Annotated in this window: 99 protein-coding genes, 1 tRNA gene and 3 pseudogenes (1 of these 103 running past the window's edge); 44 read left to right on the plus strand and 59 right to left on the minus strand. The window is 58.9% G+C overall.

The window, feature by feature from the left end:
- The 3 genes from FH08_RS0117825 to FH08_RS0117835 form a co-directional block, all read right to left on the minus strand.
- Positions 1–527: hypothetical protein (locus FH08_RS0117825; protein WP_200878761.1), on the minus strand; the 527-nt coding region annotated here is incomplete at its 3' end.
- Between the two features lie 52 nt (positions 528–579).
- Complete coding sequence (locus FH08_RS0117830; protein WP_031359634.1) at positions 580–1,227, minus strand: hypothetical protein; 648 nt, start codon at positions 1,225–1,227, stop codon at positions 580–582.
- Positions 1,228–2,259: 1,032 nt separating this feature from the next.
- Positions 2,260–3,672: a PLP-dependent aminotransferase family protein gene (locus tag FH08_RS0117835; RefSeq protein WP_031359635.1), complete on the minus strand. Its 1,413-nt coding sequence runs from the start codon at positions 3,670–3,672 to the stop codon at positions 2,260–2,262.
- 104 nt (positions 3,673–3,776) lie between these two features.
- Between FH08_RS0117835 and FH08_RS48480 the strand changes: the two are divergent.
- The 3 genes and pseudogenes from FH08_RS48480 to FH08_RS0117850 all read left to right on the plus strand — a co-directional run bounded on the left by FH08_RS48480 (position 3,777) and on the right by FH08_RS0117850 (position 5,378).
- Positions 3,777–4,241: pseudogene (locus tag FH08_RS48480) on the plus strand (GNAT family N-acetyltransferase).
- Positions 4,238–4,882 (plus strand): FMN-dependent NADH-azoreductase, encoded by a 645-nt coding sequence (locus FH08_RS0117845; protein WP_031359636.1) that lies wholly within the window; start codon positions 4,238–4,240, stop codon positions 4,880–4,882. Before FH08_RS48480 ends, FH08_RS0117845 begins: the two are co-directional and overlap by 4 nt.
- A gap of 64 nt (positions 4,883–4,946) precedes the next feature.
- A complete protein-coding gene (locus FH08_RS0117850; RefSeq protein WP_031359637.1) occupies positions 4,947–5,378 on the plus strand; it encodes a carboxymuconolactone decarboxylase family protein in 432 nt (143 codons plus the stop codon).
- 473 nt (positions 5,379–5,851) lie between these two features.
- Here FH08_RS0117850 and FH08_RS0117860 read toward each other — a convergent pair whose 3' ends face one another.
- Positions 5,852–6,886, minus strand: a complete 1,035-nt coding sequence (locus tag FH08_RS0117860; RefSeq protein WP_031359638.1) for a LacI family DNA-binding transcriptional regulator — start codon at positions 6,884–6,886, stop codon at positions 5,852–5,854.
- Between the two features lie 200 nt (positions 6,887–7,086).
- Between FH08_RS0117860 and FH08_RS0117865 the strand changes: the two genes are divergently transcribed.
- The 5 genes from FH08_RS0117865 (at position 7,087) to FH08_RS0117885 (ending at position 12,150) form a co-directional block, all read left to right on the plus strand.
- Positions 7,087–8,397, plus strand: coding sequence for an extracellular solute-binding protein (locus FH08_RS0117865; protein ID WP_031359639.1), 1,311 nt, complete (start codon positions 7,087–7,089; stop codon positions 8,395–8,397).
- Between the two features lie 83 nt (positions 8,398–8,480).
- Positions 8,481–9,407 (plus strand): carbohydrate ABC transporter permease, encoded by a 927-nt coding sequence (locus FH08_RS0117870; protein ID WP_235210396.1) that lies wholly within the window; start codon positions 8,481–8,483, stop codon positions 9,405–9,407.
- Complete coding sequence (locus FH08_RS0117875; protein WP_235210397.1) at positions 9,404–10,279, plus strand: carbohydrate ABC transporter permease; 876 nt, start codon at positions 9,404–9,406, stop codon at positions 10,277–10,279. Before FH08_RS0117870 ends, FH08_RS0117875 begins: the two co-directional genes overlap by 4 nt.
- A gap of 70 nt (positions 10,280–10,349) precedes the next feature.
- Positions 10,350–11,477, plus strand: a complete 1,128-nt coding sequence (locus FH08_RS0117880) for a Gfo/Idh/MocA family protein (RefSeq protein ID WP_031359642.1) — start codon at positions 10,350–10,352, stop codon at positions 11,475–11,477.
- Positions 11,470–12,150 (plus strand): ThuA domain-containing protein, encoded by a 681-nt coding sequence (locus tag FH08_RS0117885; protein ID WP_035566539.1) that lies wholly within the window; start codon positions 11,470–11,472, stop codon positions 12,148–12,150. The genes FH08_RS0117880 and FH08_RS0117885 overlap by 8 nt, the downstream gene beginning before the upstream one ends.
- 100 nt (positions 12,151–12,250) lie before the next feature.
- Here the strand turns inward: FH08_RS0117885 and FH08_RS0117890 are convergent, their stop codons facing one another.
- Genes FH08_RS0117890 through FH08_RS0117910 form a run of 5 tightly spaced genes read right to left on the minus strand, consistent with a single transcriptional unit; the run spans position 12,251 to position 16,923 of the window.
- Positions 12,251–13,153, minus strand: a complete 903-nt coding sequence (locus FH08_RS0117890; RefSeq protein ID WP_051888350.1) for a transporter substrate-binding domain-containing protein — start codon at positions 13,151–13,153, stop codon at positions 12,251–12,253.
- Positions 13,154–13,209: 56 nt separating this feature from the next.
- A complete protein-coding gene (locus FH08_RS0117895; RefSeq protein ID WP_031359645.1) occupies positions 13,210–14,415 on the minus strand; it encodes an aminotransferase class I/II-fold pyridoxal phosphate-dependent enzyme in 1,206 nt (401 codons plus the stop codon).
- Positions 14,416–14,445: 30 nt separating this feature from the next.
- Positions 14,446–15,126 carry an RraA family protein gene (locus FH08_RS0117900; protein ID WP_235210398.1) on the minus strand — a complete coding sequence of 227 codons (681 nt, stop codon included), beginning with the start codon at positions 15,124–15,126 and terminating at the stop codon, positions 14,446–14,448.
- A gap of 23 nt (positions 15,127–15,149) precedes the next feature.
- Positions 15,150–15,653 carry an alpha-IPM isomerase gene (locus FH08_RS0117905; protein WP_031359647.1) on the minus strand — a complete coding sequence of 168 codons (504 nt, stop codon included), beginning with the start codon at positions 15,651–15,653 and terminating at the stop codon, positions 15,150–15,152.
- Positions 15,654–15,657: 4 nt separating this feature from the next.
- On the minus strand, positions 15,658–16,923 hold the full coding sequence (locus FH08_RS0117910; protein WP_031359648.1) for a 3-isopropylmalate dehydratase large subunit: 1,266 nt from the start codon (positions 16,921–16,923) through the stop codon (positions 15,658–15,660).
- Between the two features lie 337 nt (positions 16,924–17,260).
- Between FH08_RS0117910 and FH08_RS0117915 the strand changes: the two genes are divergently transcribed.
- Positions 17,261–18,175, plus strand: coding sequence for a LysR family transcriptional regulator (locus FH08_RS0117915; protein ID WP_031359649.1), 915 nt, complete (start codon positions 17,261–17,263; stop codon positions 18,173–18,175).
- A gap of 40 nt (positions 18,176–18,215) precedes the next feature.
- Here the strand turns inward: FH08_RS0117915 and FH08_RS0117920 are convergent, their stop codons facing one another.
- The 6 genes from FH08_RS0117920 to FH08_RS0117945 all read right to left on the minus strand — a co-directional run bounded on the left by FH08_RS0117920 (position 18,216) and on the right by FH08_RS0117945 (position 25,538).
- Positions 18,216–19,757, minus strand: coding sequence for a sugar ABC transporter ATP-binding protein (locus tag FH08_RS0117920; RefSeq protein WP_051888351.1), 1,542 nt, complete (start codon positions 19,755–19,757; stop codon positions 18,216–18,218).
- 82 nt (positions 19,758–19,839) lie between these two features.
- Entirely contained in the window at positions 19,840–20,787 is a 948-nt protein-coding gene (locus tag FH08_RS0117925) for a sugar-binding protein (protein ID WP_031359651.1), read from the minus strand.
- A 34-nt stretch (positions 20,788–20,821) separates the two neighbouring features.
- Positions 20,822–21,823 carry an ABC transporter permease gene (locus FH08_RS0117930; protein ID WP_031359652.1) on the minus strand — a complete coding sequence of 334 codons (1,002 nt, stop codon included), beginning with the start codon at positions 21,821–21,823 and terminating at the stop codon, positions 20,822–20,824.
- A gap of 84 nt (positions 21,824–21,907) precedes the next feature.
- Positions 21,908–22,885 carry a substrate-binding domain-containing protein gene (locus FH08_RS0117935; protein ID WP_031359653.1) on the minus strand — a complete coding sequence of 326 codons (978 nt, stop codon included), beginning with the start codon at positions 22,883–22,885 and terminating at the stop codon, positions 21,908–21,910.
- A 98-nt stretch (positions 22,886–22,983) separates the two neighbouring features.
- Entirely contained in the window at positions 22,984–24,021 is a 1,038-nt protein-coding gene (locus FH08_RS0117940) for an ABC transporter permease (protein WP_031359654.1), read from the minus strand.
- Positions 24,018–25,538 carry a sugar ABC transporter ATP-binding protein gene (locus tag FH08_RS0117945; protein ID WP_031359655.1) on the minus strand — a complete coding sequence of 507 codons (1,521 nt, stop codon included), beginning with the start codon at positions 25,536–25,538 and terminating at the stop codon, positions 24,018–24,020. The genes FH08_RS0117940 and FH08_RS0117945 overlap by 4 nt, the downstream gene beginning before the upstream one ends.
- Positions 25,539–25,812: 274 nt before the next feature.
- Here FH08_RS0117945 and FH08_RS0117950 point away from each other — a divergent pair, with 274 nt between their 5' ends.
- Positions 25,813–26,811 carry a LacI family DNA-binding transcriptional regulator gene (locus FH08_RS0117950; protein ID WP_031359656.1) on the plus strand — a complete coding sequence of 333 codons (999 nt, stop codon included), beginning with the start codon at positions 25,813–25,815 and terminating at the stop codon, positions 26,809–26,811.
- Between the two features lie 56 nt (positions 26,812–26,867).
- On the opposite strand, the gene FH08_RS0117955 is transcribed toward FH08_RS0117950, so the two are convergent.
- Positions 26,868–27,443 (minus strand): septal ring lytic transglycosylase RlpA family protein, encoded by a 576-nt coding sequence (locus FH08_RS0117955; RefSeq protein WP_235210400.1) that lies wholly within the window; start codon positions 27,441–27,443, stop codon positions 26,868–26,870.
- A gap of 272 nt (positions 27,444–27,715) precedes the next feature.
- Between FH08_RS0117955 and FH08_RS0117960 the strand changes: the two genes are divergently transcribed.
- Complete coding sequence (locus tag FH08_RS0117960; protein ID WP_031359658.1) at positions 27,716–28,117, plus strand: hypothetical protein; 402 nt, start codon at positions 27,716–27,718, stop codon at positions 28,115–28,117.
- Positions 28,118–28,160: 43 nt separating this feature from the next.
- Here FH08_RS0117960 and FH08_RS0117965 read toward each other — a convergent pair whose 3' ends face one another.
- Entirely contained in the window at positions 28,161–29,120 is a 960-nt protein-coding gene (locus tag FH08_RS0117965) for a GlxA family transcriptional regulator (protein WP_031359659.1), read from the minus strand.
- Between the two features lie 110 nt (positions 29,121–29,230).
- Between FH08_RS0117965 and FH08_RS0117970 the strand changes: the two genes are divergently transcribed.
- The 3 genes from FH08_RS0117970 to FH08_RS0117980 all read left to right on the plus strand — a co-directional run bounded on the left by FH08_RS0117970 (position 29,231) and on the right by FH08_RS0117980 (position 31,237).
- The gene (locus tag FH08_RS0117970) at positions 29,231–29,536 is read left to right on the plus strand and encodes a putative quinol monooxygenase (RefSeq protein ID WP_031359660.1); all 306 of its coding nucleotides are present in this window, start codon (positions 29,231–29,233) and stop codon (positions 29,534–29,536) included.
- A 118-nt stretch (positions 29,537–29,654) separates the two neighbouring features.
- Positions 29,655–30,269, plus strand: coding sequence for a hypothetical protein (locus tag FH08_RS0117975; protein ID WP_031359661.1), 615 nt, complete (start codon positions 29,655–29,657; stop codon positions 30,267–30,269).
- 194 nt (positions 30,270–30,463) lie between these two features.
- The gene (locus tag FH08_RS0117980; protein WP_031359662.1) at positions 30,464–31,237 is read left to right on the plus strand and encodes an alpha/beta fold hydrolase; all 774 of its coding nucleotides are present in this window, start codon (positions 30,464–30,466) and stop codon (positions 31,235–31,237) included.
- A gap of 123 nt (positions 31,238–31,360) precedes the next feature.
- Here FH08_RS0117980 and FH08_RS0117985 read toward each other — a convergent pair whose 3' ends face one another.
- The 7 genes from FH08_RS0117985 to FH08_RS0118015 form a co-directional block, all read right to left on the minus strand.
- Entirely contained in the window at positions 31,361–31,972 is a 612-nt protein-coding gene (locus FH08_RS0117985; RefSeq protein ID WP_035566570.1) for a VOC family protein, read from the minus strand.
- A 751-nt stretch (positions 31,973–32,723) separates the two neighbouring features.
- On the minus strand, positions 32,724–34,211 hold the full coding sequence (locus tag FH08_RS0117990) for an MdtP family multidrug efflux transporter outer membrane subunit (protein ID WP_051888353.1): 1,488 nt from the start codon (positions 34,209–34,211) through the stop codon (positions 32,724–32,726).
- Positions 34,208–36,313, minus strand: coding sequence for an FUSC family protein (locus tag FH08_RS0117995; RefSeq protein ID WP_031359665.1), 2,106 nt, complete (start codon positions 36,311–36,313; stop codon positions 34,208–34,210). The genes FH08_RS0117990 and FH08_RS0117995 overlap by 4 nt, the downstream gene beginning before the upstream one ends.
- 7 nt (positions 36,314–36,320) lie before the next feature.
- The gene (gene mdtN / locus FH08_RS0118000; protein ID WP_031359666.1) at positions 36,321–37,379 is read right to left on the minus strand and encodes a multidrug transporter subunit MdtN; all 1,059 of its coding nucleotides are present in this window, start codon (positions 37,377–37,379) and stop codon (positions 36,321–36,323) included.
- A gap of 18 nt (positions 37,380–37,397) precedes the next feature.
- Positions 37,398–37,637 (minus strand): YtcA family lipoprotein, encoded by a 240-nt coding sequence (locus FH08_RS0118005; protein ID WP_031359667.1) that lies wholly within the window; start codon positions 37,635–37,637, stop codon positions 37,398–37,400.
- Positions 37,638–37,806: 169 nt separating this feature from the next.
- On the minus strand, positions 37,807–38,172 hold the full coding sequence (locus tag FH08_RS0118010; RefSeq protein WP_031359668.1) for a response regulator: 366 nt from the start codon (positions 38,170–38,172) through the stop codon (positions 37,807–37,809).
- A 45-nt stretch (positions 38,173–38,217) separates the two neighbouring features.
- Complete coding sequence (locus FH08_RS0118015) at positions 38,218–38,856, minus strand: response regulator transcription factor (protein WP_031359669.1); 639 nt, start codon at positions 38,854–38,856, stop codon at positions 38,218–38,220.
- A gap of 526 nt (positions 38,857–39,382) precedes the next feature.
- Between FH08_RS0118015 and FH08_RS0118020 the strand changes: the two genes are divergently transcribed.
- The 5 genes from FH08_RS0118020 (at position 39,383) to FH08_RS0118040 (ending at position 47,517) form a co-directional block, all read left to right on the plus strand.
- Positions 39,383–43,168 carry a PAS domain-containing protein gene (locus tag FH08_RS0118020; protein ID WP_152602863.1) on the plus strand — a complete coding sequence of 1,262 codons (3,786 nt, stop codon included), beginning with the start codon at positions 39,383–39,385 and terminating at the stop codon, positions 43,166–43,168.
- Positions 43,169–43,463: 295 nt separating this feature from the next.
- Complete coding sequence (locus FH08_RS48485) at positions 43,464–43,856, plus strand: DUF3331 domain-containing protein (protein WP_051888354.1); 393 nt, start codon at positions 43,464–43,466, stop codon at positions 43,854–43,856.
- A gap of 264 nt (positions 43,857–44,120) precedes the next feature.
- Positions 44,121–44,993: a 4-hydroxy-tetrahydrodipicolinate synthase gene (gene dapA, locus FH08_RS0118030; protein WP_031359672.1), complete on the plus strand. Its 873-nt coding sequence runs from the start codon at positions 44,121–44,123 to the stop codon at positions 44,991–44,993.
- Positions 44,994–45,111: 118 nt separating this feature from the next.
- Positions 45,112–46,287, plus strand: coding sequence for a porin (locus FH08_RS0118035; protein WP_031359673.1), 1,176 nt, complete (start codon positions 45,112–45,114; stop codon positions 46,285–46,287).
- 489 nt (positions 46,288–46,776) lie between these two features.
- A complete protein-coding gene (locus tag FH08_RS0118040; RefSeq protein ID WP_031359674.1) occupies positions 46,777–47,517 on the plus strand; it encodes an SDR family NAD(P)-dependent oxidoreductase in 741 nt (246 codons plus the stop codon).
- A gap of 199 nt (positions 47,518–47,716) precedes the next feature.
- Here the strand turns inward: FH08_RS0118040 and FH08_RS0118045 are convergent, their stop codons facing one another.
- From FH08_RS0118045 to FH08_RS0118060, 4 genes are all read right to left on the minus strand, one after another.
- A complete protein-coding gene (locus FH08_RS0118045; RefSeq protein WP_031359675.1) occupies positions 47,717–48,553 on the minus strand; it encodes an aldo/keto reductase in 837 nt (278 codons plus the stop codon).
- Between the two features lie 51 nt (positions 48,554–48,604).
- Complete coding sequence (locus FH08_RS0118050; protein ID WP_031359676.1) at positions 48,605–49,456, minus strand: pirin family protein; 852 nt, start codon at positions 49,454–49,456, stop codon at positions 48,605–48,607.
- Positions 49,457–49,541: 85 nt separating this feature from the next.
- Positions 49,542–49,964 carry a DoxX family protein gene (locus FH08_RS0118055; protein WP_031359677.1) on the minus strand — a complete coding sequence of 141 codons (423 nt, stop codon included), beginning with the start codon at positions 49,962–49,964 and terminating at the stop codon, positions 49,542–49,544.
- A 48-nt stretch (positions 49,965–50,012) separates the two neighbouring features.
- Complete coding sequence (locus FH08_RS0118060) at positions 50,013–50,711, minus strand: pirin family protein (RefSeq protein WP_031359678.1); 699 nt, start codon at positions 50,709–50,711, stop codon at positions 50,013–50,015.
- 188 nt (positions 50,712–50,899) lie between these two features.
- Between FH08_RS0118060 and FH08_RS0118065 the strand changes: the two genes are divergently transcribed.
- The gene (locus FH08_RS0118065; protein ID WP_031359679.1) at positions 50,900–51,817 is read left to right on the plus strand and encodes a LysR substrate-binding domain-containing protein; all 918 of its coding nucleotides are present in this window, start codon (positions 50,900–50,902) and stop codon (positions 51,815–51,817) included.
- A 106-nt stretch (positions 51,818–51,923) separates the two neighbouring features.
- Here FH08_RS0118065 and wrbA read toward each other — a convergent pair whose 3' ends face one another.
- The 8 genes from wrbA to FH08_RS0118105 form a co-directional block, all read right to left on the minus strand.
- Complete coding sequence (gene wrbA / locus FH08_RS0118070; RefSeq protein ID WP_031359680.1) at positions 51,924–52,523, minus strand: NAD(P)H:quinone oxidoreductase; 600 nt, start codon at positions 52,521–52,523, stop codon at positions 51,924–51,926.
- A gap of 179 nt (positions 52,524–52,702) precedes the next feature.
- Positions 52,703–53,470: a glucose 1-dehydrogenase gene (locus FH08_RS0118075; protein ID WP_031359681.1), complete on the minus strand. Its 768-nt coding sequence runs from the start codon at positions 53,468–53,470 to the stop codon at positions 52,703–52,705.
- 21 nt (positions 53,471–53,491) lie between these two features.
- Positions 53,492–53,872 carry a nuclear transport factor 2 family protein gene (locus FH08_RS0118080; RefSeq protein ID WP_031359682.1) on the minus strand — a complete coding sequence of 127 codons (381 nt, stop codon included), beginning with the start codon at positions 53,870–53,872 and terminating at the stop codon, positions 53,492–53,494.
- A 46-nt stretch (positions 53,873–53,918) separates the two neighbouring features.
- The gene (locus FH08_RS0118085) at positions 53,919–55,289 is read right to left on the minus strand and encodes an MFS transporter (protein ID WP_031359683.1); all 1,371 of its coding nucleotides are present in this window, start codon (positions 55,287–55,289) and stop codon (positions 53,919–53,921) included.
- A 208-nt stretch (positions 55,290–55,497) separates the two neighbouring features.
- Positions 55,498–56,607 carry a Gfo/Idh/MocA family protein gene (locus tag FH08_RS0118090; RefSeq protein WP_031359684.1) on the minus strand — a complete coding sequence of 370 codons (1,110 nt, stop codon included), beginning with the start codon at positions 56,605–56,607 and terminating at the stop codon, positions 55,498–55,500.
- Between the two features lie 47 nt (positions 56,608–56,654).
- Positions 56,655–57,164: a nuclear transport factor 2 family protein gene (locus FH08_RS0118095; protein WP_031359685.1), complete on the minus strand. Its 510-nt coding sequence runs from the start codon at positions 57,162–57,164 to the stop codon at positions 56,655–56,657.
- A 120-nt stretch (positions 57,165–57,284) separates the two neighbouring features.
- Positions 57,285–58,328: a cupin domain-containing protein gene (locus FH08_RS0118100; RefSeq protein ID WP_031359686.1), complete on the minus strand. Its 1,044-nt coding sequence runs from the start codon at positions 58,326–58,328 to the stop codon at positions 57,285–57,287.
- 192 nt (positions 58,329–58,520) lie between these two features.
- Complete coding sequence (locus tag FH08_RS0118105; RefSeq protein WP_031359687.1) at positions 58,521–59,465, minus strand: 3-keto-5-aminohexanoate cleavage protein; 945 nt, start codon at positions 59,463–59,465, stop codon at positions 58,521–58,523.
- A 381-nt stretch (positions 59,466–59,846) separates the two neighbouring features.
- Here FH08_RS0118105 and FH08_RS0118110 point away from each other — a divergent pair, with 381 nt between their 5' ends.
- Positions 59,847–60,389, plus strand: coding sequence for a MarR family winged helix-turn-helix transcriptional regulator (locus FH08_RS0118110; RefSeq protein ID WP_031359688.1), 543 nt, complete (start codon positions 59,847–59,849; stop codon positions 60,387–60,389).
- Between the two features lie 122 nt (positions 60,390–60,511).
- On the opposite strand, the gene FH08_RS0118115 is transcribed toward FH08_RS0118110, so the two are convergent.
- Positions 60,512–60,796, minus strand: coding sequence for a DUF4148 domain-containing protein (locus FH08_RS0118115; protein ID WP_031359689.1), 285 nt, complete (start codon positions 60,794–60,796; stop codon positions 60,512–60,514).
- Between the two features lie 820 nt (positions 60,797–61,616).
- Here FH08_RS0118115 and FH08_RS0118120 point away from each other — a divergent pair.
- The 4 genes from FH08_RS0118120 (at position 61,617) to FH08_RS0118135 (ending at position 67,551) form a co-directional block, all read left to right on the plus strand.
- Positions 61,617–62,798 carry a substrate-binding domain-containing protein gene (locus tag FH08_RS0118120; protein WP_235210401.1) on the plus strand — a complete coding sequence of 394 codons (1,182 nt, stop codon included), beginning with the start codon at positions 61,617–61,619 and terminating at the stop codon, positions 62,796–62,798.
- A gap of 16 nt (positions 62,799–62,814) precedes the next feature.
- Positions 62,815–65,292 (plus strand): ATP-binding cassette domain-containing protein, encoded by a 2,478-nt coding sequence (locus tag FH08_RS0118125; RefSeq protein WP_031359691.1) that lies wholly within the window; start codon positions 62,815–62,817, stop codon positions 65,290–65,292.
- Positions 65,293–65,300: 8 nt separating this feature from the next.
- Entirely contained in the window at positions 65,301–66,311 is a 1,011-nt protein-coding gene (locus tag FH08_RS0118130; protein WP_235210403.1) for an ABC transporter permease, read from the plus strand.
- 91 nt (positions 66,312–66,402) lie between these two features.
- Complete coding sequence (locus FH08_RS0118135) at positions 66,403–67,551, plus strand: porin (protein WP_235210405.1); 1,149 nt, start codon at positions 66,403–66,405, stop codon at positions 67,549–67,551.
- A 213-nt stretch (positions 67,552–67,764) separates the two neighbouring features.
- On the opposite strand, the gene FH08_RS0118140 is transcribed toward FH08_RS0118135, so the two are convergent.
- The 5 genes from FH08_RS0118140 to gtdA form a co-directional block, all read right to left on the minus strand.
- A complete protein-coding gene (locus tag FH08_RS0118140) occupies positions 67,765–68,217 on the minus strand; it encodes a hypothetical protein (RefSeq protein WP_031359694.1) in 453 nt (150 codons plus the stop codon).
- 298 nt (positions 68,218–68,515) lie between these two features.
- Entirely contained in the window at positions 68,516–69,724 is a 1,209-nt protein-coding gene (locus tag FH08_RS0118145) for a 3-hydroxybenzoate 6-monooxygenase (RefSeq protein ID WP_031359695.1), read from the minus strand.
- A gap of 84 nt (positions 69,725–69,808) precedes the next feature.
- Positions 69,809–70,450: a maleylacetoacetate isomerase gene (maiA, locus tag FH08_RS0118150; protein ID WP_031359696.1), complete on the minus strand. Its 642-nt coding sequence runs from the start codon at positions 70,448–70,450 to the stop codon at positions 69,809–69,811.
- 38 nt (positions 70,451–70,488) lie between these two features.
- Positions 70,489–71,187, minus strand: coding sequence for a fumarylacetoacetate hydrolase family protein (locus FH08_RS0118155; protein ID WP_031359697.1), 699 nt, complete (start codon positions 71,185–71,187; stop codon positions 70,489–70,491).
- A 74-nt stretch (positions 71,188–71,261) separates the two neighbouring features.
- Positions 71,262–72,308, minus strand: coding sequence for a gentisate 1,2-dioxygenase (gtdA, locus tag FH08_RS0118160; RefSeq protein WP_031359698.1), 1,047 nt, complete (start codon positions 72,306–72,308; stop codon positions 71,262–71,264).
- A 242-nt stretch (positions 72,309–72,550) separates the two neighbouring features.
- Here gtdA and FH08_RS0118165 point away from each other — a divergent pair, with 242 nt between their 5' ends.
- A complete protein-coding gene (locus tag FH08_RS0118165; protein ID WP_031359699.1) occupies positions 72,551–73,486 on the plus strand; it encodes a LysR family transcriptional regulator in 936 nt (311 codons plus the stop codon).
- 22 nt (positions 73,487–73,508) lie between these two features.
- On the opposite strand, the gene FH08_RS0118170 is transcribed toward FH08_RS0118165, so the two are convergent.
- Positions 73,509–74,048: a MarR family winged helix-turn-helix transcriptional regulator gene (locus tag FH08_RS0118170; RefSeq protein WP_031359700.1), complete on the minus strand. Its 540-nt coding sequence runs from the start codon at positions 74,046–74,048 to the stop codon at positions 73,509–73,511.
- 368 nt (positions 74,049–74,416) lie between these two features.
- Between FH08_RS0118170 and FH08_RS0118175 the strand changes: the two genes are divergently transcribed.
- The 3 genes from FH08_RS0118175 to FH08_RS0118185 are packed head-to-tail and all read left to right on the plus strand — an operon-like array spanning position 74,417 to position 79,056.
- Positions 74,417–77,374, plus strand: coding sequence for a molybdopterin-dependent oxidoreductase (locus tag FH08_RS0118175; RefSeq protein ID WP_031359701.1), 2,958 nt, complete (start codon positions 74,417–74,419; stop codon positions 77,372–77,374).
- Positions 77,371–78,222, plus strand: a complete 852-nt coding sequence (locus tag FH08_RS0118180; RefSeq protein WP_235210406.1) for a 4Fe-4S dicluster domain-containing protein — start codon at positions 77,371–77,373, stop codon at positions 78,220–78,222. Before FH08_RS0118175 ends, FH08_RS0118180 begins: the two co-directional genes overlap by 4 nt.
- A gap of 60 nt (positions 78,223–78,282) precedes the next feature.
- Positions 78,283–79,056 (plus strand): SDR family NAD(P)-dependent oxidoreductase, encoded by a 774-nt coding sequence (locus FH08_RS0118185; RefSeq protein ID WP_031359703.1) that lies wholly within the window; start codon positions 78,283–78,285, stop codon positions 79,054–79,056.
- Positions 79,057–79,172: 116 nt separating this feature from the next.
- Here FH08_RS0118185 and FH08_RS0118190 read toward each other — a convergent pair whose 3' ends face one another.
- Positions 79,173–80,165, minus strand: coding sequence for an ABC transporter substrate-binding protein (locus FH08_RS0118190; RefSeq protein ID WP_031359704.1), 993 nt, complete (start codon positions 80,163–80,165; stop codon positions 79,173–79,175).
- Positions 80,166–80,612: 447 nt separating this feature from the next.
- Between FH08_RS0118190 and FH08_RS0118195 the strand changes: the two genes are divergently transcribed.
- Complete coding sequence (locus tag FH08_RS0118195) at positions 80,613–82,364, plus strand: FAD-binding protein (protein WP_031359705.1); 1,752 nt, start codon at positions 80,613–80,615, stop codon at positions 82,362–82,364.
- A gap of 292 nt (positions 82,365–82,656) precedes the next feature.
- Here FH08_RS0118195 and FH08_RS0118200 read toward each other — a convergent pair whose 3' ends face one another.
- The gene (locus FH08_RS0118200; protein ID WP_035566548.1) at positions 82,657–83,574 is read right to left on the minus strand and encodes a LysR family transcriptional regulator; all 918 of its coding nucleotides are present in this window, start codon (positions 83,572–83,574) and stop codon (positions 82,657–82,659) included.
- A gap of 133 nt (positions 83,575–83,707) precedes the next feature.
- Here FH08_RS0118200 and FH08_RS0118205 point away from each other — a divergent pair, with 133 nt between their 5' ends.
- The 3 genes from FH08_RS0118205 (at position 83,708) to FH08_RS0118215 (ending at position 87,734) form a co-directional block, all read left to right on the plus strand.
- Entirely contained in the window at positions 83,708–84,997 is a 1,290-nt protein-coding gene (locus FH08_RS0118205) for an MFS transporter (RefSeq protein ID WP_031359707.1), read from the plus strand.
- Between the two features lie 106 nt (positions 84,998–85,103).
- Positions 85,104–86,612, plus strand: a complete 1,509-nt coding sequence (locus FH08_RS0118210; protein ID WP_031359708.1) for a M81 family metallopeptidase — start codon at positions 85,104–85,106, stop codon at positions 86,610–86,612.
- A 90-nt stretch (positions 86,613–86,702) separates the two neighbouring features.
- Entirely contained in the window at positions 86,703–87,734 is a 1,032-nt protein-coding gene (locus FH08_RS0118215) for an alpha/beta fold hydrolase (RefSeq protein ID WP_031359709.1), read from the plus strand.
- A gap of 84 nt (positions 87,735–87,818) precedes the next feature.
- Here the strand turns inward: FH08_RS0118215 and FH08_RS0118220 are convergent, their stop codons facing one another.
- Positions 87,819–88,748: a LysR family transcriptional regulator gene (locus FH08_RS0118220; RefSeq protein WP_031359710.1), complete on the minus strand. Its 930-nt coding sequence runs from the start codon at positions 88,746–88,748 to the stop codon at positions 87,819–87,821.
- A 131-nt stretch (positions 88,749–88,879) separates the two neighbouring features.
- Here FH08_RS0118220 and FH08_RS0118225 point away from each other — a divergent pair, with 131 nt between their 5' ends.
- The 3 genes from FH08_RS0118225 (at position 88,880) to FH08_RS0118235 (ending at position 92,787) form a co-directional block, all read left to right on the plus strand.
- Complete coding sequence (locus FH08_RS0118225; RefSeq protein ID WP_031359711.1) at positions 88,880–90,166, plus strand: MFS transporter; 1,287 nt, start codon at positions 88,880–88,882, stop codon at positions 90,164–90,166.
- A gap of 39 nt (positions 90,167–90,205) precedes the next feature.
- Positions 90,206–91,693 (plus strand): M81 family metallopeptidase, encoded by a 1,488-nt coding sequence (locus FH08_RS0118230; RefSeq protein WP_031359712.1) that lies wholly within the window; start codon positions 90,206–90,208, stop codon positions 91,691–91,693.
- Between the two features lie 80 nt (positions 91,694–91,773).
- Complete coding sequence (locus tag FH08_RS0118235) at positions 91,774–92,787, plus strand: D-cysteine desulfhydrase family protein (protein ID WP_081889509.1); 1,014 nt, start codon at positions 91,774–91,776, stop codon at positions 92,785–92,787.
- Here FH08_RS0118235 and FH08_RS48490 read toward each other — a convergent pair.
- A pseudogene (locus FH08_RS48490) lies at positions 92,758–93,171 on the minus strand (enoyl-CoA hydratase-related protein). The gene FH08_RS0118235 and the pseudogene FH08_RS48490 overlap by 30 nt on opposite strands.
- Positions 93,172–93,826: 655 nt before the next feature.
- On the opposite strand from FH08_RS48490, the gene FH08_RS0118245 reads away from it, so the two are divergent.
- The 3 genes from FH08_RS0118245 to FH08_RS0118255 all read left to right on the plus strand — a co-directional run bounded on the left by FH08_RS0118245 (position 93,827) and on the right by FH08_RS0118255 (position 98,125).
- Entirely contained in the window at positions 93,827–95,197 is a 1,371-nt protein-coding gene (locus FH08_RS0118245) for an MFS transporter (RefSeq protein ID WP_031359714.1), read from the plus strand.
- Between the two features lie 169 nt (positions 95,198–95,366).
- Positions 95,367–96,920, plus strand: a complete 1,554-nt coding sequence (locus tag FH08_RS0118250; protein ID WP_031359715.1) for a methyl-accepting chemotaxis protein — start codon at positions 95,367–95,369, stop codon at positions 96,918–96,920.
- Between the two features lie 110 nt (positions 96,921–97,030).
- Positions 97,031–98,125 carry a lactonase family protein gene (locus FH08_RS0118255; protein ID WP_031359716.1) on the plus strand — a complete coding sequence of 365 codons (1,095 nt, stop codon included), beginning with the start codon at positions 97,031–97,033 and terminating at the stop codon, positions 98,123–98,125.
- An 86-nt stretch (positions 98,126–98,211) separates the two neighbouring features.
- On the opposite strand, the gene FH08_RS0118260 is transcribed toward FH08_RS0118255, so the two are convergent.
- The 3 genes from FH08_RS0118260 to FH08_RS0118270 form a co-directional block, all read right to left on the minus strand.
- Entirely contained in the window at positions 98,212–99,204 is a 993-nt protein-coding gene (locus tag FH08_RS0118260) for a DnaJ C-terminal domain-containing protein (RefSeq protein ID WP_075583347.1), read from the minus strand.
- Between the two features lie 282 nt (positions 99,205–99,486).
- Positions 99,487–100,494, minus strand: a complete 1,008-nt coding sequence (gene lhpH / locus FH08_RS0118265; protein WP_031359718.1) for a trans-3-hydroxy-L-proline dehydratase — start codon at positions 100,492–100,494, stop codon at positions 99,487–99,489.
- Positions 100,495–100,823: 329 nt separating this feature from the next.
- Positions 100,824–103,679, minus strand: a complete 2,856-nt coding sequence (locus FH08_RS0118270; RefSeq protein ID WP_031359719.1) for an ATP-binding protein — start codon at positions 103,677–103,679, stop codon at positions 100,824–100,826.
- A 355-nt stretch (positions 103,680–104,034) separates the two neighbouring features.
- On the opposite strand from FH08_RS0118270, the gene FH08_RS0118275 reads away from it, so the two are divergent.
- On the plus strand, positions 104,035–105,138 hold the full coding sequence (locus FH08_RS0118275; protein ID WP_031359720.1) for an alkene reductase: 1,104 nt from the start codon (positions 104,035–104,037) through the stop codon (positions 105,136–105,138).
- Between the two features lie 50 nt (positions 105,139–105,188).
- Positions 105,189–106,178 (plus strand): zinc-dependent alcohol dehydrogenase family protein, encoded by a 990-nt coding sequence (locus tag FH08_RS0118280; RefSeq protein WP_031359721.1) that lies wholly within the window; start codon positions 105,189–105,191, stop codon positions 106,176–106,178.
- A gap of 88 nt (positions 106,179–106,266) precedes the next feature.
- On the opposite strand, the gene FH08_RS0118285 is transcribed toward FH08_RS0118280, so the two are convergent.
- The 6 genes from FH08_RS0118285 to FH08_RS0118310 all read right to left on the minus strand — a co-directional run bounded on the left by FH08_RS0118285 (position 106,267) and on the right by FH08_RS0118310 (position 111,256).
- On the minus strand, positions 106,267–107,412 hold the full coding sequence (locus FH08_RS0118285) for a branched-chain amino acid ABC transporter substrate-binding protein (RefSeq protein ID WP_031359722.1): 1,146 nt from the start codon (positions 107,410–107,412) through the stop codon (positions 106,267–106,269).
- 122 nt (positions 107,413–107,534) lie between these two features.
- Positions 107,535–108,350, minus strand: coding sequence for an alpha/beta fold hydrolase (locus FH08_RS0118290; protein ID WP_031359723.1), 816 nt, complete (start codon positions 108,348–108,350; stop codon positions 107,535–107,537).
- Positions 108,351–108,508: 158 nt separating this feature from the next.
- Positions 108,509–109,723 carry a pyridoxal phosphate-dependent aminotransferase gene (locus tag FH08_RS0118295; RefSeq protein ID WP_031359724.1) on the minus strand — a complete coding sequence of 405 codons (1,215 nt, stop codon included), beginning with the start codon at positions 109,721–109,723 and terminating at the stop codon, positions 108,509–108,511.
- Positions 109,720–110,379, minus strand: a complete 660-nt coding sequence (locus tag FH08_RS0118300) for an RraA family protein (protein ID WP_031359725.1) — start codon at positions 110,377–110,379, stop codon at positions 109,720–109,722. The genes FH08_RS0118295 and FH08_RS0118300 overlap by 4 nt, the downstream gene beginning before the upstream one ends.
- Positions 110,376–111,041: an RraA family protein gene (locus tag FH08_RS0118305; RefSeq protein WP_031359726.1), complete on the minus strand. Its 666-nt coding sequence runs from the start codon at positions 111,039–111,041 to the stop codon at positions 110,376–110,378. The genes FH08_RS0118300 and FH08_RS0118305 overlap by 4 nt, the downstream gene beginning before the upstream one ends.
- Complete coding sequence (locus FH08_RS0118310) at positions 111,041–111,256, minus strand: hypothetical protein (protein ID WP_031359727.1); 216 nt, start codon at positions 111,254–111,256, stop codon at positions 111,041–111,043. The genes FH08_RS0118305 and FH08_RS0118310 overlap by 1 nt, the downstream gene beginning before the upstream one ends.
- Between FH08_RS0118310 and FH08_RS0118315 the strand changes: the two genes are divergently transcribed.
- From FH08_RS0118315 to FH08_RS53420, 3 genes and pseudogenes are all read left to right on the plus strand, one after another.
- Complete coding sequence (locus FH08_RS0118315) at positions 111,230–112,132, plus strand: LysR family transcriptional regulator (RefSeq protein ID WP_031359728.1); 903 nt, start codon at positions 111,230–111,232, stop codon at positions 112,130–112,132. The genes FH08_RS0118310 and FH08_RS0118315 overlap by 27 nt on opposite strands.
- Before the next feature lie 110 nt (positions 112,133–112,242).
- Complete coding sequence (locus FH08_RS0118320; RefSeq protein ID WP_031359729.1) at positions 112,243–112,908, plus strand: RraA family protein; 666 nt, start codon at positions 112,243–112,245, stop codon at positions 112,906–112,908.
- A 59-nt stretch (positions 112,909–112,967) separates the two neighbouring features.
- A pseudogene (locus FH08_RS53420) lies at positions 112,968–113,084 on the plus strand (IS6 family transposase); the annotation flags it as partial.
- 100 nt (positions 113,085–113,184) lie between these two features.
- On the opposite strand, the gene FH08_RS0118330 reads toward FH08_RS53420, so the two are convergent.
- The 3 genes from FH08_RS0118330 to lon form a co-directional block, all read right to left on the minus strand.
- Positions 113,185–113,260, minus strand: a tRNA-Val gene (locus tag FH08_RS0118330).
- A gap of 145 nt (positions 113,261–113,405) precedes the next feature.
- The gene (locus FH08_RS0118335) at positions 113,406–113,678 is read right to left on the minus strand and encodes an HU family DNA-binding protein (RefSeq protein WP_031359730.1); all 273 of its coding nucleotides are present in this window, start codon (positions 113,676–113,678) and stop codon (positions 113,406–113,408) included.
- Between the two features lie 313 nt (positions 113,679–113,991).
- On the minus strand, positions 113,992–115,343 hold the 3' portion of the coding sequence (lon, locus tag FH08_RS0118340; protein ID WP_031359731.1) for an endopeptidase La. The gene runs 1,072 nt beyond the window's last position; only the last 1,352 of its 2,424 coding nucleotides appear in the window; the start codon falls outside the window, past its right edge; it ends in the stop codon at positions 113,992–113,994.

Here is a 115,343-nt window from a genome sequence, read left to right on the forward strand (position 1 = left end):
GGCGGCGTAATCCAATAATCGTTGAAAGGCATCGTCGTCTCGACCTGGCAGCGCCTTATGTATCGCGCAAAATCCTCGCCGTTCTTCACTGCCTCGAAGCCATAGCAATGGCGATAAATCGCGGCCAGCTCGGCGCCCATCACGTTCCACAGGTTGACGAGGTAGTCGTGCAGGCTGCCATCTGCGTCGTTGGCCCGATCAGTGCCGGGATCGAAATCAACTGCCCAAAGCAGCCACGCAGTCGACACATCATCAACATGCTGATCCGTGAGAAGGTCTGTCTTCCTGATTGCATCAACGAGGGAGTCGACCGGAACGCGGCCATTGAATGCAGGCTGGTCAATCACCACGAAGCGGGCAAAGTGCGTGCGCTCGCAGCGCGAGAAGGGGCTTTCACGCCCCCCGGCAACGCATGCGGCGCTTTGCGCCGCAGTAGGCAGCGTCGCGAGCACTTCCCGCAGCGAGGAAGTGGGGGACGTCACTCGGCCGGCCGCATCCTTCCAGGGATCGACCTGCACCGGCGACATTACAGTAAGGAAATAGTGACCACCGTCAAGGTTCAAGACAAGCTACCTCTTGCTAGGGCCAGGCACGATCGATGAAGGCTTGCCGGTTGATGTCCGCATTAGCCGTGTCGTTCGATGCCACGGGCGCCAGCCCGTGCGTGCCGAGATCGTTCTGCACCTTCACCAGTGCGGTTCGATACGTTTCTGCAAAAGCCACGGGAGAAAGTTTCGCATGTTGCCCAGTCAATTCGATCAGTTTTGCCCGCACGCGTAGCGCCGCCTTGATATCGCGCTGGGCAGCGCCGGGGGTCGCGTTATAGTAGTAGTCCGTATCGATCTGGTTTGCGCGGATGTAATCCTTGAACGGCGTGATCGGAATCGAATGTGGATACTTCGTGCTGGCATACCAGAACAGGTCGAGGCCACTGGGAATACCGTCCGCAAAGGCATCAATATATTGGTCCCACGTCCCATTGAAATTACTGACGAACAGCATGTAATCATTGGCGAGGTCGGACTTGGGCTGCCCCAGGTCGGGCCAGTCCCGCTGCCGAATAAACACCCAGCGTGCGAAATGGATGATCGACAGGCCGAGAAGTCCGCTCAGCGATGCCGGAAGCGCCCGCGCGATCATGAACAGGAAGCGGTTTATCCATGTCCGATGCGGGGGCATAGGCGTAACCACATTCATTGCGTAGGCCTTGCCTGCAACATTCGACATTTCCCCGTCCCTCGTCTGGCCTCACCGGTGCTTTTGTCGCCGGGAGGTTGGTCTTTCGAATTCGGACCAACACCATTCGATAGCCAATCCTCAATCCTCAATCCTGCTACTCAGTTGGTTGATTCGGGTGTTTGGCCGCGACCTTGGCGTTTTCCTCGCCGCATAAGCAATCACTACCACGCACGAAACGGAGTTGGTTCGCAGTGCTCGTTGTCGACAAGAAAATCACGGCTACATGAACGTAGCTTGAATTAAATTCTTTTTGGGGAACAATTTCAAGTCCCTTTTTCTCTCCTGAACAGCGCCATTCAATTCCTCGCGGTGGGCTCATTACTTCGACACGGCAAAAAGATCGCTGCGCGTGGTGAAGGCAGCGCTCACGCTGCCTCCCCTGTACAAAGCTGAAAGCGTGGATTGCTGACGCCGCGGACACCGATGTCGATTGACTGCTTCCGGGCCGGACTGAGCCCGAAGACGGCCATGCCGAACTGGAGCGCCGCGTGTACCGTAGGAGCAGTTATCCAATGAGTTTGAGGAGCGCCATGAAAGCGATGTGCTCGCTGCACGGGCCAACGACCATCATCGGCACGAACGCGTACGGGTTTCCGGTTTACGCTTGCTGCTGCGAAGACGTGCCCTATGTAACGCCCCCGGACGCATGTACCAGGGCGCCGACGCAACGCGGATCTGACCGGCAGCAGCAACCCCAACAACCGAAGGCGAAAAAGGAATGACACTGACGATCGGCCTGCTGCCTGTGTGCTGATCCGCAGTATGTAGACATATTGCGGCGCAACGCTGCACTGGCTTTTCAGCTTGCCGGGGGCGAACCAGGCCCACCTGAGTCACGTTGATCGCGTCGATTCATTCAGTACCGCGCAATCATCCGGGAGGAAACCAGGACCGCAACCGACCCTCCCGTGCCCTTCGACATTCAACGATCCTGTAACAGCTTCGAGGCAAAAACAGCCGTTCTTGCGGCAAAGCAGATAGCGGATGTTTGTCTGCTCCTGCCGCATTCCACGCTTCCGGTCAAAAAGCACTAACGAGAGTTCGAGACAATGCGCTCGCCTCTTCAGTGGACCGGACATTGGTGAATCCAGTCATCAGTCCCCGGTTTGATGTTGCTCCGGCATACCACGTCGACAACGCCTGCACCGACAATCCAAGGCTTCTTGCGCGCAACGCAATCGCCTCATCATCCGAGCCGTTTTCGAGCATCGCAAGGAGATGCATGCCGCCGGCTTGCAGACGAATTTGCGCGCGCGTACCCAATGCGGCGCCCAGCGCACCGCCAAGCATCGCGCGGCGATCCGCGTAGACGCTCCGCATTTTAGTGATATGCCGCGCGAAATAGCCCTCTTCGATAAACCTTGCCAGGGTCGCCTGCAGCAAACGCGGACACTGATTCTGCATTCGATCAGCGGTTTCAACGAACTGCGTCACCTGCTCTTGCGGGACCACCAGATACGACAGACGCAACCCCGGCGCGAGCACCTTGCTAAAGGTGCCCGTGTACAGCACTCTCCCCGGGCTGCCTGTATCAAGACTCTTCAACGCAGGAAGCGGCCGCCCTCTATACCGGTATTCACTGTCGTAATCGTCTTCAATGATCCAGCGGTCGCCCGCTCTTGCCCAGTCCAGCAACGCGTATCGGCGTGAAAGAGATAACGACACGCCCAGCGGACTTTGGTGACTGGGGGTGACCAACGCAAAACGTGCGCTCGCGTGCATCTTGATACCGGCCTCGACATCCAGACCGTCGTCATCGACTGGAACCGCCAGCAGCTTCATTCCCGCATTGGTGAGGAAGCGCCGCGCCATGAGATAGCCGGGATCTTCAAACCAGCATGCGTCTCCACTGCGCAATACAGCGCGACAGATCAGATCCAGGCTGGCGCGATACCCGGCACATATAAAAACCTGATCCGGCGAGCAGGCAACGCCGCGCGATACGCCCAGATACCCGGCAATGGCCGCACGCAGCGGCGCATGCCCCTGCGGATCGGGATAAATCAGATCCTGGACACCGCTTTGGCGCATCTCACGCGCCGCCAGGCGGTTCCAGACCTTGCTTGGGAAAACATCCAGCGCGGGAAGTCCCATCTGCAGCGGCAGCGGCATTGTGCCGGTATGTTCCGACCACGGCGCAGTCTCCGGCACGACGCTGGCCTGCCCAGCCAACTCGGGCAATCTGATTTCTGGCGAGACCACCGTACCGGCCGGCCCACGGGCGATCAGATAGCCCTCGCTGATCAAAATTTGATAGGCCGATTCAACGGTACCGCGTGCCAGATTCAGTTCGGACGCCAGTCCCCGCACCGACGGCACACGGTCTCCCGGACGCAACACCCCGTCCGCAATGGATTGGCGAATACGCAGATAGATCTGGCGATAGATCGGGCCGGCTGTCGCGGCATTGATGGGACTGAATGGAAGCGTCATGTCCTGTTTGTCATGTCCTACTCGAATTCACGTTTCTTGGCTCTATAGAGTATGACATCAATCGCTTAAAGTACCTCAACGATGACGAACAAAGAGGTACAGCGATGGCACCAACCATGAAACTTCAGGAACTGGACAACTCTATGCTGCAGCGGGCAGGCTTCGCGCTGATGCGCGAACTGCGCCCACACCTGACCGACGAGGCCGCGTTCAGCGAACAGATCGCGCGTCAATACGCGCACGGATATCGGCTGCTTGGCGCCTATATGGATAAGCGGATCGTGGGCCTGATCGGTTATCGCGCAACGGAAAACCTCATATATGGCCGCTTCGTCTATGTCGACGATCTGGTCATCGACGCAAGCGAGCGTCAGCAAGGTCTCGGCGCTTTCCTGATCACGGCGGTGCGCAACGAAGCGACGCGTCTGGGATGTTAGCACCTTGTCCTGGATACCGGCCTCCATATGGCATTGGCGCAGCGCTTTTATTTCCGTCAGGGCTTGTTGGCGCGCGGCATGCATTTTGTCCAGCCGTTGCCTTTGAAGCAACACCAACGGGATGCGGTATGAAAGACTTTTTATTTTTGAGCGCGAGCCCGAATCAACAGGCTTCGCACGCATATCGTTTCGCCGACGCGCTGCTTAAAACGCTTAGCGAAAGACATCCGGGAATGAGCGTGAATCGACGCGACCTCTCAGCGAATCCACTGCCGCCGCTGAGTACCGCGTACGGGGCGGCACTGACAAAGCGCACTCCCTTCGATGACCCCGCCTTTCGGCAATCGGAGCAGTTGATCGATGAGCTGGAGCGCAGCCGCCACCTGTTGATCGCCACGCCGATGCATAACTTCACCGTGCCGGCGACGCTGAAGTTGTGGATCGATCACGTGTTGCGGATTGGACGCTCTTTTTCGGCAGGTCCTGATGGAAAAGTCGGTCTCTTAGCCGATCGCCCGACTTACATCATCGTGAGTTCTGGTGGTTTTCACCAAGGGCCGCAAGCGCGACAACCTGATTTCCTGTCCGACTATTTGCGCCACGCACTGCAGACGATTGGCATTACTAATAGTCACTTTATCTATCTGCAGGGACTGGTCGGAAGTGAAGAGGCGGTGAGCGCCGCATTTTCGAGCGCGCGGCAGCAGTTATCGCAAACGCCACTCTTTGCCGGTGTTAAACCCGAGTCGACCACGTCTATGCCGTCAGCATGAACTTTTTGCTTCAACTCGCTTCACTTTTTCTACCACCCTTTTTCCACACCTTCAGAGTCTGATCATGAGCCAACTTCGCCTTCCTTTTACGACACTATCTCCCGCCGCTTACCACGGTCTTCTGGCCACCAGCAAAGCGCTTTCCGAGAGTAGCCTCGGCCAACCAATGGTCGAATTGATCTATCTGCGCATCTCGCAGATCAACGGTTGCTCATTCTGTCTCGGCAAACATTCGTCGACGTTGCGCGAATCCGGTGTCGCGCAACGCAAGCTCGACCAACTCGCGGGATGGCGTGTCAGCGAGCTATTCGACGCACGGGAGCGCGCCGCGCTCGCATGGGCCGAGACGTTGACGCACGTCGCCGAACAAGGTGCTCCCGACAAACGCTACACCCCGCTGAAGGCGCTCTTCTCCGATGCGGAAATCTCGGATCTGACATTGGCCATCGCGTTGATGAATGCGTTCAATCGTCTCGCTATCGGGATGCTGCTGTAGGAATTGCGATTATTCGCGTACAAGCTCGAACGGCTTCGCTTGGCGGAGGTGAAATGGAAAGCCGATTTTCGCGACTAGCAGGGCGCTGCGCGAATGGCCGTTTTCAGCGCTACGTCGTTCGGCCTGAGCAGATCGAGTAGCTGAAGGACACGCCGCGGTTCGACGCGGAGAGATGCCGTCTTGGGCGGCTGCTGGCGTCACCGCCCATGACATCAGTTAATGACAGCGGTTTTGCCAGTGGCCATGCACCTTCACCTTGTGGCATACGCGGTGATGGTGATCCTCTGCGAAAGCGGATGAAAACGCGCCAAGCGTGAGAGCGGCGGTGATGACGGCGAGAATGGTCTTTTTCATATGACTATATAAAGTAGAAGGGAATCGAAATGCTAGCAGCGTTAGATTACAGTCCCGAATAGCGCGCCCGGTGCTAAGACTATTGAAGATCCCGCGCGGTATGCGTTGGTAGCCTTTGTCTATCGCTGCGCCACCTGTTTTTCCGCGAGTCGCGCAGTCGAGCCGCGCACAATCAGATCCGTCGGCAACGTGATGCGATCCGAGGGCGATTCGATCCCGGCAATCCGGGCCAGCAATATGTTGACCGCCGATCTCCCCATCTGCTGCAACGGCTGACGAACGGTTGTCAGTGGGGGATAAACCTGCGACGCCATGGGGACATCGTCGAACCCGATCACGGAAACATCTTCGGGGACACGCATTCCCAGTTCGCGCGCCGCGGCGATCGCACCAAACGCGCTCAAATCGTTCGCGGCAAAGATCGCGGTCGGCGGCCGCTTCAACTTCAACAGATGCGATGCCGCCTTGAACCCCATCGCCTGACTGAAGCGTCCGATTGCCGTCAAGCTCGCTTCAGGACGCAGGCCGTGCTGCCGCATCGCGTCGTTAAAGCCGCGGGCCCTGTCGTGCGCTGCTGTCAGGCGTTCATCACCGCTGATAAACGCAATCCGCGTATGGCCGAGTTCAGCCAGATGCTGCACCGCCAGACGCGCACCCTCGTAGTTGTCCGATGCAACCGAGGGATACTGCGGAAAAACACCACGCTGATCGACCACTACGATAGGCACGTTCGCCTCATTCAGCGCCTTTAGATAAGGCGCGTCATCGTGTGGAAGGATAGCCACCAACCCGTCCGAAAACTGCTGCAGTAACGACAACACATTGTGGTGAGTCTCACGATCCTCGTCGAACATCGGATACACAAGCATTTCATATCCAGCTTTTCGGGCAGCCCGGCCCGCCCCGACGATTAACTCGCTGACAAACTGATCCTGCCGCACCGGCGTGAGCAAGCCGACAATCCGGGTACGTCCGCCTGACAGTTTCTGTGCGGTCCGGTTGGCGACGTACCCGATCTCCGCGGCAATGCGCAAAACCTTGTCGCGTGTCTGCTGCGACACCCCATGACGGTCGTTGATGGCGCGCGACGCGCTCATCTGGGAAATGCCGGCCAGCTCCGCGAGCCGGGCCAACGTCGGGCTCTGTTTTACCATGGTCACGAATCAACTTAGTAAGATTAACTAATCATTACAGCCAGCTATTGCCGTGCAGCGCATCCGTTGAAGTACGCGGTCCGAAGTCATGTCCCGGCTCGGGTAAATACGCATTTCACAGAGGATGGCCGCTCCCTATTATTGTTACACAACGTTAGCGGTAACGTTACAAAACATTTTATAACTAAAAATGGAAAGATATGAACGGAATCGTTTCAGTCTTGAACCGCCGCCGGACCCTTGTCACAGCCTGCGCAGCCCTCGCCACAGCCCTCGGTTCGTTGGGGTGGTCCAGCACTGCCGCGGCCCAGACGAAGACGCTTACCGAATGGGATTCACAGACTGTCGGCGCGGGTCCGAAGATCATCAACGATGCGGCGGGGCGTTTTGAGAAGGCGAACCCCGGCTTCAAGGTCGAGTCATCTCATGTCCTCAACGATGCATACAAAACCAAGCTGAAAATCGCGTTTGGTGCGAACCAGCCGCCCTGCGTCTTCTCGAGTTGGGGAGGCGGTCCTCTGCGCGAGTATGTGAAGTCGAATCAGGTGGTTGATCTCACGCCTTATCTCAAGCAAAACGCATCCTTCCAAAACCGCTTCCTGGCAACCGCCTGGCCGGCGGCCACCTTCGACAACAAGGTTTGGGCCATCCCCGCCGAGAACACATCGGTAGCGGTTGTCTTCTACAACAAGGAGATTTTCGACAAGTACAAGCTGACACCCCCGAAGACCTGGGACGAGTTGCTCCATGTGATCAGCGTACTGAAATCGAACAATATCGCGCCGTTTGCGTTGGCAAACAAAAACAAATGGACCGGGTCCATGTACTACATGTACCTGGTCGACCGTATAGGAGGTTCTGACGTGGTGCGCCGCGCGGTCATGCGGGCGCCGGGCGGCAGTTTCGCCGATCCTGCCTTCGTAGAAGCGGGAACGCGCCTGCAGGAACTGGTAAAGGCTGGCGCTTTCGCGCAGGGATTCAATGGACTTGACTACGACATAGGCGCGTCAAGGCGCCTTCTTTATTCCGGGCGTGCGGCGATGGAACTCATCGGGAGCTGGGAAGCGTCGACCGTGAAGGCGGAGAATCCGGCATTTTATTCGAAGCTCGACTACTTTCCCTTCCCTTCCGTACCGGGTGGAAAAGGCAATCCGGACGACGTTATCGGCACAGTGGGCGATAACTTCTACAGTATCTCCAAGGCCTGCGCGGATCCTCAGGCGGCGTTCCGCTTGATCCAGTCGATGACGGACGATCAATCCATGCGAGAACGCGTGGCGGACACGCGCATACCACCGGTCAAGAACCTGGAAGTGAACGATCCTATGCTTAAACGCTTTCTAAAGACGGTGTCTGACGCGCCTGCGGTGCAACTCTGGTACGACCAGGAATTGCCACCAGCCCTCGGCGAATTGCACAAAAACACCACGCAGGCGCTCTTCGGCTTAACGATGAGTCCGCAGGAAGCCGCACAACAAATGGAAGCTGAGGCGAAGAAAGACCTCAATTAACGCTACTGACACTAAACGCCTGCGTTTCGTTCAAGCAGCGCGTCCGCCTGATCGTCGATTCAATCGACAAACTGGAGGAAGATGTGAGTTCTACGAAGCTTCGCATGATGTCCCTGCCGAAGCGATCGCGTCTGGGAAGACCCTCCGCGATGGTCTCAGCTACGTTTCTTGCACCCGCTATTGCCTTGCTCGGCCTCTTTCTTCTCTACCCGTTGATCTCGAGCTTCCGGTTATCGACGCTCGACTGGAACGGACTTGGCACCACGGGACGCTTCATTGGTCTTCAGAACTGGATTCATCTCTCGCATGATCCCGCTTTTTTTAAAGCGGTACGCAACAACCTGATACTCGCAGTCTTCTCCGTGCTCATACAGATGCCGATCGCATTGACTCTTGCCGTCATGCTCGACAAGGCAGGCCGGGGATCGCGTACGCTCAAGATCCTATATTTCCTGCCGCTGCTGATGTCGAGCGTCGCCATAGGGGTCGTGTTCAAGAACGTGTATGACCCGAATTTCGGTCCGTTAAACGCGGCTTTGAACGCCCTCGGACTTGGCAATCTGGCGCAAGACTGGCTGGGTGACGGCCGCTTCGCTTTAGGCGCCACGTTAGCGGTCATCTGCTGGCAAAACATCCCGTTCTACATGATTCTCTTCATGGCTGGACTGTCCTCCCTCTCGCCCGAACTTCGTGAAGCAGCGCGCCTTGACGGGGCCTCTCCACTGAGGGTGTTCTGGCACATCGAGTTGCCGCATCTGCAAGGCACCTTGCGCACCGGTGTGCTGCTTGCCGTGATCGGTTCGCTGCGTTATTTCGATCTGATTTTCGTGATGACCGGCGGCGGGCCTGACGGCGCGTCGGAGCTCATGGCGACCTACATGTACCGCACAGTCTTCAGTTCGTTTCAACTCGGCTACGGCAGCACCATCGCCTCGGCAATGTTCCTGATCGTGCTGGTCGTCGCCAGCGTCACTCTGACCCTCACACGCCGTTTCGAGACGGAGATATGAAAGCGATCCCCAACGTTCACCTTGAATCGAGTACCCCATTTCGCGCGCCCAGGTTTTCCGTATCGCGTGCAATGGTCCTGACGCTCGGCGTCGGCTGGCTCGCGGTAACAACACTACCTTTTTTGTTCGTCGTGGTAACCAGCCTGAAATCCCAGCAGGACACGTATTCCGGATCGGCCTGGTCGCTCCCGTCGGTCCTGGACCTGAGCAACTATCGAGCGGTCCTTGAAGGCGGTTTTTGGGTTTATCTGCGCAATAGCCTGTTCGTTGTGGGCTTGTCGACCGCACTGATCCTGTTGACTGGTTCAATGGCCGCCTACGTATTTGCGCGCATCAGCTCCCGCCTCAACAGATCGATTTTCTCGCTGGTGGTCGCCGGAATGATCGTGCCGTTGCACGTCACCCTGGTACCGGTTTACCTGATGACGCGCACCGCAGGACTCTACGACACACCCTTTGCCTTGATCGGCCCTTATGTAGCGTCGAGCCTTCCGGTTTCGATCTTCATTCTCACGGAGTTCATGCGCCAAATCCCGCGTGAACTGGAGGAAGCCGCCATGCTCGACGGCTGCGGACCGTTCGCCATTTTCTGGCGCATCTTCGTTCCGCTATCCGGGCCGGGACTCGCCACGGTCGCCATCTACAACGCCATCGCATTGTGGAACGAGTTTATTTTTGCCTACGTACTCACCTCGACGCCGGCCAATCGCACGCTGCCGCTCGCGGTGTGGGACTTCCAGGGTCAATACGCATCGAACATTCCAGCAACGCTCGCGGTCGTCACGCTGACCTCCCTGCCGTTGATCGTCGCCTACGCGTTCGGCCAGGAACGCATCATAAAAGGAATGATGGTCGGCTCCGTCAAGGGATGAAAAGCGGGGTGAAATCTTTTTCCATTTGCCCGCCGATGGGCACGTGTTCATTCGTTCGAGGCAACATTACATGACTTCAGCACCCCATCAGAAGTTGCGCGTCGCGGTTGTCGGCTGCGGCTATATCAGCGACATTTACCTGACCAACCTTCCGAAATTCGCCGGCGTCGAGGTCTGCGCTGTTGCGGATCTCGATATGGAACGGGCACGCGCTTCGGCGCTCCGGCACGGGGTTGCCCGTGTCCTTGCCGCCGACGCGGTCTACGCCGACCCCGGCATTGACTTGATCCTCAATCTCACGCATCCGGCCGGGCATGCAGAGGTCGCGCGACGCGCGCTACAGTCGGGAAAGCACGTCTACAACGAGAAGCCGCTGACCCTCGATCTCGATGAAGCGCGCGGGTTGATCGATGCGGCACGCTCGGCCGCTCTTCAAATCTGCTGCGCGCCGGACACGGTACTGGGTGCGGGCATCCAGACCTGCCGCGCATTGATCGATAGCGGCGCTATTGGCGAGCCGATCGCCGCGACGGCCTTCATGACCAACCACGGCCATGAAGGCTGGCACCCCGACCCGTCGTTCTACTACCAGCCAGGCGCTGGTCCGATGTTCGATATGGGACCGTACTACCTGAGCGCGCTAGTCAATCTCATCGGGCCCGTCGATGCCGTATCGGGATTTGCTCGCGCAAGTTTTGCCAAGCGAGTCATCGGGAGCAAGCCCAAACGCGGTCAGCAGATCGACGTGAACACGCCTACGCACGTAGCCGGCCAGATGCAGTTCGCCAACGGTGCAATCGGAACAATTGTGACGAGCTTCGATATCTGGGGTGCGAAGCTTCCCTTCATCGAGATCCATGGAACAGAGGGAAGCCTGAGTGTGCCCGACCCCAACACGTTTGGTGGTCCGGTAAGCATCAAGGTTCGCGATGGTGACTGGACTGAAGTCCCGCTCTCGCATCCCTATAGCGACAACACGCGAGGGCTTGGTATTGCGGACCTTGCACGTTCGCTCCAGACGGGTGAACGGCCGCGCACAGACGGCGAGATTGGCTACCACGTGCTCGAGGTCATGCACGGCTTTCTTGCCGCGGCGGACCGGCGCCAGACCGTCTCGATTCACAGCAGCTTCCAACGACCCGCGCCCATGTCGGAGCAACCCCTGACCATGGCAAACGAGAGATTCACCCATGCCTGAAAACAACCTGACATCGCGCCGCTCCGCATTGATGGTCTGGGGTGGATGGGACGGCCACGAGCCGCGCCTGACGACCGAGCGCTTCGCGAATCTGCTCGAGCAGCAGGGATTCGCGGTAGAGATCCACGACGACCTTGACGTGTACCTCGACCGTGACCGGCTCGCTGAACAGAACCTGATCGTCAACTGCTTCACCATGGGCCAGCTGGACAAGACGCATACCCAAAATCTGCTCGCAGCGGTTCGTGGCGGCGCAGGTTTCGGAGGCTGGCACGGCGGTGCCGGCGACGCGTTCCGCGCGAATACCGACTACCAGTTCATGGTGGGGGGCCAATGGGTCGCGCATCCTGGCAACATCGTCGACTACACTGTTCAGATCGCCGCCTCCGATGACCCGGTTGTTGCTGGACTCGCCGATTTTTCAATGCACTCGGAGCAGTACTACATGCATTTCGATCCGAGCAACGAGGTACTCGCGACCACCTGCTTCAACGGGCCGTATGTACGAGAACATGAGCCACAAGTAACGGGCGTCGTCATGCCGGTCGCCTGGAAACGCCAGTGGGGCAAAGGAAGGGTTTTCTATTCGTCGCTGGGTCATATCAACACCGACTTCGATGTCCCGGAAGCCCGCGAACTGACGTTGCGTGGCCTACTTTGGGCAGCGCGCTGAGTGGGTCAAGCCAGGTCTCGTTTCGTCGGTTGCGGGTCCATGTGCACCTGGTGCGGGTATCAACAAAACAGCCGATACCAGCATGCCCGTGGAAGACCGTTCAATCGTCCATCGGGCGATCGTTCGGATGCGAAAAGATGGCCTTCAGAGAATCGCTCATCGGCAACCCGAGCGTGATGCCCTTGGGCGCAATCGGCGACATGAACCACGTGTTGTAAAGCGACTGGCCGCGGCCACTTGTTTCAAGCCGTGCGATGGTTCGATCGACGACCGCCTTGAACGGGGCATCGCCCTTGGGAAGCATGCATGCGATCGCTTCATGCGTTTGCGGCTCCCCCGCGATCACATAGTCGTCCGGCCGGTGTGCGGTCGCCCGTTCGCTGGCGAGCACATCGGCATCCATGAAAAAGGCTGCGGCGCGACCGGTTTCGAGGTTCAGGAACGACGCGCTGTGGTCTCGTGCTTCGACAAGCGTGATGTTCGCGTTGTTCTTCTGGATATACGATCTGATGTAACGCTCGGATGTCGTACCGGTCGTGACCGCCACGGTCTTGCCTATCAGGTCGTTAAACGAATGGATGTTTGAGTCCGCCTTCGTCAGCAAGCGCGTTTCAGTCACAGAGATCGTATTGGAGAAATCAACCTGCTGCGCGCGTTCCTTGTTGTTCGTCGTCCCGCCGCACTCAAGATCAATCGTGCCGTTCTGAACCAGCGCGATACGGTTCTGCGCGTTCACCGGAATCATGCGAACCTGAAGGTCCGGTGAACCAACCGCTGTCTTGATCTCCTTCACGATCTCCTGCGCAATGTCCTGCGAATAGCCGATGACGTGGTCGTTATTGTCATAGTAGGAATACGGCACCGACGACTCGCGGTAGCCCAGCACGATCGTATTCCTGGATTTGATCGATGCGAGCCGTCCCGTGAGATCCTGAGCGTGAGCACCGAGCGCCACGCAGCCGAACACCATGAGGGCAGCGGCACGATAAGGCAGACTGTTCATTTTTCCGTTCCTTTCCCGATAGTCCGATGGTTGTTACCGCACGCTTCGCACGCAGGTCAGGGACGAAGCGCCGAACATGCAGCCGCAATCCGCTTGCACGCCTCTTCGAGTTGCGCGAAGGAAGTGGCGAATGAAATGCGAAAAGCCGGAGACAGGCCAAAAGCTGCACCCTGGATTACCGCGACTTCGTGGCTCTCGAGCAGGTACATGACGAAATCGGTGTCGTTACCGATTACCTGACCACCAGGAGTGCGCTTGCCGATGACGCCCGCACATGAGGGGTAGACGTAGAACGCGCCCGTGGGACGGGGACAATTCAGACCCTCGATCGCGTTCAGGCTCTCCACGACGAGATCGCGCCGCCGCTGATATTCACTGCGCCAGCCGGCAAGAAAATCGGTTGGCCCGGTGAGGGCGGCCAGTGCCGCGGCCTGGCTTATGGAGGACGGATTGCTGGTGCTTTGCGACTGGAGCTTGGCCATGGCCTTGATAAGCGCCTTGGGGCCGCCCGCGTAGCCAATGCGCCACCCTGTCATGGCAAACGCCTTCGACACACCGTTGATGGTCAGCGTGCGCTCACGCAGATGCGGGTTGCAGCGGGCAAACGTAGCGAACTTCAGGCCGTCATAAATGAGGTGTTCGTAGACGTCATCGGTCATGATCCAGACATGGGGATGGCGGCTGAGCACCTCGCCAAACGCGACGAGTTCACTCTCGGTGTAAGTCGCCCCTGTCGGGTTGCACGGCGAGTTGAGCACGACCCACTTGGTGCGATCGGTGATGGCCGCGTCGAGCTGCTCCGGCGTCATCTTGTAGTTGCTGCTCACATCACATTCGACCACGACCGGCCGCCCGCCATTGAGCAGCACCATGTCCGGATAAGACACCCAGTATGGCGCGGGGATAACGACTTCGTCCCCCTCTTCCACCGTGCTCGTCAAGGCGTTGAACACGACCTGCTTGCCGCCGTTCCCGACCGTAATCTCATCCGGCGCGAAAACCAGCCCGTTCTCCCGTTCGAATTTATCGCAGATGGCGCGCTTGAGTTCCGGCGTACCGTCCACCACCGTGTAGCGAGTCTTGCCCGCCTTCATCGCGGCATAGGCAGCTTCGACTATGTGCGGCGGCGTGTCGAAGTCCGGCTCGCCGGAGGTCAGGCCTACGATGTCCCGGCCTGCCGCGCGCAGTTCCTTCACGCGTGCCGTGGCCATTGAACTCGGCGATGGTTTGATGCGCTCCATACGGGCGGCAATCAGTTTCATTTTGGTCTCTCGTGAGAAGGTCAAAGATGCTTAGGCGATCACGCCTTTTTGCTTCAGGTAGATGTCGATCCAGCCGCGCTTGTCCTGGCCCACGAGGATCGCCTCCTTGCGTTGCTGTTCCCTCTGCGCCTGAGCGGTGGCGGCAGCCAGCAGGGTCTCGAGCTGGTCAGCGGGAATAGCGACAAGCCCGTCTTCATCCCCAACGATCAGATCACCGGCCTCGATCACGAGACCACCGATAGCAACCGGCACGTTGATCTCTCCAGGCCCCTCCTTGAACGGACCACGATGCGTGTTGCCTCGCGCAAAGCAGGGAAAGTCGGCCGCATAAAACGCGGCGACATCACGTACTGCGCCGTCGATGACAAAGCCGGCGACACCGCGGACCTGCGCGTGCATCTGCATCAACTCGCCGACCAGCGCTTGCGTCACTTCACCGCCACCATCGACGACAATGACATCGCCGGGCTCGGCAATGTCTATCGCCTTGTGGATCATCAGGTTGTCGCCCGGCCTCACCTTGACCGTGATGGCGCGGCCCACGAGCTTCTTCTGGCGGTGATACTGTTTCAGCCCGATCACGCCACACAAGCGGTGCATGTTGTCGCTGATGTGCGGAGTAACGAGTGACTGAAAGCGCTCGATAAGGTCTTTCGGAATCGGCGCTGGCATTGGCATGATGCGAAAGCCAGGCATGGGTTGATGGCTCATGAGTGCAAGTCCTGTAACGAGGATTAAAGTGTTGAATGCGCGCGCAGGTAGGGCACGAGACCGCCCGCGTCGAGGATTTTCAGAATGTCGTGCGGGATAGGCGCAGCCTCGATTTCGTGGCCGTCGAGCGCGCCATGTACCAGGATGCGCGGCCCCATATCGATCTGGAGGGCACAACCTTCCGCTATGCGGCTGGTATCGCATTCAATCGGATAGAGTCCGTTGTTCACTGCGTTGCGAAAGTAGGTCCGCGCAAAACTTTGAGCGAGCACGATCCTGATCCCGGCGCCGATCACCGCCGTCACGGCGACCTCCATCGCCGAGCCGCAGCCGAAATTCTTGCCCGCGACAAGGATATCGCCGGGACGCACGGAGGCCGCGAATTCGGGTGCAATGGTCTCGAACAGATAGTCCTTCAGGACGGCAGGATCGAGCGATTCCCGCTTGCGTCGCGAAGAGATGATGTAGTCGGTATTGATGTCGTCGCCAAAGCGCCGCGCAGTAGCCTTGATGGATAGTGACGTCATTCTTTTATCGCCTGGAGAGGGTTTGCGGGCTGGCTATGCGGCCCGCTATAGCGCTCGCGGCACACACTTCCGGCGACGCCAGGAAGATATTGGCGCTTGGATTGCCCATTCGCCCTTTGAAATTCCTGTTGGCCGTGGAGATCACATTCGCGTCATCTTCGGGGATGGCGCCGGCCGTGCCGCAGCATGCACCGCAACCCGGCGTAACGATAATGGCGCCCAGTGCGATCAACTCGGCAAGCTCACCGCCAAGAGCCAGCTCGTGCAGCGCTTCGCGCGATGCCGGCGTGACGACCAGTTGCACGCCCGCAGCGGGCCTGCCGAACTTACGGAACACCGCCAGCGCCTGACGAAAGTCTTTCGCACGGCCGCCCGTACACGTGCCGAGACAGGCCATCTGTATGGACACCTCACCCAGTTCGTCGAGGCGTGCGACGTTGTCTACGTTATGTGGGAGTGCCACGTATGGGCACAACGTCGTGAGATCTATGTCCAGCGTTCGGGTATAGATGGCATCCGCGTCCGCAGAGAGGCCTTCCAACGGGACGGCGACGCGTCCGTCGAGATAACGCATACAGGCTGCGTCGAAAGGGAACACGGCGTTCTTGGCTCCCATTTCGACTGACAGATTGGCAAGGACCAATCGATCCTCGAAATCAAGCGTGTCGAGTCCTTCGCCGTGAAATTCGAGCGTCTGATACGCGGCGCCATCCGCGCCCAGCAGCTTCGCCAGATGAAGCGCGAGATCCTTCGGGTACACACCTGGCGGCAGTTCGCCATGCAGCCTGATCCGGATCGACTCAGGCACCTTGAGCCACACCTTTCCGGTCATCATCACGCCCGCCAGATCGGATGAACCAACACCGGTCGCAAAACAATTCGCTGCACCGTAGGTCACCGCATGACTGTCGGCACCGACGAGAAGCCGTCCCGGCGCTGCAAGGCCCTGTTCAACCACGATCTGATGGCCGATCCCCTCGCCGATATCGAACAACGGAATGCCCTGCTCGCGTGCAAAATGCCGGATCCTCGCCTGCAACATGGCTGCCTTCGGGCTGGGCGCTGGTGCATAGTGGTCGAGTGCAAAAAGCAGCTTGTGGGGGGAATGAACGCGTGAAGCGCCCATCGCGGCGAAGTAGTCCATCGCCATAGGAATGGAACCATCGGTGCCCATAGCACAATCCACTTCACAGATCGCGATATCGCCCGCTTTGACGCTGCGTCCCGAGCTAAGCGACAACAGCTTTTCTGATAGGGTTTTTCCTGACATGTCGTTGGTCTCGCGGATTCGGAACGGCCTGGTTTGAGCGGGTCTCGACCGGGCACTGACGGCACGCTGCAATGCTCTTTTCCCCGTGGTCTCAAAGCCTACCGCAGAGCTGAGTATCGCAAACCGTGGCAACTCGTATTACGAGTAATAGGCATCGTGACCGATGAATAAAATTCATAGGTCATCGAGTTAAAAATGGCGTCGTAAGGTAGTGGCTTCCTTGCAAACCACCCGACATGGGTCAATACTTCAGCGCTGCCGCCGGCCGAAGCCGGCGCTGAAATGATCTCCGGCGACTGAATAACATCAGCGAACACCATTTGATGCGCATGAGACCATGCTAACGCTCAAGCAACTGGAAGCCGTCTATTGGGTCGCCAAGCTCGGGACCTTCGGTGCAGCGGCGGACCGTCTTTACACGACTCAGTCGGCCATTTCAAAACGCATCAATGAACTGGAAGTCTTCTTTGTGGCTTCCCTGTTCGATCGCAGCCGACGCACCGTGCGGCTCACAGCGAAAGGACGGGAATTGCTGGAGGCCGCTGAGGAGATGTTGCAGGCCCGCGATCGATTACTCGAACGCATGGGCAAGGAAGTTGAAGTCGTGCGGCACTTCCGCCTGGGCATCACGGAACTGATCGCGCTGACGTTTCTGCCGCGACTCGTGCAGGAGATTCGCCAGGCTTACCCCACGGTGTCTCTCGAACCGGAAATTGATGTCAGCACCAATCTCGCCACGAGGCTTCTGCACGGCGAGATCGATTTCATCATCGCCCCGAGCGTTCTCAAGGATCCGCGCTTCACGTCGGTTCCCTTGAAAAAACTCCAGCTCAACTGGATGTCGAGCCCGTCATTGATTGCTGATTCGCGAGTGCTCTCGCTGGAAGAAATTGCGAACTATCCCATCCTGATGCAGATTGGCACGTCCGGTGTCGACGCGATCTACGAGCGGTGGTTTGAGTCGAAAAACCTGACGATCCGCCGCACGTTCGCGGGCAATAGCCTGATCGCATTGAGTTCACTCACGGTGGCGGGCTTCGGTGTGAGCTATCTGCCGGCGCTGTATTTCTCCGATCTCGTAGACCAGGGCTTGCTCAACGTACTGCATTCGACGCAGAGCTTGCCCGCGGTGCGCTATTACGCGATCTATCGCAACGATGGGCCTACGCCGCTCTACTCAATGGTGGCCGACCTCGCCAGGCGGCTCTGCGATTTTTCAAAGCCGGACCTCGCGTCTGTCATTGCGCGGTAGACGTTGTGTGACGAGGTGCTTGCACTCCGCCCGCAAACGCCTAAGACACAAACCCCGTTGGCTTGACCTCAGGATGAGCCGGATCGGCATGTTCAAGAGCGGCAAGAGACATGATGCGTTCCTCGGAGGCGTCATCGAAGCTGATTTCTCCCGCCAGACGGCCCGCCCGCATCACAAGAATGCGGTCCGAAATCGTCAGCACCTCAGGCAAGTCACTCGATATCACCAGAATGGCCAAGCCATCGCGGGCAAGCTCACGCATGAGCGCGTAGATCTCCGCCTTCGTTCCGACGTCCACGCCACGCGTTGGTTCATCGACGATCAGCACGCGCGGCTTCGAGGCAAGCCATTTCGCAAGCACCACCTTCTGCTGGTTGCCGCCACTCAGCAGGCCGACGAGTTGCTCGACCGTCGGCGTCTTGATCTGGAACCGCTCTACATAGCCTTCGATCATTCGGGATTCCTCCCCCGGCTTGATGAAGCCCGCGTTCGAAATCCGGCCGAGACCCAAGGCAGCGAGGGACAGGTTGCTGCCGACCCCCATCCCGAGTACGAGGCCTTGGTCCTTGCGGTCTTCGGGGACCAGTCCGATCCCAAGCTTCATCGCGTCGCGCGGCTTCGCGACGTTGACGGGCTTGCCCTCCATCGCAATGGTTCCCGCCGTTGGCGGCGGCGCACCGAAGATACCGAGCGCCACCTCCGAGCGGCCGGCGCCAACAAGCCCCGCCAGACCCACGATCTCGCCGCGCCGCAACGCGAAGGAGACATCCTGGTAGCGTTTGCCATCGCCCAGGCCCTGCACCGATAGAACAATCGGCCGCTCTGCGTTCTCGGGCCGGATGCGCCGCACTTCCGCGAGATCGCGGCCCACCATCAGGCGCACCACCTCTTCAGGCGAAGTGTCGGTGAGCCGCGTAGTGCGGACATGCTTGCCGTCGCGCAATACAGTAACGGCGTCACAGTTGTCGAACACCTCACGCATGCGATGCGAGATGTAGAGGATCGTCACGCCTCGATCCCGCAGGTCATGCACCACCTTGAACAGCGTCAGTGAGTCGGCCTCCGAGAGACTCGATGTAGGTTCGTCCAGGATGAGCAGGCGCGGCTCATGTATCAGCGCTTTGCAGATCTCGATAAGCTGTTGCTGCGCGATCGTCAGGTCTCCGAGCCGGGTGTCGGGATCGAGTGCAATGCCCAGGCGTTCCATGGCAGCGCTCGCCTGTGCAATCAGAGCACCGCGGTCGACCAGCACTCTCGCCAAGCGAGGCTCCGCGCCGAGAAAAATATTCTCGGCAACGGTCATGTTCGGCACAAGCATCAACTCCTGGAAAACGATCGAAATACCCTTGCCGGCGGCATCCTTCGTGCCGGAGAGCTGCAGTTCCTGCCCGTCGAACACCAATTTGCCCGAAGTCGGCGGATGGGCGCCTGCAATGATCTGCATCAGGGTCGACTTGCCGGCGCCGTTCTCGCCCATGACCGCGTGCACGGTCCCCGCCTCCACCGTAAAGGACACGTCCTGCAATGCCTTGACGCCTGGATAGGTCTTTGAAATATGTTCAACGCTCAACAGCACGGTCATGGCGGCACTCACTAGCGCTGAGAGAGACGGGACGGCCGGCGCGCAAAGGCCGTCCCGCACGGTTGCTTCGGTTCTCGGTCGACTACTTGCCAGCCGTAAATTTGTCGACGTTCGATGAATCGACAATGTCCACACCTGTGTCCGTGACCGGGGGCACCTTTTCGCCCTTGGTCAGTTTATCCAGTTGATCGATCGAGTCCGTGCCCATGCTTGTCGGCCGCTGACCGACCAGCGTGGTCGCATACCCTTCCTTCAGGAGCTTGATCTGCGAAGGCAAGGTATCGAACGACACGATCACGAACTTACCCGACTTGAGATCGGCCGCCTTGTTTTTCAGCGCTCGCGTATAGGCTTCCGGTGCGAACATCGGCCAGCCTCCGGCGAAGAAAATGCCGTCGATATTCGGGTTCTTGGCAAGGATGTCCTGGATCAGTTGCACAGCCGTACTGGAATCGTCGTTGCAAGGGAAAGGAGAACCGGATACCTCCTTGAAGCTGCCACCGAGCTTTGACTTGAAGCCCTTGATGCGGTCGTTGAGGTTCGCCGCCGACAACCCGCCGGTTATCACCGCGTAGTTCCCGCCATTCGGAAGCGCCTTGGCGAACGCCTCGCCTGCCGACACGCCGCCCGCCTCATTGTTGGTGCCAATGAAGGCGATACGCTTGGACTTCGGTGCGTCGGAGTCGAAGGTAACGACCGGAATGTTCTTGGCCAATGCCGCACTGATCACGCTGCTGATCGAATCAGGATTGTTCGGCGCAATCGCGATCCCCGCCACCTTTTTGGTGATCAGGTCGCGGACAATGCGAGCCTGCTCGGCGTCATCTAATTGGGCAGGTCCGGTGAAAAGGCACTCCGCCCCAATCTTGGCCGCCTCTTCCTTGCAGCCTTTTTCGGCATCGGCGTAGAACGGTACGCCGAGCGCTTTCGGCACCACGGCGAACACTTTTTTATCGGCGGCCTGGGCCTGTCCTGCGATCCCAAGTCCTAAAACAGCGGCGGCTACGGCTCCGAGCAATAAGCGTGACATTGTTTCCTCCAAGAGATTGTTATGGGTAAAACACTCACCGGCGTCGCCAGACGCCCTTCCTGAGCTGGTCGATAAATACTGCAAAGACGATGACAGAACCAACGAAAACCCCTTGCCAGTAGGCGTCGGTTCCAAGCAGGATGAGGCCGTTGCGGAGCACTTCGAGGATCACGGTGCCGACGAAGACGCCGATCACGGTGCCCTCGCCGCCGCTGAGCGCGGTACCGCCAATGACGGCTGCCGCGATGACGCTGAGCTCCTTGCCCAAGCCCTGGTTGGAGATTGCCGAGGATAGATAGCTAACCTCAATAATGCCGGCGAGACCCGCCAGCACGGAAGACATGACATAGACGCTGATCTTCAGCCGGTCTACATCGAGGCCGGTCAGCATGGCGGCCCGCTCGTTGCCGCCGACTGCGTACAACTGGCGGCCATACACACTACGTTTGAGCACGACGCCGGCAATGATCGACAAGACCACGAAGATCAGGAACGGCGTGGGCAGGCCAATGATGTCGCCGCCGCCGAGCGCGAAGAATGCATCGCCGTCCGGCCGGAAGCCGTCAATGGCCTTGCCGCGGGTGATGATGAGGGCGAGCGCGCGCGCAATGCTCATGGTCGCGAGCGTCGGCACAAAGGGCAGCATGCGCAGCTTGGTCACGCACAAGCCGTTGAACAGGCCCACTGACGCCGCGATCAGGAGCGTGAGCACGCACGCCGGAACGACGCCCATCCCCGCTTGCATCATCGCGGCGGAGGCGACGGCGGACAGGCCCCAGACACTGCCGACCGACAGGTCGATACCACCGGTGATCATCACCGCGGCCTGCCCCAGGACGACGATCCCGACGAACGAGAGGTTGCGCGTGTCGTTGAGGAGATTGTCGACGCTCGCAAAGTTGGGCGCGAAGATCGACAGCGCCACGATCATGATCAGAAGCGCGCCAATGATGCCCGTCTCCCGGGACCGCAGGAGACGAACACCGAGACCCGCCCGGCGCTTCGTGTTCATTGTTGCTTCAATGGGCTTGTTCATCTCGGATGCCTTGTGTGCCAATGTCGCCAGGAGATCCGGTCGCGGGATGCTCCTGGCATTGCGCTCCATGCGAGCATGAAAATCCTAGAACTGCTCCTTGCCGAAGAGCGACTTCGCATTGGTCTGGTCGATGCGTTGAGTGGGCACCAGGATATTGCGGGGAACCTCGGTCGCGCAGTCGATCAGGATTTTCTTGGCGAGTTCGAGTGCCTGGGCGGCGCCGGTCGGGTACGTAAACGTTGCGGCCCATTGGCCGTCTGCGACCGCACGTATGCCACCGGACGGACCCGGCAGGCCATCCGTGCCAATGATCTTCACCTGGTCCGCTTTGCCCGCCTGCTTGGCCGCGATGTATGCACCGGCGGCAGCAAGGTCATTGCTCGTATAAACGAGCTTGATGTCCGGGTGCGATTGCAGCATGGCGGAAAATACGGTCACCGCTTGGTCTTCCATCCAGTCGACTGGCTGCACAGCCACGAGCTTGATCTTGGGATTGCTGGCAATGCCTGCCTTGAATCCTTCAAGACGTTCGATGGCGGGCGACGAACTCGGCAAGCCTTCGAGAATGGCCGCCTCGCCTCCGTCGGGCAGCAGTGTCTTGGCGGCCCACTCGCCCGCTTCCTTGGCGATCGCCCGGTTGTCCCCTCCCACGAAGGCCGTGTAGTTGTCTCCACTCGTCTTGCGATCGAGTTCGATCACCGGCACGCCCGCCTTGTAGACCGCCGATACAGACGGTGTCAAAGGAGCGGCTTCGAAGGGTGAAATCATCAGCAGGTCGACGCGTTGCGTCATGAAGTTTTCGACCTGCGACACCTGGGTGTTCACGGTCGCCTGTCCGTCGGCGATAACGAGCTTGAATTTCGGGTAGTTCTTCACGAGGCGTTCGAGCTCGTGATTGACGTGCTCGCGGTACGGCTCCTTGAAGTTCGCCTGGCTAAAGCCGATGACGTAATCCTTGTCCGGCCCGCATTCCTTGGCAAGCGGCTTGCCGGCCGCTGCCCACGCACCCGATGCAAGAGCGGCGCCGGCAACCAGCAAAGTGGTCCTTAGAACTACTTTCATTTTTTTCGTCTCCAGTCTTATGCAACGAAGTTGCGAAAGTTTTTTATGCGTCCGACCCACTGCAACGTCCACCACCTCTTGAAATCACGCCCAACGATTCACCGAGCCGAGCTTCCGCGCCCGACCACATAGGTTTGCAATGCAGCAGCGATCACGATGATTGCGCCCGTCGCAAGCAGTTGCATGGCGGCGCTGACGTCGTTGAGCTGCAGAATATTCGCCAGCGCGCCGAGCATGACGGCGCCCGCGATCGTGCCGATCATGGAGCCCGCTCCTCCGAACAGGTCCGTGCCGCCGATCACAACCGCCGCAATAGCGGTGAGTTCATATCCCGCGCCGTCGTTGGGGCTGCCGAACGAGAACTGTCCGGCGTGAACGATGCCCGCGATGGCGGCCACGAATCCTGTTAGTGCGTAGACCGAAATCTTGATCGCGCTCACCGGGATGCCGGAAAGTCGAGCCGCCTTTTCGTTTCCGCCGACGGCAACAACGTAGCGTCCATAGCGCGTGTTATTGAGCAAAAAGGCTGCCACCACCGCAAGCACGAGGAACACCAGGGTCGCGACCGGGAAGACGCCGCCGATCCGCTCGCCGAGCACCCCGAAGGCCGGCGGTGCATTTCCGGGCCCGGCACCATAGTTGATGTTGATGAACGAATTGTTGGACGCAATCAACGACAGGCCGCGCGCCACCTGAAGTCCCGCGAGTGTGACGATGAACGCCTGAATCCGAAACTTGGTGGAGATCACGCCCTGGATGGCGCCGAATACCACGCCCGTCGCCACGACCAGCGACAACGTGCTCCACAGGCCCCACCCTTCATTGACCAGCAGGGTTGCGGTCAGCACGGAGCAAAGGCCGAGCACGGCTCCGACCGAAAGATCAATACCGGCCGCAATGATCACAAAGGTCATGCCGAGCGAAAGAATGCCGGTTTCGGAAATCGACCGGATGATATTGGCGATGTTGTCCGGCGCGAGGAACAAAATATGGCCATGCCGGCGCGGGGAAAACAGGATGCCCGCGCTCACCACCAGAATGAGCCCGAGCAGGCTCTGAAAACGCACCAGATATGCCAGCAGGCTGTGACGCGGACGAACCGGAGCCGTGGCTGAGGAGGTTGGAGTTGTGCTCATGCTGCCAGGCCCTCACCCTCGCTGATCCGCCGGACAGCATCCTCGCTGGGAGCCGCGCCAAATTCGTGAATCGTGCAGCCAGCACGCATGACAATGATCCGATCACACAAACCGATAAGTTCCGGCAGTTCGGAGGACGCGACCAACACGCCCAAGCCCTTGTTTGCGAGGCCGCGCAAGCGCCGATAGATTTCCGCCTTGGCGCCGACGTCGACCCCGCGCGTCGGTTCGTCGAGCAGCAGCAAGCCTGGTTCGCTCATGAGTTCCTTGGCGAAGACGACCTTCTGCTGGTTGCCGCCCGAGAGGTTGACGACCTTGGCTTCGGGGCGCCGCGGGCGCACGTCGTAGTCTTCGAGGGCGCGCTTCACGTGGCGTCTCTCGAGTGCTCGTGAAACGAGACCAAACGGCGTGACACGCTTGAGCGTCGACATGACCGCGTTCTGTCCAACCGTGTGATTGAGGATCAGCCCCGTGCCGCGCCGGTCGTCCGTCACATAAGCGATGCCTGCACGCCGCGCCGCGCGAATAGTCCCGAGTGCCGCCGGTTTGCCGTGCATTTCGACCAGACCCCGCCAACGCCCGTTTGCGCCGAAGCCATGCAGCGCGGACAGCAATTCTGTCCGGCCGACTCCCATCAACCCTGCAAGACCCACGATCTCACCGACATGCACCGTCAGTGAAACATCGCGGGGAGCCTGCCAGCCGGCGCGTGGGATGTCGGGATCGAATGCGGCATGATCGAGCCGCAGGATAGGCGCTCCAATCTTCTCGGAGCGTGCCGGAAACAAATCGGAAAACGGCCGCCCGACAAGAAGCTGGACGAGCGTCGCTTGCGGTGCGTCGGGCGACGTGGTTCCAACCACGGCGCCATCACGCATCACCGTCACGCGATCCGCGATGCGCGTCACTTCCTCGAGCCGGTGAGAGATATAGATAATTCCGACGCCGCGCCCGGCAAGCTCTTTCACAACAGTAAAAAGATGGTCCGCCTCGACGGCTGACAAGGCCGCGGTCGGCTCGTCCATGATCAGGATGCGTGCCTTGGCCGACAAGGCTTTGGCAATGGCCACGAGCTGCCGCTCGCCCATCCTCAGGCTGGCAACAGGAAGGCTTGCATCAAGCGACACGCCTGCGCGCGCCAGCAGATCCTGTGCTTGGCTGCGCATCGCGGCGCCCGCCAGTACACCCTTGTTGGTGATCTCATTGCCGAGAAACAGATTGGCCGCGATATCGAGGCCCGGAACGAGGTCGAGTTCCTGCGGGATCATCGCGATTCCCGCGTTATGGGCGTCGCGGGGCGTAGCAAAACGCACGGGGTTGCCGTCAAGCCTGATGACGCCTTCGTCAGGCACGACCGCCCCCGAAAGCACCCCCATCAAGGTCGATTTCCCTGCGCCGTTTTCGCCCAGCAGGACGTGCACCTCACCGGCTTCGAGGTCAAAATCCACGCCCCGCAGCGCATGCACGCCGCCGAAACGTTTCTGGATCCCTCGCAATTCGAGGAGGTGCGCAGTCATAACGCGCCGGACCCGGTTTGCCGAATGAACACGAGCATCTCTTCTCCTGTCTCTTGCTCTATTTTCGCTTCTTTTGTTCTAGCTCGGGTCCAAGCTTATTCAAAGGCAAGCGCTTGCGCAAGCGCTTGCGTTACGTTGTTTACCCTCATATTCTGGAATAATGCGACAAAGGTAAGCTCATGGCACGTCATTCAGAGAACGCTTAATATCGGGCCGCGAATCGTCGCTTTGTATAGATTCGCTGCAATTCCAAATCCACAACCAAGGGGACGAGATGGCAACCATCGCCGATGTCGCACGGCTCGCGGGGGTCGCGACGTCAACCGTTTCCCACGTTCTCAATGGCACACGGTTCGTCAGCCCGGAAACCACCAGCGCGGTTCGGGAAGCGGTTCGCGCACTGGGCTACGCGCCCAACACCGTCGCGCGAGCCTTGGCTCGCTCGACCACGAACACGATTGGCCTTGCCATATCGTCGACGAAAAACCGCTACTTTTCCGATGTGATCAACGCCATCGAGGAAGAGTGTTCGAAGCTGGGAATGATGGTACTTCTTGCGAATACCCGGGACGATCCGGAGTGCGAACTAGACATGGTGGCGGCCCTTCACCAAAGACGCGTCGATGGAATCATCATCGCGCCCTCTTGCGGTCCCAACAACAGCGCGCTCACCTACTTGCGCGAGCAGCGTATTCCTTCGGTGATGGTCGACCGTCTTCCCGATGTCGCCCTCGACGGTGTCGGCGTCGAGAACCGGCAGTCGGTTGCGACCATGGTGACCCACATGGTTGGCCACGGGCACAGGCGAATCGGCTTCCTGGCCGGCCAGTCCAATTTCACCACGGCGATGGAGCGCGCAGACGGCTTTCGCGACGGACTACGCGGCCATGGGCTTCCCGTCGACGAAGCGCGCATTTCCATCGGTCACACCGACCTGGCGACGGCCAGGGACGCCGCCACGCGGCTTCTCACCGCGGCCGAACCTGTGACGGCCCTGATCGGCGGCAATAACCTGACGACGATCGGCATCATGCTGGCGGCGCAGGATTGCGGCATGCGGGTGCCCGCTGATATCGCGGTAGCAGGTTTCGACGATTTCGATTGGGCCGATGCGTTCGAGCCTCGTCTCACCGCCATGGTTCAGCCCTGCCACGAGATCGGCCGGATGGCGGCAACGCTGCTCAAGCGAAGAATCGATTTCGCAGCGGAGGAAACCGAGACTATCAGGCTGCAGCCGACCTTCGCGATCAGGAATTCCTGCGGTTGCAAATAGGGACGCGGAGAGAAGCAGCGATAACGCATCTACCTTGCTGCGTACGAAGTCATCACTTACCGCGTGGCTTCCGTGGCGCCGGTGCCCTGCTTCACGCTGCCGTCGGACTGCGGAACTGCCACCGGCTTGACTTCCACGGGAGCGGTGCCGTTTTCCTTCAAGCCGAGCTTATCGGCAGTCTTGGGCGATACGTCGACGATTCGACCGTTGACGTAGGGACCGCGATCCTTGATTTCGACCTCTTCGGTTTTGCCGTTTTCCAGATTCGTGACCTTCGCCTTGGTGCCAAGCGGCAGAGTCTTGCTCGCGGCGACATTGGATTGCGGATCCATGTGCGTACCGTCAGCCATCTTTTTCGAGTAAAAGTTCTGGCCGTAGTACGAGGCCTTGCCCTTGCGCGTTTTGCCCGAGCGGTCAAGATGGCCGTGGTTGGCTGCTTTCGCGTTCGCGTGGCTGGTATCGATGGATTCCGACGGTTGCGCCGCAAGCGCCGTGCTCAGGCAGCAAGACAGGACCAGGAACAGAAGCGTTAGAAGCTTGTGTCTTCGACCGGGCCACATAGGGGGTAGAACGCCAGACTTGTACACCACCCATCGAGGCGCCATCACAACCGGAACACGTCGCGCTTTCATATGCACCCCTTCCGCATCGGGGAGAAGGTTGAGCAGCCGATTCTCCAAGGTATGAAGATTCGTTTTAGTTACCACTCCTCTTCAGCCTCACGCAAACCGTGTGCCCGTGATGCGACGAAGGTGGCGCCTGCACCTTTCGCAGCGCCCGATTTCCATCCCGCGTCAGAACAATGCTCCGAATCTGGCAAGGGCAGCCGTTCTGCGCCTTAAGGCCCCATGAGCCGAGTGCCATTACAATCCAGCACTTACATCCGACAACCGTGATTCAGGCCATGAAATACCTCTTTGCATTGACACTCGCTACGGTCATCGTGGGCGTAAGCACGGCCGCGACAGCCCAAACATCCGCGGCCAGCGACACCCCCAAACAAGAGTGCGCCATTGGGAATGTCACCGGCGTCGGCGGATCGGCCCAGAGCTTTAGTGAATACCTCGCGACCCCCGACAGAGACAAATATCGCTACGTTACGGACAACCCGATCCAATGCAAGGTCTCCGACGAAGGTCGCACGTCCGGCTGTACCGGCCTCACAAACCTGCGGAATGAAAAAGTCAGCGTGTATGACGATATCGACAGCACGACGATGGCCGTGGTCGCGCGCGTGGAACTCGAGCACGGGACCTACCCGGTGATTATTGTGGTACGAAAGCAGGACGTGCAATGCGAGCAGTAAATGCGGTCACTTTGCTAACGCGCTTGTCTGCACGGACAACGCCTCACGACGCCCGCAACTCACGTACTCCCTTACCTATGCGCCGCCGCAGCAACGTTCGCAACGTGTGGCCGTCCGCATACCCGACCTGCTCGGCAATGCGATCGACGGTGAGCTTGGTCGTTTTGAGCAGATGGACGGCGCGCTCGATCCGCAAATCCTGAATGTACTCGATGGGCGTCTTACCGAGCACCGCGTTCAGACGTCGCGTCAATGTCCGGGTGGTGGTCGCCAATGCGTCGGCGACCACGTCGAGCGAAATTGCCGCGTCGAGGTGTTCACGCACCCAACGGTCGAAACGCTCGACGAGCGGGTCCGAATGGGAAAGGTGATCGGAGATCGCATAGGCGGATTGCGACAGCCGCGTATCGAATACGAGGTACTTGGCCACGAGCGCCGCAAGCTCAGGACTGTTGTTGCGGATCAACCAGAGTGCAAGGTCGAGGTGGCTCAGGGCCGCACCTGCCGTTACCGCCCCGCCGCTAGGAACGACAATCCGATGTGCATCCAGGTGTACGTGCGGGTAGCGCTGCCGGAACAGCGGCGAGAGCCACCAGGTGGTCGTGGCTTCGCCACCGTCGAGCAAGCCGCTTTCAGCCAGCACGAACGTACCCGTACAGGCGGCTGCCACGCGAGCGCCGCCACTTCGCCACGAGCGCAACGCACCTAGCGCATCGACCACATCTTCCCGCCCAAGCACAGGCACAAGCGCCTCGCCCGTCATGCGGTTGATCGCCGGCATGACGACCCAATCCGGCGCAGGAGCGCCGCTCATATCGCGCACGGGGACCCGCAACCCAAGCTCGGTATGCACCTCGGGCCGCATGCCCACCACGGTGATATCGAAGCCGGTTGTGGCCATCCCTGTCGCACGCCCAAGGCTGTTGGCCATCGTCAAGCTATCGAGCACGGTGGTGAGACCTGTGTCGAACACTCCGTCAAGCGCGAGGACAAAAATTCGCATGGCTGGATTGATACCAAAATTGTCGATTGAGACAGTATTCGCCAACGCACTCTGTTTGTACAGTGTGGCTCACCGCGTGAAACCCCTCACGCAGACACTGGAGAACAAAGATGATTACGCACGCCTTTTTTGTCCGACTCGAAGCCAAACCGGGAAAGGAGCAGGCGTTAGCAGACTTTCTTACTGACGGCCTCGAGATGACCAATCGGGAAGCGACCACGCCGATCTGGTTCGCCCTCAAGTTGTCGCCGACGACCTTCGGCGTCTTCGACGCCTTCAAGAGTGAAGAGGATCGCCAGGCGCACCTGGGCGGCAGCATGGCCAGCGCACTGATGGCGCGCGCCGAGGAGATGCTGGCAAGCCCCCCGTCGATCGAGCCGATCGACGTCCTGGCCATGAAGAACCAGCTGGCCTGAGTGGTTCGCGCCTCGGCAGCGCACAACGCTTGCCGCCGAAGGACCATCGCAGGCAACTGTGACATCCGCCGGCGTCTGGCGTCCCGATTCAATCGCATTCATGTAGATGGAGTAACTCGTGTCGATTCATTTCAAACTAGGTGTTTTGTTCGCTGCCCTTGCGTTGTCGAGCGTGTCTTTCGCGCAAACGCCTGACGTCAAGCCGGAACGAATCCGTGGCGATATCGTGTCGTTCAAAGGCGAAGTGCTGACCGTGCACCGCAACAGCGGCGACACCGTGTCGGTCGATGTCAAGCCGGACGTCGGGGTATCGGCTTTCAAGCCCGCCAAGCTTTCCGACGCCAAGGTCGGTTCGTACGTGGGGACACCGGCGATCACGGGCAGCGATGGGAAATTGACGGCCACTTCGATGATCGTTTTTCCTGAAGCGGCGCGCGGTACGGCCGAAGGGCATTTTGCTTATGACTTCGGTCCCCAGAGCACGATGACAAATGCAAACGTGGTGTCGGTTGTCACCGGCACAACCGGCCGCGAACTGAATCTGTCGTACAAGGGCGGCACCAGCACGGTGACAGTGCCGGAAAACGTGCCCGTCGTGACGCCGGTTCCGGCAAGCAAGGCAGATCTGACGGCGGGGAAGAAGGTGTTCATCGTGGTGACACCGGGTGCCAGCGGCGTTTATGACGCACACGTGCTGTTCGTCGAAAAGGACGGCTTGGCGCCGCAGTTCTAACGCATGACGCCGGGCCACTGTGGCCGCTCATGGCTTTGATCTGCCCCACTTGCTGTAAGCGTTGGCGCGTTGAGGATCGTGGATGACTACGGCAGGGACTACAAGCCGCTTCACGCCGTTGACATTGCGATCTTCTTTCCATCCATTCAATAATCCTAATCGATTTTTTCCGTTTACCTATTCAAGGATTGACCATGCGTTTTCCCGCGTTACGGTCTGCCGCGGCGCACGCCGCCGCTGCACTGTGCCTGCTTAGCTCTGCTGCTGCGCCTGCTTTTGCCTCGCCCGTGAAGAATATCGTGGTGGTTCACGGTGCATTCGCCGATGCCGCAGGTTGGCGCCCTGTGTACAACATTCTGACAAAGGATGGCTACCACGTGACACTGGTGCAACAACCGCTGACATCGTTTAACGACGACGTGACCGCCACGAAGCGCGTGCTCACCAGCCTCGACGGTCCCTGCATACTCGTCGGCCACAGCTACGCCGGCGCGATCATTAGTGAAGCCGGGAACGACGATCATGTGAAGTCGCTCGTCTACATCGCCGCGCATGCGCTCGACGCCGGTGAAACCATGGCGGACAACGGCAAGAAGTACCCGGGCGCGCCCATCTCCATCGTCGGGACTCCGGATAATTTTGTCTACCTGAAACCGGCCGACTATCCGTCGCAGTTCGCACCCGACCTGCCCCGTGCGCAGGCCGAGTTCGAAGCCCATGCGCAGATTCCGCTTGCGGCATCCGAGTTCTCTGCGCAAGTGTCCGATCCGGCATGGAAGACAAAGCCGAGCTGGTACATGGTCGCGAAGGCCGACAAGATCATCAATCCGGATCTCGAGCGCATGTATGCAGCCCGCGCACACTCAATTACGGTCGAGGTCGCCGGTGCAAGCCATGCGGTGTTTGAATCCCATCCGCGGGAAGTCGCTGCCCTGATCGAACAGGCAGCGCAGCAGTCTAGCCAGTAGGCGATTGCGGCTCTTAAATGAACACAGGCCGCTCTCGAATGAACATTTCGCTCACCCGCTTCGATGCACTGTCGGGTTGGACCTGAGTTCGATCGCGACGGCGGAGGGCAGCTTTTCATTTAACTATGTCGACTGCAGCCCACCCTTCGGCTCGCGAACGATATAGTCGGCGTACCAGTCTGGCCAGTTTTCGTCGCGGTGGCCGATCCGCTTCTCGTGCTCGCCGTGCGCGGCCGCAGCGCGGCGCAGCGCACCCGCGAGTTCGGAAGATGAGGTAAATGAAGTGTCGCGCTCGCTAATCCTTCCGGGAAGTCTTGTCGTGACTTCCTGGAAGATCCAGCCGTTTCCGTCCGGATCGCTGAATGCGGCGAACGAACCATAGCTTTTACCCTCAGGATGCGGCCCACTCACGCGTCCTTCTGTACCTGCATGATGAAATAGACCACCGATGTCGTGGAAAATTTCACTCACTTCGACGCCCTGACCGACCAGCGTTGCGCGCACTGCGTTCAGATCAGACACGATGAGATGAAATCCTTGCCCCGACCCTGGCTCTTGCGTCGTGACACCTTTGCCAAAGAGGACCGAGCAATGTGAGCCCGGGGGGGTGAAATGCACCACTCGAAACTGCTCATCCTTCGCGATATCAACGTCGAGCCTCCAACCTAAACTCGCATAAAACTGCTTCGCGCGGTCGACGTCCGAAACGGGAATGACAAGCACCTCGAGTTTCATGTCGAGAGGCTGTGCCCCTTTCTCGGCCGTTGCGGCTTCCGCGTGCGTCTGTGTAGCGTTCATGTCAGGTTCCTCTCCAATGAATGATCAGACAAGGGCACGTCGAACAACATGATCCACAGCGAACGTAGCCCGCTGCATGGCATTCATTAAGGCATGTCTGCGACATCCCAAAAGCGTATAGCGTCGGCAGATCATTTTCAACTTACACGAAGCGTATGGCGTGCAAGTGTGCCGTTCGTTTTTGCCTGATCGTCACGGATAGTCGACGAACGAAGGATTTACATCAAAGCGTTCGGGCACACGCTTACGTAAGACCAATCGGGTTGTGGGTTCATGTTGCCGCCCTCTGTGCCGCCAATTAGTAAGTCGGGCTTTGTCCAGGTTTAGCAATCAGAAAGCAGGTGGCCTGCGCTTAAGCACATAGTCATTTGACCAGCAACAAACCAACTGGAGTGAGCGGCGAGATCGCGCGGAACTGTCTGCTTACGCGCGCGACAGATTTCCAGAGTCCTGACTGCGATCCACCTTCGCGGCTTTGGCACAACGCGGTTCCTCTCAGACGCTACAGCTCGGACTGGCCAGCAGGCGGCCTTGGTGGCGGACGCCCTGAACTTCGTCGATGCGTTGAAGATCGACAAGGTGGGTCACGTCATTCACGGATCAGGTTGGATTCGGCGCGAGCCAAAGAAGGTGGGAATGCCCTTCGCTTACGTCACGAACGTCCTGTTCCGAACCCCATCGGCGCCAGTCACCGCGGCTTCAGTTCGACGGGCGGATCGGCGCGATAGCCGCCGCCGAGCGCCTTTGTCAACGCGATCTCCTGACTGAGCGTCTGGCCGTTGAGCGTGAGCAGCGCAACCTGTTCCGCGATCACGGGCTGGCGCGCTTCGAGCGCCGCAAGCTGGCTCGTCAGTCCCCGTTGATAAGATGCTTCACTACTGTCCCTCGCGAACGCAACCGATTCGATCCGTTGCTTCTGCAGCCCGGTCTGAGCATCAAGGGCCTGCAGACGACTGCCCGTCTGCGCGACATCACGCACCGCGTTGAGGACGGCCTCGTTGTACTGCTCGATCAACAGGTTGCTTCCCTCGCGTGCACCACTCAGGTTTGCATTGAGACTGCCGCCGTCGAAGATGGGCAAGTACAGCCCCGGAATGAAGTTGATCTGCTGGCTTGCATGCTTGAAGAGGTCGGCGAGGTGCAATGCGTCCAAACCGAAGAACGCCTTGATGTCGAAACTCGGATAGAACGCCGCCTTCGCCGCATCGATCTTGTCGAACGACGCCTGTACATACCATCGCATCGCCTGCAGATCGGGACGGCGTGCGAGCAGTTCGTATGAAAGCGTCGCCGGCAAGGCCGCCTGCGAGCGCGGCAGTGCCACGGGAGCGATCGCGGCCAGGCCGTTGGGGCCTGCACCGACCAGCGCACGCATCGATTCGCGATACTGCTTTATCTGCGCTTGCGCCGACACGATCTGTTGTTCAATGCCCAGTTGCTGCGCCCGTGCTTCTTCCAGCAGCGTGCGCGCTTCGAGGCCGCGTGCCGCACGCGCTTCGTGGGCTTGCACCGCGAACACCGCTATCTCATGCAATTTGTTCAGCAGATCGATGAGCTCGTAAGTCGTCTGAATGCCGTAGTAAAGCTGCGCGACATCCGTCGAGAGTTCGAGTTCGACAGCGGACGTCTCGGCAAGCCGCGCATTGCTCACGCCGAGCGACGCGGCAATCTGCGCGCGCTGCTTGCCCCAGATGTCGACGTTCAGGCTTGCACCCAGCCCGACGATGCCTTCGGTGTACCACGGGCCTGTCAGCCCTGCAGCCGGTTCGTTGTTCGCGAACGGCCCGAGAAAACCGTTCGCCGAGATGTGCTCGCGATCCAGCGACGCCAGCGCGGACACTTGAAGGTTCGATCCCGCGGTGACCAGCTCGACATCCGACTTCGCCTGCGCGACACGCGTGCGCGCGATCACCATCGTTGGTGCATTGGCGAGCGCCTGATCGATCAGCGCATCGAGTTGCGCATCGTCATAACGCGTCCACCAGCGGGCGGCGGGCCAGCCATCGCGCGCGAGATGGATGTCGTCGGCGAGATTGATCTGCGCGGGCGCGATCTCGGTATAGGGCGTGCCATTGTGATGGATCAGCGCGCAGCCCGGCAGCACGGACGATATCCATGCGACGCATAAAAAGCATCCGCGCCATCGCCAATTGCGCACTCCCGGTCGTGCGTTCATGTTCTTATAGCCTGTGATGAGGGCGCCGAGACTAAAGCATCAACTCGCCAATCCGGCAGCCCCGCGACCTGCCGCGACAGTTCGTCCGCTGCACCAATGAGCGGCCCGTCGGCCAACTCCGGTTCAACACCTTGCGTAGCGATCCCGATGCGCCGCGGCGCGTGCGCATCGGGCGGGTTGGCCGCGAGTTCATCGGCGTATCGCTTGAGTTCGGCACAGGCCCGTTCCTGCGCCGCGCGCACAGCATCGACCGTTCTTGAGCTCACCGATCCCGCTTGCGCCGCGACCGCTTTGCGCAACGCGTCGCCGGCGAGCATGATTTCGCGCCCCTGCGCGAGAACCGTTTGCGCATGCACGGTCAGTTGCTCCTGCTCCCCTTCCTGCCAACTGGGCTCGAGCGCGACGCGCGACAGCGTTGCTTCGCACTCGGACAACACGGCCCACCCCTGCAACTGCCGCTGCACAGAGGACAACTCGTCTTGTAGTCCGACGCCGGCCCGTGGGGCACCCAACTGCGTGGCAATTGCGCGCAACAGGGTAGCGAGTTTCTGCCGCAGCACGTCGCCCTCGCTTTCCCGCCAGAAGGACATCTGCACGAAGGTCGCCACGCAGATACCCAGCGCAATGCCCACCAACCGGTCGCGGATCTCCGTCAAATTCGCCGAGGGTCCGAACTCTCCGAGCACCGCAAGCGAGAAGGTGAACATTATCTGGAGGCCGGCATAACCGATCCTCTCCGAACCCGCCAATATCCACGCCCCGAGCGCGACGACAGGCAACACGATCAGCAGCAGGCCGGCGATGTCGTCGAAATGCGGAACGATGAACACCACCATGAACAGCGCCAGCGCGCTGCCGATGGCGGCCCCCGACAACCGCAGCAACGCACGTTGCGCCGATGCCCCAAGACTCGGCAACGCGACGACCAGGCAGGTCAGCATGATCGTATGAACGCCCTGCCAGTCCACGGCGTTGTAGAACACGTAGCAGACGAGAACAGCAAGCAGTGTCTTCAGCGAAAAACGCATATAGGCGGGATTGGTCCATGCGTCGTGCGCGACCATTGGCTCGCTCGCGGGCGGCTTGCCGGGTTCCTCACCGCTTGCGACGAGATCCGCGTACGCATGCAACGCCCTCTGCAATTCGCCTGCGGCGGGAATGGTGTCGGCTGCATTGCGCTCGTCAGGTGTCGCCGTGCTCACGTAACGATACGGCTCACCCGACACCACCGCTTCGTCGAGCGCCAGGACGTTCGCGCGCAGCTCCCGCAACATCGCAAGCCGCACCGCCGACGCGCCCGGCCAACTGAGCTGCAGTTCACTCGCACCGCGATATAAACGCGACACGGTCGCAATGCACGCCAGCTGCGCTGCCTGATGCTCGCGATAACGCGTATCGCGCATTGTCGTGAACCGCAGCAACTTTTGCAGCGAGAGCGCGCCTTGCTGGACGGCCGCCAGCGTGATTGGCGCCACGCCCGTCGCGCCATCGATCAGTTGCGTCAGGCGCGTTTCCAGCGCCGCGAGTTGCCGATGGATTTCCGCCTTGAGTTGCAATTGAGGTTCGGCAGGCAACAGCAACATGTTAACCACGAGCGTCAGCGCGATCGGATAGTTGACGGCGACCCACACCCACAACACCGCGCGAATCAGCAGTTCGGCCTGGTCGGTCTGGTCCACGAAGCTCTGCACGTAGATCACGACGATCGCGACGATGAAAAATACAATGCCGATCTTGAGCACACGGAGCAGGTACACGCTGCAGAAGAACATCAGGCTCGCAATGACAATCCGCAGCAACGGATAGTCAAACGTAAACTTCAGCAGCAGGATCGACAGGCCGATGGCGAGCGTCGACCCGACCATGAACATCACGCCGACCAGCCGCGTGACCACGACGTTCGACTGCGTGACGTAAAACACCACCAGCAGCGACAGCGCGAGCTCCGGCACTTCAAGCGTCATCGAGATAACGATCACGATGGCGCTCGTCAGCATGCAACGCAACATCACGTTGAGCCGCCCGGGAAATGGCGCAAGCTCACGCTTCAGGAAAGCGCCCGCATCGAGCAGCGTGACGGGCAGATAGTCGGCGATGGTCATGGGCTTCTCAATGCCGCTCGCCATCGTTGCTGCGCCCGGGGTACAGCACGGCCACCGCCGATGTACCGACGCGAAACAGCTCCGGATTCGGCTTGTCGACCCGGATCTTCACCGGGAAGCGCTGCGATACATGGACCCAGTTGAGCGTGCGTTGAATGCGCGGCAACCCGCCGGGCAATGCAAGGCCGCCTTCATCGGGCGCGACGCCGTAGCTGATCGAATCAACGGCGCCCTGGAAACGCTGGCCTGTATCGCTCATCAGGTACACCGTGGCGGGCGTGCCCGTGCGGACACCCTCGAGTTCCGTCTCGCGAAAGTTCGCGACCACATACCAGTGGCGCGTATCGATCAACGTGAAGACGGGTTTCAGCGCCGACGCGAACTGCCCCGTCGATGTTTTCAACGACACGATGCGGCCATCGAACGGCGCGCGCACGGTCGCATATTCGAGGTTCAGCTCGGCGGTCGCGATCTCCGCGATGACGACGGCGCGTTGCGCGACCAGCGCATCGACGCCGCTCACCGCCGCTGCCGCCTGCTGCGCCTGCAGTTGCGCGGCGTTGAGTTCGGCCTGTGTGGCGCGTTGTGCGGTGCGCGCACGGTCGACGTCATCCGCCGCCACATACCCGTGTGACAAAAGTGGCTCCATGCGATGCAGCGTATCGGACGCCTGGTTGGCTGCAGCTCGCGCGCGCTCGACAGCCGCACGCACCGACTCCGCGTTGTATTGCTGTGCATTGACTGAGCGCTGGGTCAATTCAATCTGGCGATCGAGCGCGACGAGGGACGCCTTGCCCCGCGCCAGCGCATCCTGATACGGACGCGGATCGATACGAAACAGCAGATCGCCCTGCTTCACCGCCTGATTGTCGCGCACGGGCAATTCCACGATGCGCCCGCTGACCTCGGGCACGACATCGATCGTATCCGCATAGACGTACGCGTCATCGGTGCGAGGCGTGCGGTCCCACAGCCGGATGACGAAGACGAGCAGCACCAGCGTCACCACGACCAGGACAATGGCCGGCCATGTTCTCTTCGATGTCTTGCTGGCTGTCGTCGCCATTCATTTACCTATAGGGATTCAATGTTGGAACAGCACTAACCACACAGCGAGTGACAGCAAAGCGACAAGCGTGGGATACACCACGGCCGAAGGTCTCATCAAATGGTCCGCTTGCAAACGCTTGACGATCAGATAGATGACGACCGTGAGCACAACGCCCGCGATGATACAAAACAGCCAGTCCGGAAAGTACGCGCCGAGCACGCCAATGGATGGCGAATTTGTGCACCCTGACACGAGACCCGTGGCGGCCATCATCGCGATGGCAATCTCGACTGCACGCTGCGGCCATCTCTTTGACCATCTGCCTCTGGCGAGGGGGAATTGTCGTTTCAAAATCGTCCCTGCGGTTGGAATCAATGTCACACCTTGCAGCTACGCCGATGCATTTATAACGCCAGCTTACTTACTTTAAACATCAACACATTCAGGCGATGCTATCCAGCAGGTCCAGCAACGCGTCTCCGTCGACAGGCTTTCGGAAGAAACCTAATGCGCCTTTCTGCAAATAGTAATCTTCCGTATGTTCGCTCGGCTTGCCCGTGATAATGATGACAGGCGTGGCTGCGTCCGAATGAACCGTTCTGTCGAGCACCTGGATGCCGTCAATGGGGCGCATGCCCAGGTCAGTGATAACGCACACAAGACCCTTGTTGCCGTCGGAAAAAAAATCCAGTGCAGATTCGTAGGCCCGTGTTTCGTAACCGCCCGAGGCCAACAGGTTCGCCAGAGACGTCAGAACGCGTCGGTCATCATCAATCACGGCAACCGTTCGCGCCGCAGGCGTGGGCATTTTTTTCCCCGGGTCATCAAGTCCGACAACGAAATAGCGTGAGCGTCAGGCATCGAACGTGGTCATCGACGATGTTTCGAGCTGCAATCTGCTCGCCAGCCTGACCAGCGTGGCAAATGAATTGGCTTGCATTTTTCTCATGATGTGGCCGCGATGTACCTGCACCGTGTATTCGGTGATGCCGAGTACCGACGCAGCCTGCTTGTTGAGCAAGCCGCTTGCAAGTAACGGCAAGAGCTCCTGCTCACGAGGCGTCAGCGATTGATAAAGAGCCAGGAGCGCCGCTATCTCTTCCGCCTCCTTGCGAAGAACGTGCGCGCGGGCGAGGGCCGCGTCAATTGCACGCATCAACACATCTTCATCGAGGGGCTTGGTGAGGAAGTCCACAGCCCCGCCCTTCATGGCAAGGACTGTGGATGGCACATCTCCCCTTCCGGTAATGAAAATGACGGGAATCTGCGAGTCCGTGCTTACAAGCTTCTGGACCTCCAGCCCGTTCATGCCCGGCATTCTCAAATCCAGGATCAGACACGCAACGACATCCTGACGCGGTGTGTCCAGAAATTCCGCGCCCGAGTTGAATGCGCGGACGTCTCTTCCGTTTGCGCGCAACAGCGCAGAGAGTGCTTCTTGCACCCGTCTGTCGTCGTCGACCACATACACCAGTCCGCTTGGCCGTTCCATGCACCTCTCCATTGCCGGGTGAAAGCCCTCGTCCACGACAATCTCGCTGAATGTCCTTCTCATGCGCTCGCGCAGACAAAAAATTATAGCTGCCGGAATCGTCACCTGGAACCACCGGCGGCCGTGTTTTGCATTACATGATCATGTAATGGCACACCCTCATATGGCGTTGTAAATTCAGATTTTCTCCTCATCGGCCTGAGCGTGGTTCCCTTTTCGGTATCCCCCGAACGGGTGATATTGCTTTCAGGCCGACCTTGTTACAGTCAACGCGGATTGCAAACAAGTGGGCAGTCCGGCGGCAGTGGGCTCCTTGATAGTTCGACACTCTTCTTCAAAACTGCGTCTTCGAAAAAGCTTCAATTTCCCCAGGACGCAGGTAGCTGCCCGCAATGGTGTGACCTATCTCCATTGCTCCCGTATTCGATTTGTGCCGCCGCGGTGTGTGCCAGCAAACCTCGCAAGTGCGACACAAAACAACCGTCGACCCTCCTCGCCCGATTGACACGCAAGGGAAACGTTGCGCTTGAAAATCCCGCCATTCGCGGGCAAATGCCGAGTACCAGTAGCCAATGCGCCGACGACCTCCGAAATTGCCATGCTTACTGTGTTGACACCACGCTCGCCTCGGGTTGTCGCCCTCAGCGTTGCCATAGCCGGCGCGTCAGGGGTGGCAGGGTTACTCGAACCGATTGCGGGTTGCCTCAGCCTCGTTTTGGTTGTCCTGTTCGCGCACTTTCTCGGCCGCAACTTCGGGCGTCTCGCCGCGGGTTTCACCTCGCTTGGGATCGCCGGAACACTGTTCGCTTCGAGTTTCGTTTTCGGTCACCCTCCTCCGGCCTCTGACTCCATCATTCGCTGCGCCATCGCAATCGCCGCGGCATGGCTTTGTGCCGAGCTGGTCTCCCGGCGGCCCCGGCAGCCAGGCTCAACGGCCCGGTTAAAGGTTGACCCGTTTGAGCTGCCGATTGACCAGCTCAGCCGGAATATCTGGTCGCGAACCGGACATGGCGAACTTGAATATGTGAGTCAATCAATCCTGGACTATTCGGGCCAAACGTTTGAAGCGCTGCGTTGGCCTTATACGCTCACGCATCCCGACGACGTGGGAATCCCGGCGCAAGCATTTGAACGCGCGAAAGAAACAGGAGAAGCCCAGGAATTCCAGTGCCGCTACAGGTCAAGGACCGGGACCTACGAGTGGTTTTCAGCAGTGCTTCACACGCAACGTGACCGGAACAACAACGTCTCGCGCGTGTACGGCATGCACTGGAACATCAACAAACAAAAAAACGAGGAAGAGCAACTCCGCGAACAAAACCAGACACTTCAAAGCGTCAGCAATCTTTTCCCCGGCCATGCGTGGACTGCGCTACCTAATGGCTCCATCGAATATCTCAGTCCCAGCCTATGCGAATACACGGGCATAAAGGAAGTGCATAGCTACGATATTTTTCGAGCTGCAATCCACCCGGATGACCATCAGGCAAACGACCGATACTGGGACGCAGTCGTGTCCGGCAATGACCAGGGAGAGCTCGAGTTTCGACTCCGGCGCTCGGACGGCATCTACCGATGGTTCCTCTGCCGTGTCAAAGCCATAAGAAACGACAGTGGCCGGCTACTGCGATGGGTCGTTGTAAGCTGGGACATACACGACCGGAAGACTGCAGAATTTCTTCTTCGTACAGAAGAAGAAACCTATCGGCGCATTGTGGACAGCGTGCCGGCGTGCATATGTGTTGGTGATCCGACCGGCAAGATTCTCTACGTGAATAAAGTCGGTGTCGCCGCGCTGGGAAGACCGATGGAGGCACTACTCGGCGACCGATGGATGACCTGCATTCACCCCGATGACGTGCAGGCCGCGCAGCAACAATGGAACGCGTGCATTGCTGCGTGTGAACCGGTCGACATTGCCGTGAGGATGCTGCAACACGATGGCGTATACCGCTGGCAGCATCTTCTAGCCGAACCATCACGCTGCTCACGAGGGGATGTCATCAGCTGGTACCTCATCGGAATTGAAATTGAAGAAACCATCAAGGCTCAACAGGCATTAGCGGCAAGTGAGAGAGAAGCCAGAGAGCTCCTCGACCGGTTACCGGGCCGCTTCGCTACCCGGACAGCGCAGGACTTCGATTTCGTCAACCGGCAGATTCTTGAGGAGGCCGGAACAACGCTGGACGGCATGAAGAATCTCGGCTTTTTGCGCTTTATTCACCCCGATGATCGAGACAGAGTGCAGGAAGGTTATCTGCGCTCTGTTCGGGAAAAGAGCGCATACGATACGACCTACCGGTGGGCCGACCGTGACAGCGATTATCGATGGCGTCACTCGCGCTCCGTTCCTTATTTCAACGAGGACGGGAGTGTCTACAAATGGTATGCGGTGAACATGGACATCGATGATCTTTACAAGTCCGAGGAGGTCGTTCGTGAACGTGATGTTCAACTGAACTGGCTGGCGGAGACTCTTCCTAGCCTGCTCTGGCGCACCGACTCCCGTGGCCGCGTGGAATATGTGAACAAGCGCACTGAAGACTACACCGGACTACGGCTCGAGGATCTGAAAGCGAACGGCTGGCTTCGCCTCGTGCACCCGGACGACTCCGCGTCAACCACGGCAGCGTGGCAGGATTCCCTCGATAGCGGGAGACCTTACGACCGGGTTCATCGGCTCCGCGCGTCCGACAACACGTATCGCTGGTTTCAATGCAAAGGGACTTCCACGCGGGATGCTCGCGGCGATATTGTGAATTGGTACGGTCTTTCGACGGATATCCACGAGCGGCAGTTAGCCCAGGAGGCCCTTCGCACGGAAGAGCTGAATCTGCGAAGACTGGTAGACGCATTGCCCGCGATGATCTGGAGGGCAACCCCGCAAGGAGATGTCGACAGATGGAATCCGCAAATGCTGAAGTTCATGGGAAAGAGCGGGGAAGAATTCGACAAGGAAATGTTACTTCGCCTCATCCCGGAAGCTGACCGTCCTCGTGTGCGTTCGCGCTGGAGGCGAGCTGTCCAGGAAGGTGTGTCCTACCAGGACACGTACCAGGTTACTGGCGCCGATGGGAAACCGCACTGGTATCTCGCTCGCGGTGAACCGTTTCGCGACGAAAGCGGGCAGATCCTGCACTGGTACGGCGTATGTACGGACATCAACGATCTGAAGCAAACGCAAGCGGTACTGGAGCAGCGGGAGTACCAGCTGCGCGAGTCTGTAGAGACCATCCCGGGCATGCTCTGGTGTAATGACCCACAAGGGCGGCTCACTTACATCAATCGGAAAACCTCCGAATTTGTTGGCTTGGATATGTCGCAACTCGCGGACCTCGGTTATCAGAAGACTTTCCATCCTGACGACCTGGACAGCGTGGGTCGAGCGTGGACTCATTCGATCGAGACTGGCGAACCGTACTGCCACGTTGCCCGGCTTCGCCGCAGAGACGGGATTTACCGGTGGTACCAGCACACCGCTGAAGCAATGAGAGACTCCGATGGCAACATTGTCCAATGGTACGGACTCAGCCTTGATATTGACGAACCGAAGCGTGCGGAGGACCGGCTCAGACAGACTCAGGCCGAGCTTGCCCGGGCAACCCAGATTGCCACGGTTGCAGAACTCTCCGCGTCCATCGCACACGAACTCAACCAGCCTCTCACCTCTGTTATTGCTAATGCGCAGGCTTGCAAACGGTGGCTCGCAGCATCTCCGCCCAACTTGATGGAGGCCAGGGCCTCAGTGGAAAGCGTGGTTCGGGATGCCCGTTCCGCTGACGAGACAATGCAAAGTATCCGCGCACTGTTCAAACGGCAAACTTTCCAGAAGAGGGAATGGAATGTGAAGGACATGGTCCTCGAATCCGTACGACTGCTACGGGAAGACGAAACCAGGCGTACCGCCGACATCGAGTTCGACTTGCCCGATGGCCTGCCTCCGGTGTTCGTCGACCAGATACAGATTCAGCAGGTCCTTCTCAACCTTGTTTCGAACGCCCTTGAGGCCACGGAAAACTCGGGACGCATATCTAAGATTCGCATTACCGCAAGCCCTCTTGACGACTGGTCGGTGCTGCTTGAGGTCATCGATAACGGTTCGGGTATTGTTGGTGGCGACAGCATATTCGACGCATTCGTCACGACCAAGAGCAAGGGAATGGGCATTGGGCTTGCGGTGTCCCGCTCCATCATCGAAGCTCATGAGGGTCGCCTTACCGCCTCCAATAATGAGGGCCATGGAGCAACTTTCAGCGTCGTCCTGCCAGTCCTGCACGTCCAGATTTCCCAACAGGAGGTGGGTGTCAAATAATGCATCCCGGGCGATTTTTGCCGGTCGCCCGGCCGCCGCCTGCTGCCCGTTGCAGGCGAGTCGTCCAGGTGCGTGGCCTCGCTGATTCCAGATTCATGTAATTGCCGTCCTTCGCCCTGCTACCTACCATCAATCACATGGCATGACGAACCGTTCGATTCGACTACTACGGCTTGGTGATTGCATCCGGTCTGTAGTGCTCGGTGGCATCGTGCTTGCGATGTTCATGCGCGAGACCGCACGGGTGCGCGAACGCGTGAGGCTGTGAAGCTTTGAGGCTGAGAGGAATCACATCATGCAAGCACCCTTTGAAGCAGACAGAACGTGGCTGTCAACGATCGCCCTCCTCTCGAGCGAAGGCGAACTATGCCAGCGCACTGCGTCCAGTCAGGTCCGCCCGATGTACAGCGAAGGCCACTTCCGGAAATGCGCCATCCGGGTTCTGGAGCGCAAGGGACAGACCTCGGCAACGGTTGCATGGAGCGACGCGACCTCCTGCTGCTACGGCGAACAGTTATGGCGACGCTGCATCGCGAAGAAAGCCGGGATTTGCGCCCTGAGTGGCCAAGCCATTGCAACAGGCGATATCGTCTTTCGACCCAGGCTTGTTAAACCTGCACCACGAAACATAGAAGCGATGATTTTGGCCACCATCATGGCAGATATCCCTGCGGAGGAACGTGCCTGACGATTCGAATCCGTCGGTTCGTCAACGAGGCAACTCCGCATTCTATACGCGCGAAATGCGTTTTTTAACAGGACATTTACGCTCGATCCGATAGGCTTCGTTTGATCCAATTGAATGGAATTCGAAGCAAATCATCATGAAGATCGAAGATGTCTTAACGAGCATTTACGCGGGCAAGGTATCCCGCCCGGCGGCAGTTTCAAACGCTGTAAGCCACCTCAATCCTTCGCGTGCAGCCGGTCGCCGCGCGCAGCGGAGTTGAGCATGGTGTCTGGAATATGGTTGCCTATCGTCACACCGTTCAAGGACGGACAGGTCGACGTCGATGCACTCCAGCGCCTCGCCGAACGCTATCTGAGCCAGGAGATCAGCGGTTTCGTCGCGCTCGGAACGACAGGTGAAGCGGCGCTGCTCGATCACAGCGAACGGCTTAAGGTCCTGCGCTCCTTGTTCGAGGTGATCGGGACACGCCTGACGGTGGTAGTGGGTGTCGGTGGTATCAATACGCGCGACATGGTGCAGGAAATCCGCGAACTGGACCGCTGGGATATCGGCGGATATTTGGTCTCAGCGCCCGCCTACATCTGCCCCGATCAAAACGGCATTCGCTGGCACTTCGACCAGGTGGCGAGCGTCACCGAACGGCCCATCATTTTGTACGACGTGCCGCATCGCACCGGCGTTTGTATCGAGACGAGCACCGTCGAGCGTCTCGTCGAACGCGCCAATATTGTCGCCATCAAGGCGTGCGTGCCAGCGACTTTCCAAAAGCTCTGCCAATTGCCGATCAGCGTACTGTGCGGCAACGACGATGCCTATGTCGACTGCCTGATCGCGGGCGGCTCGGGCGGCATCCTGACGAGCGCTCATCTTTTCGCCGATATTCTTGCCGAGATCCACGAACGGGTTTTATCGGCAAGAACGGACGACGCTGTTGCGTTTTTCGAGGCGCTCAAGCCGGTCATCAAGCTCTTGTTCGCCGCGCCCAATCCTGCCGGCGTGAAGGCGGCACTGGCGATAGACGGCGTGATCAGAAGTGAGACTCGCTTACCCATCATGGAAGCGTCGGTCACGCTCAAAGAGCAGCTCCGGATCGCGCTGGACGCCTGCACCCGGCAGATCGCCATCATGGCCTGAACACGGCCTATCCCCTTTCCAAAGTATCCGATGTCTGTTTGCGCCGGGTCGACACTTCGACCCGGCGGCAAGCGGTTTCAAAGCGCGCTCAGCGCCGTAACACCATGGAGTTGTGAATATGAATAAATCCCTGAACACGTCTTTCCTGGCCGCCGCTCTATCCGCTGGCTGTGTTGTCTCAGCGCATGCACAAAGCAGTGTGACGCTGTATGGTGTAATCGATGCCGGCCTTATATACACGAACAACCAGGGCGGCCACAGCGCCTGGCAGGAAACGAGTGCTGCAACCGAAAACACCGTCTTCGGACTCAAAGGCGCAGAAGACCTGGGCGGCGGCCTGCAAGCTGTATTCAAGCTCGAGAACGGTTTCAACCTGAACAACGGTACGCAGTTCAACAGCGGCGACGCCTTCGGTGAACAAGCGTACGTGGGCCTGCAAAGCAGCCAGTTCGGCACCGTGTTGCTCGGGCGGCAGTTCGATTCGGTGAATGACTATCTCGGCCCGTTATCGGCAGCGGGCAGCGGTTATGGCGGCAATCTTTCGGCGCATCCGTTCAACAACGATAATCTCGCGGCTGACTCGTTGAGCCTGAACAACACGGTCAAATATGTAAGTACGACTTACGCGGGCGTCACGTTCGGCGGCGCGTATTCGTTCAGCAATAACGCGGACAGTTTCTCGAACAATCGTGCCTATGGGTTTGGTGCTACCTATGCGCATGGTCCGTTCAATGTGGCAACGGCCTACCTGCAGATGAACAACGCGGGCGGCGGTGTGTTGGGGACGAATCCCAATGGCGCGGTGTCGCTAGCCGATGGCAGCGCGGATTTCGTCGCAGCCCGTCAGCGTATCTGGGGCGTGGGCGGCAACTATGTGTTTGGCCCGGCGACTGTTGGTTTGCTGTGGACGCATTCGCAGATCGACAATATGGCTAGCGTGTTTGCCGGCAGCGCAGGAAATGTCGCGTTGAACGGAGGCTTGCGGTTGAACAACTACGAGGTCAATGCGCGTTATGCGTTGACCTCTGCGTTAAGTCTGGCAGGCGCTTATACCTTCACCGACGGTGCCTATAGCACGGGCGGCACGTCGTCATCGCCGAGGTGGCACGAGGTGACGCTGCAGACAGATTACTCGCTCAGCAAGCGCACGGATCTCTATGCGGAAGGCGTCTATCAGCACGTCAGTGGTGGTACTGACGGCTCGGCGCTTAATAACGCCACCATCAACACGCTGTCGCCTTCGTCGACGAACAGTCAGGTCGCCATCACTATCGGCGTCAAGCATGCGTTTTAAGACTGCGTAGTTGTAGTGTCGAAGGAGCACGGTGCATCGGGGCAAGTGCGAATACCCCGATGCACCGTGCTTTGTGTAGCCTTGCCTGCCATCCCGCCAGCGATATCTGGAAGCTGCCTCAGCTTCGTCTTCATGCCTGAAAGGCATGGCCCCCTGCTTACAAAGTCTTTGTCGCAAGCTCCACGCAAACCTATAGTCACTACATCAACAAGGTGGTCGATAGCGAGCCTGCCCGATGTGGAGCGTTAAGTTAAGCGCTACGTTCAATCGCGCGTGAGGTACGTAGGGCCTGACGAGTTTGTGCCGCTCGGGGACGTCGACCGAATAGCTCGGGTCTGGCTTGACGATATGCAGAGAGTTCTGGTTCTCCAGGACTTTCCTTCTCGCGAGAATATTAGCGATCCTGACTAATTGACTTTCACTAACCAATGAATCATCAACTAAATCAGTGACGCATTGATTCACTCACCGAAAATTCAAGGAAAGCACATGTCTAAGTTAACCGAAAAAGTGGCGCTCGTTACCGGTGGTTCGCGAGGGATCGGCGCAGCAATCGCGAAACGTTTGGCCGCGGATGGAGCAAGCGTGGCTGTTACCTACGCGAAGGACGCCAGCGCAGCGTCTGGCGTGGTGAAAGCGATTGAGCTCAATGGCGGAAAGGCAATTGCGATCCAGGCGGACGCTGCCGACGTCAAAGCCGTCGAAGCCGCGGTCGAAAAAACTGTCGCGACATTCGGCCGGCTGGATGTGCTGGTGAACAATGCTGGGACGGCCATTCCGAAAACGTTCGAAGACACGACGCTGGAGGAGATGGATCGAGTGATCGACATTAACATCCGCGGTGTATTTGCCACGACCAAGGCTGCGCTGAAGCACCTGGGTGATGGGGGCCGCATCATCATGATCGGTTCGGCGGTGGGCGAGCGCGCCATTGCGCCGGGGCTGGTGCCCTACGCAGCCACGAAGGCAGCCGTCAGAATGTTCACTCAGGCGCTCTCCAGAGAGGTAGGAGCCCGGGGCATCACGGTCAACAATGTCCAGCCTGGTCCGATTGATACAGACTTGAACCCCGCCTCCGGCGATTGGGCGGTGCCGCAGAAGGCCGCCACTGCGCTCGACCGGTACGGGCGCGTTGAGGAGATCGCCGCCATGGTAGCGTTCATCGCCGGCCCGGAGTCCTCGTACATAACCGGAGCGAATCTTACCGTGGATGGCGGAATGAATGCCTGAGCCTACGCCCATACTCGGCTTACGGACCTGAAGAAAGAAGCGTCCGTGCGGTCGCGACGGAGAGTCGATGAACTAACGGAGTCGGCTCTCCACTAGTCACCACTAGTCACCAGGCCGCGCGGATGCAGGCAGCGGACGCGGCCCGCCAATCCACTTAACGAAGCAGGTAGGAAAATCGCGTTATATCGGGCACACGTAGTCAAACGCTAGTGCTGTCCCACAGCGGGGCGAGTCCGGGGGGATCGACAATGCGGCTATCCTCCGTCGCCAACGAGTGTATTGCCGCCATATCCGTGTTACCCAACTCAAAGTCGAATACGGCCAGATTCTGCGCCAGTCGATCGATCCGGGTGGTCCTCGAAAGCGCCACGATCCCGCGCTGTTGAACTAGCCACCGCAAGACAATCTGGGCGATGGTTTTGCCGTGACGTGCCCCGATCTCCTTGAGCGTCGGGTCGGAGAAAACGCGGCCAATCGCCATGCCGCAATATCCTGTCACGGCAAGCCCCGCCTGTAGCGTGCTTTCTATAAGCCGGGACTGGTTCAAATACGGATGGTATTCGAACTGATTCGTCACGAGAGTGGCAGCAGAGAGGCCGATAGCTTCCGTCATCAGTGCGCGGTTGAAATTGCTGACGCCAATGTGTTTTACCTTGCCGGCGCGTGCGACCGCATTGAGTCCCGCGATCTGCTCGGCCAGCGGCACATCCGAACCTGGCCAGTGCAGCAAGAGCAGATCGATATAGTCTGTCTTGAGCTTTCGGAGGCTCTCATTGACCGACGCTTCGAATAATCGCTCTGAGTAGTTGCTGACCCAGACTTTGGTCGTCAGAAAGATTTCGCTTCTTGGAATGCCGGACGCGGCCACGCACTCGCCTATTTCGCCCTCGTTACGATAGATTTGCGCGGTGTCGATATGACGGAAGCCAGCACCAAGGGCTGCGGGAATCAATCGATAGACGTCGGTGGCACTCATTCCATAAGTGCCAAAACCGATTGCGGGAATAGCCGCGTTGCCAACATTGACGTTTAGCATGAAATATTCTCGATAGAGTATTCGCGTCCTGCCGACATCACTTTCGGCGGATTACCCGATGCGGCCGCGGCGACGCAGTTGTGCCCCAATCTCCCCGATCCTGGCCTCCCCCACGCGCAACGCCTCTGATGAGGTATGAACCGAGTAATAGCCAAGCACGAGATTGTGCGGATGCGGGACCGCCGAGCCCAAGACGAACTCCGAATCTTCGTCGGCGGTGAATGCCAAAATACCTTCGGATTCGCCCAACACGACGAGCTCATCGGAGATCGGTTCGTCAGCGATGCTTACTGCGCCACGTTGAACGCTTAGCCAGGCGACGTTGTGGCCGGCCGGCGGCGTGTACTGCCACTGTTCTCCTGCCGAAAGTTGCACGAGCAGGTAGTTGATGCCTTGGGGTGCGGGTATCGGACTTTCCGCGTCTCCATAACGACCCAGGATGACGCGGGCCGGGCCGGTACGAGGTATTTCGCTCGCAGATAAATACTGGCTATAGGGCTCGCCCAGTTCGAGCTCAGGGGGCAACGCGACCCACAACTGATAGCCGCGCACCGGACCATTCCCTCTGGCACGACCGTCATGCCACACGCCCCTGCCCGCATTCATCCACTCGACGCCGCCGGCCGGCATGATCCCTGATGCACCTGTCGTATCTTCGTATTCGACTTCACCTTCCAGCAGCACGGTCGTCGTGGCGAGGCCGGAATGGGGATGCATGGAAAACCGCATTTCGGCGTCGACCGAGCTATCGAAATAGTCGAGAAAGACAAAGGGTTTCAGCAGCTCTCCAAGGTCGGACGGGCTGACCAGCCGCTTGACAGGACCGTGTTGCCGACCTGTCGTGCGCGTGACTATCGCTTCGCCGCGAAGCAATGAAGCGGAGGGTTGGGAATTAGTTTGCATATCTGACAATTCTCCATCTTATGCAGAAAACGAGACGATCGCACGCCGGATCAGGCAGGCGAAACGCCTCGACCACTCCGTCTTCCTAGCTCGCGTTCAGAGGCGAAACACGCAAGACTATCCGGCCGGTGCGCGCGTCCAGGCTGAACGCGCCGGCACCGAACCAGGTGATCTGCAGGAGACCACCGGCCATCATCACGTTCTTGAGGAAGTGAATCATCTGGTTTTGATCCGCGAAGTTGTGGTGAAAGAACAGCGCAGTGACCACACAGAACAGCGCCATCGCCAACGACACAAAGCGAGCCCGGTAGCCCGACAGCAGCAGCAGGCCGCCGCCCAGCTCGATCAGCACGGAAACAAGAAACGCGAGTGGCGGCACGGGCAGACCCATGGCCGCGATATAGCCAACGGTCGCACTGTACGCAGCGAGTTTGCCCAGTCCGCTCATGACAAACGGCCCACCGATCAAGATACGACCTAACAGCGGAAGAAATTTAAAACGTTCCATGAAAATCTCCTGACATAAAATTGCGGAGGTGGATAACGAAAAAGGGAATCAGCCGGCGTCCACCATCACCAGCTCGGAATCTTCAAGAGCGGAAATCTGCGCTGCAGCGACCTTCGTGATCGCCACGCCATCTAGCGGCCCAACGGGCTCGCCGTTCACTTCAATGCGTCCCGAGGCCACGACGAGATAGGCACGGCGTGCCGGACTCAACTCATGACGAACGCTTTCACCTGCCTTTAGCATCGCGCCAAGCACACGCGCATCGGCGCGAATAGGGAGCGCTCCTTCATCCTCGGCGAACCCGCTGGCAAGGACTACGAATCGTCCTGACCGGTCGCCTTTGGGGAATGGCTTGGTACCCCACGCGGGTTCGCCACCGGCTTCACGAGGTAAAAGCCAGATCTGGTAGAGCTTGAGCGGCACTTCGCCCCGGTTGAACTCGGCGTGACGTATGCCTGTGCCGGCGCTCATGACCTGCACATCACCCGCGTGGATGGTTCCCTCGGATCCCAAGGTGTCCCGATGCCCGAGCAGGCCCCGGCGCACGTAGGTGATGATCTCCATGTCACGGTGCCCGTGCATGGGGAAACCGCTGCCACTGGCGATCTCGTCGTCGTTCCAGACGATCAGGGGACCCAGCGCGGCGTGCGCGGGATTGCCGTCGGCGCTGACCACGAAATGGTGTTTCGCACGCAGCCAGTCGAGATCCGCCCTGTCCAATGATTCCCAACGCCTGTGTGTGAGCATGTCCGTCTCCATTTCCCGTTCCCCGCTTCTCGCAAATGCGACGCTTGTCGCCTGTGCCCGCCACCGAATTCGATGCTGGTACAGGCGATGAGACGAATGCTATATTCGCAACGAACAGACGCATAGATCCTGGATTAGAAGGCATCATTGCCGTGGATAGAACGATCAGAAGGAGTTAAAGGCTGCTCATGAACGCAATTACCGACCTGAACGATCTTCGGCTGTTCTCAGAGGTGGTCGAGCATGGAAGCTACACGGCGGCCGCGCGCAGCCTCGGCCTGCAGACGTCGAAACTCAGCCGGCGCATTCGCGCCCTGGAAGAAGAACTGGGCGTGCGCCTGCTCAATCGCACCAGCCGGAGCCTGTCTCTGACGGAAACCGGGCGGCAGTTCCACCAGCATTGCCTCGCGCTGGTGGCGGAGGCCAAGGCCGCCAAAGATATCGTGGACCGCACGCGCTCAAAGCCGCAGGGCACCGTTCGCATCGCCTGCGCCGTGGCCTTGCTGGAGTCCGGCATCTCCACGATGATCGCGCGGTACATCCAAGAGAACCCCGACGTCCAGGTCCTGCTGGATGCAACCAACCGCCGCGTGGATGTGGTCGAGGAAGGCCTGGACTTTGCGATCCGGGTCAGGATTGCGCCATTGGAGAACACCGATCTTGCCGTCCGCCAGCTGGGCTTGTCGATCCGCATTCTGGTTGCCAGTCCCGAATTGGCGGCGCGCCATGCGGTGCCCAGTTCGATCGAATCGGTGAAGGAATGGCCCACCCTCTCCATGGCCAGCAACAGCGAGCGATTTGTCTGGGACCTGGTCGACGCCGAAGGACGTGTGACATCGTGGGCACATCAACCGCGCCTCGCGACCGACGACCTGGCCAGCCTTCGGGTTGCGACGCTATCCGGCGTCGGAGTAGCAATGCTGCCCAAGGAACTGGTTGAGGCCGATATTCAGGCCGGCCGTCTGCAACACCTGCTGCCAGGTCTGGCGAGCACGCCGGGCCTTGTCCATGCGATCTTCCCCACGCGCAGAGGCATGGTCCCAGCCGTGCGTCATCTACTCGATGCGCTCGTTGCGGGATTCGAAGATCTGAACCGGCAGCGCTAGAGCGGCGGTCGGTATTGTGCGCCCGCATTTCGATGCCGATGTCGGCCAAGCGGCGATCTGCCTGGCCGACTCGTTCGCGCGTCGACGGTGCGAATCTGGCTGACGATCAGCCAAACAGCTTGTTTGCCGTCCGGGCGACCAGTTCGCCCTGGTGGCGAGCGCCGTCGAGATCAATTGCGCTCGGCTGGCGCTGACCTTGTGTACCGGCGATCGTCGTGGCGCCGTACGGAGAACCGCCGACAATTTCGTCCAAGGTCATCTGCCCCGCGAAACTGTACGGCAGGCCGACAATGACCATGCCGAAGTGCAGAAGATTGGTGATAACCGAGAACAACGTCACTTCCTGTCCGCCATGCTGGGTCCCGGTCGACGTGAACGCACCGCCCACTTTGCCGACCAGCGCACCCTTCATCCACAAGCCGCCGGCCTGATCCAGGAATGAAGCCGTCTGCGAGGCGATGCGCCCGAATCGGGTCGGCGTGCCGACAATAATGGCGTCGTAGTCAGCGAGCTCGGCGATCACGGCAACCGGCGCCTTCTGGTCCAGCTTGAAGTGAGCGGCCTCGGCTACCTCTCGAGGCGCTGTTTCCGGGATCCGCTTGATATCGACGGTAGCGCCTGTGGAGCGCGCGCCCTCGGCGACGGCTTCCGCCATCGTTTCGACATGGCCATACGAGGAATAGTACAGAACCAGAACTTTGGACATTCTCGACCTCCTTCCTATATCTGCGGTGGTGCCGCGGGGGGAAATTAGCCAGTCTTGGGGTGACTGGCTGACCAGCCCGCACTAACGGACCGGACATGATCGTGTTGCCTTGGCCTGTCAATTTACATGCAAATCCCCGTCCGCCATTCCGTAGGCCTCAAAAAAACCTTCCCGACTCGTCATGTAGCGAGAAAGCCGCCGTCCACGGCCAGTTCAGCGCCCGTCACGAAGGACGACTTATCCGACAGGAGCCATACGGCCGCGGCAGCGATTTCCTCGGGTGAGCCGATACGCCCGACCGGATGAGATGCCCGAAGCTTCTCGAGTAAGTCTGCAAATTGCGGATCCGACGTAAGCGCTTGAACCATTGGCGTATCTACAGCGCCGGGGAGAATGGCGTTGACGCGGATATGCTGGCGGCCATAGTCGACCGCTGCGCCTTTTGTCAAACCCAATACCCCGCCCTTCGACCCGCAATAGTCAGCCGAGAGTGGCACCGCTACCCGGCCAAGCGTGGACGATGTATTGACAATGGCGCCCCCGCCGCTTTGCAGCATCGCGCGTATCTCGTGTTTCATACAGAAGAAAACGCCGTCGTAGTTGACGCTTTGAATACGGCGCCACTGCTTAGCAGTCAAGTCGTGCAGCAAGACGTTCGCTTGGGCGAGACCTGCGTTGTTGAACGCGCCGTCGAGCCGTCCGAATTTGTCTACCGCTGCCGCCACGAGCGCCTCGACCTGCGTTTCATCGGCAACATCGGTTGCCACGAAAATAGCTTCGCCGTCCTGTTGCCGAATCGCTGATACGGTGTCCTCCCCCAGCGCCACGGCGATGTCCGCTACCACCACGCGTGCTCCTGCTGCAGCGCAGGCAATGGCCGCCGCCCGCCCAATACCCGAGCCACCGCCCGTGACAATGATCGTATTGCCTTCAAGAGCCCGGTCCATGCGTTTATGCCCCCGTTGCAATCAATGCGCGAACAGCGGCGCAACGTCGATGTAGATACGGTAGTCTTCGATTTGCTTATCGCGCACCCGCCAGATCGTCACGGCCGGCACGGTCAGTGTCGATCCGTCCTTGCGCGTGTAGGTCACTTCGAGCCGCGAGACAATGACATCGTTGAACGCCCAGACATCAAGCAGTTGGTGCTTGATGCCGGCGATCAATGCCAAGAAGTTCTTCGAAGACTCGGCGATATTTTCGCGTCCGACGACAGGGTCGCTATTGGCATAAACAAACGTGCAGTTTTCCGTCAGGAAGTGGGCTAGCCGCTGCTCATCCTTCGAATCAACCGCTTCGTACACCTGTGATGCGTAGTCGAATGCTGCTGTGGGCGCCTCGGTGAACATGTCGGGTTTCCTCCTCAAAGGGTGATCGAATACGTTGGAGATAGCCCTAGCGGCCGGTCAATGACTCGGCGATCCGGTTTCCGTCGGGCGCAGTCCTCACGATCTGCGGCGGCGCGATCTGCTTGACGAGCAAAGCGATGCACGATAAGGCTCCCGCAACAGCGATCGTCGCAAAGACGCCTACAAACGTGACATGCCAGCGTACGAGTTCAGCTACGAGAAACGAGCCTGCGATGCCGCCAAAGCGGCCCATTCCGAGCATCCACGCGACACCGGTGCCACGCCCTTCAGTCGGATAAAAGCCAGCCGCAAGAGCATTCATGGACGCTTGTGCGGTGTTCATCAGCACACCGGACACGAGTACGATTGGCACGAGCAAGGCTAGGTTTCCCGCAGTCGCTCCAATACAAAAGAGGCTGATCGCGGCGAGCGCGTAGCACGCGGCAATCACGAGGTTTGCATTGAAGCGATCCATCAGCGCACCGCACAGCACCGCGCCGACGCCACCGAGCGGGAACAGCGCAGAGATCAGCGTCGCGCTTTTCAGGCTCAGGCCTGCATCGTTCAGCAGAATCGGCATCCAGTTGAATAATGCGTAAATAATCAGGAGTCCCATGAAGGCCGCGACCCATAGCATCAATGAACCGACGATGTATGAACGCGACAGCACGAGTCCGAGCCCGTTACCGCCCGTTCCCGGCGCGGTCTCGGTCAGTACGAAGCCACGGGCATTGATTGCTTCATCGGAGATGCGCGTCAGAATGGCGCGAATGCGCTCTACGGGCTTGCCATTTGACACCATGAAGCGTACCGATTCCGGCATCTTGAGCAACAGCAAGACCCCGTGAAGTATCGGTGTGACCCCGCCCAGCATCAGGACACTTCGCCAGCCGGCATGGGGAACCAGCCATGCCGCAAGCAATCCGCCCAAAGCCGCGCCGAGCGGGAATCCGCAGCACATCAGGCTGGTGACCGTTGCCCGGCGTCGGGTTGAACAAAACTCGTCCATCATTGTCACCGCGTTAGCCATCGCTGCGCCGAGGCCGATGCCCGTCATGAAGCGCAGCACAGTCAGTTGACCGATGGTCGTTGAGAACGCGGACACGACACAGGCAACACCGAAGAGGAACACGGACCCGACCATCAGGGACCGACGTCCAACGCGGTCGGACAAAGGGCCCGACACGAGCGCACCGAGTGCGAGGCCGAACAGTGCGGCACTCAGGACTGGTGCGAGATCAGGCTTTGCCAGATGCCACTCGGTCAGTAACGACGGCGCGATGAATCCGATTGCCGCGGTGTCGAAACCATCGAGCAGGACAATCACGAAGCACATGAAAAAAATGAGTCGTTGAAAGCGGCCGAACGGGTGCTCATTGATGAACCCCTGGACGTCAACGAGCGAAGCCCGTTTCATTGTTTGTCTCCTTTGTCCACCAGAGTGGGCGCTTTAGCTGTCGACCAGAGTTCGCGCTTTAGCGCGTTACTCTGGTCCCATGCAAGATGGTTGCAGTCTATTTTTAAACTGCATCCCTTCCGCGAATTTAATAGTTATCCGAACTGATTTTGAGCGTGGCAAACATATCTACTGGAAGCCGGTGCCAAAGAATCACCCGACCCGCGGATCAGCCGACGTGCACCCGTCGACCTGTCTGATCAGACTGCTCAATCGCGGATAGAACCTTGTGAAGCTCGAGCGCGTCATCGAAGTTGGGAGCCGCACGAGTTCCGAGGCGCAGATCGTCAGCCATTAACCGGTATATTCCTGCGACGTTGCGGGAAGCTACAGCATCCTCAAGACCGAAGTAATACGTTTTCGGTATCTCAAGCTCGATGTAGCCGTCCTGGCCTTTACGACCCGCTTCCACACGCAGCGGAGAGATGTTCACCACAGGAGCCTGTTCGATCGCGGCCGTGATGCGCAGGTCACCTTCGGTGCCATTGATCTCCCATAGCAACTTGATTCCGCGCGGCAAACCACCACGAATCTGCAAAGACAGAGGCGCGCCAGACTCAAGCACTGCATTGATCATCACATGATCGGGCGTCTTCAACGGGATGCTCTCCCCCGTGTCGACGATGCTCACTGTTTGCCGGCGCTGCGACAACACGGCGCCAATCTCGCGGATAGGCCCCAGCACGCTTTGCACCGCCGCAATGGCATGCCCTCCGATAACCGACAGCAGCGTCGCGCCGTTTTTGGAGTCCATCGCATAAGCGTCGCCACGTGGTACGTGTTCGCCCCAGCTGACCCCGGCACTGATGTACGTCGATGACAACACGTCTCCGATGTACCCGTCAGCCACGAGCTTGCGAACGAATTGCACTTCGGGTGATGCGACCGCTTGAGTTCCAATGACTGCTAGCGCCTTCGTTTCATTCGCGAGACGAGCAAGCTCGGTGGCTTCGGCAAGTCCATTTCCAAGCGGCCATTCACAGTAGACACTTTTCCCAGCCGCAAGCGCCGCCGCGACCACGTCCCTATGGTAGGGGACCTTTACCGTTACAACCACGGCATCGATGTCTGGAGAAGCGACGAGTTCCGCGACGTTCCCGAAGGCGCGTGGAATGTCAAAAGCGGCCGCGGCGGCCTGCGCACTCGCCAGACTGGTGTTTGCCACACCGGCGATTTCAAATACGTCCGCCAGCGCGCGCAGTGCTGGAATATGCGCTGTAGTAGCCCAACCACGCTCGGCGCTCAGACCGACAATGCCCACACGAAAACGTTTTTCCATTGCTTCCTCAGAACCAAAAAGTGACTTCATTTGCGACCGTCAGGACTTCAGACGAACCCGTATTTGTACGACGGGTCATCCTTATCGCGCCGGCCGACGTTGGAGTTCTCAAGTAGCGGTAAGTCGGCGGGGACCGGGTCCGAACGCTGGGAATCGAGCACTACGACCCGATCGGCGATACGCCACGCTCCATTTCGCCGTTCCATCCGGTCGACGTAGCGGACGTTCACGACCCAGTCCATGGGGGGCTTGTCGCCCTCAGGCTTCGTTCGGTGGGATGCCTGCGCGTAGTGCTCCGCGTACGCCACATCGCCATGAACCTCCACGTACTGGTTGCCGGTAAAGTGTTGTGTGCTTTCAAGGGTCGGCAACAAATGCGCGGCCCAATCAATGAACCCTTCCACTCCGCCGTTATAAGCCCCGTGACGATCAATCGCATCTGGGTGATAACACGAGCGCACGAGATCCCAGTCCATGCGGTCGATACCCCGGCAATAGCGGATATGAACGCGTTTGATCTCTGCCTCGTCGAGAAACTGTTGAAGTCGCGATTCCAAGGTTGTCTCCAATGTCGACCAGAGTTGGCGCTTCAGCGCCTTACTCTGGTCCCATGCAAAGCGGGAAGATACTTGCGTATGTTTTGCGAACGGTGATGCGGACCTGCACAAACGCTAGCCTCACTTGCCCACGCTCGGGTGCGGTCCGTATTCGCCGGTTTCCATCAACTGCGAGGCTGCAATCGCCTTGGGCGTCCAGCGAAGCGTCGCGCGCGTTTCCAGCAACCACGCCTGATAGGTCTCGGGAACATTCTCGGCCGGTCCGTGGTGAATGACGCCCTTTGGCACCCAGGTCAACGTGCCGGGCTCCGAGCACCCGCCCCAAACACCGGGTCCTCGCACATAACAGATCACCTCATCGAAGTCCGCGTTGATATGAACGGGTGGCCGGCTCGAAATGCGCGAACTCAGGTTGAACATCAGCACGTCTCCCGTTCCGGACGATAGAAACGGACTCGGGGGCCCGCCTTCCGGCAAATAAGTGAGGACCTGAATCTTGTTCAGATTCAGCTTCCAGACGGGAACTGACTCCGACAGTTGCAGACCAAGAGAGAGCGGGTCATGCGGCATGGTGAACACCGTATTCTCGCCGTCGGAGGTCTTCAATATCAGTTTCGTCGGTCCGCCTACGGGAATCTCCGGATCGACCCTGGCATGCTTCAGGTCACGCGCGACGTTGAGCATTCCTGTAGGCGCCGGAGGCGAGAGTTTCAAAGCCGACGGGCTTTCGACAATGATGCTGCGCATGGCGTCGCCGGTCGGTGCGTATCGGTACGCTATCGACCGTGGGATACAAACGAAGTCACCTTCCTCAGCCGTTAGAGAACCCACGTCAGTTTCGAATTTGACGCTGCCTGACTGAATGAAATGAATTTCGTCTGCTTCAACATTTCGGACCACATAAGGCATTGGCTTGCGTCGACCGGACACAAGCAACTTGACACCCAGCCTGGAGGTAGCCACCGTTGTCGGAAGAGCTTGCGCATCGTCCTGATCGTCAGGGATCAATCGATCAAGCACTGCCCGCCGCGGCGCATGCGGACCTTCAACGGAAAGGTAGTCTGGCGCATATGTCGATCGCGTCACGACAGAAATTGCGCCCATGAACCCATCCCGAGTCCACAGTTGCACGGGAGGCGCGCCGCCATTTGTCTGATCACTCATTTGTCAATCTCCTTCATCGTCAAACCCATACAAGAGGCGTGCCTCCCCGGAGCGTTTACGCATGCGCTGTCGTCTAATTGGAGGCACTGCACACCCGGCCTGCAAACGAGTCTCGTCTTCCCTGCAATCTATCTTATGCAAAAGCTGGACGAACAGTCGTGTGTGCAAGTGGCGGCGCCCCCTTGAGTGCTGTTAGCGTTCCGGCTTTCCGACCAGCGCCCGGTACTCGTTCGCGGTTGCCGGAGTGCGCCCGAGCAAGCCGGCAATGTCACGCGCCATATTGAACATTTCAAGGTTGTCCTTGAGATGCACGTCGCTGTTCGGGTGCTTCCACGGCGTATCTTCCGTGCCGATACGGATGTGTAATCCCATCATCGTGGCGAGCGTCGTCATGTACAGCGTTGCGCGCCCCGCCGCACAAACACTGATGACTGAGGTCGGATCAATCTTGCGAATCTGGTCGACCATCAGGAACATGTGTTGGGCCATGTCCTGCGCATCGCTGACCCACGTGCCCGACACCAGCGTGCGACCCACGTTGAACGGCAGCCCGTACAAAAGCAGCCAGTTGTACGGCTTCTTGAGAATGCCTGTGTCGATGAGCTTTCGCTTGGCAAGTTCAATCTCGCCGGAGCTATGGACGGCAAGTTCCGGCTTGACGCCAGTCGCCTCGAGCGCCTCGATTGCGGGCACCATGAAGGCTTCCGGGTGACCTGGGGCGCACGGCGCCACTTCAGTCAATCCCGCACGCGCGGGACTCATGCATATATCGAAGGTGGTGCCGTGGAGCACGTTCAGGTTCGGGACGAAGTCGTTGCCAAAGCGCGCCCTGAGCGGTTCCAGAACAGCACTGTAGGCTTCGACCGGCGGAATGTCCCGGTCGAGGCGCCGCCCCTGTTTGTCGGTCATCCATGAAAAGTCGATGTGAACACCACATGCGCCGGCCTCGATCACGCTGGACGCCGCATCCACGTATTCCTCGAGCGACGTGGTCGTCTCAAAGCGGCCAGACACAGCGGCGTTGATGGCGATCTTTGGTGACACGTCCCATTTGGGCTGCAGTTCGGGTCCGGCGAGGAACTGGTATTCCTCCATTTCGCGCTTGGCGGCTTCCCAAAGTGGCAGTTTTTCAATCATGATAATCCTCTACGCAGGTAGTGAAGTAAAGGTTCGAACTGTTTCGAACCAACGGCAATCAGACTTGCAAAAAACGTGACCATTGCGTGGCGTCGTCACTTGCATGTTGCTATCAGCGCCATCTATTAATTAGCATTCCTATTTCAATACAAACCGACACGATTACTGCCCCCGGCCTCGGAACAGAGTCATAACGCAAGACCGGCCTACAGTTTCCTCTAGCGGATCATTTGTGCTACGATGATTCCAAGTAACATCGATTTAGATCGAATGATCTGCCTTGGAATGAATAAAGTCAAGCACAGTAGGGAATCCCCTAGGAAATCGCCTTGACTGCGGCCCTTGTCTGGACGCCCCATCTACATGTCGAGGAATGAGCTAATGGCTAAGCCCTACTTCACCGAAATCGATACGACCCTGAATGTCATGGAACCGTCTTGCGGGTCGTCGAGAAAGGAAGCGCCCGAAATCTTCGACGATCGGGGCAGAACAGTTCCGTGGATGGCCCGAACGTTGAATCGGCTCTATGACGTGCAAGCACAGAGGATCCTCGACCAGGAAAAAGTGTCCATCGCGCATTGGTATTACCTGCGGGTGCTGGCTCAACGCGGCGAACTGAATCAACTGGAACTGAGCAAGCGCGTTGGCATCGCCTCGACAACCGCTGTGCCCGCTTTGGATAGCATGGAAAAGCGCGGTCTATTGAAGAGGACTCGCGATCCGAAGGACCGGCGCAAGTACGACGTTAGCCTCACTGACGATGGCAAACGTCTGGTGGATAAGATGATGCCGGAGATCATCCGCATGATCTCCGGCTCCTTTGATGGGGTGGACCCTCACGAGATGGTCGTCTTCTGGAAGGTTTTGCATCAGATCGCGCAAAACCTCTCGGAGAAGTCCAGCGAAGACTCGGTCGTCGATTAGCAACCTACGTCTGCGCTGGACGCACACATAACAAAACGGCTGAGTCTTTCCCACCGAAACAGGTGGGAAAGACTCAGCCGCAACTTGCGCGATTGTCGAAAATGGCGCCTTAACGCCCAGCACTACAGTCCGCTTGCCGTGCCAGAACGAGACGTTCCGTTAGATGCACCGCCGTATCCTGAAGTGGCGGCCTGGACCGTGGCGTTCTGTGCCTCGACCTTTGCTTCAGCAGCCTGGATGTTCTCGGGGTAGTGAACGTAGTCGCGCGGGTCGTAACCCGCTTTCTCGACTTGCGTCAGTTCCGCACGCACCTGCGCGCGACTCACCGATTGACTGGACTGCGCGAACGACGCAACAGGTGCTGCAATAAGGCCCGCAATAAGGACCATCCTGGTGAAAGACTTCATGATGACGTACCTCAACGATTGTCGTTAGCAGCGCTACAAAAGAACTTCTTGGCCACGGTTGACTGAAGTCTAAAGGACACAAATCACTAGGGTAAGTACTAGTTTTCCCAACTCTCCGTTGCAGGTGCGTCAACAATCGGTCAACACGGATCCGACCGTTTCTCTTGCAGAATGCAGTCACCCGGAAAGAACGCTCCGTGTGACGCACTACCTCCGCTTGCTTCGATTCAGCAGCGAAGCGCTTGCCAAATCTTGTGGATGCGCTCCTGCCAAGACTCACGCAGGAACGGTTCAACTGCGCATTTCGCCTTCCCTCGGCTGCCCCCAACACGGCGCGCGTCCCATCGCTAGGGAGATTCCCTAGGGTTCTTGACTTTAATCGTCCCGAAACACATTATTTGATATCAATCGATCTGTCACAGTATCGTTTTATATCAAGTTAATTGCGGAAGGGAAACTGGAACGCCCTTCCCTGTCCGGCGGTCGACGACTCCGGATTACTTTATCGAACCACGTAAATAACTAAGGAATACATAGTTAATACGGCAAGGAGGACGATATGCAAAGCCCACGATCAAGGACATGTAAAGGACCGGAGAGTGTCCTGGCGCAGCCATGGCATCTCATCTGCTCGCTGTTGGTTGATGGCGCCACCTTTAAACATCAGCCTCCAACGCGCTCGCACAACAGCGTAAGCGCAGCTCAAAAGCTTTCTCTGCTTCGTTATCCGTCTCAACCAACATTGAATCCAAATCCATCACCCAATCCGAGGATCGTCATGTTCGATAAGTTCCGAGTCTGGCACGCTGCAGCGCCAAAAATGCAGAACCAGTTTGTAGTGAGCGACGGGTTGCTTACCCATCAGGACAAGCACAAAGAACTCGGCGTTGTGCGAGTTGGGGGATTCCACCGGTGCAAGAAAGTGGTCAAGGATTCTCTTTGCAAGATCGGCCTGCTGGTTTCGGCAGGTCTGATCTGCACTGCAGCAAATGCGGCAGACGACTCCCTCACGAACCGCCAGGGCGACATCACCCCGCTCTGTGGCACCAAGCCGATGATTGTCGGCGTGTCCGACGGATACGGCGGCAATACCTGGCGCAAGACAGGGTTGGCCGAGGTCAAGGATGAGCTGAGCCGTTGCAAGAACGTCAAGCGGGTCATCTACAGTAATGCCAACGGGGACCCGCAGAAGGCCAACTCGGACATCAACAGCATGGTCGCACAAGGGATCAACGTCCTCATCATGCTCCCGGATTTTGGCGCCGTACAACTCCCGGCCATGCGATCGGCCATGAAAGCAGGCGTACAGGTTGTACCGTATTCGGCACAGATAGCAGGCGTTCCCGGGCGCGACTATGTGGTCAACGTTGTCGGAGACTCGAAGCAGATCGGCATCCTTTGGGCCGACTGGCTGGGAGCCAATGTCAAGAAAGGCAACGTGGTGTTCATGGGTGGATCGCCTGGCGCCGCGCCGTCGCAAAATTTCATGGACGGCCTGCGGGCAGGTCTCCAGAAATACCCCAATCTGAAGCTCCTGAACGATCAGTTTGTGGTGACGAACTGGAATCCGGTGGATGCGCAAAAGGCGGCGGCAGGCCTCATTGCGCAGTACCCGCAGATTAACGCCATTGTTACGGATTACGGAGTAACTGCGCTCGCAGCAGCGAAAGCGTTCGAACAGGCACATCTTCCCGTGCCGGCCATCGTCACAATCGCAAGCGACAACGAGCTGAACTGTCATTACCTGTCGTCCAGGAAGTCGGGAGCCGCCTTTCCCTACTACACGCTCGACGGCACGACGACCTATGTTCGCTTTGCGGTGCGGCAAGGAGTAGCGGCCTATCAGGGCACGAAAGACAACGAGTCGCCTGCAGTCCTTCCTTTCGCATACGCCGACAGCGCCCGTGGCCTCGATCCCAAGTGCGACCCAGGCGCGCCGCCTGATGCCGACCTGTCCTCAGCGCTCCCCCCAGAAAAGCTCAAGGCAGTGTTTGAGCAGTAATAGCTCGAGATAAATCATGAACGACCAGAACACATTGCTTCAGATTGACGGCGTCACCAAAATCTTCCCCGGTGTGCGCGCGCTCGATAACGTCACGTTCTCAGTGCTCGCTGGAGAGGTACATGGTCTCGTCGGCGAGAACGGCGCCGGCAAGTCCACGCTCATGGCTGTCGCGTCCGGCTCGCTCGTCCCCGAGAACGGGCGCGTCGTTATCAATGGCGTAGAAACCAGGGGCGACACCGACGAGGCGCGGCGGCTCGGGTTGGCGATCGTGCGGCAGGAGCCGGCTCTCATGCCCGATTTGACCGTCGCAGAGAATCTTTACCTCGGTGTACCTGAGGCGCAGCGTCCGTCTCTCTTGCGAACAAGCGAATGGGCATACCAACTCCTTCGGCAGTGGAATGACGACGTCGCGATTGACGCGAGCGAGCGCGTTTTGAGCTTGAACCCTGAACAACGCTTCATTGTCGAGATCGTAAAAGCGCTCGCCGCCAAACCCAAGGTGCTGGTCCTCGATGAACCGACCGAACATCTGCTGACCGAGGACGTCGAGCGTCTCTTTGAACGCATTCGTAAAGTGACGGCATCTGGTTGCGCAGTCGTCTATATCTCGCACCGCATTCGCGAGGTACAAAAAATTGCCAATCGTCTTACCGTGCTCCGCGATGGACAAGGACAAGGGACCTACGACGCGGCCGGCCTCAGTGAGCAGCAGATTGTCGAACTCATCGTCGGTGGGGCGCTGGACCGGGACTTCCCCGCCAAAGCTGGAAATAGCCGCGCCGGCATGGTCGTCGATGTGGTGTCGCTACGCGGTGCAGGTTTCACCGATGTATCGCTTCAGGTCCGCGAGGGTGAAATCGTGGGCCTCGCCGGCATAGACGGCAATGGACAACGCGAGTTCATGCGCGCCCTTGCTGGTCTGGCTCGAAGCCGCGGTAGCGTCAACGTGAACGGGAAGCCGGCAAGACTTCGGAATTCCCAGGCTGCCGCCGCTTCAGGTATTCGTTGCCTCCCTGGTGACAGGCACAGGGAAGGCATCTTCGGTGACCTGTCTGTGCGCGAGAACTTCTCGATCCGCAGTCTTCCGTTCGACTCCGTCAAAGGCTGGATCAGCCAGCGAAGTGAAGCCAGGCGCACCAAACTGGCAATTGAAGGTTTCGCAGTCAAGACGCCGTCCGTTGAGACACCCATCCGCTCCCTGTCGGGAGGCAATCAGCAAAAGCTCGTCCTGGCGAGCGTCCTCGCTAGCAAACCCGAGGTGCTCCTCGTCGATGAACCGACGCAAGGCGTCGACGTTGGAGCCCGGATGGAAATTTACAAGGTGCTTCGTCAGGCTGCTGCAACCGGCACCGCTGTCATCGTCGTCTCCTCGGACGCGATGGAAGTGGCGGGTCTGTGCGACCGGGTGTTGATTTTCTCTCGCGGGCACATCGTCAAGGAACTGCGCGACTCGGCCGTCAGCGAGAACAACATCACGTCGGCGGTGCTTACCGCAACCACCGAGCGTGAGAGGGGTTCGGCCAGCATTGCCGGATTCTGGAAGTGGGCTTCCGGAGACTGGGCTCCTCTTGTCATGCTTGCGCTGGCAGTCTGCGCTCTCGGTATGTACGCAACGCATGTCAACGAAACCTATCTGTCCACGCGAAACCTGAGTGGGATGCTGGCACTGGTGGCGACGCTGGCCATCGTCGCATATGGGCAGCAGGCGCTGATGCTGGTCGGAGGTATCGACCTGTCTGTCGGCCCTCTCATGGGCTTAATGGTCGTTATACAGTCCTTCTTCCTGAACGATGGAGCCACCTTGGGGCATCAACTGTCGGGATGGGTCATTGTGTTTCTGGTCGCTGTAGCAGTCGGGCTGGTGAACTGGGTGCTGGTTGGCCCCTTCCGGCTGCATCCAATGGTTGCAACGCTGGCGACCTACATGGCTTTGCAGGCGGTTTCCCTTCTGTTACGGCCCGTTCCGGGCGGACTGATCGCTGATTCCGTGGTTGAGACAATTGGTGCGCAGGCCGGATTCATACCGGTTATCGCCATTGTTGCGGTCATTCTCGCCGTCACGCTTGAGTTTGCCCTATTCAAGACCCGGCTTGGTCTCGTGTTTCGCGGCGTGGGCTCACGGATCGAAGCTGCTCGTATGGCGGGCGTACGCTCACATCTCACGCTGCTGACAGCGTATGTGGGCTGCTCGCTCCTCGCCGGCATAGCCGCCGTGCCGATGATGGCGCAGGTAGGGTCAGGCGACCCGAGTGCAGGCATCAACTACACGCTGGCCAGCATCGCGGCCGTCGTCATCGGCGGGGCAAGCCTGTTCGGCGGACGCGGTTCCTTTGTCGGCTCCCTGCTTGGCGCCCTTCTAATCATCCAGGTCAATGTGGTCACGTCCTTTCTGGATATTGGCGATTCGTGGCAGTCCTATCTGTTGGGCGGGATGATCCTTGCGTCTGTCGCCCTTTATTCCAAGAGCCGCGATATGGCGGTGGCAAAATGAGAAAGTTCATGAGCAATCACGCAGATGCGGTACCGGATATCTTGCGGTCGTCGTCCGCGAGTTCGAGGTTGGTTCGGGTTCCAGCGTTCAGTGAATTCTGGTGGATCTGGGTCGGATTAATACTTCTCTTCTCCGTCAGCTTCGTGGTCGCGCCCGGCACCATGACCCGGGGTTCGATTCTGGCCATGCTTCCGTTCGCAGGCATCCTCGCCATTGTCGCAACCGGACAGACCCTGGTCATCCAGCAACGCGGGCTCGACATGTCAGCAATTGGCATGGTCTCGCTTGCCGGGGTAGTGATGGCCCGCAGCGGCTTTGGTCTTGATTCCATCGTCCTCGCAGTGGTTTTAACTGTGTGCGTGGGCGCGATTGTTGGAATCATCAATGGAACATTGGTCTCGCAGTTTGCGATAACACCATTGGTTGCAACGTTGGCAGTCAACGCGCTGCTCATTGGCGCCGTGCGCTCATTGACCGGCGCTGTTCCCGTCAACGTCCCGACCGTCATGCAGACCATCTCGCACGCCCAGTTCATCGGTTTACCCGCCAATGTACTGTTCGCCTTCGCGTTCGTGGTAACGGCGTGGTTCATCACCCGAAAAACTGCGATCGGGCGCCGGTTTGTCGCTGTCGGTGTAAATCCGCGCGCGGCAGAAGCCGCCGGGGTGAGGGTCTTGCAGTACAAGATTGGTGCTTACGTCGCGTCTGCGGTGTGCTTCTCTGCCGCCGGAATGCTCCTGGCCGGATTCATTGGTAGCGCGTCGCAGACGTCGGGCAACGACTATCTGCTTCCCGCCATTGCGGCTGTAGTTGTCGGCGGCACACCGTTCACTGGCGGGAAAGGCAGTGTTATCGCCAGCGCGGTCGCGGCGCTGTTCATGGCGCAGTTGAGCCAACTCGTGCTGGCGCTTGGTGCGGGGCCAGCAGTTCAACTGCTGGTACAAGCGTGCGCGATTCTGCTGGCAACCACCGTTCGCCATCTACCCGCAGCAATAAGAGCGTTTCGTAAAAGCGCGTAGTGGATAGTAGTAGCTGAGGTCTGAGCCAATTTCTTCCGGGCATGTGTTGGTTTGACTCGAAAGACGAGCATTTCTGGCTGTGGATCTGACTATGCAAGCCGCTTGCACCGACGCGACAAAGGTCGTCAAGCAATCCCCGGAGACTCATTTTCATCATAAGGATGACGAAATGAAAAAGATCATTTATTGCGCATCGTTGTTGGCTTTCGGCGCCTGCAACTCTTACGCGCAGAGCACTGTGACCCTGTATGGACGCGTCGCGTCGGGTCTGGATTTTGTCACGAACGTCGCAACGCCAAACGGTCAGTCGAAAAACAACTACAGGTTCGGCAGCGACCAGTATGGGTACAGCTGGTTCGGCCTGACAGGCGATGAAGACCTCGGAGCGGGCGTGCACGCGGTCTTTAAACTCGAAAGCCTTTTTACTGCCGGAAATGGGCAGACTCCGCCTAACACGATCTTTACCCGCGATGCGTATGTGGGTTTGGCCGACGACAAATTCGGAAGTATCTGGTTCGGAGAGGCCATGAGCCTGACCGACGAAACCGGCTGGTACATTGACCCGTTAGGGGAGCAGGTAGGGATAGGCGTTGGCAACTTCGCCTTCGGGCGAGCATGGGGGCCGCGATCAAACGTCGTCACTTACAACTCACCCAAATGGTCCGGCTTCTCGTTCCGCGTGCAGGACGGATTCGGCAACGAGGCTGGAAACTTTCGCGGTGGACGTCAGTTCAGTGTAAGCGCTCAGTACACCCTCACCAGCTTCGCCGCGTACGGGGTTTACGAAGAAATCCACGACGCCAAGGGAAATTTTTCAGACCTGTATGCCGCGTCACGAGAATACATGGCCGGCGCCACATACACTTTGGGCGGACTCAAGTTCTACACAGGCTATCAGCAACTGGTCTCATCCGGACAGGATACGGTCGCCACTTCGTTCAATCCTTTCGCCGCCACACGCAGCCAGCAGGAGTGGATCGGCGCCTCGTATCAGGCGACCCCTGCTCTCTCCGTCCAGGCCGCCTGGTATCACGGCAATGTGAATCATGGCGGCGGCACGGGAAATCTCGGCGCCATCGGCAGCACTTACAACCTCTCAAAGCGGACATTCCTCTACTTGACCGTCGGAGCGATGTTCAACGGCAAGAATGCCGCGTTCCCGGTTGAGACGGCCGACTCTCAACCGCTGCCGGGCCACAACCAGCAAGGTGGCTACTTCGGCATCATGCATTACTTCTAACCTGTGGCTTGATGGCGTACAGATACCCGTACGCCATCACCCAGAGTCGCGTTGAAACACCACCTTCCCGTAATCCGGACAAGCTTCGCGTCGCTGGGCTGTTATTCGTCCCTGGACGCAAGTACGCAAACGATCGTGTCTACCTGCGAGTCCTGCGCAACCTTGCGTCACGTCGGGTAAGACGGACATGGCCGCGCAACAGGTCGTTCGTAACTATACCAACGGCGTAACCGTGTTTTCCACACCCAGCAGAGCCTTCCCATAAAGCTCGGCACCAATAGCAGGGAGGACAATCGCATGACGGGCCGCAGTGTTCGAATCACGCCACCAGCGCTGCATCGGACTCGCTTCGGCAAAGCTTCCAGCGCCGTGAGCAAAGATCAGCGTGTTCAAAGCGTCGGTGATGTCAGACGCTACAACACCGGTATCTGCCCGGACCCGCGCCCGTGTGATGTAGCTTGGCGACTCATTGGGGCGGGCCAGCTCATCGATCTCATCCGCAGCATGGAATACGCGCAAATGAGCGCTATCGATCTTCAGCGCAGCTTGCGCCACTTGCACCTGGAACACGGTCGAATCGGTTTGCCTGGTGAACGGGGTGTACGCAATTGCTCGTTGAGACGCCTTCTCGATCACGTACTTCCACGCCGCGCGGCCGATGCCCACGCCCCGTTCTCGTCGTGCTCTACGCACCCGGGAATCGCCCATTGAGCGTGCAGCGAACCCGATGAAAAGTACCACTTGCCCGATATGACTAACCCACCCTCGACACGAAGTGGCGCCAGCGAGGCAAAGTGGATCGACAAGATCGACACAGAAGATGGGCAACGCTTCATGTCGTATCGGCTACCTGCTTAGCTCGGCAGCGTCTCCGCAGCGTCTCGACCGCGACGGCGGTTCAAATTTCCGTTCGGCAGCGCGATGGATCCGCCACTACACCCGCTGCCTGGCACCCCGTCGCGCCTCAGATGACGCCCTTCAGGCAGTCCTCTGCGCGCCAGCCGTGCAGCCACTGCAGTGCGTCGTAGAACTGCTCCTGCGTGCGGCCGATCCAAAGCGAATTCCGAACTTGTCGCTCGACGCCCTTTGCGTGATAGATACGGCCCATCTCACGAGCCGAATACAGCACGCGCGCCGTGCGCGGAATACGTGCGCTCTCGTACAGTTTGAACGCGGCTTCGAAATCGCCATCCGTCGCAGCGACGGCGGCGCCAAGCGTGACGGCATCTTCGAGCGCCTGGCAGGCGCCTTGCGCCAGGTATTGCGTCATCGGATGCGCGGCGTCACCGAGCACCGTCGCACGTCCATAGCTCCAGCGCTCAACGGGATCCCGGTCCGCCGTGGCCCAACGTTTCCAAGAAGTCGGCCTGTCGAGCATCTGATGCGGCAGCGGATGAATGCCTTCGAAGTAGGACAGCACTTCCTGCTTGCTGCCCTCGCGCACGCCCCACTCCTCCTTTTCGCGGCTGTGGAACGTAACGACCAGGTTATATTGGCGGCCGCCGCGCAGCGGATAGTGCACGAGGTGGCAATGCGGGCCGGCCCACACCACAGGCGCATTGATCTGCAGGTCCTCCGGCATGTTTTCGACGTCAACGACGGCGCGATACACCACATGCCCTGTCACTCGATGTTCGTCGCCGATCAATGCCTTGCGTATTGCCGACTTCACGCCGTCGCAGCCGATCACGGCATCCGCGTGGTATCGCTCGCCGTTCTGATCGATGACAGTCACGCCGTCGGCATTCTGGTCGAGTTCGCAGACCTGCGTGTTGGTGCGAAACTGGATCAACGGATGATCCTTCACCGCTTCGAGAATGGACAGGTGAATGTCGGCACGATGAATCACCGCATACGGATTGCCAAAGCGCGCACGATATGGGGCGCCGACGTCGATCCGCATCACTTCCCTTGCGTCGAGCGCGTCCATCAATTTCAGGTAGTCCGTGAATACGGCTCGGCTGCGTGCTGCCTCACCGACGCCTAGCGCATCGAGTGCGTTAAACGCGTTTGCGGCCAACTGGATTCCTGCGCCGATTTCCTGGATCTCAGGGGCCTGTTCGAGCAGTTGCACGCGAATGCCTTGACGCGCGAGCGCCAGCGCGGTGGCCAGGCCGCCAATGCCGCCGCCGATCACAAGCACGCGCCGGCCTTTGTTGTTTGTCTCACTCATGTCTGTCTCCAATGTCCTGTCGACCAGAGTTGGCGCTTTAGCGCTTACTCCGGCCCCATAGCGCCTTACTCGGGTCCCATGCAATCAACCGATGTAATCGGGCTGCCGCTGCGGCTGCGCGGCGTCGAATGCCGCGTGTTTCGACGCGTGTTCATATACGGCCAGACTGCGCGGATAGGCACTCAGATCGCAGTCCATGCGCAGCGCGTTAGCGATCTGTGGCACAAGGCACAGATCGGCGAGCGTCAGTTGCGCGCCAAAGCACCACGGACCCGCGCTGCTGCGGTCGAGCAGGCGCTCTACGGCTGCCATACCCTCCGCGATCCAGTGCCGATACCACGCGCTCTTCTGCTGCGGCGTGACCTTGAGTTCGGTCTCCAGATATCGCAACACCCGCAGGTTATTAACCGGATGAATGTCGCAAGAAATCAGCGAAGCAAATTCGAGCACGCGCGTGCGCAATACCGGTTCGAGCGGAATCAGGCGTGGCTCCGGGTACTTCTGGTCAAGGTAATCGATGATCGCAAGCGACTGGCCGAGTTTGAAATCGCCATCGACCAGTGCAGGCACCGACGCTGACGGATTCACGTTCGCCACATAGTCCGCTGCGCGATGTTCACCGACGCGAATGTTGACGGGCAGCGTCTCATACGCGAGTCCCTTGAGCGCGAGCGCAATGCGTACGCGGTACGACGTCGAGCTGTTGAAGAAGCTATGGAGTTGCACGAGTGGACCTCCGATCAAAGCAGGTTACGTATTTCATGTCAGCCCACCCGCACCGTTACTTCGCCAAGACGCTCGACGCCGACCTTCATCGTGTCGCCCTTCTTCACCGCTCCAACGCCTTCCGGCGTGCCCGTGAAAATCACGTCGCCCGCTTCAAGGCGGAAGAACTTCGACAGATACGCAACCGTCTCCGCGACCGACCAGATCAGATGCGACACGTCGCTCTTCTGTTTGGTCTCGTCGTTGACCGTCAGCCACAGGCCGGCGCTCTCGAAGTGACCAACCTCGCTTGCCGGATGAATCGGCCCAATTGGTGCCGAGTAGTCAAACGCCTTGCCGATCTCCCAGGGACGGCCCATCTCACGCATCTTCATCTGCAGATCGCGGCGCGTCATGTCCAGGCCGACGGCGTAGCCCCATACGTGATCGAGCGCCCGTTCGAGCGGGATATCCGAGCCGCCCTTGCCAATCACAGCGACTAGCTCCGCTTCATAGTGGTAGTTCGTCGTCTGCGACGGATAAGCCAGTTCAAGCGTTTCGCCGTAGGCGACGGGCACAACAGCATCGGCCGGCTTGCAGAAAAAGAACGGCGGCTCGCGATCGGGATCGAAGCCCATTTCGCGCGCATGCGCCGCGTAGTTGCGCCCCACACAATAGACGCGACGCACCGCGAATTGAGCGTCGCTGCCGGCGACGGGAACAGCGATGGGCGCTTCGGGCGGGAAAACAAATGCCATGATGAGTTCGACTCGATAGATAAGGGATTAATCACGCGCCGCCAATGCGGCGCGTAGAAAGTAAAGGGACGTGACTAGCTGCGTTCTTCGCGCAGCAGGTTCAGCGCGGCGAGCACCGGACGATCCGAATAGCTGAACAACACGCTTTCCGCCGATGCCGCCAGTTGCACGGGCGCCCATGATGGCGCGATGAACACATCGTGCGGTTCGAAAGTGAATTCTTCGTTGCCGATCTTGACCGTGCCGACGCCTTCGACGACGCAGTACACGGTTGCGTCGGTGCTGCGATACGTGCGGCCCTTGAAGCCCGCAGGCAGGAATTGCATGAAGGTCGCAATGGTCGGCATCGGCCAGCCGCCCGTGGCCGGATTCACGTAGCGCAGTTTCACGCCGTCCCATTCATCGAGTTCGCCGTTGCGGTAGAGCGCGTCGAGCGCTTCGCGGCTTCGTTCGTACGGATAGCTGAATATCGGTGAAGTGGGATCGGACACGCGATGCCGCACGGGCACCATGTTGTGGCCGAAGCGCGCGAAGCTATCGCCCTCTGCACGCGACACCGGCTGCGTCATCTCGGGGTAGTTCTCCGCGAAACCAGCGTCCATCTGTGCGACCAACGGAATATCGAGGCCATCGAGCCACACGACAGGCTCTCCGCCCTCTTCCTCGGAAGGATTGCCGTGGTCGTGCCATGTCCACGACGGCGTGATGATGAAGTCGCCCGGATGCATGGTCGTGCGCTCACCGTTCACGGCTGTCCAAGCACCCTTGCCTTCGACGATGAAACGAAGTGCCGACTGCGTATGCCGGTGGCTGGGCGCGATTTCGCCCGGCAGGATCAACTGGAGTCCGGCGTACAGGTTTGGCGTCATGCTTGACTTGCCGGACAGCCCCGGGTTTTCGAGCACCAGCACGCGGCGCACGGCTTCTTCCGCGCTGATCACGGAACCCGCCTGCATCACCAGGTCACGCACCTGCGCGTACTTCCAGATGGCGGGTTGCGCTTTCGGTTGCGGCGCTTTCGGCACGAGGTTGTGCAGCGATTCCCACAGCGGGGCCATGCGCTGCCGCGCGATTTGCTCGTAGTAGGCCGCGCGCGATGCGCCCGGGTTGTTGTTTGTCATTCGCGTCTCCTGTGTCGACCAGAGTTGGCGCTTTAGCGCTTACTCTGGTCCCATGCAACCTGGTTGCGTTCGGTGTCACTTGAATCGGGCGCGTCGGCTGATCACGCGCCGGTCTCGCAGACCCCATGCATCATTTATATGCGACAAAGCTATACTCAGTAAAATGGCGAAAACATCTAATCCATATGATTTCGGATATAGCTTCGCAAGCCGCTGCGGGGATCTGGTAAGAGGATTGGGCAATGGACTGGACTTATCGCCTGCGTCTGAGGCATCTGCAGGTATTGCTGAGCCTCGCGAGCACGGGCAACCTCAGCCAATCGGCAACAGCGCTCAACACGACACAGCCGGCACTGTCGAAATGGCTGAAGGAACTTGAGGAAGACGTCGGCCTGCCCCTCTTCGAGAGGCATGCGCGGGGTCTACGGCCCACGTCGTACGGCGAGGCGCTGATCGAACACGCGCGCCGGATCGAAGCGCATCTCGACATTGCCCGTGACGATATGCAGGCGCTGCGCGCAGGCGGCAGCGGCCTCGTCAGTATTGGGACGTCGGGGGTGTCGGCGGCGGACACGGTGCCGCTTGCCGTGTCGCGGCTTCTCGAACGCATGCCGCGTGTACAGGTGCGGCTCGTCGAAAGCACGATGAACCAGCTAATGCCGCAGCTGGCGCGTGGGGAACTGGATATTGTCGTCGGCCGCTCGGGTCAGCAGTACGACGATCCACGGCTGCAGACCGAGTCGCTCTATACGGAGCCGATCAACTTCGTCGCGGGACCGCAGCATCCGCTTGCCGGGAACTCATCGCTCACCTGGGATGACGTCCTCGCCTATTCGTGGATCGTCTGGCCGCAAGGCACGCCTGTGCGAACTGCACTGGAGGCAGCGCTTGCGGCGGAGGGACGCGCACTGCCGGCCCATTGTGTCGAATCCAATTCGTCGATTCTCAACCTGACGCTGCTGAATAACACGGAACTGGTGGGCGTGGCGTCGCATCGGGCCGCCCTTCGATTCGAACAATTGAACGCACTTCGTATTCTGCCCGTTCAACTCGAGGGCTTCGGCTCAGTGTCGCTCTACTGGCACGCCGAGAACGTCAATCGCGCGGCGGTGGCCATGGCATTGGAAAGCCTCCGCACTTTTGCGGACCCGCACATGAAAGAATGGCACACGGCTTAACGCCTCTGACACTACCGCCGGTTCAATCCACGACCGTATCGTCTTGCGCCTTCTGCGCAAGGTTTGTTTCGATCTGATGCATCACTTTCCAGAAAGTACGCATATCCCGCTGGGTGACGCCGTCCAGTGACGACGAAATCATGTCGGTCAACTCGGGCAGCAATTCATCTACTAGCCGCTTGCCCTCAGGTTGAAGATTGACAAAGTACTTCCGTCTGTCGTTAGGGTCTCGGGTTCGTTGCACAAGGCCGCGCTTTTCGAGGTTATCCAGAGCGGGTACCGCAGTAGTGGATGCAATGCCCACACGCTTGCTGAGCTCCAGCTGGTTCAATTCACCGCGCTCTGCCAGTACACGAAGGTAGTACCAGTACGCGATAGCCAGGTTCTCCCGGTCAAGGATCTTCTGCGCCTGTGCGTCATAGAGCCTGTGCACCGTTCGTGCCATCCACGGCACAGTCCTGCCGCGATCATCAAATACATCCGAAGATTCCTTCGCTCCCGATCCCGGTCCTGCAGCAACGTTCACGGTTGCTTTGGCCGCTGCGGAGTTTGACTTGGGCATTCGCTCATTCCTTGACATAAGGGTGGCCAATCGGACGCGGAGCCGATCGGCAAAAAAGATGACGATGACACGTGTGGTGTCGGGAGATTCCCTAAGCACCTTGACTTCACTCATCCCGATTAATATCATTCGATATAAATCGATCTTAGATGGAATCGTCTCTGTGCAAATAATCCGTCACGAGAAAGATCATACAACAGGTGCCGATGGTTTCGTCTGAATCTGCGCAGCCTCTTATGGTGCGGCACCACAAACAACAGCCATGAGCCGGGACTGGTAGTTCAACAGGTTGGCAAACATCATTCCGTCAACGTTCGGGATCGGTTATCGCGCTTTGTACTGGCGCATTCAGCTCAGGGAAGACTCGTATGCAAAGACACATCCTTGTACTCATACTCTGGCTGATGCCGACCGTTCTACGGATGGCGGCACGCAGGTTTCCTTCCGTTCGCGAACATCTTGTCGCGGGAGACTGGGTGATCCAGCTTCGGCTCCGGGACAATAGCCTGGCAAGGCAGCTTCATTTCAAAAACGGCACCGTGTCGGGGCGCTGGGGGGTGGCTCCTCGGCCCGACGCCGAACTTGTCTTCATGGATGCGGCTACAGCACGCCAGATGCTGGCGCCCACGACCGATCATGCGTTCCTGATCGATGCGCTCAAGAACTTCAAGATCACCCAAGGCGGCAGCGATCAGGCGCTAGTCTGGTTCGGCCAGCTGGTGAACACCATGAAGACGGCATCCTGGCGCACAGGTACCCCGATGAAGGATGGGACGACCCGCTATGTCACGCTCACCAATGGGGGGCCGGTTTTTGTCTTCGTCAAGGACGGCAAGATCATCCGGACGACTCCCATAGATCTCGCGGAGGAAGACGGACCAAGCTGGACCATCACCGCGCGGGGTCGCCGGTTTTCGCCTGCACGACGTGCAACTGTTAGCCCGCACGCGCTCTCACTCAAATCCCTCGTTTATTCCGACAAGCGGATCCTTTACCCAATGAAACGGCTCGATTTCGACCCGAACGGTGAACGCAATCCTCAGAACCGGGGTATTTCCAGCTACGAGCGTATCAGTTGGGACGAAGCGCTCACCGTAGTCGCTGGCGAAATCCGCCGCATGAAGCAGGAGCATGGCCCTGGTGCTATCGCAATGGCGACGGGTGCCCACCACCAGTGGGGAAACGTTAACTATTACCTGAGCGCCATGCAGCGCTTCGGTAACCTGATTGGATACACCCGCATCGAAATGAGCCCGATCAGCTGGGAAGGCTGGTACTGGGGCGCCATGCATCACTACGGCAACAGTCTGCGTCTGGGCACGCCGAGCTTTTACGGCACCACCGTGGACTGTCTTGAACACGCGGAGGTGATCGTCTTCTGGTCGAGCGATCCCGAGTCGACCAGTGGGGTGTACGCCGGGTTCGAGGGCACCGAGCGCCGCTTGTGGGCCAAGCAGCTCGGGATACAGTTCGTTCACATCGACCCCTACCTGACGCAATCCGCCCAGTTCCTCGGTGGAAAATGGCTACCGATCAAGCCCGGCACCGATTCGGCGTTTGCGATCGCTATCATGCATGAATGGATGATCAGTGGCAGCTATGATCAGGAATACATAGCATCGAAAACGACCGGCTTCGACGAATGGCGTGCTTATGTTCTCGGTGAAGAGGACGGCACGCCGAAGACACCTGAGTGGCAGGAAGCTGAAACCGGTATTCCCGCGAAAGACGTCCGCAGTCTCGCGACGTTGTGGGCATCAAAGAAGACGTACCTCGCTGCAGGAGGCCTCGGCGCAGGCTTTGGCGGAGCATGCCGCACCGAGACCGGGGCTCAATGGACACGAAGCCTTGTCATGATGATGGCCATGCAGGGATGGGGAAAGCCCGGAATCAACTTTGGCAATCTTCAGATCGGCGCGCCCCAGGACCTGAACTTCTACTTTCCCGGCTACGCCGAGGGCGGAATCTCGGGCGACCTGACTTACACCGCGAGCGCGGCCAACAACTATTGCCGCATGCCTCACATCATCACGATCAATCCGGTGAAGCAGTCCATTCCTCGTCAACGGCTTGCCGAGGCCATCACGCAGGGACATGCGGATGGTTACTTGTGGGACGGCTTCTCGGCTGAAGGACAATTTGGCCAATATTCGTATCCCAAGCTGGGCCATTCGCGGGTTCACATGCTGTACCGCTACGGCTCGTCTTCTTTCGGCACGGTTCCAGGCTCGAACAGACTGATTGAAGCGTATCGTGATCCATCCCTCGAGTTCGTCGTCAATCAATCGATATGGATGGAGAACGAAGCTCAGTTTGCAGACATCATCCTGCCGGCGTGTACCGCGCTCGAGCGTGACGATATTTCCGAATGGGCGAACTGTGGCGGCTACATCCAGCATGCGCAGAGTCAGCTCAATCATCGCATGATGATCATGCAGCACAAATGCATCGAGCCTCTCGGCGAATCCAAGTCGGACTATGAGATTTTCCTGGAGATCATGACGAGACTCGGCTACGGCGGCATGTACTCGGAAGGCGGTGGATCGGAACTGACCTGGTGCGAGCGGATATTCAACTCCACAGACCTGCCCAAGCAAACCACCTGGAAGAAATTCCTGCAGAAAGGCTATCACGTCGTGCCGCCTCCCAAAGACGATGACAAGCAACCGGTGGACATGCGCTGGTTCGCAGAGGGCCGCACTAAAGACTTACCGGAAGCGAATCCCCTTCCCGGGGTGTATTCGACCGGGTTCAGCCAGGGGCTGCCAACGCAATCAGGCAAGTTCGAGTTTGTTCCGTCCAGCCTGCGCCGTATCGAGCAGATCGATCCCGCGAGGCCGGCGGTCAACCGATATATCAACAGTCAGAGCGGTGTAAAGCAAAGGTTCCCGCTACAACTCGTGACCAATCATCCGGTCTACAGCTTCCATACCCAGGCCGATGGAAAAAATAGCCATATCAACACGATCAATGAGCACCGGATGAACGTTGGTGGCTATCGATACTGGGTCCTTCGAATGGGCCACAAAGATGCTTCGGCGCGCGGCCTGCAGGCGGGCGATCTGGTGCGTGTCTACAACGCCCAGGCGTCGGTCATCTGCGCAATCGACGTTTCGCAACTCATCAAGGATGGCGTTGCGCGCGCAAACGAATCATGCGGCGAACTCGATCTGATCCAGACGTCGGTAGGGTTGGTTGATCGCGGGGGTTGTCTCAACCTCCTGACGCCAGGGCGAAAGATGAGCACGACCGCAGACGGGATTATTCCCAACAGTTGCTGGGTGGAGGTAGAAAAATGGGACACAACACTGGAGAAGGCAGCATGAGCTGGGCCATGGTAGTGGACGTTTCCCTCTGCATCAATTGCAAAAACTGTGTGCTCTCGACAAAAGACGAGTACACCGGCAACGAATTCCCCGGTTATTCCGCACCGCACCCTCCGGAGGGACTCGATACGATTCGTGTCGAACGCCACGTTCGAGGAGAGGGGTCGCTGGTGGACGTGACCTATATTCCGAAGATGTGCAATCACTGCGACAACGCTCCATGCGTAAAGGCAGCGGCCGATGGAGCGATCTATAAACGCCCGGACGGCGTCGTGGTCATTGACCCGGAGAAGTCACGCGGCCGACGGGATCTGGTGAAGACCTGCCCCTACGGCATGATCGAATGGAACGAACAGGAACAGGTGCCGCAGAACTGGAATTTTGATGCGCACTTGCTTGACGCCGGATGGAAAGAACCGCGTTGCGCACAAGCCTGCCCGACCAAGGCGCTACGCGCGCTGAACATGCCGGACAAAGAACTGCAAGAAATGGTGAAGAACGAACACCTCTCGGTCATTCAGCCGGAGTTCGGCACAAGGCCTCGCGTGTTCTATCGCAATCTGGATGACGCTCTAAGCCACTTGGTAGCAGGCAACATCAGCGAAGCCACTGGCGACGGTCGTCTGCGAAACCTGGCGGGTGTTGAAGTCGTGCTGCATGACTCTGCCGGTGGGGACGAACCCACCGAACGCACCACGACGACTGACCATTTCGGGGACTTCCGGTTCTCGGGTCTGACTGAGCAAACCTCGACAATCGAACTGCGGATCCGCAAGGACGGCAATGAAAAAATCATCGCAACAAGAGAGCGCATAGGGAGCGTCAACCTCGGCACGTTGTTGTGTTGAATTAGCCTGAAGTGCGTTGAAACAATTTCCAAATTTATTAAATTCGTAGGAGACACGCACATGGAGTTGAACAACAAGGTGGCGGTTATCACGGGCGGAGACAGCGGAATCGGATTCGCTTCGGCACGGCTGTTCCTCGAAGCGGGCGCGGAAGTCGTCATCATGAGCAACAATCCGGAAACCCTTGGCGTCGCTCGCAGTCAGCTTGGCCCCGAGGTCGTGGCGATTGAGGCCGATGTCACGAATACCCAAGCTCTGGGCGCCGCCTTCGCAGAAGTGGGTCGCCGGTTTGGTCGTATCGACGTCCTGTTTGCAAGTGCCGGCGTGGTATCTCCTACCCCTTTGGAGAACACGTCCAGTGAGCTCTTTGAACGCATACTCAGGATCAACGTCGCCGGGAGCTTCTACACGGTACAGGCCGCGCTCCCCTACCTTCGCTCTGGATCGTCAGTTATCCTGATCGGTTCTGTTGTCGCAACAATGGGAATTGCAGGATTCGGGGCATATGCTGCCAGCAAAGCCGGACTATCAGGCATGGCGCGTGCACTGGCCTCTGAACTTACGCCTCAAGGCATTCGTGTCAACACACTGGTTCCGGGTCCCACCCGAACCCCAATCTGGAGCACCCTCGCCCATACGGAGAAGGACTTGCAGGAGCTTGAGAAAAGCCTGATCAGGAGTATTCCGATCGGCCGTCTCAACGATGCCGAGGAGGTAGCTCAAGCCGCACTTTTTCTCGCGTCTGACCGCTCAAGTAGCATCCAGGCGGCGGAAATCGTTATCGATGGCGGCGCATCCCGCGCCCCACAGGGCGCACCCGCTTATCGCGTTTGATTCACCGGCGCGTCAATACAGGGCGCGCCAGTGTCTCCGCGCTCAAATGCCCCCCCTTGCTTCGAAGTCCGTCTCGGCAGCGGGCATTTGTCACGGTCTGTCCTTGCTGCGCTCCTTCAAATTGCAAAGCTTTCGAGGCTTGCCGGATGGAACAGCTCACGCGGTTCAAGCCGGCGGCTTGAAAGCCCTTCTGCAAAATGGCGGGCCAGAAAACGGTCAATAGGATGCTCATTGTCCGCGAAGCCGTATGACCAGAAATCTGTCCCCATCAGTGTGCGAGCGGCACGTAGCTGGTCCTCGACGAACGGCAGGGTCACCTTGGTGGCCGCCGTATCACTCAGACGCGCCAACGCGAGGGCTTTAGACTTCTCAAATGCCTTCATCAATGCGCCCGGTAGCCAGGGATGACTCTCTGCCAGAGTCTTCCTGACGCCAAGCGTGTGCATGATCGGAAACAGCTTCGTACGCGTGTACCAATCTGCTGCGGCTTTGTGCGGATCGTCGAACAAATACTTGACCTGGGGATGCCCACGGTCAAAGCATGAAGGCGCTCGCGGTCCAATGACGGCATCTATTTCGCCGTCCGCGAGCAGGCTCGAGATCGTCTTGCCTTCGGGCGCGTTCTCCAGCTTCACATCTGCAGGCAAGTTCAGCGTGATTTTCTCCACCCTGGTCGGATCTTCGTATCCACCGCGCACCCAGGTCACATCAGAAGGGTTTACACCGTACTCCTCCTCGAGAAAAAGACGGACCCAGACGTTTGCCGTTAGCTGATATTCCGGCACACCAATGCGCTTGCCCTTCAAATCTTCCGGGCTGTTGATGCCCCTATCCGTGCGCACATAAACCGACGTGTGTCGAAAGGCTCTCGACGGAAAGACCGGCACGGCGATGTAGGGCGAGGTCCCCGCGGCAGTCTTCACGGAGTAGCTGCTGAGCGAGAGTTCGCAGATATCGAAGTCCGCGTGTCTGAACGCGCGAAAAAAGATCTCCTCGGGGTCCTGCAACATGAACACCGGGTCCACGCCTTCGATTTGAACCTCACCGTCGACCAACGGCCTGATCCGATCGTAGTTGCCTACGGCAACGGACAACTGAAGCTTGCTCATTGTTTCTCCTCTTGCTGAAAATACAACCTTTGCGAGGTTGAGGCCTTGCTTGGTGCCCATGGACGTTCCAGACGAACGGGCAACGTTGATCTCGATTTGCAATCATCGATATTCGATTGATATCGAATCATCTTTCATGGAATGATTCATGTCAAGAAATTCTGGGAGCTTTCCGGCGGGGAAGCATGTGCGCCTGCAGCAAGCGGAACCGGGACAAGACGTGTCCGGAGATACCCTTGAAGTTCTTGACATTATCCATCCCAAACCACATCATTCGATATAAATCGATTTTTTAGAGCATGATGCAATATCGCATGATTTGACTGCGGCGATTTGACTGCAACGTGACACGCACTACGCTCTTGTGATGAGACCGCTTTTCAGCCGCGTACATGCAAATCGATTCCCAAGCAGATCTGTCAGAAACACTTAAAACAGGAAAACGCCATGAGTACCGCAACGACTCCGAATTGGGACCGCGAGGTCGACGTCATCATCATGGGTGCAGGGGCCGCCGGCATGACGGCGGCGATCGTGGCGAAGAACGAGGGGCTTGTACCGCTCGTTCTGGAGAAGACCGATCAGGTCGGCGGAACGTCCGCGTGGTCGGTGGGCATGATGTGGTTCGTCGACAGCGCGCCAATGCAGGCCGCCGGCTTCAAGGATTCATTTGATAAGGCGCGGAAATACTTTGCCGAGACTGTCGGTGCGAGTGTCGACCGCTCATTGCAGGAAGCCTACATCCGCGAAGGCCGAGCCGCCCTCGACTATATGTTGCGCAACTCCGAGCTGGAGGTCGTGGCAGTCGACTACCCGGACTACCACCCCGAGCTGGAGGGAGGCATGTTCGGGCGCGCTCATGCCCCGCTGGAATTCGACGCTCGCAAGCTTGGGCCGCACTTCAAGAATCTACGTGCTCCGCTACCGGCGTTTGCGCCGTTCGGTGGAATGATGCTTGACCTTGTCGACTTGCTCCACTTTCTTTCCTTCACGAAATCAGCCCGGTCGTTCTTCCACGTGATGAAGCGTTTTTTGCGCTATGGCGTGGATCGGCTGAGCTATCACCGTGGCACCCGGCTGGTTGGCGGCAATGCGCTCATCGCGCGCCTGTACAAGACAATCCTGGATCTGCAAATCGAAATCTGGCTGCGCTCTTCCGCCACTAAACTGATCATCGATAACGGTGCCGTCATTGGCACAGAAATCGTTCAGGATGGCCGCACACTTCGAATCCGCGCTCGCCGGGGCGTGGTCATTGCGACCGGGGGATATCCGGGCAGCCAGGAAATGCGCAAAGAACATTCGCGCAAGCCCACCGTCGACCTGACACTCGGACTGCCTGGCAACGTTGGCGAAGGTATTCATCTGGGTGTATCGGCTGGGGGGCGGCTTGACCATAACTCCGAGGACACCGGTTTCTATGTGCCAATGTCAGTGTTGTCGAACGAGACGGGCGATAAGGTGTTATGGGGGCACTTCATGCTTGACCGTCCCAAGCCCGGCTTCATTGCAGTGGGCAAGGACGGGAAACGCTTCACCAACGAGGCGGCGTCGTACCACGCTTTCACCCTCGGCATGTTCAATGCCGGCGCCATCCCGGCCTATCTTGTTGCCGACGCGGCGACAGTAAAAAAGTACGGCATTGGCGTCATCCTTCCGGGCAGTTTGTCACTGCGGCGCTATGAGAAGTCGGGATACCTCTTCAGCGGCCGGACGCTGGCTGAACTTGCTGGCAAGATCGGCGTTGATCGCAGCGGACTGGAACGCAGCGTCGCGCGCAACAACCAATTTGCAGCCACTGGCGTGGACGCAGATTTCGGCAAGGGATCGTCAGCCTATAACATTTACAAGGGCGACCCTACCCACTCACCGAACCCCTGCATTGGACCCATTGAGCGGGGGCCCTTTTACGCTGTCAAGCTGATGCCGGGCGACTTCGGTACAAGCCGTGGTCTTGTGACCGGAAGTCACGGCGAAGTTCTTGATCGTGATAACCGTCCAATTCCCGGACTTTACGCTTGCGGCAACGATATGAACTCGCCGGTGGGCGGACGCTACATTGGCGCCGGAATTACGCTCGGGCCCGCGTTGACGTTCGGCTATCTGGCCGCCATGTCCATTGCTGGAAGTGAGCGCGCGTCGGTTGGCAGCAATGTGAAGACCCTTTCTTCTTCAATCGATAAAGTTCGTATTGCTTAGTAGCTGAATGTTCGCGGAGTGACGGAAGACGTCTTGTTCGCGCGGTGCGTTGAACACTGCGACCGCGAGATGACGCGGTTTGATTGGTCGACGACACAGAGGTAAGGACGCGGCCGGAGTTCACATCTGCATCCATTGCTCCGAACTCGCCCACACTGTTCATGCCCACGCAACCACAGTCGCGAACTTCGGCGGTCTTCGGCAATGCTTTGCCACCAGCACAAGCTCACCCTAGTGCAACGCCCGGTTATCTCTTGCGCCGGCCGCGGTTCGTTCGGCCTCGCGAATCTATCTAGCGACGCGCGGCAAACATCGGCATGCGTTCCTGAATCCAGTTGAGCAGCTCAAGCGGGCCTGCAGCAAGCGGCCTGCCGGACTTGACCAATGCCCTCGCCTGCACGCCTTCAAACAGCGGATGCGCGATCGGCACCGTTGTCAGTTCGCCGCTCGCAAGCTCGCGGTATGCGGCAAATTCGCCGATGAGCGTCATGAAATTTTCAGCCGTTACGAAGCGCTTCAATGCGCTTAGGGAATTGGTTGTTATCGTGGGCCGGATCGTCATGTTCTCGGCGAGTTCCAGCATCGATACGACATGGCCGATCCCGAACGTGGATGGCATGAGCACCAGCGGATAAGCGCGCAAATCCTCGATGCTTGCCGGACCCCTGCGTTTAACGAGCGGATGATCGCTTCGCAGCAACAGCACGACAGGTTGACTGGAACTTGCCCGATATTCAATGCGCGGATGCGGCGGCGGATTGTAGGCGAGCCCTATATGCGCCCGGCTTTCCGCTACCTCGTCCAGCAGCGCGTCCACCGCCAGCATGGTCATGCTGATTTCCAGGCGGGGATAGCGGGCGCAAAACGGCGCCAGTACGTCGTCAACGAGCGTATCGACAAACCCCTCGCTCACGGCAAGCTGGATACGGCCTTGCTGAAGTCCCTTCAACGCGTGAAGCTGGTCTTCGAGTTTTTCCTGCTGCGACCGATAGCCCTGCCAGAACTCCAGTAGGTGAAACGCGGCTTCCGTCGGCTTGACACCGCGAGCCTGACGTTCGAACAGCGTGGCGCCAAGTTCGTCCTCGAGCAGTTTGATCTGCCGCGTGATGACCGACGGCGAGGTATTGATGTGTTCAGCGGCGCCGCGGATGGTGCCGTGAGTAAGCACCTCGTGGAAGTACCGAAGACGTTGCTGGTTGATCTCGCGCATCTGTCCGCTCCGTTTGTGTTGTCTGTAGAGCAACGATATGTGAACTTAGTTGCTCTTGCTAGTCTATTTTCTCCCTGCCACCATGAACTTGACCCTTACAACGGGTCCAGTGAACGGAAACCGGGAGACACGCATGTCGGCAATCCACCCATCGACCGCGGGCGACAATGTCGCGGCGCTGTACAGCAAGCTCAACTGGCGGCTCTTGCCGTTTCTCGTGACCTGCTACATGTTTGCGTATCTGGATCGCGTGAACGTCGGGTTCGCCAAGCTCCAGATGCAGACTGACCTGGGTTTCTCGGACGCCGCATACGGAGTCGGCGCGGGCATCTTCTTCATAGGCTACGTGCTGTTCGAATTGCCGAGCAACCTCATGTTGCCAAGGGTAGGCGCCCGGCGGACGTTCAGCCGCATCCTGGTGCTCTGGGGCATCACGTCGGCCTGCATGCTGTTCGTGCGTAACGTGCCCGCCTTTTACGCGATGCGATTTCTCCTGGGCGTCTTCGAGGCGGGTTTCGCGCCGGGCATGATCTATTACCTCTCGTGCTGGTACGGCCCGGCTCGCATGGGGCGCGCCATCGCCCTCGTGTTCGTGGCCGGGCCGCTCGGCGGGATAGTAGGCGGACCGTTGTCGGCGTGGCTCATGACGCGTCTTACCGGCGTCGGCGGCCTGGCGGGCTGGCAGTGGATGTTTCTTGTGGAAGGCCTGCCGTGTATCGTGCTCGGCCTCCTGACGCTGCGTGTGCTGTCCGATCGTCCCGCAGACGCGCCCTGGCTGAACGACGACGAGAAGCAATTGCTGAAGCACGAAACCGCGCCGAGCCAGCATCGGGCGGATTCGTTCAAGGCGCTGCTGAAGAGCCCGAGGGTTTATGTGCTCGCGTTTGCGTACTTCAGCATCATTTTTCCGATCTATGCCATCAGCTTCTGGCTGCCGACGCTGCTCAAGGAGCAAGGCGTGAGCGATACGCTCCGTCTCGGCTGGTTCACATCGATTCCCTACGTAGCGGCCGCGGTCTGCATGTACCTCGCTGGGCGCCGCTCCGACCGGACGGGCGAACGGCGCTATCACTGCGCGATCCCGGCGCTCGGTGCCGCGATCTGCCTGATCGCCGTCATTCTCGCCGATGGAAACCTGCCGATGACCATCTTGGCCCTATCCCTGGGAACTGCTTGCCTGTGGATGGCCTATACGGTTTTCTGGGCCATTCCTTCCGAGCTCGTCGAGGGAACCGCTGCGGCGGGCGGCATCGCGTTGATCAATACGGTCGGGTTATCGGGAGGATTCTGGGGGCCTGCGGTGGTCGGCTGGACCAAAGCATGGACGGGAAGCATGCATGCTGGTCTATTTGTCATGGCATGCACGGCCGCCGTGGCCGCCGTTTTAATACTGACGGGCAAGCTCACGCTGGATAGAGACTAACGCGGGCAGGACGTTCGTTCCAAATTTACTCATAGACAGATAAAACGTAGTTATCCATACGATTCGCTCAAGCATCGTAACGAAATTCAAGTAACAGGTGAAACCCATGAAAATATTGATCGCTGGTTTCCAGCATGAAACCAATACCTTCGCCCCGACCAAGGCGTCTTATCCGAGCTTCATTCAAGGGGAAGGCTTCCCACCCCTGGTGCGAGGTGCCGATGTGCTCGCGCTTCGCGACGTCAACGTCCCGATCGGCGGATTCATCAAGGCGGCACAAGCGCGTGGGCATGAGCTCTTGCCCGTGATCTGGGCCGGCGCCAGCGCATCGGCGCACGTGACCACGGATGCGTTCGAACGGATCGGCGGTGAGATCATTGCCGCGATCAAGGAAGGCGGCTTCGACGCGATCTATCTCGACCTGCACGGCGCAATGGTGACCGAAGAGCACGATGACGGCGAAGGCGAGATTCTCGAACGCGTGCGCCGGATCGTCGGTGATCGCATGCCGGTGGTCGTCTCGCTGGATCTTCATGCCAACGTCACCGCGCGCATGTTCAAGCATGCCAGTGCGCTCGTGGCATACCGGACCTATCCTCACGTCGATATGGCGGACACCGGCGAACGTGCTGCGCTGATTCTCGAAGAACTGGTATCGCAAGGACGCCCGTTGCATTGTGCGGTTCGTCGCGTGCCGTTTCTTATTCCCGTGAACGGCATGTGTACGCTGGTCGAACCTGCACGCGGGATGTATCAGCTACTGGCGGACCTCGAAGAGAAGCCGGTCGTGTCCGTATCGTTTACACCGGGTTTTCCGGCTGCCGATTTTCCAGAGTGCGGTCCGGTCATCTGGGCTTATTCGTTCAGCGATGAAGCCGCTGAGCACGCGGCGAACGCGCTCTTTTCGAAGATCGTGGACGAAGAATCCCGTTGGGAGGTGTCGTTCCTGACGCCGGACGAAGCCGTGCTCGAAGCGATCCGATTGAGCACGGGATCTGACAAGCCCGTCATCATCGCGGACACGCAGGACAACCCGGGCGTAGGCGGCGATTCGAACACCATGGGCATGGTGCGCGCCCTCTTGCGCAACGGCGCGACCGGCGCGGCAGTGGGCGTGATCTGGGATGCGCAGGCAGCAGAAGCGGCGCATCGCGCCGGCGTGGGTGCGCGCATTTCGCTGTCGCTGGGCGGCAGCCCCAGCGTGCAAGGCGATTCACCGCTCGCGGCCGAATTCGAGGTCGATTATTTGTCGGACGGACGCTTCCGCTTCGACGGGCCAATGCTTAACGGCATGCAAGGCGAGTTGGGACCGGTCGCCTGTTTGCGCATCGAAGGCGTCAGAATTGCCGTGAGCGCCGTCAAGATGCAGGTGTTCGATCGCAACCTGTTCCGCGTGGCCGGCATCGAACCCGAACAGATGAAAATCCTCGTCAACAAGAGCTCGGTTCATTTCCGCGCGGACTTCGAGGCCATTGCCGAGGCAATCCTCGTGGCGAAAGCGCCCGGTCCCATGGCCGCGGATCCGGCCGACCTGCCGTGGAAGCACCTCGATCCGGAGATCCGCATGCGGCCGATGGGTCAGTCGTTCAAATCCTTTCAGCGCGCTTCCCGCTGAGCGCAGCGGCGCCATCACTTTGTTTAATTCATCAGGAGCGTGCCGAATCCGGCACCGCTCGCACAAGCCCATCTTCAAGGAGAATCAGCCATGTCAGACCCGATCAATACTCGACGCCGTCGTCTGCTTGGGACGACCGTTGCCGGTATCAGTTTGTTGGAACTTGGCTTGAGCGCATCCGCCTACGCGCAGTCGAACGACGCCAAGCCCGCGACACGTCCCGCTTCGTTCGAAAACATTCGCCAGGTCAACGCCGGTACGCTCAACATCGGCTACGCGGAAGCGGGCCCGCAGAATGGACCGGTCGTGATCCTGCTGCATGGATGGCCTTACGATATCTACAGCTTCGCAGACGTGACGCCATTGCTCGTGGCGGCGGGGTATCGGGTCATCGTGCCGTATCTGCGAGGTTATGGTTCAACGCGATTCCTCTCCGCCGATACCGTACGCAACGGCCAGCAGTCGGTCGTCGCCCTCGACATCATTGCGCTGATGGACGCATTGAAAATCGATAAGGCAATCCTCGGCGGCTTCGACTGGGGTGCGCGCACGGTGAACATCATTGCTGCATTGTGGCCCGAACGATGCAAAGCCATGGTCTCTGTTAGCGGCTACCTGATCGGCAGTCCGGAAGCCAACCGCGCGCCCCTGCCGCCGAAAGCCGAACTCGCGTGGTGGTATCAGTTCTATTTCGCGACCGAGCGCGGCTATGCAGGTTATGAAGCGAATCGCCACGACTTCAACAAGCTGATCTGGCATACCGCATCACCGAAATGGAATTTCGACGATGCCACCTTCGAGCGCTCCGCCGCGTCGTTCAATAATCCGGACCACGTTGCGGTTGTGATCCATAACTACCGCTGGCGTCTGGGGCTGGCCAAGGGTGAGCCGCAATACGACGATCTGGAAAAGCGCCTGGCAACGGCACCGTTGATCTCGGTTCCGACCATCACCATGGAAGGCGATGCCAACGGTGCGCCGCATCCCGATCCGGCCACCTACGCGAAGAAGTTCTCGGGCAAGTATGTGCATCGGAACATCGGCGGTGGTATCGGGCATAACCTGCCACAGGAAGCGCCGAAAGCGTTCGCCGACGCAATCATCGACGTCGCTCGCTTCTGATCAGCCGCTACGGGCGCGTCACGCGCGAAACCTGGATGGATCTTATATCGTGGTGTATCCAGGCCGTAGTCGAGCAAGCGACGCTTAGCGTGAAACGGAAGCTCTCCCCTGAAACACGGTCAATTTGCCCAGGATGCGTTTTAGCAATTCATCGGACGCCTTGGAACGTGGGCGCCCATTGCGTACCAGGACGCGCGCCTGCACCGATGCGAACATGGGATGCTTAACGGGTCTCGCGACCAGTTGACCGGCTTCGATCTCGTCCTGCGCTGCGAATGCAGCACCAAAGGTAACGCCCTTGCCTGATTTCACAAATTTCATTAGTACCGCTAGCGAGTTAGCGACCAAGCTAGGGCTCAGTTGCAGGTTCTCGGCAAATGCCACCGCCTGCACCAGTTGACCAAGACCGAACGACACGGGCATCAGACCCAGAGGATAAGACACTACATCGGCGATTGAAACCGGCCTTTTATCTGCGGCCAATGGATGGTCAGGGCCGGTCAGCAATATCACCGGTTGCGCAGCACTGGCCAGATAACGGACACGTGACGTCGGCGGAGGGTTATAGGCAATCCCGATGTGAGCGAGGTCTTCCTCGACTTCCGCCACCACATCATTGACTGACACGACACTGACCACAATCTCCAGCTTTGGATATTGATCGGTGAACTCGGTGAGTACCTCGTCCATCAGACAGTCCACAAAACCCTCGCTAACCGCGATACGAAGGTGTCCGCGTTGCAGGCCTCGAAGCTCATCGAGCCTTTCCTCGAGATTGTCGTGCTGAGCCTGACAGCCTCGCCAGTAGTCCAGCAAATGATGGGCGGCCTCAGTGGGAATCACACCTTTTGCCACGCGCTCGAACAGGACGCTTCCCACCTCATTCTCGAGCAAGCGCAATTGGCGCGTGATGACTGAAGGCGCCGTGTTGATGCTATCGGCCGCGCCACGGATCGATCCATGGGTCAGGACCTCATGAAAATAGCGAAGTCTGCGCTGGTTGATCTCTCTCAATTCGTGTCCCCGTAGCGTTGCTCGTTGGGCAACACTAATGGGCTTCAGTTGCACTTGCAACACTATTTTTCTCAGGCAACTATCGACGAAATACGCAGCAGTCAGGCAAACGTCAAAGGGAGCGCGCCCGTATGTCCGCAATAACGCCGGCCTCAAGCTTGCCCATCAAGGACGCGATATATACGAAAATTAGCTGGCGGATCCTGCCGCTGCTAATGCTCTGCTATCTGTTCGCCTATCTGGACCGGATCAACATCGGCTTTGCCAAGCTGCAAATGCAGGCTGATATTGGACTGTCCGATGCCGCGTTCGGCTTTGGCGCCGGCATTTTCTTTCTCGGCTACATGCTCTTTGAGATCCCGAGCAACCTGCTATTACCGAAGCTCGGTGCTCGAAAAACGCTTAGCCGCATCATGGTTTTGTGGGGCTTGACGTCGGTCGCCATGCTGTTCGTGCACGACGTGAAAATTTTCTATGCCTTGCGTTTCCTGCTCGGCGTGTTCGAGGCAGGCTTTGCCCCCGGCATGGTGTTCTATCTGACTTGCTGGTACCCGCAAGCCCGCATGGCACGAGTGATGGCGATCGTCATGGCCGCCGCGCCGCTAGGGGGTGTCATCGGCGCGCCTTTGTCGACGTGGGTGATGACCGCATTGGCCGGATCATCCGGACTCGCCGGCTGGCAATGGATGTTCCTGGTTGAAGGTTTGCCTTGCATACTGCTTGGCGCGATCGTTTTTCTCTTTCTCGATGATCGTATCGAGACCGCGCGATGGCTCACGAACGATGAAAAGTCGATGCTTGCAGCAGAGTTGGGCGGCCACGAGGGCAGCCATCGAGGCTTCCGGCACGTTGCCGCCGATCCTCGCGTATATGCAATGGCATTCGGCTACTTCTGCCTCATTTGCGGCATTTACGCGGTGAGTTTCTGGCTACCCACCATTGTGAAGTCTGGTGGCGTTTCGGATTTGATGACAATCGGGCTGCTTTCCAGCGTCCCTTATGTGGTGGCCGTATGTGCCATGTTTGTCGTGGGCCGAAGCTCAGACCTTCGGCAGGAACGCCGCTGGCATAGCGCTATTCCCGCAGCCTTGGGCGGATGCGCGCTGGCTGTTTCGGCATTCACGATTGGACATCTCTGGACCTCCTTGATCAGCATCACCCTTGCAACAGCCATGATGTGGGCTGCGTACACGGTCTTTTGGGCGATGCCCTCCCAGTACCTCAAAGGGAACGTTGCGGCAGGCGGTATTGCGCTCATTAACACCCTTGGGCTGCTCGGAGGATTTATCAGTCCGACCGTCATAGGCCTGGTCAAAAGCGCGACGGGCAGCATGCAGATCGCGCTTATCCCGACCGTCGTCTTGCTTCTGCTCGGCGCGCTCGCGCTTGTTGCGAACCGCTTTCCATCCAAGCCCTAAGTCTTAACAAGCTCTAACAAATCCCTCACGCCTCAAGCCATGAAAATATTGATCGCTGGCTTCCAGCACGAAACAAACACCTTCGCTCCGTCCAAAGCAGACTATGAAAACTTCGTGCGAGGCGAAGGATTTCCGCCGATGGTGCGCGGCGCCGACGTCCTAAGCCTGCGGCAGGTCAACATTCCCATAGGTGGCTTTATCAGCGAGATGGAGTCACAAGGCCACAGCCTCATTCCGGTGATCTGGGCGGCAGCGAGTCCATCGGCGCACGTCACTCAATCAGCATTCGAACGAATTGCCGGAGAGATCCTCGAGGGTATCCAACAGGCGGATAGCGACGCGATTTATCTGGACCTGCACGGCGCGATGGTGGCTGAACATCTTGACGACGGCGAAGGAGAACTACTGGCGCGTATTCGCGCTCTGGTAGGACCCGCCTTTCCGGTGGTGGCATCGCTCGATCTGCACGCGAACGTGACCGAGAAAATGCTTCGCAACGCCAGCGGCCTCGTCGCCTATCGCACTTATCCGCATGTCGACATGGCCGATACCGGCAGGTCGGCTGCCAAGCTCCTTACGACGCTGATTGCCAGACAGGGCAACGTAGCCATTGCGCATCGAAGCATTCCATTCCTGATTCCAGTCAACGCCATGTGCACGCTCCTCGAACCTGCGCATGGCGTCTATGACCGGTTATCGACACTGGAGAGTGACGATGTATTTTCCCTATCGTTCACTCCCGGCTTTCCCGCCGCAGACTTCCCGGAGTGTGGGCCAAAGGTCTGGTGCTATGGCACAAACCGCCAATCCGCGGAGACCGCTGTCGCGGCGCTATATGAGCAAATCGTCAGTAGGGAAAGTGAATGGGCGGTGGAATTCCTGACGCCGGACGATGCAGTGCTCGAGGCCAAACGCATCTCCCAGTCCGCCACCCGACCCGTTGTGATTGCGGATACGCAGGACAATCCTCATGGCGGGGCTGATTCGAATACCACGGGCATGTTGCGCGCGCTCGTCAGGAACGAAGCTAAAGGCGCGGCGCTTGGCCTCATGTGGGACCCCGAAGTCGCGCGTTTGGCTCATGAAGCCGGAGAAGGCAATGAAATAACCGTGTCGCTTGGCGGGCAGTCGGGTGTGTCAGGAGATTCCCCCTTTCATGCTACGTTCAAAGTGGAATGCCTCTCCGACGGCCGCTGCATACTTGAAGGTCCCATGATGACGGGAACGCAAATAGACGTCGGCCCGACCGCTTGCCTAAGAATTGGCGACGTCCGGGTCATTGTCAGCACATCAAAGGCGCCAATGAACGATCGCAACCTGTTCAGGATGGCGGGCGTTATTCCTGAAGAGATGAAGATTCTAGTGAATAAAAGCTCGGTCCATTTCCGGGCGGATTTCGGCCCGATAGCGGAGCGTATCCTGGTCGCAAAGGCACCGGGCCCAATGGCGGCCGACCCGGCAGACTTGCCGTGGAAGTACTTGCGCCAAGGAATTCGACTTAGACCAAATGAGCCCGAGTTTCACTAGGTCCGGTCAGCCAAGCTTGGGTTAGTCAAAGCGAGTTCCTCGAATGTCGCAGTGTGAAACCAGAATTAGGAGCAAACCTGATGAAGCAGTCGAAGCTGGATCTTTCTCGATTTCCTCAAACGTCATTACGCGATGGACCGTCACCCATCCAGCATCTTCCGAGACTGAGCCGCAAGCTAGGCGGCGCCGAAATCTATGTCAAGCGTGAGGACCTTGACGGTCTGGGCGGCGGTGGCAACAAGCTCAGAAAGCTGGAATTTCTCTTCGGAGAGGCTCAAGCGGCCGGCGCCGACACAATCATCACCGTCGGCGGTCGACAGTCCAATCATGCGCGACTTACCGCCGCTGCAGCAGCGCGCATGGGCATGAGATGCGAACTGGTGCTCTCGCGTCTCGTGCCGATCGAGGACAGGGACTACATCGACAACGGCAATGTTCTGCTTGACGGCCTGTTCGGCGCGGTCATTCACGATATCTCCGGAAATGTGAGCGCCCTCGATTTTGCGGAAGACAGGGCTGCCGCGCTTCGGCGCGAAGGACGTAACGTCTATGTGTGCCCTCTCGGCGGATCAAGTCCCACAGGGTGTCTAGGGTACGTCGCTTGCGCTGCGGAGATATTCGGACAGGCTGACGAGCGCGGCACTGCGTTTGATCACATTGTTGTGGCGAATGGAAGTGGAGGCATGCATGCCGGCCTCGTTTCGGGGGCGATCGCAATGGGTCACGACCCTCGCTCCATTGTTGGATACACCGTCCTGGCGCCATTGGAAAAAGCCCGTGCGACGACTACTGAAAAGATACTAAGGACGACAGAGCTCCTGGACCTGGATCTCGTTGTTCCAGACGATGCCATCACATTGCACGGAGAACAACTCGGGACTGGCTATGGGCTACCAACAACGGCCATGAGGGAAGCGCTTGGCCTGATGGCGTCTCTCGAGGGCTTGCTTCTTGATCCGGTATACAGCGGCAAGGCTTTTGCCGGATTGATTCAAGAAATCAGAAGTGGCAGCTTCACGCTTGGGATGAACGTCCTGTTTGTTATGAGCGGAGGTCTGCCTTCGTTATTTGCTTATCGTGGTGCTTTGTCGTAGTCGTGGTTTGGTAGTGAGCCGCAGCGATCCCCCGATTCCAGGCAGGATGCCCAGCTTGATTTCTGGCTGGCCGAATTGTGCGTCTTCCGAAGCAACGATGAAGTCGCACATCACGGCAAGCTCTCACCCACCGCCCAACGCATACTCGCCGATAGCAGCCACAATCGGCTTGCTGATCGTGCGAACCTTATCCCATTCAGCAAAGTTATCGGCCGAATATAAATCGTTAAAGGTCTTCTCCGCCATCTCTTCGATGTCAGCGCCCGCGGCGAACGCGCGAGCGTTGCCGATGATGACGATAGCGCCGATTGCGTCAGCCTGGTCAAACTCCCGAAGTGCAGCCAGCACCTCTTGCGACAGCTTCGTGCTGATCGCATTCAACATCGAAGGCGTGAAGGCGGATTAGGCTGTGGGCGGCCGTTGGCAACTTACCGGATAGCCGGCAGCCAAAGCGTTTTCCCGCGAGGCCATTAAGCATCAGGGCAAGTCGCAAGATATCTCAAGCCCGTCCTACGAACTGAAGCCGACTATCTCCATCCAGAAATCGCCCGAATCCTGTCGCCTAACGGTATCGCAAAGGCCCTGATGTGCAGGACCGCCCCTCCACTTTGGGATCTACCCATCCCCGGGCGGAGAGACTTGGTCATCAATCTAAAGTCCAAGTTAACATCGGTCATCATACAACTATTGTCAAATCATTTTGACACGCGGAGCGTACAGAATGCAGCGTTGCCAATGCTGTGTCGAGTTTATTGAAAATACTTTATTTATGTTGTACGATGACTAACAAGGACGCTCGTGAGCAGTGCAATGGCTTACGGCATATGAGCATGCAGTGACAAACGAAAAGTGTTGGGACCGCATTCGCTCCCGGACACCTTTCCCAAAAGCAACGAAGCGTTGATGTATCGATTCCGGCATCCGGGCAAAACGACCCGCACGGTCGCCACGCATGACAGCCCTTGACGCACGCCGTCCCTGAGCTTCCCGCGCATCGATATTTCAAATGCTATCCAGCTAGGACGATCGGAGACACACCATGCAATCAAGCCGCTCTGCAAGCATTGCCGGTATCGCCAAGCGCACGAACGTCCGCTACCTGATCTTGCTGATGATCTTTATCATCACCACGCTCAACTACGCCGACCGCGCGACATTGTCGATCACCGGCTCAGCCATGCGCAGCGAATTTGGTTTCGACGCGATTCGCATGGGTTACATCTTCTCCGCATTCAGTTGGGCTTATGTGTTGTCGCAGCTACCGGCCGGCTGGTTGCTCGACCGGTTCGGCGCTCGTCGCATGTATGCCGCAAGCATTTTCCTGTGGTCACTTTTCACCCTGCTGCAAAGTTCGATCGGTCTCGCGGGCAGCGCGGGCGCTGCCGTCATTGCATTGTTCGTGTTGCGCTTTGCGATGGGGATGGCCGAAGCACCCGCCTTTCCTGCAAACGCGAAAGTGGTGGCAAGCTGGTTTCCGACCGCCGAACGCGGCACCGCCTCGGCCATCTTCAACTCGGCCCAATATTTCGCCGCGGTTATCTTCACGCCGCTCATGGCCTGGATCACCCACTCGTTCGGATGGCGAAACGTTTACCTGGTAATGGGTGTCGCAGGGATAGCGCTTGCGCTGACGTGGCTCAAAGTCATGAAGAACCCGAGCGATCATCCTCGCGTCAACAAGGCCGAACTTGAGCATATAGAGCACGGCGGTGGCCTGGTTCATCCGCAAAGAAAGACTGCCTATGCCGATGCGGCCAACCCCGGAACCTGGTTTTATGTGCGTCAGCTGATGTCGAACCGCATGCTCCTTGGCGTGTACCTGGCCCAGTATTGCATCAACGTCCTGACCTATTTCTTCCTGACGTGGTTTCCGATCTACCTCGTCCAGGCCCGTGGCATGACCATCCTCCAAGCCGGACTCACTGCCTCTTTGCCCGCGATCTGCGGCTTTGCGGGAGGCGTGCTCGGCGGGGTCTTTTCCGACGCGCTGATCCGGCGCGGTCATTCCCTGACGATTGCACGGAAGATCCCGATCGTTGGCGGCATGCTTTTATCCGTGTGCATCATTGGCTGCAACTACGTCACGGCGGACTGGCTGGTTGTCGCGCTCATGTCGCTGGCTTTCTTTGGAAAAGGTATTGGCGCGCTCGGTTGGGCGGTGGTCGCGGACACCTCGCCCAAGGAAGCGATTGGCCTGTCCGGTTCGATCTTCAACATGTTCGGCAATATAGCGGGCATCGTGACGCCGATTGTGATCGGTTATCTCGTGGCCAAGACCGGATCCTTCAACGGCGCATTGGTGTTCGTCGGTATCAACGCGCTTCTCACCGTGTTCAGCTATCTGGTCATCGTCAAGAAGATCGAACGCGTCCAACTGCGTGCTCCGTCAGCCGCCGGCACCAACGTCTGACGCAACGTCTGACGCAACGTCTGACGCAATGCCTGACGCAATGCCATCCGGCTTTGAGCGTCTTACCAGTCCTTACGAATTTGCACCGAAGTGAAAAGGCTGCGCACGGGTCAAGTTCAACCACGGCGTGCCGTTAACCCGGCTAGGTCGACCATCCAAAACTGAAAACATGCGAAACGTGACAATCCGCTCCAACCTGCTGCTGGTGCTTTTCGTATTCGCCTCAATGATCGTGATGGGCGCGATAGTTGGCGTGCTTATGCTCGGCCGCGCAAACGACAATGCCCGTCGCTTGCAACAAATCGCCCAGCAAGAGATCCTGGTCAACGATGGTTATAAGGACACGACGCGTACGCGCTCGGCGCTCACGCGGGCGTATTCCGCCCTCAAGGAGCGTAACGACACCGCCACGCGCGATTCAGCCTTGAAAAGCGCGCAGGTTACCCTCGATCGAGCCGCTACGGAAACGGCCGCGTTTCGCGACGCGCCAAGCTTCGCCGGACGGGATGAAGAACTGCAGCGATCGCTTGTCGAGTCGTCGAATGTTCTGGCGGCGCTGCTAACGAAAGCAAGCGAGGCCTTGCGCGGTGACGACACAACCGTTTATGCCGCGATCAACGACAAGGATATTACGGGCGCAGGGGCAAAGTATTCATCGAACGTGGAGGCCTTTCAGAATCTCTCGAACTCGTTGATGAAAGACACGCTGGCGCAGGGTGAACGCGAACATGGTTGGGTAATCACCCTGGTGGTCATTGGTGTGATCGGAGCGCTTTGCCTGATCGCGGTCACTCATCTCGCGCTTCGACGCATCGTGATCGACCCGTTAAAACGCGCCGTTGCCTCGCTCGATCAAATTGCTGCGAACAACCTCACGATCGCGATTCCACAAGGCGGTCAGAATGAAATCGGGCAATTGTTCGATGCCATGCGCCGAATGCAGCACGGCTTGACAGACACCGTGATGAACGTGCGCTCGAATTGCGACGCGATCAATACCGGCGCGCGCGAGATTGCAGCGGGGAATATAGATTTATCGAGCCGGACGGAAGAGCAATCGGCGTCGCTCGAAGAAACGGCCGCGAGCATGGAAGAACTGACTTCGACAGTCAAGCAGAACGCCGACAACGCTCAACAGGCGAGCAAGCTGGCCGCAACGGCCGCGGACGTGGCGCAACGCGGAGGCGAAGTAGTCGGGCGAGCAGTTGCCACGATGAATGCGATCAGCACGAACTCCAACAGGATCGCCGAGATTACCGGCATGATCGACGGCATCGCGTTTCAGACGAACATCCTGGCACTCAACGCCGCGGTGGAGTCCGCACGGGCGGGAGAACATGGACGCGGTTTTGCCGTGGTGGCAACGGAAGTACGCACCCTCGCGCAACGCAGCGCGAATGCGGCTAAAGAGATCAAGACGTTAATCGGGACATCGGTGCATGACGTGCAACTGGGTAATGGTTTGGTCGTGCAAGCGGGCAACACCATGACCGAGATTGTCGACGCGGTTCAAAAAGTCGCCAGTCTGATGAACGAAATTACAGCGGCGAGCCTCGAGCAGAGCGAGGGGATCGCCCAAGTGGGCAAGGCGGTCAGCCAGATGGATCAGGTGACCCAGCAGAACGCAGCATTGGTGGAACAAGCGGCCGCGGCTGCCAGTTCGCTCGAGCAGCAAGCGAAGCAAATGGCCGACGCGGTAGCGGCTTTTCAATTGAGCGAGTAAGCAGCTTGGGAATGAGCTCGCTATCAATCATGTTCACAACAGCGCGGTCCGTTCTTCGACCTGTCCAACGGCTGCGCTTAGACAAAACCACTCACCAATTTATTTCGTCCATGAAAATAAAAACGACCTGGCGCGTCATTGCTGGTGCACTCACGTTCGGTATCCTTATGAGTTCGGCGCAAGCAGCGACCTACGTCTATGTTTCGAACGCCGACAGCGAAGATATTTCAGTGCTCCGGCTCGATCAATCGAATGGCGCGCTTTCGAAGGTCGAGACGCTTCCGGTCGGCGGAACCGTCATGCCGCTGGCTCTTTCCCCCGACCACCATCATCTCTATGCCGGGTTGCGCTCCAAGCCGTATCGCGTGCTCAGTTTCGCGATCAACCCGCTGGACGGCCGCCTGATCCTGCTCAAGACCTCGCCGTTGGCCGAGAGCATGGCCTACCTCTCCACCGACGCTACGGGTCGCTATTTGTTCTCCGCTTCGTACGGCGGCAATCAGCTTTCCGTGAATCGCATTGACGCGAGTGGTTTGGCGGGCGACCCGCAGCAGTCCGTTCCAACGGGGCCGATGGCCCATGCAATCCGGAACGCCCCCGATAATCGCTATGTATTCGCCTCTGTCCTCGGCTCCGATGCGTGGCTGCGGCTGAAATTCGATGCCCTCACCGGCCAACTTACGCCGGATGCGGCGCCCGCCTATGCGCTGCCGCCGAAATCCGGCCCACGTCACTTCGTCTTCTCGCCGGATCATCGGTTTACCTATCTGATCGATGAGCTCGACGGCAAGCTGCATGTTCTTGCTTTCGATGCCACGAATGACACAGCCAAGCCAGTGCAAACCGTCTCGATCGTGCCGCCGGATTTTTCTGGCGACAAGCCTTGGGGTGCTGACGTTCATCTGACGCCGGACGGCCGCTTCCTGTTTGCATCGGAACGGACCTCGAGCACGCTTGCGTCGTTTCGCGTCGATAAGAAATCGGGCACGCTCACGCGAATTGGCACATGGCCGACCGAGAAGCAGCCGCGTGGATTCAATATCGATCCGTCGGGAAACTATCTGCTGGCGGTAGGACAATTGTCGACGCAGATGAGCGTGTATCGCATCGACAAACAAACCGGTGCGCTCAAGGCGATCGGACAGTACCCGGTCGGCAAAAACCCGAACTGGATAGAATTCGCGCAATTTGAGGGGGGTCTGTAGGGATCCTTAGCATTAAGGTAGATTGGATGCAGCAGGCGACGACCAACGCACAGAAGCTTGCAGTCACCGCGGAGAAGATACTAGTCTTACGAGCATGGCGGAATTGCCTGCGTTGCCCGACGCTGCGCGTGCGCAAACATCTCGCGTAACGCTTGTCGTTCGTTGTCGGTCAAATGTGAAACCGCAGCCGGCATGGTGAGCACCAGTTGCAGTGTCAGGTCGCCCCGCGTACCCATGCTGTCCGTGAGCCCATGCCTGAGCAGACGGATCGTGCTGCCCGGGTGCGCGTTCGGCGAAATCGTCAGCCGCAGCGCGCGGCCCAGGATTTGCGCTTCCAAGTTGCCGCCGAGCGTGGCCGTCACGAAATCAACCTGAACATCGCAAGCGAGATTCAGCCCGTCGCGCCGAAAGGCCGAGCCGCACGCAATCACGACCGAGAAGGTAGCGTCGCCCGGCGGACCGCCGTTGGGCCCAGGGTGGCCCGCACCTTCGACGACGAGACGCTGGCCGTCCCACGCACCCGGGGGAACCTTCACTGTCTCGGACTTCCGGTAGGTCATCGCAGCGGCGCCGAGACACGCTGGACACCAGTGACTCGCCAGCGGGCGTCCGGTCCCCACACAAGCGGTGCAGCGCGTTCCCGAGACCGACCGGCCGCTACCGTAACAGCGCGCGCACTGCGAGGCTCTGTCCTGACATTGCTGACACGGCCCGCTTACCGGGTAGCTCACGTCGACTTCGCCGCCATGAATCGCGGCTTCGAGCGGCACAAAAAGCCTGATCAGGCAGCTCGCGCCGCGCGCCGGCGGACCCCGGTGTTCGCGTGACGGGGCGGCTTTGCCGCGGCTCCCTGCCGACGTCGACGTCGCCATCGGGCCGGCCACCCGCGGCTCACGCTTGCCGATCAGAATCTCAAACGCTTCCTGAACGCGCTTGAACACCGGCTCGACTATTGACTCGCTCCCCTTGTTGCGGTCCGGGTGGTACTTTGCCCTCAGCCGTCGGTATGCGCGTGTGACGTCTGCCGGCGACGCAGTGTCTGGTAGTTCCAGTCGCCTGTAATATTCGTCGAGGCTCACCCATTTCCCCCGGTTTCTTTCTGAAAGCGCAAGTCTATCAAGACCAAAGCAGTAGGACTGCTGTCGATGACGGGAGATTGTCAGCGCCGACATGCTCCCCAATGCCGGGGGAAATCTGCGATCAAGGTAGCGCCGGGCCATGACGGGAATCTGAAGCGCCGGACCGAATCACCCTGCGTGAGGATCCCTACACGATGATTCGATGCTGAGTAATAAAACAACAGCGGAGCGGAGGCGGGTATTGGATCACGACGGGCAAATGTTATTCGAAGCGAGCACCGCTCAACGCACCAGGAATCCATACTTGAGCGGATCCCGCTCGTCGATGATCCAGTTCGCGAATCCACAGACATGGGCTGAGCCTTCGATCTCGGGGATCACGGCGGGGAACTCGCCGAGTTGCGTTTCACCGACAACACGCGCACGAAACACCGTGCCGATAATCGATTCATTCACGAGTACATCGTCTTGCCCGATCTCGCCTCGTAGATACAGTTGAGCCACGCGGCCTGCGGTGCCCGAACCTGTCGGAGAACGATCCACTTCCCGGTCCGCGAAAATGCAACAGTTCGCCTGAGTCGAGTCAGGGAATCTGGGCGCGCCGTGAATGATCGTGCCGTAGATATGGTTGATTTCCGGAATATGCGGGTGGACGAGCGGAAACGCCCGATTGGCGGCAATCTTCACTTCCGCGCCGAATTGTTTGAGCGCGTCGACCGATGACTCACGAATGGTGAGGCCATGCGGTGTGCCGTCCGTGTACAAATAGAACGCACCCCCGAATGCGATATCGCCTGTCACCGTCCCGTAGGTCGGCGTCTCGACGCTCACGTCGCGCTTGTAGATGAACGATGGCACGTTGATGAATCGCACACCGTTGGCATGCATGCCATCCCACTTGACGAATGCTTCGATAAAGCCGCACGGTGCGTCGATGCCGACACGCGTTTCGGGCGATTCACGCTGCACCCAGCCGAGCTCCACCGCCGCCGTTGCCAGTGCGATCACGCCATGTCCGCAGTGGTCGCTATATCCTTCGTTGTGCAGGAAAATGACACCGAAATCAGCCGTGGGTGAAACGGGCGACGTGAGATAACCGCCGTACATGTCCGCGTGTCCGCGAGGTTCGAACATCAGGGCCTGACGGATATTGTCCGCATGTTCGCGCACCCAGGCACGGCGCTCCACGATCGAGTCACCCTGCAAGCGGGGAAGTCCCGACGTGACGATCCGGAACGGCTCGCCGGCGGTATGGACTTCGACGGTACTGATTGTGCGACTGACCTGCATTTTTTATATCCTCTACGTGATATTTGCATGCCACTCCGGACGCCATGCGACGTGCACTATGCTGCGACGAACTCGAGCAGTTGTCCAGCGTGCTTGACGCAAACGCCGCCTTGATCCCCGTTCGCCCTGCCCCAGCAGCAGCGACAGATCAGCACCGGGTCACCTGCCTCGACGGTTGCGTTCGACCATCAAACGGGCGGTCGCCTCGCCCACCAGATTGCCGTGGCGCGAGCCGAGATGACTGCTCGCCGCGGGATGAAAATCCTGTCGTGCAATCGGCGAGTCGCCACTCCTCGGACCTATGGCAACGGCGAAGCCTGGCTGAAGGCTCACTCAAGAGACGCAATCAACGCACGCGCAGCTTCGAGATCGACACTGTCCACGCCCCGCGCGCAGCGTTGATACACCGGCACAATAAGTTCGCGGGCAACCGGCAACTGGTTTTGCTGTTGTTTGAGAGAAGCGAGGCTTATCGAACAACGCAGTTCCCATGAGAGAAATCGATGACTGCGCGCCCGCGTGAGCGCATCCATCAACATTGCTTCGGCGGCCGAATCAGTCCCCGGCCCCCGAGTCGCCAACAGGATTTCAGCCTTCGCGCGAAGAAGCTCCGGCAAGGAGCACTCGTCCTTGCTCTCCATCGCGCGCTCAACGCCTGGATCGATCAGATCTGCGGCCTGTGCAAGCTTGCCGTGCTTCGTGAGAAGCTCGGCGGTAGCGGAAAGAAACGGCGTCAGGGACACGTAGAAACGCTTGGCGCCGATGCCGACCATCGCCGGATAGATTTTCTGGCTGAAGGCCGAAGTAGACCCTCCACGAAGCTCGACGAACCCCTGCCACATTTGTGCCCGAGCCTTCCAGGTCGAGATGCCGTGACGCTGCGTTTCAAGCATCATCGCCGCGACTGCATCGGCCAGCGCCGCTTCGTCGCCGGTCAAAAGCGCGAGCGTGCAGACTGCTTCGCTCAACGCATAGCAGATCGAAACAGGATGATCGAGCTCACGCGCATCGTCGAGCGATTGTTGCGCCGCCAGCCTGGCCTCATCGGTCCGCCCCATGAACCAGAGCGTATGGGCAAGCGAAGCGTGGGACAACATCCGTTCGTCGTAAAGGAAGCGGATGCGCTGGGCGCGGGGAAGGTGAATGCGCGAACTCGACGCGCGCTGGAGGTTGGCATGCGCTTCGTCGAGTTCGCCAAGGAACAGGTGCGACATGCCCGTCAGCCGGTACGCTGCCAGTTGGTCGCAAGTCCACGATGATGTGGCTGCCACAGCGTTGAACTGTTGGGCAAGCGGGAGCGTCTCCCCGTATTGCCCATTGAGGTAGAAGCACATCCAGCGTCCCCACATACCCAGTAGCTGGTATGCCGCGTTACCGGTACGCGTGGCGATCTCAAGGGCGATAGTAAATGCAGCACTGGTTTGGGGTCCTACGGTATGACACAAAAGACACATCCCGCGCGCCGAGTAAAGTTTCATCTCGCGCTCACCCGCAATCGCACCCGCAATCGCACCTTCACGCGCCAGCCGCTCGAGTGCGTGATCGACACGCGTCAGGCATTCCTCCAGCAGCGCTAGCTGCATCGACAAAGGAATGCTTGCAATCGTCAAATCAACCGCGAGTCGTGGATCACCTTCGTCTGAAAAGCCCCATTTGACCGCGGCGCGAAGATCCTCGAGATGCGGCGCGTAAGAGGTGTTCCAGTCGATATCGATTCGCGCCGCTGCCTGCTGCTCGGCGCGCTCAAAGATTTGCAGAAAATGACGCGCGTGCCGGTTCGACCATTCGCGCAGTGTTCCGTCCTCGCGCAGCTTTTCACGGGCGTATGCACGGGTCGTTTCGAGTAGTCTGAAACGCATTGGCCCATCGCCGGGTATTGAGGACACAAGCGACTTGTTGACAAGTTCAACGAGCGCGCTGGCTACGCGCTCAGGCGGTATCTCGTCGCAACTCGCAAGCGCCTGCGCCGAGTCCAGCGAAAACGGCCCGGCAAAGAGGCTTAGCCGATTCATCACCGCGCGCTCCACTGCGCTCAAAAGGCCGTAGCTCCAGTCAAGGGCCGCCCGCAATGTTTGCTGCCGGGGGAGCGCGGTTCGCGCACCACGCGTGAGTAGCTGGAAGCGATCGCCAAGATGGTCCGCGACACCTTGCAGACCCATCGCCGGCAGGCACGCAGCGGCGAGTTCAATCGCGAGTGGAATGCCATCGAGCTGACGGCAAATGCGCACTTCCAGCAGCAATGCGGAGGGACGCCGGACAGAGTCCGCCATGTCCGCGCCGGCGCGCTCTTCAAACAGACGGATCGCGCCGAATTCACGCGCGTCCGCGTCATTGTCGTCGGTTGGAACTTCCAGCGACGGCACACGATAAACGTACTCGCCCGCAATGCGCAGCGGCTCGCGACTCGTTGCAAGAATCGTCGCCCGCGGTGCGATCTGCAGAAGCCTTTCGGACATCTGCGCGGCGCTGTCGATCAGGTGCTCGCAGTTGTCGAGCAGGAGCAGCAGGTGTCGGGCGTGAAGACTCGTCGCAAGCCTCTCAAGAGACGGAGCTTCGTCGCCTGGAGGGAAACCGAGGGATACGGCGAGCGTTGTCGCAAGGAAATCGGCCGACGACGTTGCGGCAAGCTCCGCGAGGTAAACACCATCGGTGAAGTGAGGAACAAGCTGGCGCGCGGCTTCGAACGCGAGCCGGGTCTTGCCTACGCCACCCGACCCGACGAGCGTGACCAACCTGTGCTGCAGCACCGCATCGTTGACTTCACGCAATGCCTTTTCTCGACCGATGATCGGCGAAATAGCGGCGGGAAGCCGAACGCCCGGGAGAGCAGTTGGCAACCCAGGCGCGAGCGGCGCGGGCTCTCTCGTGGTGAGTTCCCCGACGAACTGGTAGCCCCTTCCCGTGACAGTAAGGATTGCCGTGCGGTCGTCGCCCAGTGCGCGGCGGAGCGACGATATCTGCCCCTCAAGCGCGTTCTCTTCGACGATACGGTTTCGCCAAACCCGCTCCATGATTCGATCTTTGCTCAAGACCGAACCGCGGGCTTCAACCAGGGTGACCAGAAGATCAAACGCCCGGTTGCCAATATCGATCTTCATGCCGTCATGCAGCATCTCGCGCAGGCGCGGGCGTACGACGGTGGTGCCAAACGAGAAATCGTCGAACGGTGGCGATTGCGCATCCATCTCAGACCTGTTGAACAGTAGGAAGGAAAACGGTCGGAAACCCGTTTTTAGTATCGCACAACTCCAAAACGTGAAGCGCGCGGGCGCGCAGCATTTGGGAAAGGCGGTCTGCCCGCGGCAATCTCAGCTCGCAACAGGTCGTATCAGCTTTTTCCAAGGACCCTGGCGAAGCCCCGCAGTACCTTGAATTCACGCGCTCCGTGCAAGAGTTGTGCAGTAGCCAAACCGCTTGGTTAGACAAAATCAATCTGACCATCCGACCTTCCCGGCCCTCCGCGGAATCACCGGAAATCCACGTCCGCGACTCGGCACCCGGCCAGACCGTTTTGTCCCAACCACTATCCCAGGAAATGTCATGGCTTCCTTGTTTTCATCGGTAAAGGTCGGTGCGCTCGCCCTCTCCCATCGCGTCGTTCTCGCGCCAATGACGCGCTTGCGTACGATTCAACCGGGCGATATTCCAAGTCCGATGATGGCTGACTTTTATGGTCAACGTGCCTCCGACGGTGGGCTCGAAATTATCGAAGGCGTCAGCATTTCGATCCTCGCCCGCTCGTATTTGGGCGCGGCGGCCTTTTATCACGATAATCAAATGGAGGGCTGGAAGGCAATCGCAAATGCTATCCACGCGAAAGGTGGCTTTGTCTTCATGCAATTGATTCATGGTGGCCGTCAAAGCCATGTCGACATGACTGGCGGCGTCGATCCCGTGGCGCCTTCAGTGGTGCCGTTTGAAGGCGTCGCGCTCACGGAGGATGGATTCGTGCCTGTGTCGCCGCACCGTGCGCTCGATATTGAAGAGATCGCAGGTGTTATCGAGGAGTTTCGTGTCGCCGCACGACGCGCGCTGGAGGCCGGTTTCGACGGCGTCGAGCTACACGGCGCGAACGGCTATCTGGTCGACGAATTCATTCAGGACGGCACCAACAAACGCACGGATGCCTATGGCGGTCCGATCGAGAACCGCGCAAGGTTCCTGCGCGAAGCAGTCGAAGCGCTGATTTCGGTGTGGGGACCAGACCGGGTCGGCGTACGGATTTCGCCTTCGGGAGAATGGGGTGGCATCTCCGACAGCAATCCTGAAGCCACATTCAGCTACGTGGCGAAAGTGCTGGACGCTTACAAGATTGCGTATTTGCACGTGATCGAACCGCGCGTCAAGGGTGACTACACGCTGCATGAAGGTCATCCGCCGGTCGCGGTGAAATACCTGCGTCCGCACTTCACGGGTCCGATCATTGCCGCCGGCGGATTCGACGGCGATAGCGCGCAAGCCGTCGTTGCATCCGGAGACGCTGACCTTGTCGCCTTCGGCCGTCATTTCTCGTCGAATCCCGATCTGCCGTACCGGCTGAAACACAAGCTCCCGCTTACACCTTACGTACGGGCCGCATTCTGGGGTGGCGACCACAGGCATTACTCGGATTTTCCGACGTACGACGGCCGCCTGAATGCTTGAACCGGCATCGCCTTCCTTAGTCATTCATTCACTCATTCCAAGAGGCTCACATGGCACGCATCATTCAGTTCTCCCGGGCCGGTGGCCCCGATGTTCTCGATTTCGTCGACACACCCGTACGCCAGCCAGGTCCGACCGAGGTGCGTATAAAGGTGAAGGCCATCGGGATCAATCGCGCCGAAGCCATGTGGCGTACCGACATCTACATCGAACCCGTCCAGTTTCCGGCGGGTCTCGGTTACGAAGCCGCTGGCGTCGTCGATGCGGTCGGCGCGGAGGTAGACAGCGTCGCGGTGGGAGACGAGGTCAGCGTGATCCCGTCGTTCTCGATGAATCAATACTTCACCTATGGTGAGATTATTACCGTACCGGGCTACGCCGTTGTTAAGCATCCCAAATCGATCTCGTTTGCCGAAGCGGCATCGATCTGGATGATGTTTGTGACGGCCTACGGCGCCCTGATCGAAGACGCCAAGGTAGGACACGGGGACTTCGTCATCATCCCCGCCGCATCCAGTAGCGTCGGGCTCGCGTCAATCCAGATCGCCAACTATGCCGGCGCGGCCTCCATCGCTTTAACGCGAACTTCAGCGAAGCGCAAGCAGTTGCTCGAAGCCGGCGCCGCGCACGTCATTGCCACCGATGAAGTCGATATGCTGGCGGAAGTCATGCGCATCACCGATGGCAAGGGCGCCCGGGTTGCGTTCGATCCGGTCGGCGGTCCAAACTTTTCGAAGTTGATATCCGCGCTATCGTTCCAGGGCACGGCCTATATCTATGGAGCACTTGCCGAGGGCGATACGCCGATACCGGTGCTCGCGATGATTGCCAAGATGATCACCGTCAAGGCGCACAACATCTGGCTGACAAGCGGCGACGAAACACGCCGCAAGGCGGCGGTGGAGTTCATCGTCAAAGGCCTCGAGAGCGGTGCGCTCAAACCCATCATTGACCGCACCTTCGAGTTCGACGAGATGATCGAGGTACATCGCTATCTGGAGAACAACGGCCAGTTTGGCAAGATCGTTGTATTGGTGTAGGCGGCGATGCGGGTCATGCGTATCAAGCTCCAACGATTGCTAATGCTTATCGGATGGCGCGAAAATTGCCATCCGTCGACCCGCGCAATTACATTTTCACGACATCGAGCAGCGTCTTCTTGCCTGCTTTGAAGCCGTACAGAGAGATCACGCCGTGCCTCAGGTCCCCCTTCGAGTCGAAGGTCGTCTCGCCGATCACACCCTTGTAATCCGTGCTCGGCATGGCCGCGAGGATCTTCGCCGGATTGACCGATTGTGCACGCTTCATTGCATCAACGATGATGTACACAGCGTCATAAGCAAACGGAGCATCAATCTGGATCGGCTGGCCGAAACGCTTCTCGTACTTCGCTTCGAACGCCTTGCCGTCCACCATCTTCTCTAGCGCCAACCCTGCTTCCGAACAGACTACGTTGTCGGTAGCATCGCCAGCGAGGTCCGACAGCTTGTCGGTACACAAGCCGTCTCCCGCCAACACCTTCGCACGCAGGCCGAGCTGCTTCGCCTGCTTCGCGAACGGACCTCCCGTGGCATCTGAGCCGCCATACATGATCGCATCGGGGTTTTCTCCCTTGATCTTCGTCAAAATCGCGCGGAAGTCGACAGCCCTGTCGTTGGTCGCGTCGTGTGACATGACGTTCATGCCGAGCGACTTCGCCGTCTTTTCAAATTCGTTAGCGAGACCTTGACCGTAAGCGGTCGAGTCATCGACGATCGCGACGCTCTTCAGCTTCAGGTCCCCGGAAGCGTATTTGGCGAGCGCCGGTCCTTGTTGCGCGTCGGTTGCCACCACGCGATACGTCGTCTTGAAGCCTTGCTGCGTGTAACCCGGGTTGGTCGACGACGGTGAAATCTGCACGATACCCGCATCGCTATAGATCTTTGAGGCCGGTATTGAAGTGCCCGAGGTCAGGTGCCCGACCACGGCGACGATATTATCGTCAACGAGCCTTTGCGCCACTTGAGTCGCAGTACGCGGATCAGCGGCGTCATCTTGCGCGTCGAGTTCAAGCGTGATCTTCTGGCCGCCGATCGTCAGACCCTTGGCGTTGATTTCTTCAACTGCGAGGCGCGCGCCGTTTTCGTTATCCTTGCCCAGATGGGCAATACCGCCGGTCAACGGCGCGACGTGACCGATCTTGACGACCTCGTCTGCTACCGCGGTCGTTCCGAGCATTCCTGACAGAATCGCCGCGGCGCTGATCGGCAATAGTTTTTGAATGTTGATATTCATGCGATTCTCCCGTTCCAGTCCGAGTTCCAGGATATGAAGCACAACACCCTGACTCGTTCAAGGAGTTGCCAACGAAAAACAGATCTGACCGCCATAGCACGGTGGCAAATTAACCTCTGACACTATTCATCAGGAAACCTGAAGAAGTCCGCGATCATGCTCCACATCTCAACCGGATTTGAGTACATCGGGAAGTGTCCGCAGGAACGAACCCTCGCGACCCTCACGCCGTTTTCCCGGAGGCTGGACAGGTAGGACAAGCCGTCGTTTTGCTCGCCATGCATGAACATTCGCGGACACGGAAGTGACAGAAACCGCCTCATAAGGTCTCCGTGGTCAGATAGCTCGACCATCGACGTGAAGATGCCCCTAACAACGGCTGCCCGTACCTTATGCCGAAGGCTCGCAGCGTAAAGCGCAGAGGAGTGGTAGCGCGAATGCCACGTCCTTTCAATGAAGTTCTCGAAAAATACCTCAGCGTTCCCGGTAGGAAAATCCGCGATCTGGCGACTCAGAAAGCAATCTTCCGGAGCGACGTTACCTTCAATGTTGATAAAGCTTAGAACGCGGGTTGGTTCTGCGTCAGCCAACATCAACGCGGTCAGTCCACCCATCGAGTGTCCGACCAAATGGAAGTCGATCACGGCGAAGTGCGCGAGCAGATGGCGTGCCGTTTCAACGAGGAACGAAATGGACACTGCGCTCAAATCGGCGCATTCGGTTTCACCACAGCCGGGAGCGTCATAAGCGATGATAGGACGCCCGTCAAACGCCTGATTTAGAACGACATCCGCGTAATCTTCTTTGGTTGACCCGAAGCCGTGCAGAAATAAAACTGGCGCCCCTTCCCCGGGTCGATACATGACAGCAAGCTTCAGCCTGACGCCCAGCACCTCCAACTCAATGCTTGTCTTCGTGAGTTCTGTATTCGATGACATCATTAAAGCGTTAGTCGATTGGGGCACGGCACAAACTGTCGGGGATGGCATAAATGCTCCAGGTTGGGTTCAATAACAGCACTGTGTGCATCAGAGTTGCGAGCCGCTTTGTTTGCAAAGGGTCCGATTCCGGTTGGTCCGGTCGTGCACGAAGCCGGTTACAACGACTGACAGAAGCGCTTGATCGCCCGGCATGCTTCGATCAACACCTCGTCGTCCAACGCGTACGCAATGCGGATATACGGAGCAAGTCCAAACGCACTGCCCTGCACGACGGCCACGTTGGCCTCATCCAGCAGCGCGGCCGCCACGTCGTCGTCGGTACTTAATTTTGTGCCCACAGCCGTCGTGCGTCCCATCAGGCCCTCGCACGACACAAACGCGTAGAACGCGCCACTTGGCGTAGGACAGGACAATCCTGGTGTCTCGTTGAGCAATCGCACCATGAGGTCGCGCCGCTGCTCAAACACGGAACACGTTTCGCCGATGAATTGCTGCGGACCCGTGAGCGCCGCAATTGCTGCATGCTGTGAGATAGAACTGGCGCCCGAGGTCTGCTGTCCTTGCAGCGTCTCCATGGCATCGAGCAGCCAACGCGGTCCGGTCCCGAAGCCGATGCGCCAGCCCGTCATTGCATATGCCTTGGACACGCCATTCATCGTCAACGTACGAGACATCAGACGCGGCTCGACCTGGGCGATCGTGTGGAACGGGGCGCCGTCAAAAATCAGGTGCTCGTAGATATCATCGGAGAGCACCAGCACATGCGGGTGAGCAAGCAGTACTTCGGCGAGAGCCGCAAGCTCGTCCCGGGTGTAGACCGCGCCCGTGGGATTGGAAGGCGAGTTGAGAATCAACCATCGCGTGCGGGGTCCGATTGCATCGGCTAACGCCCGTGGAGTGAGTTTGAATCCGCTCTCGCTCCCGCAGGTCACGATGACCGCCCGCGCGCCGCACAGCTGGACCATCTCCGGGTAGCTCACCCAGTAAGGTGCGGGCACAATTACCTCATCCCCTTCGTTGAGGGTAACCGCCAGCGCGTTGTAGATCACCTGTTTGCCGCCGCTGCAGACGATCGTGTCCTGCCAGGTGACTTCATCAAGGCCATTCTCGTTGCGAAACTTTGCCGCTACCGCTTCGCGAAGCGGGCGCATACCGGGGACCTGCGTATAGCGCGTGTGCCCTGCACGAATCGCCTCGATGGCGGCCTCGCGTATGTGCGCGGGCGTGTCGAAATCCGGTTCACCGGCGCTCAGCGAGATGACCTTGGCACCGCAAGCACGGCGTGCGGCGACGCGATCCATCATGCGATAGGTGGCAGAAGGTTGTGCCTGAGCCAGGTGGATGTTCAGAGTTTGCTGGTCCGTATTCATGCGCTTCTCCAGCGTGTCAGGCCTAGCAATTCAAGCGTGCTCGCCCCTTGCGTGAGTTGCCGCATCATCGTGGCTTCCTTCGACGCACGTGCTTCACCATCGACGAGCGTGCGTTGCGCATCAGCCGCCGGGATGATGATGACGCCGTCGTCATCGGCTATCACCAGGTCGCCTGCGGCGACCGGCACGCCGGTGAACATAGTAGGTTGCCCAACCGAAGGGGCACTGGCCTTCACGGTGCCGCGAACCGAGATGCCGCGTGCGAACACCGGAAAACGCCGGGCCGTCACGGCCGCTACATCCCGCACACCACCGTCGATGACGAGTCCCACCACACCGGCTGCTTCAGCAGCGACCGTGAGCACCTCGCCCCAATAGCCGGCCACGAAGTTGCCGGTGCCGACCACGAGCACGCAGCCGCGCGGCACGCGCTCCAGGGCGATATGGATGGCCAGGTTGTCACCCGGCGAGCACACCAGTGGGTACGCAGGGGCGGCGATGAATGCGCCGTTCCAGATGCCACGCACGAGCGGGTCGACCGCACAGGGCAAGCCAGATGCTTCGTAGAGCGTGGAGCTGCCGAGTGCGCGCGCTCGGGCCGCGAAGTCCGCGGGCAAGGGCAATGGCAATGGCAAGGGTGCACTTGCGTGGCTCATGACGCCTTCCGCTGCAGTGTGTGGTAGCCCAGCGCTTCGCGTGCTTCCTTCAGTGTCTTGCCCTGGGATATCTGTGTGCGGATGTCCGCCTCGACGGTCTCGATCTGGCGCGCGATCGCCGCCACTTCGCGTACGCGATCACGCGGCACAACCACGACACCGTTGGCGTCGGCAACGACAATGTCGCGCGCGCAAACACGGGCCGTACCGATCGACACCGGTACGTTGACGCCCTCGACCTGAACCCGGTCTTTTCCAGTGCGCATGAAACGGCCCTTGGTGAACAGAGGGTAACTGTCGCCCAGCGCCTTCCTCACATCACGACACACACCGTCGATGACCGTGCCGGCAATCTTCCGGGCGCCAGCGTACTGGGTCATGATGTCCCCCCACACGGTGCAGTCGGTGCGCCCGTTGTTGTCGATCACCATCACGTCGCCTTCGGCCACGTCTTCAATGAAATCGCCGACCGTTCCCGCGGGCGTGCTTGCCGATACATATTTGACCGTGAACGCAGGTCCGACGATCACGCCCGGGTAGTTGTCGAGCGGCGCGATGCCGAGGCATTGACCAGGCAAACCCAGCTTGTCCATCGCATCCGAGACGCCGGGCGTATCCAGTCCCTGGAACAGGGCGACCAACTCTTGATCTTCGTGATTCATCACTTGTTTCCTTCTTCGATGGCTTCGAATTCCCGGTCGTGCATCACTTCGGCAATCAGGTCACGCAGGGAGTTTTTAGTCATGGCAGTGCCGTGATGTGGTTGCGATGACGTAAGTTCGCGCATACAGTCCGATATGTAAATTCCGAAGAATTGAAGCATCTGATACGCCAAACCTATCAAACGATCATGATCAACTTCCGGCTTATCCGTCATTTGTGGCTCTTCCTGGCGGTCGCCGAGGAGCAGCACTTCGGGCGTGCGGCCAAGCGCCTGGACATGTCCCAGCCCCCGTTGACCGAGCAGATCCAGGCGCTGGAACAGGCATTGAAAGTAAAACTCTTCGAACGCTCCCGGCGCGGCACGTATCTCACCCCGGTGGGCGCGGCCATCCTGCCGGCCGTACGCAAGTTCGCGGAGCAGCTCGAGCGGCTCGAGCTCGCGGTACACGAGGCCGTTGCCGGGCGCAGCGGTGTGCTGACCATTGGGGCGATATCGTCAGCTATGCTCGATATCCTGCCGCCGCTGATCGAACGGCTGAAGGCCGACTACCCGCAGCTGACCGTATCGGTAAAAGAGATCGACAGCGCCGAAGCCATTCCAGCGCTTGAAACCGGCGACATCGATCTGGCCTTTGTCAGGCTCGAGGGCGAGCTGGGAGGGACGATCCAGTCACTTGCGTTGGCGCAGGATCGCCTTGCGGTGGCGATGCCACGGGAGCATCCGATGGCCGGTACTTCACGCATCCGGCTCGCCTCCCTCGCGGGTGAAGATTTCGTGATGTTTCCGCGCAAGGTGAGTCCCGTGTACTTCGACAGTCTGGTGGCGTCGTGCCGCGCAAATGGGTTTTCACCGCGGATACTTCACGAGGTGCGCTCTGTCGCGTCTCAGGTCGCGTTCGTAGGATGCGGCCAGGGCATCGCATTAGTGCCGGCGTCGCTGAAGAAGCTCGCACCTGAGAACGTCGTATTCCGGCCGCTGAGGGAGAACGTGAGTGTGGTGACAACGGCAATGGCCTGGAGCACGGCGCGGGAAAACCCACTGGTGGATGCGGTAGTCACCCTGCTAAAGGCTGGAAAAAGACCTGTTTGATCAAGCGATTTCCTCATAGCCTCCACGTATCAATCTATTCCGAAATTCGAAATATACATATCGAACTGTCAGTGTGAGACTGGCCTCCTCACAACCACATGAGGCTTGCCATGGCAGAGCGTTCGTTACTCGACCGCCTCGCGGCGCTCGACACCAACACGGTGTCAGACGCGCTGGACTTCCTCGGTCTGGACGGAGCGACATTCGGCATTCAACCACTATGGGACTGCCCGAAAATCGTTGGCCGCGCCAGCACCATTCAGTTGGGACCCAAAGCTGACGGACAGCAAAAGGCACACATCATCACGCCGGTGATTGCCGAGATTGACACCGATGATCGTGTGCTGGTCATTGCCGGCGGAACGGAAGGAATCTCCTGCTGGGGCGACATCATCGCTAACGCTGCGCAGTTCAAGCGCGTGCGTGGCACGGTGATCGATGGCGTAAGCCGGGACATCGAAGGCAGCGAGTCGATCGGCTATCCGGTTTATGGGCGCGGGATCACGATGATCAGCGCGCGCAACCGGTTGGCACAACTGTCGGCGGCCCAGCCGATCCGCTTTGCTGGTGTCGTCGTGCGACAAGATGATTTCGTCATTGCCGACCGATGCGGAACAGTGTTCGTCCCAGGCGATCGGATCGAAGAAGTCATCGAGCTTGGCGAGCGTATCGCCCGTCGACAAGATGCCATGGTGCAGGCGGTACGTGCGGGTCGCTCGGTCGCAGATGTGATGCATGACAAGGAATTTGATGCAATCAAGCAGAAGCAAGCGTGATGAAAATATCTGAATCGCTCTGCAGCGGTCATCGTTTGCTGGCTGAGGTCATCGGGTAGATGTTTATCACTCTGCGACGCGAATCCTATCTGCTATGGCGAGCGGTCGACGAGCATGGCGCCGAACTCGACATCCTGGTGCAGAAGCCGCCGCCAAAGCGCTTCTTCAAGCGCATTTGTTGCAGCCTCCGCAGACAATAAAAAACCCGCAGAGCCAATAGCTATGCGGGTTTCCTTTTACTGCTCCGAACTTCTTCAGACGTTACTTGCGAAACGGTGGTGGGTGCTGACGGGCTCGAACCGCCGACCTACGCCTTGTAAGGGCGCCGCTCTACCAACTGAGCTAAGCACCCCGCTTCACAATCTTTTCAAACGATCTTTTCAAGCAATCTTCTTAGGTGATCTTCTCAAGCGATCTTCACACCGGTTATGCAAAGTGTGTGATCCGCTTTGCCAGATTTGAAACCGTTTCAAACCGGTCCGTATCCAGCGAGTCCGCTAGTTTAGCGCATCTTTTAGTGCTTTGCCAGGGCGGAATTTCGGAACCTTTGCGGCTTTGATCTTGATCTCATCGCCGGTACGGGGATTGCGGCCGATACGCGCTGTCCGCTTGCCCACGGCAAAGGTGCCGAAGCCGACGAGCGTCACCGACCCGCCCTTCTTCAGGGTCGTCTTGACCCCGCCGATCAAGGCTTCGAGCGCCCGGCTGGCCGCCGCTTTAGAGATATCAGCTTGTTGCGCAATATGGTCGATCAGGTCCGTCTTGTTCATTGTGATCCCCCGAATAATGGTTAGTGGTTGGGCGATACTGCAAAGAGTAGGTTCACGACAGGTTACTTGAGCACGGGCCCCGGAAGCCGCCAAGTGCGGCGGTCATTAGAAGTAGCCGAAAGACAGGTGTCAACCCGGATTGAGCCTAATCAGAGGGCGTCAGCTTGAATTCCGGGGCGCTAAAACGCACGTTGGACGCATCAATAAAAAAACCCGCGTGGTCAGTTCACACTGACCACGCGGGTTTTTGGTTCGCTCGATTCCGGCGCGACCGCTTCGGGCCGCGCCTCGACGGGCGCTTACTGCCTACTCATTAATGCTTCACGAACTCACCCGCTGCGGGCGTGTCCTTCTTTTCCGCAACAGCAGGCGTTGCCGGCTTGGCTTCTTCTTCCGGCAGTGCTGCAGGAACCCGTTCGAGCGCGAGCTCGAGCACCTTGTCGATCCAGCGAACCGGAACGATTTCGATCGAGTTCTTCACGTTGTCCGGAATTTCAGCCAGATCCTTCGTGTTCTCTTCCGGAATCAGCACGAGCTTGATGCCGCCGCGATGCGCCGCCAGCAACTTCTCCTTCAATCCGCCGATAGGCAACACTTCGCCGCGCAACGTGATTTCGCCCGTCATTGCCACGTCTGCGCGAACCGGAATGCCGGTCAGCACGGACACGAGCGCTGTTGTCATGGCGATGCCGGCAGACGGACCGTCCTTGGGCGTCGCGCCTTCGGGCACGTGGATGTGGATGTCCTTCTTCTCGAACGCCTCATCCGATACCCCCAGACGACGCGAACGCGAACGCACCACTGAACGCGCTGCCTCGACCGATTCCTTCATCACATCGCCGAGCGAACCCGTGCGGATGATGCTGCCCTTGCCCGGCATGACCGCGGCTTCGATGGTCAGCAAATCGCCGCCCACTTCCGTCCACGCGAGACCCGTCACCTGACCGACCTGGTTCTCCTTCGCGGCCAGACCGAAGTCGGTCTTGCGCACGCCGAGGAACGAGTCGATATTGCTGCCGTCGATCCGAACCGCGCCTTCCGCCTTCTTCAGCAGAAGCATCTTGACGACCTTGCGGCAGATCTTCGACATTTCGCGTTCAAGCGACCGCACACCGGCTTCACGCGTGTAGTAGCGAATGATGTCGCGGATCGCTTCTTCAGTGAGATCCATCTCGCCAGCCTTGAGGCCGTTGTTGCGGACCTGCTTGGGCAACAAGTACTTCTGCGCGATGTTGATCTTCTCGTCCTCGGTGTAACCCGAGAGGCGAATCACTTCCATCCGGTCGAGCAACGGAGGTGGAATGTTCAGCGAGTTCGACGTCGCTACGAACATCACGTCCGACAAATCGAAATCGACTTCGATGTAGTGATCGGCGAACGTATGGTTCTGTTCCGGATCGAGCACTTCAAGCAAAGCGGACGCCGGGTCGCCGCGGAAATCCATGCCCATCTTGTCGACTTCGTCGAGCAGGAAAAGCGGATTGCGCACGCCGATCTTCGACAGGCTCTGCAGGATCTTGCCGGGCATCGACCCAATGTACGTGCGACGGTGTCCACGAATCTCGGACTCGTCATGCACGCCGCCAAGCGCCATGCGCACGAACTTGCGGTTCGTTGCGCGGGCGATCGACTGGCCCAGCGAGGTCTTGCCTACGCCCGGAGGCC

Origin of the sequence: Caballeronia sordidicola, assembly GCF_000729995.1 — a bacterium.
Classification (GTDB): domain Bacteria; phylum Pseudomonadota; class Gammaproteobacteria; order Burkholderiales; family Burkholderiaceae; genus Caballeronia; species Caballeronia sordidicola_A.

Excerpts from the sequence above, each read along its gene's own strand:
- FH08_RS0117830 (WP_031359634.1), bottom strand. The coding sequence starts at position 1,227 with ATGTCGAATGTTGCAGGCAAGGCCTACGCAATGAATGTGGTTACGCCT.
- FH08_RS0117835 (WP_031359635.1), bottom strand. The coding sequence starts at position 3,672 with ATGACGCTTCCATTCAGTCCCATCAATGCCGCGACAGCCGGCCCGATC.
- FH08_RS0117845 (WP_031359636.1), top strand. The coding sequence starts at position 4,238 with ATGAAAGACTTTTTATTTTTGAGCGCGAGCCCGAATCAACAGGCTTCG.
- FH08_RS0117850 (WP_031359637.1), top strand. The coding sequence starts at position 4,947 with ATGAGCCAACTTCGCCTTCCTTTTACGACACTATCTCCCGCCGCTTAC.
- FH08_RS0117860 (WP_031359638.1), bottom strand. The coding sequence starts at position 6,886 with ATGGTAAAACAGAGCCCGACGTTGGCCCGGCTCGCGGAGCTGGCCGGC.
- FH08_RS0117865 (WP_031359639.1), top strand. The coding sequence starts at position 7,087 with ATGAACGGAATCGTTTCAGTCTTGAACCGCCGCCGGACCCTTGTCACA.
- FH08_RS0117875 (WP_235210397.1), top strand. The coding sequence starts at position 9,404 with ATGAAAGCGATCCCCAACGTTCACCTTGAATCGAGTACCCCATTTCGC.
- FH08_RS0117880 (WP_031359642.1), top strand. The coding sequence starts at position 10,350 with ATGACTTCAGCACCCCATCAGAAGTTGCGCGTCGCGGTTGTCGGCTGC.
- FH08_RS0117885 (WP_035566539.1), top strand. The coding sequence starts at position 11,470 with ATGCCTGAAAACAACCTGACATCGCGCCGCTCCGCATTGATGGTCTGG.
- FH08_RS0117890 (WP_051888350.1), bottom strand. The coding sequence starts at position 13,153 with ATGAACAGTCTGCCTTATCGTGCCGCTGCCCTCATGGTGTTCGGCTGC.
- FH08_RS0117895 (WP_031359645.1), bottom strand. The coding sequence starts at position 14,415 with ATGAAACTGATTGCCGCCCGTATGGAGCGCATCAAACCATCGCCGAGT.
- FH08_RS0117900 (WP_235210398.1), bottom strand. The coding sequence starts at position 15,126 with ATGAGCCATCAACCCATGCCTGGCTTTCGCATCATGCCAATGCCAGCG.
- FH08_RS0117905 (WP_031359647.1), bottom strand. The coding sequence starts at position 15,653 with ATGACGTCACTATCCATCAAGGCTACTGCGCGGCGCTTTGGCGACGAC.
- FH08_RS0117910 (WP_031359648.1), bottom strand. The coding sequence starts at position 16,923 with ATGTCAGGAAAAACCCTATCAGAAAAGCTGTTGTCGCTTAGCTCGGGA.
- FH08_RS0117915 (WP_031359649.1), top strand. The coding sequence starts at position 17,261 with ATGCTAACGCTCAAGCAACTGGAAGCCGTCTATTGGGTCGCCAAGCTC.
- FH08_RS0117920 (WP_051888351.1), bottom strand. The coding sequence starts at position 19,757 with ATGACCGTGCTGTTGAGCGTTGAACATATTTCAAAGACCTATCCAGGC.
- FH08_RS0117925 (WP_031359651.1), bottom strand. The coding sequence starts at position 20,787 with ATGTCACGCTTATTGCTCGGAGCCGTAGCCGCCGCTGTTTTAGGACTT.
- FH08_RS0117930 (WP_031359652.1), bottom strand. The coding sequence starts at position 21,823 with ATGAACAAGCCCATTGAAGCAACAATGAACACGAAGCGCCGGGCGGGT.
- FH08_RS0117935 (WP_031359653.1), bottom strand. The coding sequence starts at position 22,885 with ATGAAAGTAGTTCTAAGGACCACTTTGCTGGTTGCCGGCGCCGCTCTT.
- FH08_RS0117940 (WP_031359654.1), bottom strand. The coding sequence starts at position 24,021 with ATGAGCACAACTCCAACCTCCTCAGCCACGGCTCCGGTTCGTCCGCGT.
- FH08_RS0117945 (WP_031359655.1), bottom strand. The coding sequence starts at position 25,538 with ATGACTGCGCACCTCCTCGAATTGCGAGGGATCCAGAAACGTTTCGGC.
- FH08_RS0117950 (WP_031359656.1), top strand. The coding sequence starts at position 25,813 with ATGGCAACCATCGCCGATGTCGCACGGCTCGCGGGGGTCGCGACGTCA.
- FH08_RS0117955 (WP_235210400.1), bottom strand. The coding sequence starts at position 27,443 with ATGAAAGCGCGACGTGTTCCGGTTGTGATGGCGCCTCGATGGGTGGTG.
- FH08_RS0117960 (WP_031359658.1), top strand. The coding sequence starts at position 27,716 with ATGAAATACCTCTTTGCATTGACACTCGCTACGGTCATCGTGGGCGTA.
- FH08_RS0117965 (WP_031359659.1), bottom strand. The coding sequence starts at position 29,120 with ATGCGAATTTTTGTCCTCGCGCTTGACGGAGTGTTCGACACAGGTCTC.
- FH08_RS0117970 (WP_031359660.1), top strand. The coding sequence starts at position 29,231 with ATGATTACGCACGCCTTTTTTGTCCGACTCGAAGCCAAACCGGGAAAG.
- FH08_RS0117980 (WP_031359662.1), top strand. The coding sequence starts at position 30,464 with ATGCGTTTTCCCGCGTTACGGTCTGCCGCGGCGCACGCCGCCGCTGCA.
- FH08_RS0117985 (WP_035566570.1), bottom strand. The coding sequence starts at position 31,972 with ATGAAACTCGAGGTGCTTGTCATTCCCGTTTCGGACGTCGACCGCGCG.
- FH08_RS0117990 (WP_051888353.1), bottom strand. The coding sequence starts at position 34,211 with ATGAACGCACGACCGGGAGTGCGCAATTGGCGATGGCGCGGATGCTTT.
- FH08_RS0117995 (WP_031359665.1), bottom strand. The coding sequence starts at position 36,313 with ATGACCATCGCCGACTATCTGCCCGTCACGCTGCTCGATGCGGGCGCT.
- mdtN (WP_031359666.1), bottom strand. The coding sequence starts at position 37,379 with ATGGCGACGACAGCCAGCAAGACATCGAAGAGAACATGGCCGGCCATT.
- FH08_RS0118005 (WP_031359667.1), bottom strand. The coding sequence starts at position 37,637 with ATGATGGCCGCCACGGGTCTCGTGTCAGGGTGCACAAATTCGCCATCC.
- FH08_RS0118010 (WP_031359668.1), bottom strand. The coding sequence starts at position 38,172 with ATGCCCACGCCTGCGGCGCGAACGGTTGCCGTGATTGATGATGACCGA.
- FH08_RS0118015 (WP_031359669.1), bottom strand. The coding sequence starts at position 38,856 with ATGGAACGGCCAAGCGGACTGGTGTATGTGGTCGACGACGACAGACGG.
- FH08_RS48485 (WP_051888354.1), top strand. The coding sequence starts at position 43,464 with ATGCAAGCACCCTTTGAAGCAGACAGAACGTGGCTGTCAACGATCGCC.
- dapA (WP_031359672.1), top strand. The coding sequence starts at position 44,121 with ATGGTGTCTGGAATATGGTTGCCTATCGTCACACCGTTCAAGGACGGA.
- FH08_RS0118035 (WP_031359673.1), top strand. The coding sequence starts at position 45,112 with ATGAATAAATCCCTGAACACGTCTTTCCTGGCCGCCGCTCTATCCGCT.
- FH08_RS0118040 (WP_031359674.1), top strand. The coding sequence starts at position 46,777 with ATGTCTAAGTTAACCGAAAAAGTGGCGCTCGTTACCGGTGGTTCGCGA.
- FH08_RS0118045 (WP_031359675.1), bottom strand. The coding sequence starts at position 48,553 with ATGCTAAACGTCAATGTTGGCAACGCGGCTATTCCCGCAATCGGTTTT.
- FH08_RS0118050 (WP_031359676.1), bottom strand. The coding sequence starts at position 49,456 with ATGCAAACTAATTCCCAACCCTCCGCTTCATTGCTTCGCGGCGAAGCG.
- FH08_RS0118055 (WP_031359677.1), bottom strand. The coding sequence starts at position 49,964 with ATGGAACGTTTTAAATTTCTTCCGCTGTTAGGTCGTATCTTGATCGGT.
- FH08_RS0118060 (WP_031359678.1), bottom strand. The coding sequence starts at position 50,711 with ATGCTCACACACAGGCGTTGGGAATCATTGGACAGGGCGGATCTCGAC.
- FH08_RS0118065 (WP_031359679.1), top strand. The coding sequence starts at position 50,900 with ATGAACGCAATTACCGACCTGAACGATCTTCGGCTGTTCTCAGAGGTG.
- wrbA (WP_031359680.1), bottom strand. The coding sequence starts at position 52,523 with ATGTCCAAAGTTCTGGTTCTGTACTATTCCTCGTATGGCCATGTCGAA.
- FH08_RS0118075 (WP_031359681.1), bottom strand. The coding sequence starts at position 53,470 with ATGGACCGGGCTCTTGAAGGCAATACGATCATTGTCACGGGCGGTGGC.
- FH08_RS0118080 (WP_031359682.1), bottom strand. The coding sequence starts at position 53,872 with ATGTTCACCGAGGCGCCCACAGCAGCATTCGACTACGCATCACAGGTG.
- FH08_RS0118085 (WP_031359683.1), bottom strand. The coding sequence starts at position 55,289 with ATGAAACGGGCTTCGCTCGTTGACGTCCAGGGGTTCATCAATGAGCAC.
- FH08_RS0118090 (WP_031359684.1), bottom strand. The coding sequence starts at position 56,607 with ATGGAAAAACGTTTTCGTGTGGGCATTGTCGGTCTGAGCGCCGAGCGT.
- FH08_RS0118100 (WP_031359686.1), bottom strand. The coding sequence starts at position 58,328 with ATGAGTGATCAGACAAATGGCGGCGCGCCTCCCGTGCAACTGTGGACT.
- FH08_RS0118105 (WP_031359687.1), bottom strand. The coding sequence starts at position 59,465 with ATGATTGAAAAACTGCCACTTTGGGAAGCCGCCAAGCGCGAAATGGAG.
- FH08_RS0118110 (WP_031359688.1), top strand. The coding sequence starts at position 59,847 with ATGGCTAAGCCCTACTTCACCGAAATCGATACGACCCTGAATGTCATG.
- FH08_RS0118115 (WP_031359689.1), bottom strand. The coding sequence starts at position 60,796 with ATGAAGTCTTTCACCAGGATGGTCCTTATTGCGGGCCTTATTGCAGCA.
- FH08_RS0118120 (WP_235210401.1), top strand. The coding sequence starts at position 61,617 with ATGCAGAACCAGTTTGTAGTGAGCGACGGGTTGCTTACCCATCAGGAC.
- FH08_RS0118125 (WP_031359691.1), top strand. The coding sequence starts at position 62,815 with ATGAACGACCAGAACACATTGCTTCAGATTGACGGCGTCACCAAAATC.
- FH08_RS0118130 (WP_235210403.1), top strand. The coding sequence starts at position 65,301 with ATGAGCAATCACGCAGATGCGGTACCGGATATCTTGCGGTCGTCGTCC.
- FH08_RS0118135 (WP_235210405.1), top strand. The coding sequence starts at position 66,403 with ATGCAAGCCGCTTGCACCGACGCGACAAAGGTCGTCAAGCAATCCCCG.
- FH08_RS0118145 (WP_031359695.1), bottom strand. The coding sequence starts at position 69,724 with ATGAGTGAGACAAACAACAAAGGCCGGCGCGTGCTTGTGATCGGCGGC.
- FH08_RS0118155 (WP_031359697.1), bottom strand. The coding sequence starts at position 71,187 with ATGGCATTTGTTTTCCCGCCCGAAGCGCCCATCGCTGTTCCCGTCGCC.
- gtdA (WP_031359698.1), bottom strand. The coding sequence starts at position 72,308 with ATGACAAACAACAACCCGGGCGCATCGCGCGCGGCCTACTACGAGCAA.
- FH08_RS0118165 (WP_031359699.1), top strand. The coding sequence starts at position 72,551 with ATGGACTGGACTTATCGCCTGCGTCTGAGGCATCTGCAGGTATTGCTG.
- FH08_RS0118170 (WP_031359700.1), bottom strand. The coding sequence starts at position 74,048 with ATGCCCAAGTCAAACTCCGCAGCGGCCAAAGCAACCGTGAACGTTGCT.
- FH08_RS0118175 (WP_031359701.1), top strand. The coding sequence starts at position 74,417 with ATGCAAAGACACATCCTTGTACTCATACTCTGGCTGATGCCGACCGTT.
- FH08_RS0118180 (WP_235210406.1), top strand. The coding sequence starts at position 77,371 with ATGAGCTGGGCCATGGTAGTGGACGTTTCCCTCTGCATCAATTGCAAA.
- FH08_RS0118185 (WP_031359703.1), top strand. The coding sequence starts at position 78,283 with ATGGAGTTGAACAACAAGGTGGCGGTTATCACGGGCGGAGACAGCGGA.
- FH08_RS0118190 (WP_031359704.1), bottom strand. The coding sequence starts at position 80,165 with ATGAGCAAGCTTCAGTTGTCCGTTGCCGTAGGCAACTACGATCGGATC.
- FH08_RS0118195 (WP_031359705.1), top strand. The coding sequence starts at position 80,613 with ATGAGTACCGCAACGACTCCGAATTGGGACCGCGAGGTCGACGTCATC.
- FH08_RS0118200 (WP_035566548.1), bottom strand. The coding sequence starts at position 83,574 with ATGCGCGAGATCAACCAGCAACGTCTTCGGTACTTCCACGAGGTGCTT.
- FH08_RS0118205 (WP_031359707.1), top strand. The coding sequence starts at position 83,708 with ATGTCGGCAATCCACCCATCGACCGCGGGCGACAATGTCGCGGCGCTG.
- FH08_RS0118210 (WP_031359708.1), top strand. The coding sequence starts at position 85,104 with ATGAAAATATTGATCGCTGGTTTCCAGCATGAAACCAATACCTTCGCC.
- FH08_RS0118215 (WP_031359709.1), top strand. The coding sequence starts at position 86,703 with ATGTCAGACCCGATCAATACTCGACGCCGTCGTCTGCTTGGGACGACC.
- FH08_RS0118225 (WP_031359711.1), top strand. The coding sequence starts at position 88,880 with ATGTCCGCAATAACGCCGGCCTCAAGCTTGCCCATCAAGGACGCGATA.
- FH08_RS0118230 (WP_031359712.1), top strand. The coding sequence starts at position 90,206 with ATGAAAATATTGATCGCTGGCTTCCAGCACGAAACAAACACCTTCGCT.
- FH08_RS0118235 (WP_081889509.1), top strand. The coding sequence starts at position 91,774 with ATGAAGCAGTCGAAGCTGGATCTTTCTCGATTTCCTCAAACGTCATTA.
- FH08_RS0118245 (WP_031359714.1), top strand. The coding sequence starts at position 93,827 with ATGCAATCAAGCCGCTCTGCAAGCATTGCCGGTATCGCCAAGCGCACG.
- FH08_RS0118250 (WP_031359715.1), top strand. The coding sequence starts at position 95,367 with ATGCGAAACGTGACAATCCGCTCCAACCTGCTGCTGGTGCTTTTCGTA.
- FH08_RS0118255 (WP_031359716.1), top strand. The coding sequence starts at position 97,031 with ATGAAAATAAAAACGACCTGGCGCGTCATTGCTGGTGCACTCACGTTC.
- lhpH (WP_031359718.1), bottom strand. The coding sequence starts at position 100,494 with ATGCAGGTCAGTCGCACAATCAGTACCGTCGAAGTCCATACCGCCGGC.
- FH08_RS0118270 (WP_031359719.1), bottom strand. The coding sequence starts at position 103,679 with ATGGATGCGCAATCGCCACCGTTCGACGATTTCTCGTTTGGCACCACC.
- FH08_RS0118275 (WP_031359720.1), top strand. The coding sequence starts at position 104,035 with ATGGCTTCCTTGTTTTCATCGGTAAAGGTCGGTGCGCTCGCCCTCTCC.
- FH08_RS0118280 (WP_031359721.1), top strand. The coding sequence starts at position 105,189 with ATGGCACGCATCATTCAGTTCTCCCGGGCCGGTGGCCCCGATGTTCTC.
- FH08_RS0118285 (WP_031359722.1), bottom strand. The coding sequence starts at position 107,412 with ATGAATATCAACATTCAAAAACTATTGCCGATCAGCGCCGCGGCGATT.
- FH08_RS0118290 (WP_031359723.1), bottom strand. The coding sequence starts at position 108,350 with ATGTCATCGAATACAGAACTCACGAAGACAAGCATTGAGTTGGAGGTG.
- FH08_RS0118295 (WP_031359724.1), bottom strand. The coding sequence starts at position 109,723 with ATGAATACGGACCAGCAAACTCTGAACATCCACCTGGCTCAGGCACAA.
- FH08_RS0118300 (WP_031359725.1), bottom strand. The coding sequence starts at position 110,379 with ATGAGCCACGCAAGTGCACCCTTGCCATTGCCATTGCCCTTGCCCGCG.
- FH08_RS0118305 (WP_031359726.1), bottom strand. The coding sequence starts at position 111,041 with ATGAATCACGAAGATCAAGAGTTGGTCGCCCTGTTCCAGGGACTGGAT.
- FH08_RS0118315 (WP_031359728.1), top strand. The coding sequence starts at position 111,230 with ATGATCAACTTCCGGCTTATCCGTCATTTGTGGCTCTTCCTGGCGGTC.
- FH08_RS0118310 (WP_031359727.1), bottom strand. The coding sequence starts at position 111,256 with ATGACGGATAAGCCGGAAGTTGATCATGATCGTTTGATAGGTTTGGCG.
- FH08_RS0118320 (WP_031359729.1), top strand. The coding sequence starts at position 112,243 with ATGGCAGAGCGTTCGTTACTCGACCGCCTCGCGGCGCTCGACACCAAC.
- FH08_RS0118335 (WP_031359730.1), bottom strand. The coding sequence starts at position 113,678 with ATGAACAAGACGGACCTGATCGACCATATTGCGCAACAAGCTGATATC.